Annotated in this window: 97 protein-coding genes and 2 pseudogenes (2 of these 99 running past the window's edge); 30 read left to right on the top strand and 69 right to left on the bottom strand. The window is 71.1% G+C overall.

Annotation, left to right across the window (positions count from 1 at the left end):
- Positions 1 to 62: the end of a MarR family winged helix-turn-helix transcriptional regulator gene (locus ACIQPR_RS34280; RefSeq protein WP_403656313.1), read on the top strand. The gene continues 394 nt to the left of window position 1, outside the view; the window shows 62 of its 456 coding nt (coding positions 395-456); the start codon falls outside the window, past its left edge; the stop codon is at positions 60 to 62.
- 5 nt (positions 63 to 67) lie between these two features.
- Here the strand turns inward: ACIQPR_RS34280 and ACIQPR_RS34275 are convergent.
- Positions 68 to 176 (bottom strand): annotated as a pseudogene (locus ACIQPR_RS34275) (Tn3 family transposase); the annotation flags it as partial.
- A 149-nt stretch (positions 177 to 325) separates the two neighbouring features.
- Between ACIQPR_RS34275 and ACIQPR_RS34270 the strand changes: the two are divergent.
- Positions 326 to 1168, top strand: coding sequence for a PhzF family phenazine biosynthesis protein (locus ACIQPR_RS34270; RefSeq protein WP_403656310.1), 843 nt, complete (start codon positions 326 to 328; stop codon positions 1166 to 1168).
- A gap of 18 nt (positions 1169 to 1186) precedes the next feature.
- On the opposite strand, the gene ACIQPR_RS34265 is transcribed toward ACIQPR_RS34270, so the two are convergent.
- Positions 1187 to 1519 (bottom strand): Lrp/AsnC family transcriptional regulator, encoded by a 333-nt coding sequence (locus ACIQPR_RS34265; RefSeq protein ID WP_403656307.1) that lies wholly within the window; start codon positions 1517 to 1519, stop codon positions 1187 to 1189.
- Positions 1520 to 1705: 186 nt separating this feature from the next.
- A complete protein-coding gene (gene dmpI / locus ACIQPR_RS34260; protein ID WP_403656304.1) occupies positions 1706 to 1888 on the bottom strand; it encodes a 4-oxalocrotonate tautomerase DmpI in 183 nt (60 codons plus the stop codon).
- Positions 1889 to 2027: 139 nt separating this feature from the next.
- Between dmpI and ACIQPR_RS34255 the strand changes: the two genes are divergently transcribed.
- Positions 2028 to 2912: a LysR substrate-binding domain-containing protein gene (locus ACIQPR_RS34255; RefSeq protein WP_403656301.1), complete on the top strand. Its 885-nt coding sequence runs from the start codon at positions 2028 to 2030 to the stop codon at positions 2910 to 2912.
- Between the two features lie 351 nt (positions 2913 to 3263).
- Here the strand turns inward: ACIQPR_RS34255 and ACIQPR_RS34250 are convergent, their stop codons facing one another.
- From ACIQPR_RS34250 to ACIQPR_RS34230, 5 genes are read right to left on the bottom strand one after another with little or no spacing between them, the layout of a single operon-like run.
- Entirely contained in the window at positions 3264 to 4490 is a 1227-nt protein-coding gene (locus tag ACIQPR_RS34250; RefSeq protein WP_403656298.1) for a dipeptidase, read from the bottom strand.
- Entirely contained in the window at positions 4487 to 6190 is a 1704-nt protein-coding gene (locus tag ACIQPR_RS34245) for a dipeptide ABC transporter ATP-binding protein (protein WP_403656295.1), read from the bottom strand. The genes ACIQPR_RS34250 and ACIQPR_RS34245 overlap by 4 nt, the downstream gene beginning before the upstream one ends.
- Positions 6183 to 7130: an ABC transporter permease gene (locus ACIQPR_RS34240; protein WP_403656292.1), complete on the bottom strand. Its 948-nt coding sequence runs from the start codon at positions 7128 to 7130 to the stop codon at positions 6183 to 6185. The genes ACIQPR_RS34245 and ACIQPR_RS34240 overlap by 8 nt, the downstream gene beginning before the upstream one ends.
- 3 nt (positions 7131 to 7133) lie before the next feature.
- Entirely contained in the window at positions 7134 to 8219 is a 1086-nt protein-coding gene (locus tag ACIQPR_RS34235) for an ABC transporter permease (RefSeq protein ID WP_403656289.1), read from the bottom strand.
- A complete protein-coding gene (locus tag ACIQPR_RS34230) occupies positions 8216 to 9808 on the bottom strand; it encodes an ABC transporter substrate-binding protein (protein ID WP_403656286.1) in 1593 nt (530 codons plus the stop codon). The genes ACIQPR_RS34235 and ACIQPR_RS34230 overlap by 4 nt, the downstream gene beginning before the upstream one ends.
- A 533-nt stretch (positions 9809 to 10341) precedes the next feature.
- Here ACIQPR_RS34230 and ACIQPR_RS34225 point away from each other — a divergent pair.
- Positions 10342 to 11091: an IclR family transcriptional regulator C-terminal domain-containing protein gene (locus tag ACIQPR_RS34225; RefSeq protein ID WP_403656283.1), complete on the top strand. Its 750-nt coding sequence runs from the start codon at positions 10342 to 10344 to the stop codon at positions 11089 to 11091.
- A 116-nt stretch (positions 11092 to 11207) separates the two neighbouring features.
- Here the strand turns inward: ACIQPR_RS34225 and ACIQPR_RS34220 are convergent, their stop codons facing one another.
- Entirely contained in the window at positions 11208 to 12023 is an 816-nt protein-coding gene (locus tag ACIQPR_RS34220) for an IclR family transcriptional regulator (protein ID WP_403656280.1), read from the bottom strand.
- Positions 12024 to 12208: 185 nt separating this feature from the next.
- Here ACIQPR_RS34220 and ACIQPR_RS34215 point away from each other — a divergent pair, with 185 nt between their 5' ends.
- From ACIQPR_RS34215 to mmuM, 4 genes are read left to right on the top strand one after another with little or no spacing between them, the layout of a single operon-like run.
- Positions 12209 to 13111 carry an ABC transporter substrate-binding protein gene (locus ACIQPR_RS34215; RefSeq protein ID WP_403656276.1) on the top strand — a complete coding sequence of 301 codons (903 nt, stop codon included), beginning with the start codon at positions 12209 to 12211 and terminating at the stop codon, positions 13109 to 13111.
- Positions 13108 to 13938 (top strand): amino acid ABC transporter permease, encoded by an 831-nt coding sequence (locus tag ACIQPR_RS34210; RefSeq protein ID WP_403656273.1) that lies wholly within the window; start codon positions 13108 to 13110, stop codon positions 13936 to 13938. Before ACIQPR_RS34215 ends, ACIQPR_RS34210 begins: the two co-directional genes overlap by 4 nt.
- A complete protein-coding gene (locus tag ACIQPR_RS34205) occupies positions 13938 to 14687 on the top strand; it encodes an amino acid ABC transporter ATP-binding protein (RefSeq protein ID WP_403656489.1) in 750 nt (249 codons plus the stop codon). The genes ACIQPR_RS34210 and ACIQPR_RS34205 overlap by 1 nt, the downstream gene beginning before the upstream one ends.
- Positions 14684 to 15592, top strand: coding sequence for a homocysteine S-methyltransferase (mmuM, locus tag ACIQPR_RS34200; RefSeq protein WP_403656271.1), 909 nt, complete (start codon positions 14684 to 14686; stop codon positions 15590 to 15592). The genes ACIQPR_RS34205 and mmuM overlap by 4 nt, the downstream gene beginning before the upstream one ends.
- Positions 15593 to 15833: 241 nt before the next feature.
- On the opposite strand, the gene ACIQPR_RS34195 is transcribed toward mmuM, so the two are convergent.
- Positions 15834 to 16784 carry a LysR family transcriptional regulator gene (locus ACIQPR_RS34195; RefSeq protein ID WP_403656268.1) on the bottom strand — a complete coding sequence of 317 codons (951 nt, stop codon included), beginning with the start codon at positions 16782 to 16784 and terminating at the stop codon, positions 15834 to 15836.
- Positions 16785 to 16868: 84 nt separating this feature from the next.
- Between ACIQPR_RS34195 and ACIQPR_RS34190 the strand changes: the two genes are divergently transcribed.
- On the top strand, positions 16869 to 20195 hold the full coding sequence (locus ACIQPR_RS34190; protein WP_403656265.1) for a S8 family peptidase: 3327 nt from the start codon (positions 16869 to 16871) through the stop codon (positions 20193 to 20195).
- A 93-nt stretch (positions 20196 to 20288) separates the two neighbouring features.
- On the opposite strand, the gene ACIQPR_RS34185 is transcribed toward ACIQPR_RS34190, so the two are convergent.
- From ACIQPR_RS34185 to ACIQPR_RS34145, 9 genes are all read right to left on the bottom strand, one after another.
- Positions 20289 to 21056: a VOC family protein gene (locus ACIQPR_RS34185; RefSeq protein WP_403656262.1), complete on the bottom strand. Its 768-nt coding sequence runs from the start codon at positions 21054 to 21056 to the stop codon at positions 20289 to 20291.
- Positions 21056 to 22084 carry a 3-hydroxyacyl-CoA dehydrogenase NAD-binding domain-containing protein gene (locus ACIQPR_RS34180; protein ID WP_403656259.1) on the bottom strand — a complete coding sequence of 343 codons (1029 nt, stop codon included), beginning with the start codon at positions 22082 to 22084 and terminating at the stop codon, positions 21056 to 21058. Before ACIQPR_RS34180 ends, ACIQPR_RS34185 begins: the two co-directional genes overlap by 1 nt.
- Positions 22071 to 23000 (bottom strand): 3-keto-5-aminohexanoate cleavage protein, encoded by a 930-nt coding sequence (locus ACIQPR_RS34175; RefSeq protein WP_403656256.1) that lies wholly within the window; start codon positions 22998 to 23000, stop codon positions 22071 to 22073. The genes ACIQPR_RS34180 and ACIQPR_RS34175 overlap by 14 nt, the downstream gene beginning before the upstream one ends.
- Positions 23001 to 23008: 8 nt before the next feature.
- Positions 23009 to 24103 carry an SRPBCC family protein gene (locus ACIQPR_RS34170; RefSeq protein WP_403656253.1) on the bottom strand — a complete coding sequence of 365 codons (1095 nt, stop codon included), beginning with the start codon at positions 24101 to 24103 and terminating at the stop codon, positions 23009 to 23011.
- 273 nt (positions 24104 to 24376) lie between these two features.
- The gene (locus ACIQPR_RS34165) at positions 24377 to 25372 is read right to left on the bottom strand and encodes a PDR/VanB family oxidoreductase (protein ID WP_403656250.1); all 996 of its coding nucleotides are present in this window, start codon (positions 25370 to 25372) and stop codon (positions 24377 to 24379) included.
- A 71-nt stretch (positions 25373 to 25443) separates the two neighbouring features.
- Positions 25444 to 26025, bottom strand: coding sequence for a TetR/AcrR family transcriptional regulator (locus ACIQPR_RS34160; RefSeq protein WP_403656247.1), 582 nt, complete (start codon positions 26023 to 26025; stop codon positions 25444 to 25446).
- Positions 26026 to 26383: 358 nt separating this feature from the next.
- Complete coding sequence (locus ACIQPR_RS34155) at positions 26384 to 26761, bottom strand: fic family toxin-antitoxin system, toxin component (protein WP_403656245.1); 378 nt, start codon at positions 26759 to 26761, stop codon at positions 26384 to 26386.
- Positions 26761 to 27006: a hypothetical protein gene (locus ACIQPR_RS34150; RefSeq protein ID WP_403656242.1), complete on the bottom strand. Its 246-nt coding sequence runs from the start codon at positions 27004 to 27006 to the stop codon at positions 26761 to 26763. The genes ACIQPR_RS34155 and ACIQPR_RS34150 overlap by 1 nt, the downstream gene beginning before the upstream one ends.
- 277 nt (positions 27007 to 27283) lie before the next feature.
- On the bottom strand, positions 27284 to 28804 hold the full coding sequence (locus tag ACIQPR_RS34145) for a hypothetical protein (RefSeq protein ID WP_403656239.1): 1521 nt from the start codon (positions 28802 to 28804) through the stop codon (positions 27284 to 27286).
- Positions 28805 to 29172: 368 nt separating this feature from the next.
- Here ACIQPR_RS34145 and ACIQPR_RS34140 point away from each other — a divergent pair, with 368 nt between their 5' ends.
- Positions 29173 to 30999 (top strand): protein kinase, encoded by a 1827-nt coding sequence (locus ACIQPR_RS34140; protein WP_403656236.1) that lies wholly within the window; start codon positions 29173 to 29175, stop codon positions 30997 to 30999.
- Positions 31000 to 31065: 66 nt separating this feature from the next.
- Here the strand turns inward: ACIQPR_RS34140 and ACIQPR_RS34135 are convergent, their stop codons facing one another.
- Genes ACIQPR_RS34135 through ACIQPR_RS34110 form a run of 6 tightly spaced genes read right to left on the bottom strand, consistent with a single transcriptional unit; the run spans position 31066 to position 38020 of the window.
- Positions 31066 to 31905, bottom strand: a complete 840-nt coding sequence (locus ACIQPR_RS34135; protein ID WP_403656233.1) for an ABC transporter ATP-binding protein — start codon at positions 31903 to 31905, stop codon at positions 31066 to 31068.
- Positions 31902 to 32909, bottom strand: coding sequence for an ABC transporter ATP-binding protein (locus ACIQPR_RS34130; protein ID WP_403656230.1), 1008 nt, complete (start codon positions 32907 to 32909; stop codon positions 31902 to 31904). The genes ACIQPR_RS34135 and ACIQPR_RS34130 overlap by 4 nt, the downstream gene beginning before the upstream one ends.
- The gene (locus tag ACIQPR_RS34125; protein WP_403656227.1) at positions 32906 to 33778 is read right to left on the bottom strand and encodes an ABC transporter permease; all 873 of its coding nucleotides are present in this window, start codon (positions 33776 to 33778) and stop codon (positions 32906 to 32908) included. Before ACIQPR_RS34125 ends, ACIQPR_RS34130 begins: the two co-directional genes overlap by 4 nt.
- Complete coding sequence (locus ACIQPR_RS34120) at positions 33775 to 34737, bottom strand: ABC transporter permease (protein ID WP_403656223.1); 963 nt, start codon at positions 34735 to 34737, stop codon at positions 33775 to 33777. Before ACIQPR_RS34120 ends, ACIQPR_RS34125 begins: the two co-directional genes overlap by 4 nt.
- Before the next feature lie 17 nt (positions 34738 to 34754).
- Complete coding sequence (locus tag ACIQPR_RS34115) at positions 34755 to 36377, bottom strand: ABC transporter substrate-binding protein (RefSeq protein WP_403656220.1); 1623 nt, start codon at positions 36375 to 36377, stop codon at positions 34755 to 34757.
- Positions 36374 to 38020: a CocE/NonD family hydrolase gene (locus ACIQPR_RS34110; protein WP_403656218.1), complete on the bottom strand. Its 1647-nt coding sequence runs from the start codon at positions 38018 to 38020 to the stop codon at positions 36374 to 36376. The genes ACIQPR_RS34115 and ACIQPR_RS34110 overlap by 4 nt, the downstream gene beginning before the upstream one ends.
- Positions 38021 to 38276: 256 nt before the next feature.
- On the opposite strand from ACIQPR_RS34110, the gene ACIQPR_RS34105 reads away from it, so the two are divergent.
- On the top strand, positions 38277 to 38975 hold the full coding sequence (locus tag ACIQPR_RS34105) for a TetR/AcrR family transcriptional regulator (RefSeq protein ID WP_403656215.1): 699 nt from the start codon (positions 38277 to 38279) through the stop codon (positions 38973 to 38975).
- Between the two features lie 193 nt (positions 38976 to 39168).
- On the opposite strand, the gene ACIQPR_RS34100 is transcribed toward ACIQPR_RS34105, so the two are convergent.
- A complete protein-coding gene (locus tag ACIQPR_RS34100; RefSeq protein WP_403656213.1) occupies positions 39169 to 40110 on the bottom strand; it encodes a threonine/serine dehydratase in 942 nt (313 codons plus the stop codon).
- 245 nt (positions 40111 to 40355) lie between these two features.
- Between ACIQPR_RS34100 and ACIQPR_RS34095 the strand changes: the two genes are divergently transcribed.
- Positions 40356 to 40610, top strand: coding sequence for a hexameric tyrosine-coordinated heme protein (locus ACIQPR_RS34095; protein ID WP_403656210.1), 255 nt, complete (start codon positions 40356 to 40358; stop codon positions 40608 to 40610).
- Between the two features lie 64 nt (positions 40611 to 40674).
- Here the strand turns inward: ACIQPR_RS34095 and ACIQPR_RS34090 are convergent, their stop codons facing one another.
- The 6 genes from ACIQPR_RS34090 to ACIQPR_RS34065 form a co-directional block, all read right to left on the bottom strand.
- Complete coding sequence (locus ACIQPR_RS34090; protein ID WP_403656207.1) at positions 40675 to 40923, bottom strand: hypothetical protein; 249 nt, start codon at positions 40921 to 40923, stop codon at positions 40675 to 40677.
- Complete coding sequence (locus ACIQPR_RS34085; RefSeq protein ID WP_403656204.1) at positions 40920 to 41366, bottom strand: DUF1622 domain-containing protein; 447 nt, start codon at positions 41364 to 41366, stop codon at positions 40920 to 40922. The genes ACIQPR_RS34090 and ACIQPR_RS34085 overlap by 4 nt, the downstream gene beginning before the upstream one ends.
- 4 nt (positions 41367 to 41370) lie before the next feature.
- Positions 41371 to 41778 (bottom strand): tautomerase family protein, encoded by a 408-nt coding sequence (locus ACIQPR_RS34080; protein WP_403656201.1) that lies wholly within the window; start codon positions 41776 to 41778, stop codon positions 41371 to 41373.
- A 329-nt stretch (positions 41779 to 42107) separates the two neighbouring features.
- Complete coding sequence (locus ACIQPR_RS34075; RefSeq protein WP_403656198.1) at positions 42108 to 42710, bottom strand: RICIN domain-containing protein; 603 nt, start codon at positions 42708 to 42710, stop codon at positions 42108 to 42110.
- Positions 42711 to 42786: 76 nt separating this feature from the next.
- Positions 42787 to 46467: a helix-turn-helix domain-containing protein gene (locus tag ACIQPR_RS34070; RefSeq protein ID WP_403656195.1), complete on the bottom strand. Its 3681-nt coding sequence runs from the start codon at positions 46465 to 46467 to the stop codon at positions 42787 to 42789.
- 406 nt (positions 46468 to 46873) lie between these two features.
- Complete coding sequence (locus ACIQPR_RS34065) at positions 46874 to 47074, bottom strand: hypothetical protein (protein WP_403656192.1); 201 nt, start codon at positions 47072 to 47074, stop codon at positions 46874 to 46876.
- 298 nt (positions 47075 to 47372) lie between these two features.
- On the opposite strand from ACIQPR_RS34065, the gene ACIQPR_RS34060 reads away from it, so the two are divergent.
- Complete coding sequence (locus ACIQPR_RS34060) at positions 47373 to 48581, top strand: NAD(P)/FAD-dependent oxidoreductase (RefSeq protein WP_403656189.1); 1209 nt, start codon at positions 47373 to 47375, stop codon at positions 48579 to 48581.
- Between the two features lie 58 nt (positions 48582 to 48639).
- On the opposite strand, the gene ACIQPR_RS34055 is transcribed toward ACIQPR_RS34060, so the two are convergent.
- Positions 48640 to 49131, bottom strand: coding sequence for a MarR family winged helix-turn-helix transcriptional regulator (locus ACIQPR_RS34055; RefSeq protein WP_403656186.1), 492 nt, complete (start codon positions 49129 to 49131; stop codon positions 48640 to 48642).
- A 75-nt stretch (positions 49132 to 49206) separates the two neighbouring features.
- On the opposite strand from ACIQPR_RS34055, the gene ACIQPR_RS34050 reads away from it, so the two are divergent.
- The 4 genes from ACIQPR_RS34050 to ACIQPR_RS34035 all read left to right on the top strand — a co-directional run bounded on the left by ACIQPR_RS34050 (position 49207) and on the right by ACIQPR_RS34035 (position 55135).
- On the top strand, positions 49207 to 51348 hold the full coding sequence (locus ACIQPR_RS34050; protein ID WP_403656183.1) for an MMPL family transporter: 2142 nt from the start codon (positions 49207 to 49209) through the stop codon (positions 51346 to 51348).
- A gap of 243 nt (positions 51349 to 51591) precedes the next feature.
- Positions 51592 to 52965 carry an FAD-binding oxidoreductase gene (locus ACIQPR_RS34045; RefSeq protein ID WP_403656181.1) on the top strand — a complete coding sequence of 458 codons (1374 nt, stop codon included), beginning with the start codon at positions 51592 to 51594 and terminating at the stop codon, positions 52963 to 52965.
- A gap of 75 nt (positions 52966 to 53040) precedes the next feature.
- Positions 53041 to 54621, top strand: coding sequence for an acetolactate synthase large subunit (locus ACIQPR_RS34040; RefSeq protein ID WP_403656178.1), 1581 nt, complete (start codon positions 53041 to 53043; stop codon positions 54619 to 54621).
- Positions 54622 to 55009: 388 nt separating this feature from the next.
- Positions 55010 to 55135: a hypothetical protein gene (locus tag ACIQPR_RS34035; protein WP_403656175.1), complete on the top strand. Its 126-nt coding sequence runs from the start codon at positions 55010 to 55012 to the stop codon at positions 55133 to 55135.
- 134 nt (positions 55136 to 55269) lie between these two features.
- Here the strand turns inward: ACIQPR_RS34035 and narI are convergent, their stop codons facing one another.
- The 5 genes from narI to ACIQPR_RS34010 form a co-directional block, all read right to left on the bottom strand.
- A complete protein-coding gene (gene narI / locus ACIQPR_RS34030; protein ID WP_403656172.1) occupies positions 55270 to 56040 on the bottom strand; it encodes a respiratory nitrate reductase subunit gamma in 771 nt (256 codons plus the stop codon).
- Positions 56037 to 56699, bottom strand: a complete 663-nt coding sequence (gene narJ / locus ACIQPR_RS34025; RefSeq protein WP_403656168.1) for a nitrate reductase molybdenum cofactor assembly chaperone — start codon at positions 56697 to 56699, stop codon at positions 56037 to 56039. Before narJ ends, narI begins: the two co-directional genes overlap by 4 nt.
- Complete coding sequence (gene narH, locus ACIQPR_RS34020) at positions 56696 to 58402, bottom strand: nitrate reductase subunit beta (protein WP_403656165.1); 1707 nt, start codon at positions 58400 to 58402, stop codon at positions 56696 to 56698. Before narH ends, narJ begins: the two co-directional genes overlap by 4 nt.
- Positions 58402 to 62115 carry a nitrate reductase subunit alpha gene (locus ACIQPR_RS34015; RefSeq protein ID WP_403656162.1) on the bottom strand — a complete coding sequence of 1238 codons (3714 nt, stop codon included), beginning with the start codon at positions 62113 to 62115 and terminating at the stop codon, positions 58402 to 58404. The genes narH and ACIQPR_RS34015 overlap by 1 nt, the downstream gene beginning before the upstream one ends.
- A gap of 397 nt (positions 62116 to 62512) precedes the next feature.
- Complete coding sequence (locus ACIQPR_RS34010) at positions 62513 to 63688, bottom strand: MFS transporter (RefSeq protein WP_403656485.1); 1176 nt, start codon at positions 63686 to 63688, stop codon at positions 62513 to 62515.
- 1274 nt (positions 63689 to 64962) lie between these two features.
- Here ACIQPR_RS34010 and ACIQPR_RS34005 point away from each other — a divergent pair.
- Positions 64963 to 65604: a DUF4142 domain-containing protein gene (locus tag ACIQPR_RS34005; protein ID WP_403656159.1), complete on the top strand. Its 642-nt coding sequence runs from the start codon at positions 64963 to 64965 to the stop codon at positions 65602 to 65604.
- A gap of 283 nt (positions 65605 to 65887) precedes the next feature.
- Here ACIQPR_RS34005 and ACIQPR_RS34000 read toward each other — a convergent pair whose 3' ends face one another.
- Positions 65888 to 66475 (bottom strand): hypothetical protein, encoded by a 588-nt coding sequence (locus ACIQPR_RS34000; protein ID WP_403656156.1) that lies wholly within the window; start codon positions 66473 to 66475, stop codon positions 65888 to 65890.
- 333 nt (positions 66476 to 66808) lie between these two features.
- On the opposite strand from ACIQPR_RS34000, the gene ACIQPR_RS33995 reads away from it, so the two are divergent.
- On the top strand, positions 66809 to 67777 hold the full coding sequence (locus tag ACIQPR_RS33995) for an Acg family FMN-binding oxidoreductase (protein ID WP_403656153.1): 969 nt from the start codon (positions 66809 to 66811) through the stop codon (positions 67775 to 67777).
- A 214-nt stretch (positions 67778 to 67991) separates the two neighbouring features.
- On the opposite strand, the gene ACIQPR_RS33990 is transcribed toward ACIQPR_RS33995, so the two are convergent.
- Complete coding sequence (locus tag ACIQPR_RS33990) at positions 67992 to 68261, bottom strand: SHOCT domain-containing protein (RefSeq protein WP_403656482.1); 270 nt, start codon at positions 68259 to 68261, stop codon at positions 67992 to 67994.
- 438 nt (positions 68262 to 68699) lie between these two features.
- Here ACIQPR_RS33990 and ACIQPR_RS33985 point away from each other — a divergent pair, with 438 nt between their 5' ends.
- Positions 68700 to 69356 carry a DUF4389 domain-containing protein gene (locus ACIQPR_RS33985; RefSeq protein WP_403656150.1) on the top strand — a complete coding sequence of 219 codons (657 nt, stop codon included), beginning with the start codon at positions 68700 to 68702 and terminating at the stop codon, positions 69354 to 69356.
- A gap of 103 nt (positions 69357 to 69459) precedes the next feature.
- Here the strand turns inward: ACIQPR_RS33985 and ACIQPR_RS33980 are convergent, their stop codons facing one another.
- The 15 genes from ACIQPR_RS33980 to ACIQPR_RS33910 all read right to left on the bottom strand — a co-directional run bounded on the left by ACIQPR_RS33980 (position 69460) and on the right by ACIQPR_RS33910 (position 86596).
- On the bottom strand, positions 69460 to 71829 hold the full coding sequence (locus ACIQPR_RS33980; RefSeq protein WP_403656147.1) for a glycoside hydrolase family 65 protein: 2370 nt from the start codon (positions 71827 to 71829) through the stop codon (positions 69460 to 69462).
- Positions 71826 to 72605 (bottom strand): HAD family hydrolase, encoded by a 780-nt coding sequence (locus ACIQPR_RS33975; RefSeq protein WP_403656144.1) that lies wholly within the window; start codon positions 72603 to 72605, stop codon positions 71826 to 71828. The genes ACIQPR_RS33980 and ACIQPR_RS33975 overlap by 4 nt, the downstream gene beginning before the upstream one ends.
- Before the next feature lie 31 nt (positions 72606 to 72636).
- Positions 72637 to 73515 (bottom strand): universal stress protein, encoded by an 879-nt coding sequence (locus ACIQPR_RS33970; RefSeq protein ID WP_403656141.1) that lies wholly within the window; start codon positions 73513 to 73515, stop codon positions 72637 to 72639.
- Between the two features lie 189 nt (positions 73516 to 73704).
- On the bottom strand, positions 73705 to 74619 hold the full coding sequence (locus ACIQPR_RS33965; RefSeq protein WP_403656137.1) for a universal stress protein: 915 nt from the start codon (positions 74617 to 74619) through the stop codon (positions 73705 to 73707).
- A gap of 147 nt (positions 74620 to 74766) precedes the next feature.
- Positions 74767 to 75285, bottom strand: a complete 519-nt coding sequence (locus tag ACIQPR_RS33960) for a DUF2231 domain-containing protein (RefSeq protein WP_403656134.1) — start codon at positions 75283 to 75285, stop codon at positions 74767 to 74769.
- A 162-nt stretch (positions 75286 to 75447) separates the two neighbouring features.
- Positions 75448 to 76863, bottom strand: a complete 1416-nt coding sequence (locus tag ACIQPR_RS33955) for an NAD(P)(+) transhydrogenase (Re/Si-specific) subunit beta (RefSeq protein ID WP_403656131.1) — start codon at positions 76861 to 76863, stop codon at positions 75448 to 75450.
- Positions 76864 to 76868: 5 nt separating this feature from the next.
- Positions 76869 to 77189 (bottom strand): NAD(P) transhydrogenase subunit alpha, encoded by a 321-nt coding sequence (locus ACIQPR_RS33950; protein ID WP_403656128.1) that lies wholly within the window; start codon positions 77187 to 77189, stop codon positions 76869 to 76871.
- Positions 77186 to 78301 (bottom strand): NAD(P) transhydrogenase subunit alpha, encoded by a 1116-nt coding sequence (locus tag ACIQPR_RS33945; RefSeq protein ID WP_403656125.1) that lies wholly within the window; start codon positions 78299 to 78301, stop codon positions 77186 to 77188. Before ACIQPR_RS33945 ends, ACIQPR_RS33950 begins: the two co-directional genes overlap by 4 nt.
- Positions 78302 to 78386: 85 nt before the next feature.
- Positions 78387 to 79400 carry a zinc-dependent alcohol dehydrogenase gene (locus ACIQPR_RS33940; protein ID WP_403656122.1) on the bottom strand — a complete coding sequence of 338 codons (1014 nt, stop codon included), beginning with the start codon at positions 79398 to 79400 and terminating at the stop codon, positions 78387 to 78389.
- A gap of 10 nt (positions 79401 to 79410) precedes the next feature.
- Complete coding sequence (locus tag ACIQPR_RS33935; protein WP_403656119.1) at positions 79411 to 79779, bottom strand: DUF779 domain-containing protein; 369 nt, start codon at positions 79777 to 79779, stop codon at positions 79411 to 79413.
- Positions 79780 to 79796: 17 nt separating this feature from the next.
- A complete protein-coding gene (locus ACIQPR_RS33930; protein ID WP_403656116.1) occupies positions 79797 to 81317 on the bottom strand; it encodes an aldehyde dehydrogenase family protein in 1521 nt (506 codons plus the stop codon).
- Positions 81318 to 81366: 49 nt separating this feature from the next.
- Entirely contained in the window at positions 81367 to 82695 is a 1329-nt protein-coding gene (locus ACIQPR_RS33925; protein WP_403656113.1) for a transcriptional regulator, read from the bottom strand.
- 672 nt (positions 82696 to 83367) lie between these two features.
- Positions 83368 to 83970, bottom strand: coding sequence for a hypothetical protein (locus ACIQPR_RS33920; RefSeq protein ID WP_403656110.1), 603 nt, complete (start codon positions 83968 to 83970; stop codon positions 83368 to 83370).
- A 31-nt stretch (positions 83971 to 84001) separates the two neighbouring features.
- Positions 84002 to 84721 carry a CBS domain-containing protein gene (locus ACIQPR_RS33915; protein WP_403656106.1) on the bottom strand — a complete coding sequence of 240 codons (720 nt, stop codon included), beginning with the start codon at positions 84719 to 84721 and terminating at the stop codon, positions 84002 to 84004.
- A 156-nt stretch (positions 84722 to 84877) separates the two neighbouring features.
- Positions 84878 to 86596 carry a GAF domain-containing protein gene (locus tag ACIQPR_RS33910; protein ID WP_403656103.1) on the bottom strand — a complete coding sequence of 573 codons (1719 nt, stop codon included), beginning with the start codon at positions 86594 to 86596 and terminating at the stop codon, positions 84878 to 84880.
- 219 nt (positions 86597 to 86815) lie between these two features.
- Between ACIQPR_RS33910 and ppdK the strand changes: the two genes are divergently transcribed.
- The 5 genes from ppdK (at position 86816) to ACIQPR_RS33885 (ending at position 93911) form a co-directional block, all read left to right on the top strand.
- Entirely contained in the window at positions 86816 to 89500 is a 2685-nt protein-coding gene (ppdK, locus tag ACIQPR_RS33905) for a pyruvate, phosphate dikinase (RefSeq protein WP_403656100.1), read from the top strand.
- A 271-nt stretch (positions 89501 to 89771) separates the two neighbouring features.
- The gene (locus ACIQPR_RS33900; RefSeq protein ID WP_403656097.1) at positions 89772 to 90986 is read left to right on the top strand and encodes a globin domain-containing protein; all 1215 of its coding nucleotides are present in this window, start codon (positions 89772 to 89774) and stop codon (positions 90984 to 90986) included.
- Between the two features lie 47 nt (positions 90987 to 91033).
- Positions 91034 to 91456 carry a hypothetical protein gene (locus ACIQPR_RS33895; RefSeq protein ID WP_403656094.1) on the top strand — a complete coding sequence of 141 codons (423 nt, stop codon included), beginning with the start codon at positions 91034 to 91036 and terminating at the stop codon, positions 91454 to 91456.
- Positions 91457 to 91616: 160 nt separating this feature from the next.
- A complete protein-coding gene (locus ACIQPR_RS33890; RefSeq protein WP_403656092.1) occupies positions 91617 to 93188 on the top strand; it encodes an oleate hydratase in 1572 nt (523 codons plus the stop codon).
- Between the two features lie 216 nt (positions 93189 to 93404).
- Positions 93405 to 93911, top strand: coding sequence for a pyridoxamine 5'-phosphate oxidase family protein (locus tag ACIQPR_RS33885; RefSeq protein ID WP_403656089.1), 507 nt, complete (start codon positions 93405 to 93407; stop codon positions 93909 to 93911).
- A 23-nt stretch (positions 93912 to 93934) separates the two neighbouring features.
- On the opposite strand, the gene ACIQPR_RS33880 is transcribed toward ACIQPR_RS33885, so the two are convergent.
- The 3 genes from ACIQPR_RS33880 to ACIQPR_RS33870 form a co-directional block, all read right to left on the bottom strand.
- Complete coding sequence (locus ACIQPR_RS33880) at positions 93935 to 94375, bottom strand: pyridoxamine 5'-phosphate oxidase family protein (protein ID WP_403656086.1); 441 nt, start codon at positions 94373 to 94375, stop codon at positions 93935 to 93937.
- A gap of 115 nt (positions 94376 to 94490) precedes the next feature.
- A complete protein-coding gene (locus tag ACIQPR_RS33875) occupies positions 94491 to 95165 on the bottom strand; it encodes a helix-turn-helix domain-containing protein (protein ID WP_403656083.1) in 675 nt (224 codons plus the stop codon).
- Positions 95166 to 95184: 19 nt separating this feature from the next.
- On the bottom strand, positions 95185 to 96255 hold the full coding sequence (locus tag ACIQPR_RS33870) for a zinc-dependent alcohol dehydrogenase family protein (protein WP_403656080.1): 1071 nt from the start codon (positions 96253 to 96255) through the stop codon (positions 95185 to 95187).
- 211 nt (positions 96256 to 96466) lie between these two features.
- On the opposite strand from ACIQPR_RS33870, the gene ACIQPR_RS33865 reads away from it, so the two are divergent.
- From ACIQPR_RS33865 to ACIQPR_RS33850, 4 genes and pseudogenes are all read left to right on the top strand, one after another.
- Positions 96467 to 96853 (top strand): STAS domain-containing protein, encoded by a 387-nt coding sequence (locus ACIQPR_RS33865; protein WP_403656077.1) that lies wholly within the window; start codon positions 96467 to 96469, stop codon positions 96851 to 96853.
- Between the two features lie 148 nt (positions 96854 to 97001).
- On the top strand, positions 97002 to 97580 hold the full coding sequence (locus ACIQPR_RS33860) for a hypothetical protein (protein ID WP_403656074.1): 579 nt from the start codon (positions 97002 to 97004) through the stop codon (positions 97578 to 97580).
- A gap of 115 nt (positions 97581 to 97695) precedes the next feature.
- Positions 97696 to 97830, top strand: a pseudogene (locus tag ACIQPR_RS33855) (transposase); the annotation flags it as partial.
- A gap of 131 nt (positions 97831 to 97961) precedes the next feature.
- Positions 97962 to 99407: an aldehyde dehydrogenase gene (locus ACIQPR_RS33850; RefSeq protein WP_403656071.1), complete on the top strand. Its 1446-nt coding sequence runs from the start codon at positions 97962 to 97964 to the stop codon at positions 99405 to 99407.
- A 301-nt stretch (positions 99408 to 99708) separates the two neighbouring features.
- On the opposite strand, the gene ACIQPR_RS33845 is transcribed toward ACIQPR_RS33850, so the two are convergent.
- From ACIQPR_RS33845 to ACIQPR_RS33810, 8 genes are all read right to left on the bottom strand, one after another.
- Complete coding sequence (locus tag ACIQPR_RS33845) at positions 99709 to 100413, bottom strand: GNAT family N-acetyltransferase (RefSeq protein WP_403656068.1); 705 nt, start codon at positions 100411 to 100413, stop codon at positions 99709 to 99711.
- A gap of 149 nt (positions 100414 to 100562) precedes the next feature.
- On the bottom strand, positions 100563 to 101066 hold the full coding sequence (locus tag ACIQPR_RS33840) for a hypothetical protein (RefSeq protein ID WP_403656065.1): 504 nt from the start codon (positions 101064 to 101066) through the stop codon (positions 100563 to 100565).
- A complete protein-coding gene (locus ACIQPR_RS33835; protein WP_403656062.1) occupies positions 101059 to 101877 on the bottom strand; it encodes a hypothetical protein in 819 nt (272 codons plus the stop codon). Before ACIQPR_RS33835 ends, ACIQPR_RS33840 begins: the two co-directional genes overlap by 8 nt.
- A 982-nt stretch (positions 101878 to 102859) precedes the next feature.
- Positions 102860 to 104626 (bottom strand): amylo-alpha-1,6-glucosidase, encoded by a 1767-nt coding sequence (locus ACIQPR_RS33830; RefSeq protein WP_403656059.1) that lies wholly within the window; start codon positions 104624 to 104626, stop codon positions 102860 to 102862.
- 39 nt (positions 104627 to 104665) lie between these two features.
- Entirely contained in the window at positions 104666 to 105490 is an 825-nt protein-coding gene (locus ACIQPR_RS33825) for a carbohydrate ABC transporter permease (RefSeq protein WP_403656056.1), read from the bottom strand.
- Positions 105487 to 106404: a carbohydrate ABC transporter permease gene (locus tag ACIQPR_RS33820; protein WP_403656479.1), complete on the bottom strand. Its 918-nt coding sequence runs from the start codon at positions 106402 to 106404 to the stop codon at positions 105487 to 105489. The genes ACIQPR_RS33825 and ACIQPR_RS33820 overlap by 4 nt, the downstream gene beginning before the upstream one ends.
- A gap of 20 nt (positions 106405 to 106424) precedes the next feature.
- Positions 106425 to 107672 (bottom strand): extracellular solute-binding protein, encoded by a 1248-nt coding sequence (locus ACIQPR_RS33815; protein ID WP_403656054.1) that lies wholly within the window; start codon positions 107670 to 107672, stop codon positions 106425 to 106427.
- A gap of 181 nt (positions 107673 to 107853) precedes the next feature.
- On the bottom strand, positions 107854 to 108909 hold the full coding sequence (locus ACIQPR_RS33810; RefSeq protein ID WP_403656051.1) for a LacI family DNA-binding transcriptional regulator: 1056 nt from the start codon (positions 108907 to 108909) through the stop codon (positions 107854 to 107856).
- Positions 108910 to 109570: 661 nt separating this feature from the next.
- On the opposite strand from ACIQPR_RS33810, the gene ACIQPR_RS33805 reads away from it, so the two are divergent.
- A complete protein-coding gene (locus ACIQPR_RS33805; protein WP_403656048.1) occupies positions 109571 to 110095 on the top strand; it encodes a universal stress protein in 525 nt (174 codons plus the stop codon).
- 81 nt (positions 110096 to 110176) lie between these two features.
- Here ACIQPR_RS33805 and ACIQPR_RS33800 read toward each other — a convergent pair whose 3' ends face one another.
- From ACIQPR_RS33800 to gap, 3 genes are all read right to left on the bottom strand, one after another.
- A complete protein-coding gene (locus tag ACIQPR_RS33800; RefSeq protein WP_403656045.1) occupies positions 110177 to 110674 on the bottom strand; it encodes a flavodoxin domain-containing protein in 498 nt (165 codons plus the stop codon).
- Between the two features lie 16 nt (positions 110675 to 110690).
- Entirely contained in the window at positions 110691 to 111422 is a 732-nt protein-coding gene (locus ACIQPR_RS33795) for a CBS domain-containing protein (protein ID WP_403656042.1), read from the bottom strand.
- Positions 111423 to 111565: 143 nt separating this feature from the next.
- Positions 111566 to 112405, bottom strand: the 3' portion of a protein-coding gene (gap, locus tag ACIQPR_RS33790; protein WP_403656039.1) for a type I glyceraldehyde-3-phosphate dehydrogenase. It continues 174 nt past the right edge of the window; only the last 840 of its 1014 coding nucleotides appear in the window; its start codon lies off the right edge, out of view — the gene reads right to left on this strand; its stop codon occupies positions 111566 to 111568.

The raw sequence follows: 112405 nt of genomic DNA, 5'->3' as shown, positions 1-112405 counted from the left end.
AGACGGTGCGCCGCTTTCTGACGTCGGTACTGGAGTCCACCGGACGGGCGGGCTCAGGCTGAAGGTTTTCGGCGCGCAGTTGGAGGACGGCGGCATCCAGGTAGCGGGTGTTCCACAGGACCACGGCGTTGAGGACCAAGCTGAGCGGCGGCGAGTTCGTCCTCCTGGCCCTCCCGCCCTTCGCGGACGCACGAGATGAAGCTGGACGGGCATCGGAGACACCGCGGTAATCAGTCCACTCGGCCGTGACTGGCTCTGTCACGGTGACGTGGGCAGCCGTTGAGATGGCCCCAGTGACGGCCTCTGCTGAAAGGTGTTCATGACCATGTCGCGCACCCGGGAGTTCATGCAGGTCGACGTGTTCTCCACGACCCCCTACTCCGGCAACCCGGTCGCGGTCGTCCTGGACGGGACGGACCTCAGCGATGAGCAGATGCGGCAGCTGGCGCGCTGGACGAATCTGTCCGAGACCACGTTCGTCCTGCCCCCGACGGTCCCCGAGGCGGACTACCGGCTGCGGATCTTCACGCCCGGCGGCGAGTTGCCGTTCGCCGGGCACCCCACCCTCGGCTCCGCCCGCGCCTGGCTGGACGGCGGCGGTACCCCGCGGCATGCCGGGCACCTCGTGCAGGAGTGCGCGGCCGGCCTGGTCACCGTGCGCCGCGGCGAGGACGCCTTGTCCTTCGCCGCCCCGCCCCGCATCCGTACCGGCGCACTCGACGAGGACTACCTCAAGCGGATCGTGGCCGCGTTCGGCATCACGCGGGAGCGGGTCGTGGCTCATCAGTGGGTCGACAACGGTCCCGGCTGGGCCGTGCTCCAGCTGGCCACCGCCGAGGAGGTCCTCGCCCTCGAACCCGACCTGGCCCTGATCCCGGACGCGATGGTCGGCGCGATCGGCGCCCGGCCCCAGGGATCCGAGTACGCCTTCGAGCTGCGTACGTTCGCCCCGGGCGCCGGCGTGCCCGAGGATCCCGCGTGCGGCAGCATGAACGCCTCCGTGGGGCAGTGGCTCACCTCCACCGGCGCCGCACCTGCCCACTACCGGGTCTCCCAGGGCGCGCGGGTGGGACGGGCCGCGAGGATCGAGGTCGGCGCCGATGCGGACGGCACGGTCTGGGTCAGCGGCGCCGCCGTCATCCGTGTCCGCGGCACCATCACCCTGTGACCGGCCAGGCCACGACCGTCAACTGGGGCCGGCGGAGAGCGTCTTCATGGTGACGTAGCTGGTCACCGTGGCCACAGCGGGCAGGGCGGCCAGCTGGTTGGCGTGGAAGTCCTCGTAGGCGGGCAGGTCGGCGACCTCGACCTGGAGCAGGTAGTCGAAGTTGCCGGTGATGTGGTGGCAGGCGACCACCTCGGACAGCCCAGTGATCCCGCGCTCGAACGCGATCACATCCGCGCGGGTGTGCCGCATCAGCCGTACCCCGGCGAACACCCGCAGACTGCGCCCGACCGCCGCCGGATCGATCAGCGCCCGGTAACCACGGATGATCCCGGCCTCCTCCAACTGCCGCACGCGCCGCAGCTCGACACTCCGTGATGACGCGAGGGATGCAGGAGCGGCAGTGGATCACCGCCCGTCGGAGCGAACTGGACGCCCCGCCGAGGAGCTGGCCAAGCAACTCCACGTCGGGCGGCTCATCACCGGCCTCAGCCAAGGTAGGGAATCACGTGACGCGACCGCTCTCAGTCGCGCGTGTTGTCACTTGTCGGCGGCGAGCTTGCCGCCGACGCCGAAGCTGTCGGTGGGGGTCTCCTCGATGAAGACCATCACTGTCTCGGCCGGGATCCGGTAGATCTCTACGAAGGCGTCGGTTACCTTCTCGATCAGCTTCCGCTTGAGCTCGACGTCGCGGGGGCCCTGCTGGATGGTCACTGCGGGCATGGCTCTCTCCTGCTCTTCTCTTGCTGCCGTACGGCGTGTGCCGTGGCACAGGTCCAGTTCACTGCCCCGGGCTGTGGCGATCAAGGCGCACCTGACTCATACACTCATAACGGTTCGTGATGAGTGAAGGGGGCGGGACATGGAGCTGCGGCAGGTGAGGTACTTCCTGGCGGTCGCCGAGGAACTGCACTTCGGACGCGCCGCCGGTCGGCTGCGCGTCGTCCAGCCCACTGTCAGCCAGCAAGTCCGCCGACTGGAACGCGAACTTGGCCTGGAACTGTTCGACAGGACCACCCGCAACGTGACACTGACCGCCGCAGGGCACGCTTTCCTGCCACGGGCCAGGGCCATCGTGGCGGCCGAGGAAGCGGCACTGGAGACGATGGTCTCGCTCCGCGCCGACCGTCTCGCGACGTTGCGCGTAGGCACCAGCACCGGTCTCGGCACACGGCTGGAGCGGCTGTTGGCGGACATCGAACACCACGCGCCGGAGATCACCGTGGAACTGCACAGCGCCCCACCCGCGGCTCGGCTGCAACAGGTACGAGACGGCGCGCTGGACGCCGCCTTCGTCCGCGGGGTCGGCCAGAGTCCGGGACTCGACCTGATTCCGGTGTGGCGGGACGAACTGGTCGTGGCGCTGCCCGCGTCGCATCCGCTGGCCGCACGCGAACGCGTCGAGATCGCCGACCTGGCCGCCATGCCGCTCCGCATCGCGCCTCACCACGCCAACCCGCACCTGGTCGACCTGATCACCAGCGCCTGCCGGGCCGCGGGCTTCGAGCCCGTCATGGGTCCTGCCTTCGCCACCGACCAGGACACCCTCGCGGCCATCGGCAGCTCAAAGCCCACCTGGACCGTCTTCTATTCCTCCAAAGCCGCGATCCTGCCCACCGCCCGCACCGCCTTCCGTCCGTTCGCCCCGCCCGCACCCGCCCTGCAGACCTACCTCGCCGTCCGCCCGACCGCTTCCGCGCGAGCCCTGGCTCCCCTTCTGGACGCCTGCCGCTCTCAGGAAGCCTGACCGGAAAAGGTTCTTCGGGCCGGTGCCGCGACGTCCGCATCATTCCCCACCCGTGGATCAATGATTGACGAAGTGCATGCTGAAGCCGCTGTTCACGGGGGTGTTGTGCCTTCTGCCCCCGGGTCAGGGGCCGGTTGCGGGCGGCCTTGCGGCCGGTGATCACCGGCGGGTCGGCGCAGGGCTCACTGCCGTCGAGGCCGGAGCGGGACCTGCCCGATGATCCACACCACGGTCATCGGCCGCCGACCGGCAGGAGTACCCGAGTCACCCTTCACGCCAGCCCCGTGACCTGCGACTTCACGATGCGCACCGCTCATTGGGCGAAGACCTCGCCCCACCGGCCCCCGCGCTTCATCGCAGCGGGGTCGTGGGCCACAGCGGCTCGGTCGCTCGTTCCTCCGCCTCGCGCAGGACGCGCAGGACGTTGCGGCCGGTCAGGGCCTCCAGGTCGGCGCGGGACCAGCCGCGGTCGGCGAGCTCACGGAGCAGGGCCGGGTAGCCGGAGACGTCGGCGAGGCCGGTGGGCTGGTGGTCGACGCCGTCGTAGTCGCCGCCGAGGCCGATGTGGTCGCGGCCCGCGACCTCACGGGCGTGCTCGACGTGGTCGGCGACCTGAGCGATCGTCACCTCCGGGCGCGGGTGGGCCTCGGTCCAGCGCCGGAGCCGGTCGTCGACGGGAGCGGTGAGGAGCGCGGAGTGTTCCGAGGCGACCTTGGCCGGGTCCTCTCCCGGCCTCGGGGCGCGCGGCCAGGGCCAGGTTCGCGCCGGCAGTCCGAGTCGCCCTTGTTCCGCCTCCAACTCCTGTGCCCAGTCGGCGACTTCGGTGGAGATGAAGTACGGCACGAAGGTGAGTTGGATGACACCGCCGTTGTCCGGCAGCAGTCGCAGGACTTCGTCGGTGACGTTGCGGGGGTGGTCGTTGAGGGCGCGGGCGGAGGAGTGGCTGAACAGTACCGGGGAGGTGCTGGCCGCGAGAGCTGCCCGCTGGGTGGACTCGGCGACGTGGGAGAGGTCCACGAGGACGCCGGTGCGGTTGAGTTCGGCGACGATCGCGCGTCCGGTGTCGTTCAGGCCGCCGACGCCGGGTTCGTCGGTGGCCGAGTCGGCCCAGGAGGTGTTGTCGTTGTGGGTGAGGGTCACGTAGCGGACCCCGAGCCGGGCGAACGACCGCAGCACGCCCAGCGATTCGGCGAGACTGTGGCCGCCCTCGACGCCCAGCAGGGAGGCGATCCGGCCGTCCGTGAAGGAGCGTTCGACGTCGGCGGCGGTGTAGGCGATGCGCAGGGCGTCGGGATAGCGGGCGACGAGCCGGTAGACGGCGTCGATCTGTTCCAGTGTGGACACGACGGCTTCCGGCTCGGGCAGGGTCGAGGCGACGTACACGGACCAGAACTGTGCGCCGACCCCGCCGGCCCGCAGCCGGGGCAGGTCGGTGTGCAGGTCGGGGCGGCCGTCGGCGAGCCCTTCCACGCTGTAGCCGGAGCGGACGCGCAGCGCTATGGGGAGGTCGTTGTGGCCGTCGAAGATCGGCGTGGTGGCGAGGACTTGGGCGATCAGGTCGGCGGTGGTGTCGCTCATGGACGTGTCACTCCTTCGTCGAAGGCGTCAAGGGCGTCGGGGGCGTCGAACGGGTCGCCGGACCGGTTCCGGCGGCGGGACTGGCGGACCGGGTCGGGGACGGGCAGCGCGGCGACCAGGCGCCTGGTGTAGTCGTCCCGCGGGTTGCCCAGCACCTCGGCGGTGGCGCCCTGGGCGGCGATGCGGCCTCGGTGCAGGACCACGACCCGGTCGGCGACCTGCTCGACCACCGCGAGGTCGTGACTGATGAACAGGGCGGCGAAGCCCAACTCCCTTTGTAGTTCGGTGAACAGGTCGAGGACCTTCGCCTGGACGGAGACGTCCAGGGCCGAGGTCGGTTCGTCCGCGATCAGCAGTGGGGGCCGCAGGGCGAGCGCTCGGGCCAGGGCGGCGCGCTGGCGCTGGCCGCCGCTGAGTTCGTGCGGGTAGCGGTCGGCGTAGGCGCGGGGCAGTTGCACGGACTCCAGCAGTGTCTCGGCCTCGGCGCGGACGGCCTTCGCGCCCAGTTCGCGGCGGTGCACGATCAACGGCTCCGCGATGCTCTCGGCGATGGTCAGCAGGGGGTTGAAGCTGGCGGCGGGGTCCTGGAAGACGTAGCCGATGTGGCCGGACCGACCGCGTGTGCGGCGGCGGGTCGTCAACTCCTGTCCGAACACCTCCAGTTGGCCGCCGGACACGGCCGTGAGACCGGCGACGGTCCGGCCGATGGTGGTCTTGCCGCTGCCGCTCTCCCCGACCATTCCGAGCACCTCCCCCGGCGCGATCTCGAAGCTGACGCCGTCCACGGCTCTGAAGCCTTTCCTGCCCAGCCGGCCGGAGTAGTCCACCACCAAGTCGGAGGCGCGTACGACCGGCTGCTGCTCCTGCGGCGATGGCGGCTGCGGCCGGTTCTGGTCGCCGAAGACCGGTACGGCGGCCAGGAGTTGGCGGGTGTACGGGTGACCGGGCCTCGCGAACAGCTCATGCACCGGGGCCTGTTCCACGATCTCGCCGTCGCTCATCACCGCCACCCGGTCGGCGAGATCCGCGACCACGCCCATGTTGTGGGTGATCAGGAGGACGGCGGTGCCGAAGTCGGTGCGGCAGCGGTGCAGGAGTTCGAGGATCTCCGCCTGGACGGTGACGTCGAGGGCGGTGGTGGGTTCGTCGGCAACGATCAGCTTGGTGCCCAGGGCCAGCGCCATGGCGATGACGGCGCGCTGCTTCTGGCCGCCGGAGAACTGGTGCGGGTAGTGGTCGACGCGGGTGGCGGGGTCGGGGATGCCGACTTTGTCCAGCCATTCGACGGCCAGGGCCCGGCGTTCGGCCTTGCCGCCGCCGTGGCCGTGGGCGCGCAGGCCCTCGGTGAGCTGCCAGCCGATGCTGAAGACCGGGTTGAGGGCGGTGGACGGCTCCTGGAACACCATCGCGGCGTGGGTGCCGCGCAGCGCGCGGAGCCGGGCGGGGGACGCGGTGAGGACGTCCTCGGTCGGGTCGGCGGTGCCGTCGCCGAGCAGGACACGGCCGCCGGCGGTCGCGGTGTCCGGCAGCAGGCCGAGCACCGACTTGGCGGTCACGGTCTTGCCGCTGCCGCTCTCGCCGACCAGGGCCAGTACCTCCCCGGGGGCCACGGACAGGCTCACCCCTTTCACGGCGGGGGCCGTGCCGGCGTCGGTCGCGAAGGAGACGTACAGGTCCTCAATGCGCAGCAGGTCAGTCATCGTGCGCGTCTCCCTTCGTCCGGTCGGTGTTCGGCGTGGCGCGCCGCCGCAGCCGGGGGTCGGCCAGGTCGGTGAGGCTCTCGCCGAGCAGGGTGGTGCCGAGGACGGTGAGCACGATGGCGAGGCCGGGCGGTACGGCCGTCCACCACAGGCCCGAAGTGACGTCCGCCACCGACCTGTTGAGGTCGTAGCCCCATTCGGCGGCCGAGTTGGGCTCGATGCCGAAGCCCAAAAAGCCGAGTCCGGCCAGGGTGAGGATGGCCTCGGAGGCGTTGATGGTGAAGATCAGCGGGAGGGTGCGGACGGAGTTGCGCAGCACGTGCCGGAACATGATCCGCCAGGTGCCGGTGCCGATCACCCGGGCCGCGTCCACGAAGGGTTCGGCCTTCACCCAGATCACCTCGGCCCGTACGACACGGAAGTACTGCGGTACGAAGGCGACCGCGACCGAGCAGGCCGCCGCCCCGAGGCCGCCGACGAGGCTCGACTGTCCGCCGCTGATCACGATCGACATGACGATGGCGAGCAGCAGCGGCGGGAAGGCGTAGAGCGCGTCGGCGAGTCCGACCAGGAGGCGGTCCAGTCTGCCTCCGAGGTAGCCGGAGGCCAGGCCGAGGACGGTTCCGGGGATCACGGAGAGCAGCAGGGCGCCGAGGATGATCTCCAGGGCGGTGCGGGCGCCCCACACCGTGCGGGACAGCACGTCGTACCCGGTGATGGTGGTACCGAGGGGGTGGGCGCCGCTCGGGGGCTGCTGGGATCCGAACAGGCCTGCCGCGTCCCGGAGTTGGGCGTAGCCGTAGGGCGCGAGCAGCGGGCCGAGCAGGGCCGTGAGCAGGAACAGGGTGGTCAGGGTCAACCCGGTGAGCAGCATGGCCCGTTGCAGGCCGGCACCGGCCCGTATCGGGAGCGGCAGGCGCCGTAGGAGAACCTGGGCCATGGCTCAGTACCTCACTCGTGGGTCGATGAGCGCGGCGACGACGTCGACGAGGAAGTTCGTCACCGCGACGACGACGGCGAAGAGGGCCACGATGCCCTGCACCGCCGGGAAGTCACGGACCGTCAGGTAGTGGGCGAGCTCGTAGCCGAGGCCCTTCCACTCGAAGGTGGTCTCTGTCAGGACCGCCCCGCCGAGCAGGCCGGCGACCTGGAGGCCCAGGACGGTGACGACGGGGATCAGGGCGGGCCGGGTGGCGTGTCTGGTGACGAGGCGGAAGGGCGCGACGCCTCGGGAGCGGGCGGCTTCGACGTAGTCGGCGCCGAGCGTGCCGATGAGGTTCGTGCGGACCAGGCGGAGCAGGATGCCCGCGACCAGCAACCCCAGTGCCGCGCCCGGGAGTACGGCGTGTCGCAGTACGTCGCCGACGGCGTCCGCGTCGCCGCTGCGCAGCGCGTCGACGAGGTAGAAGCCGGTCGTGCTGGTCTGGTTCTGGAGGAAGAGCTGGACGTCGGTGCTCGCCCGGCCGGACGCGGGGAGCCAGCCGAGCTGGATCGCGAAGACCAGCTTGAGCAGCAGGCCCACGAAGAACACCGGTGTGGCGTAGGTGAGGACGGCGAACAGGCGCAGTGCCGCGTCGGGCGCGCGGTCGCGGTAGGAGGCCGCGACCATGCCGAGCGGGACGCCGACGAGCAATGCCACCAGCAGGGCGTAGCAGGCGAGTTCGACGGTGGCGGCGCCGTAGGTGGTGAGCACGTGGGTCACCGGCTGGTTGTCGGTGACGGTGCGGCCGAAGTCGCCCGTGGCCAGGGACTTGAGGTAGTCCAGGTACTGGGTGAGCAACGGCCGGTCGTAGCCCGCCTGATGGAGCTTGGCCTGTAGCTGGTCCGGGGTGAGGCGGTCGCCGAAGGCGGCGCTGATCGGGTCGCCGGTGGCGCGCATCAGGAAGAAGACCAGGCTGACCAGGACCAGCACGGTGGGGAGGATGAGGAGGAAGCGGACCAGCAGGTAGCGGGCGAGTCCATGCCCGGCGGCGCCGTCGCCCGGGGTGGTGACGGCGCCGGGGGTCGTGTCCTGGGTCAGGGCGCTCACTTCTTCGAGAGCCCGGCCCAGCGGAAGGTGTACGCGCTGTTCAGCTCGTCCGGCACACCGCTGACGTCGGTCCGGGTGACGATCGCGGTGGAGCCCTGGAGCAGGGGCACCAGCGGCACCTGCGCGGCGGCCTTGTCCTGGACCTGCTTCAGCAGTTCGGCGCGCTTGGCCGCGTCGGTCTCCGTCTCCTCCTTCTTGATCAGGTCGCGGACGGCGGAGTCGTCGTAGCCGTTGGCGACCCAGCTGTTGGCCGAGTAGAAGGGCGAGAGGTAGTTGTCGGCGTCCAAGTAGTCGGCGTACCAGCCGAGTTGGTAGAGCGGGTAGAGGTGCTTGACGCGGTCCTTGCCGTACTGGGTCCACTCGGTGGACTGGAGGTTCACCTTGAACAGGCCGGTGGCCTCCAGCTGCGTCTTGATCAGCGCGTACTCGTCCGCCGAGGACGAACCGTAGTGGTCGGCGTTGTACTGGAGGTTGAGGGTGACCGGGGTGGTGACCTTCGCCGCCTTGAGCTTCGCCGCTGCCGCCGCCTTGTCGGGGCCGCCGTCCTTGTCGCCGTACAGGGACTTGAAGGACGGGGTGGCGCCGGTGAGGCCGTCGGGGACGGAGCTGTAGAGCGGCTGGTAGCTGTTCTTGTAGACCTGCTGGGCGAGTTGGGCGCGGTCGACGGAGTCGGCGACCGCCTGCCGTACGGCCAGCGCCTTCGCCTTGTCGGCGTTCTTCGTCCCGGTGCCGTAGGGCTGGCTCTGGAAGTCGAAGACGATGTAACGGATGCCGTTGCCGGAGCCGGTGTGGACCTTGATGTCCTTCTTCTTGGCCAGGTCGTCGAGGTCGGCGGTGGTGAGGGTGCGGTAGACGGCGTCGATGCTGCCCTGCTGGACGTCGAGCTTCAGGTTGCCGGCGTCCGTGTAGTACTTGAGCTGGACGTTCTTGGTCTTCGGGGTGCCCAGCTCGCCCTGGTAGGCGCTGTTGGCGGCGAAGGAGACCAGGGAGTTCTTGTCGTAACTCCGCACGCCGTACGGGCCGTTCCAGGGCTTGTCGGCGACGATCGACTTGTCGTCGAGGATCTTGTCGGCCGGGAAGACCTGCTCGTCGACTATGTAGCCGGCCGCGGTGGACAGCACCTGGGGGAAGAGTGTGTCGTTGGCCGACTTGAGGGTGAAGACGACGGTGGTCGGGTCCGGGGCGGCGACCGAGGCGAGGTTGTAGAGCAGCGAGGACGGGCCGTTCTCGTCGGCGATCTTCAAAGTGCGGTCGAAGCTGAACTTGACGTCGGAGGAGGTCAGTTGGTGACCGTTGGCGAACTTCAGGCCCTTCTTCAGCGTGACCGTGTACTCCTTGGGCCCGGTCAGTTTGATGGCGGTGGCGAGGTCAGGGGAGGCTTCCGTGGAGCCGTTCTTCACGCTGAGCAGGGTCGCGTAGACCTCGCTCTCGATGGTGCCGGAGCCCGCGTCCCAGGCTCCCGCCGGGTCGAGGCTGGTCACCTGGTCGGTCGTACCGATGGTGAGCGCCTTCGTGGAGGCCGCGTCACCGCCGTCCTTGCTGCTGGTGCAGCCGGTGAGGGCCACCAGGAACGCCGTCCCGAGGGACAAGGCGCCCAGTCCGGGATGAAACGGTCTTGCGTTGCTGTGCTGAGTCATGGCTGATCGCTGCTTTCCCATGAACGGGCACGCGAAGTGGCGCGGAGGTCTCCGGAGACAAACAGGGAGCGCGCTCGCGTGAAAGGTGAACTGCTGGGGACTGAACGGGAGTCGGGGTCAGTCAGCTGTGACAGAGGCAGCTGGAGACACGCAGCAGATCTACATGCAGTCGGGAGCACAGCACGAGGGCGGTAGCCACACTGTCCTCCTGAGAGTGCCGCCGGCTCGTGGGCCGGGATGAACGCATTGGCTGAATATGATCATTCACGTCTGTCGGCGTCAAGACGTCCCGGCCCGGAATGACCCGCATCCGCGTGACAGTTGCGTGAAGCGCCGACTGCGTCCGTCCACTGTGGCACCGGCGGACGATCAGCTCGCGGGTCCGGCCTCCTACGGCGACTCGCCCTTCGCACGGTCGGGCTCGTCAGGAGATCGCCCCGATGCTGCTACCGACGGCCTTCCCCGCGATCTGTAGCATCCGGCGCATGGACGTGGCGACGGGTGCACTGCCTCGCGGGCTGGGGCTGGTGGAGCGGGTGGTCCGGGGAGAGCTGGACAGCCGAGGGGGACCCGGGGTGGTCCGACTCGCGGAGGAGAGCGGGCTGGACAAGGGGCAGGCCTCGCGGCTGCTGCGGGATCTGGTCGGCACCGGGACGCTCGCCCGGGACGGGCATGAATTCCGTGCCGGGTCTGATTTGCTGAGTGTCGCGGCGGGGGCCGGGCCGTGGGGCGTGGAGAGCCGGGCGCTGCTGCGGGAGCTGGTGGTCCGGTTCGGGGCGTGTGCGTACGTGGACGTGCTCTGCGGAGCGATGGTGCTCTCGGTGCGGGCCGAACTCGCGGCCTGGGCCGAGTTCTCCTGGGCGCGGGCGGGACGGCTGACACCGGTCTGGTGCACGGGAGCGGGCCGGGCGTTGCTCTTCGACCACTCGCGCGAGGAGGTCGCCCGGCTGCTCGGCGGCGAGGACTTCATCGGGGCGGGCGGCCCGTACGCGCCGAGGACCGTGGACGATCTGCTGGCGCGGGTCGCCGCGGACGCGGGGCGCGGGATCGCGGTGTGCGAGAGCGAGTACGACGAGGACGTGTTGGAGGTCGCCGCGCCGGTTCGGGATCCGCGCGGGGACGTGGTGGCGGCGGTCAGCGCGGTCGTCCCGCACGCGGCGGCCAGGGACGACCGGGACGAGATCGTCGCCGCGATCGGTGACGCGGCGGCGCGGCTGGCCTCCGTTGTCGGCTGAGCCACTGCTCGTCCTCGGCTGAACCGCTGCTCGGCCTCGACTGAACCGCTGCTCGGCCTCGGCTGAATCATCGGCTGAACCACGGGCGCTCAGCCCTGGCGCGTCTCCCCGTCCGCCTACCGGTCCGTCCCCCCGTTCGCCTCCGGGTCCGGCTCCTGATCCATCTCCTGGTCCGTCGAGCGCAGGGCGGCGGTCAGCCAGTCGCTCCAGCGGACCACCGAGTCCGCGCAGGCCGCCGTCGCCGGCTCCAGTCGGCGGCGCGGGCCGACGACCTGGACGGCGGCGACGATCTCCCCGCGGAAGTCCCTCACCGGAGCGGCGAGCGAGTACAGGCCGGGCTCGGCCTCCTGGTCGACGATCGAGTAGCCGCGCTCGCGGGCCGCGTGCAGCCGGGCGAGGAAGTCGTCGAGGTCGGCCGGGGTGTTGGGGCCGTGCCGGACGAAGGCGGTGCGGGCGAGGACGGCGGCGACCTCGGTGTCGTCGGCGTCGAAGAGCAGGGCCTGTCCGGCGTCGCTGCAATAGGCGGGGTAGGCGCGGCCCACCCAGGACACGAACGAGGACAGCGCCGGCGGCATCGACTCAAGGATCGTCACCGAGCTGGCGCCTCGCAGGACTCCCAGATAGGCGCACTCCCCCGTGTCGGCGGCGACACCCTCCAGCGCGGTACGGCCGTCCCGGCGCAGCCGTGCCTCGGTGATCTGCTGGGCGCGCGCGTACAGCTCCCAGGCCACGGAGTAGCGCAGCGACGCGGGGTCGCGGCGCAGGAACCGGGCCGTCTCCAGGCTCCGCAGGATGCGGGAGACCTGGCTCCGTTCGCGGCCCAGGAGCGCGGCGACCTCGGCGGCGGTGTGGCCGCGCGGATCCTGCGAGGGGTGCTGGGCGAAGAGTCGTAGCACGGCCAGGCCGCGTTTCAGGCTGCTGTCGATGGTCATCGCGGGCCGAGCATAGCGCCGGGCGGAGGCTGCGCCCGGCGGTCATCATTGCGCGCGTATTGCAGATTCATTGCAAGGTGCGTGCATCATGAGCAACTTGACTTGCCTATTTCGCATCCGTGGATAGTCTCCCGTCATCCCTCGCTCATCAGGCTCATCTTCGTCAGGCTCATCAGGAGTTCGTCTTGTCCGCTCTGCGCCCGCTAGTACTCCTCGGTTCCGCGACGCTGCTTCTGGCGGGCTGCGCCGACCCCTCCGAGCCCGGCGGCGCCACCACCGGCACGTCGTCCGCCTCCTCTTCCGCCGCGGCCCCGATCGCGAAGAACGCCGCGCTCGCCGCGAAGGTCCCGGCCGCGTTGAAGGCGAGCGGGATCACGGTGGCCAGTGACGTCAGCTACCCGCCGATGGACTTCTTCGCCTCCGACAACAAGACGGTCGTGGGTGCCGAGGCCGACCTCGACAAGGCTCTCGGCACGGTCCTCGGCGTCAAGGTCACCATCGTGAACGTGCCCTTCGACTCGATCCTGCCGGGTCTTCAGTCGGGCAAGTACCAGCTCGGCGTCTCCTCCTTCACGGACACCGCCGAGCGGGAGAAGGTCGTCGACTTCGTCACCTACTTCGACGCGGGTACGTCCCTGATCGTCCCGGCCGGAAATCCGAAGGCGCTCAAGCCCGGGGGCGAGTCGCTGTGCGGTCGTACCGTCGCCGTCGCCAAGGGGTCCACGCAGGCCCTCGTGGACCTGCCGGCCCGCGCCAAGACCTGCAAGACGCCGATCAAGGTCAGCACCTTCCCGGACGGCACCGGGGTGAACCTCGCCGTCACCAGCGGCCGTGCCGACGCCGCCCTGGCCGACTCGCCGGTCGCCGCCTACGCCGCCAAGCGGTCCGGCGGCAAGCTGGAGGTCACCGGCGACTCCTACGGCAACGCGCCGTTCGGCATCGCCGTACCGAAGAACAGCGAGCTGACCGGGCTGCTCAAGTCGGCGCTGGAAGACCTGAAGGCGAGCGGCGGTTACGAGCAGATCCTCGCCAAGTGGGGCCTGGAGTCCGGCGCCCTGGACACGTTCGAGATCAACGCGGCTTCATGAGCGCGGAGTTGCCGGTCTACCGCCGCCGCAGGCCGGGCCGGTGGGTGCTGACCCTCGTCGTCGTGGTCCTGGCCGCGAGCCTGGTCCAGTCGTTGATCACCAACGCGCGCTTCGGCTGGGGCACGGTCGGCGCCTGGCTGTTCAGCCGGACCGTGATGACCGGCCTGCTCACCACGCTCGAACTCACCGCCGCCGCCATGGCGATCGGGCTCGTGCTCGGTATCGCGCTGGCGCTCATGCGGCTGTCGGACAACCCCGTGGCGCGGAGCGTCAGTTGGGCGTACATCTGGCTGTTCCGGGGCACCCCGCTGCTCGTCCAGTTGCTGTTCTGGGGCTTCATCTCCGCGCTGTACCCGACGCTGTCACTGCACCTGCCGCTGCTGCCGGCGATCGGCAGCGTCCCCGCCAACACGGTCATCACGACCTTCGCCGCAGCCCTGCTCGGACTCGGTCTCAACGAGGCCGCCTACCTCGCCGAGATCATCCGGGCCGGGATCGTCTCGGTCGACGGCGGGCAGACGGAGGCGGCGGACGCGCTGGGCCTGTCCCGGGCCCGGACGCTGCGCCGGATCGTCCTGCCGCAGGCGATGCGGGTGATCATCCCGCCGGTCGGCAACGAGACCATCTCGATGCTCAAGACGACCTCCCTGGTGAGCGTGCTGGCCTACGCCGAACTCCTGTACTCCGTGCAGATCGTGTACGCCCGTACCTACCAGACGATCCCGCTGCTGATCGTCGCCAGCGTCTGGTACCTGGCCGTCACGACTCTGCTCAACGTCGGCCAGCACTACCTGGAACGTCACTTCGCGAAGGGCGGCAGCCGATGATGATCGAGGCCACCGGTGTCCGCAAGTCCTTCGCCGGACAGGAGGTGCTGCGCGGGATCGACCTGTCCGTGCCGCGCGGGACGGTCACCTGTGTGATCGGACCCTCCGGGTCGGGGAAGTCCACGTTCCTGCGGTGCGTGAATCATCTGGAGCGGCCCGACGGCGGCCGGATCCTGGTGGACGGCGCACCGATCGGCTACGAGCCGTACCGGGACGGGCTGCGCGCGCTGCGCCGCCGTGACCTGGCCCGGCAGCGCCGTGACATCGGCATGGTCTTCCAGCGCTTCCATCTCTTCCCGCACCTGACGGCCCTCGCCAACGTCACCGAGGGACCGGTCGGCGCGGGCCGCCCCCGCGCCGAGGCGACCGAGGAGGCGTTGACGCTCCTCGACCGGGTCGGTCTGGCCGACCGGCGCGACGCCTACCCCGCCCAGCTCTCCGGCGGCCAGCAGCAACGGGTCGCCATCGCCCGCGCGTTGGCCATGCGGCCCAAGCTCATGCTCTTCGACGAGCCGACCTCGGCACTCGACCCGGAGCTGGTCGGCGAGGTGCTGGACGTCATGCGGGGCCTCGCCGCCGACGGGATGACGATGCTCGTCGTCACCCACGAACTGGGCTTCGCGCGCGAGGTCGCCGACGAGGTCGTCTTCTTCGACGACGGCCGGATCCTGGAGTCCGGCCCGCCCACCCGCGTCCTGACCTCCCCCGACCACCCCCGGACCCGCGACTTCGTGACGAAAGTGCTGTGACGGCTGTGACCACCTTCCGCGACGCCCTGGCCGCCGGCCCCCTGGTCCTGGACGGCGGCATGTCCAACGAACTGGAGGCCCAGGGCCACGACCTGAGCGGCACCCTGTGGTCCGCCCGCCTGCTCCGCGACGCCCCCGACGCGATCACCGAAGTCCACCGTGCCTACTTCGCGGCGGGCGCGCAGGTCGCCATCACGGCCAGTTATCAGGCCACTTACGACGGCTTCGCCCGGCTGGGCATCACTCGCGCCGAGACCACCACACTGCTGCGACGCAGCGTGTCGCTGGCTCGTGAAGCCGCCGAGGTCGCCGCCGGGACGGGCTGGATCGCGGCGTCCATCGGTCCGTACGGCGCGATGCTGGCCGACGGTTCGGAATACCGGGGCGACTACGGCCTCACCGTGGCCGAGCTGACCCGCTTCCACCGTCCCCGGCTTGAGGCGCTGGCCGAGGCGGGCCCCGACGTCTTCGCCGTCGAGACCATTCCGGACATGCGCGAGGCGGAGGCGGTGCTGATCGCCCTGGAGGGCCTGGGCGTCCCGGCCTGGCTGTCGTACAGCATCCGGGGGACGACCACCAGCGCGGGTCAGCCGTTGGCCGAGGCCTTCGCGCTGGCCCGGAGCAGCGACGCCGTCGTCGCCACGGGCGTCAACTGCGCCCCGGCCGCGGACACGGCCCCCGCGCTGGCCCTGCTGAACGGCCTGCCCGGCGTCGTCTACCCGAACGGCGGTGGCGTCTGGGACGCCGAGGCCCGCGGCTGGCTGGGCGCCCGGGACGAGATCGCGGATCTGGCACCCTCCTGGCTGGCCGCCGGCGCGGCGCTCGTCGGCGGTTGTTGCCGGGTCGGGCCCGCCGAGATAAAGGAGCTGGCCACCCGCCTCGACGCTTCGCGGGCGGACCGCTGAGCGGCCTGCCGAGCCCCGGCCCCCGCCCTACGCCCGCCCGCACAAACCCCCTTCCAACCGCACTCCTCGCAAAGCGCCGCACCGTCGTACAGCCCGGCAGCCGTGGTCGGCGGCATTCCGGCGCGTTCGACGAGGGTGGGCGCAACTCGCGGATGTGGACTCGCCGGTGGCTTGCGCGGACCACATGGCGCCGGTGACGGAATCGCGGACAGTGAGGGCCGGAGTTCCGCCACGACGAGGCTCATGGCCGATCGCGCCGGTCGCGCCACGCGCGGTAGGCGGGTACGGCGTCGGCCTGGGTCCGGTACGCGGCGAGGAGGGCGTCGCGGATGCGTGGGGCGCGCTGGGCCACCGGGTCGGTGTCGGGCCAGAGCAGGCGTTCGCGGACCCACATCGGGTCTCCGGCGAGCGGGCGGACCACGGCGTTCTCGCGTTCCACCGTGATCGCGCGGCAGAGCGAGACCCCGTACCCCTGGCTGATCAGTGAGAAGACCACGCTGGCGTGGGTCTGCTGGATCCGCCTGGGTGTGAACCCCGCCCGGCGGCAGGCGTCGCGGAACATCGCCCGCATCCGTATGTCCTTGCCGTCCCCGGGCAGCCACTGCTCGCCCGCCAGCGCGGCCAGCGGGATCTCGGGCCGGTCCGCCAGCGGGTGGTCCTTGGCGAGCAGGACGAACACGGGCTCGACCACCAGCACGGCCTCGGTCAGCCCGTCCGGCGCGGGCAGCTCGTAGCCGGGGTAGTCGGCGCTCAGCCCGATCTCCAGCCGCGACTCGGCCAGAAGTTCGAGCAGTGCCTCGTCCGAGTCGCTGAGGTGCAGGGACACCTCGGTATCCGGCAGCAGCTGCTTGCTGACCGTCATGAGCGCCGCGGCCATCGGACCGGCGGTGGCACCGAGGCGGAGCGTGGTCAGTCCGGTCTCGTCGGCGTCCCGGCGTCGTACGTCGCGCATCAGGTCGTCATGGAGGCCGGTGATCATTTGCGCGTGGGACAGCACGATCGCGCCGAGCGCGGTCGGTGTCGCCCCGCTTCCGCCGCGGGTGAAGAGCGGACCGCCGAGCAGGCGCTCGATCCGTTGCAACTGCCCGGTGACGGCCGGCTGGCTGTGGCCGAGGAGCACCGAGGCGCGGCTGATGCTTCCCGTCTCGGCGATCGCCGAGACGACACGGAGGTGGCGGATCTCCAGATCCATAACGCGATGCTATGGCCAACTCGGAGTACCTGTACGGCTGTTGGGATCACAGACTTTCGCTGACGCATCTGCGAGGGGAGATTCATGTCCAGACTTCGGCGGCTGACCGGTCCGGCGCTCACCGTCACCTTGCTGGCCGGCGGCCTGACCGGTGGCCTGACCTCCACCGCGACAGCGGGCCCCGCGCCCGGCCCCGGCCCTGCCGACTGGACCGTCGGCGGGTCGGCGGCCGTGCCGACCTCCGCCATGTCCGCCACGTCGTCGAAGGGCAGCTGGGTCACCCTGCTGACCGGCGACCGGGTCTACGTCGACGGCTCCCGCGTCTCGCTCGACCCGGCGCCCGGCCGCGAGCGCGTCGGCTTCAGTCAGAGCACGCACGACGGCCACCAGTACGTCATCCCCAACGACGCACTGCGCCTGGTCTCCGGCAAGCGGATCGACCCGCGGCTGTTCGACGTCACCGAGCTGGTGCGGGACAGGTACGACGACTCGCACGCCACCGAGCTTCCCACGATCGTCTCGTACGGCTCGGCGAAGGCCGCGCCGAGGATCCGCTCCGCCCGGGTCACCCGCGCGCTGCCCGCTCTGCGCGCGGCGGCCGTCGAGGTCCGCAAGGCCGAAGCGGGCGCCTTCTGGAAGGAGATCAAGGCGGCCGACGGCGTCCGGCACGTCTGGCTCGACGGCAGGCGTGAGGTCCAACTCGACGAGAGCGTCCCGCAGATCGGCGCCCCCGCCGCCTGGGCGGCCGGGTACGACGGGAAGGGCGTGAAGGTGGCCGTCCTGGACACCGGGATCGACGACACCCACCCGGACGTCGCCGACCGGATCCTTGAGGAGCAGAACTTCAGCGACGCGGCCGACACCACGGACGAGGTCGGGCACGGCACGCACGTCGCCTCCACCATCGTGGGCAGCGGAGCGGCGTCGGACGGGAAGTACAAGGGCGTCGCGCCCGGGGCGAAGCTGCTGATCGGGAAGGTCTGTTCCACCCGGACCTGCGCCGAGTCCGCCATCCTGGCCGGCATGGAGTGGGCCGCGCCGAAGGCCGACGTGATCAACATGAGCCTGGGCGGCACCGACTCCCCAGGGGTCGACGTCCTCGAAGAGGCCGTGAACCGACTGACCGCCCAGACCGGCGCCCTGTTCGTCATCGCCGCCGGCAACAACGGCCAGGACGGCGCCGTCTCCTCCCCCGCCACAGCCGACGCGGCCCTCGCGGTCGGGGCGGTCGACAAGCAGGACAACCTGGCCGACTTCTCCAACCGCGGCCCGCGCGTCGACGGCGCGATCAAGCCGGACATCACCGCACCGGGCGTCGGCATCGTCGCGGCGCTCTCCAAGAACTCGGACTATCCGCAGTACTCCCCCGGCTACACCCAGCTCAGCGGGACGTCGATGGCCACCCCGCACGTGGCCGGTGCGGCGGCCCTGCTCAAACAGCAGCACCCCACCTGGTCGGGCGCCGACCTGAAGGCCGCGCTGATGTCGGCCGCGAAGCCGAATCCGGCGCTCACCGTGTTCCAGCAGGGCGCCGGACGTGTCGACGTCGCCCGTGCGGTGCGGCAGAGCATCGTGCCCGGGGTGTCCAGCCTGGCCCTGGGCACCCAGGCCTGGCCGGCCGACGACGACACTCCCGTCACCAGAACCGTCACCTACCGCAACGACGGCTCCACGCCGGTCACCCTCGACCTGTCGACCACCGCCGTGGCCCCGGACGGAACGGCCGGTCCGGACGGCCTGTTCACGGTCAGCCCGGCGCGGCTGCTCGTCCCGGCCGGGTCGACCGCGGACGCCGTACTGACCGCGGACACCTCCGTGCGGTCGGCGACCGGTACCTTCACCGGAGTCCTCCAGGCGTCCGGCGCGGACGGCGTCTCGGTCCGGACACCCCTGACCATCACCAAGGGCCACGAGACCCGCACCGTCACGTTCAAGGTCACCGACCGCACCGGCGCACCGGCGGGCGACTACTCGCTCTGGGCGGTCGGACTGGACCTCGACGTCATCCAGTTCCCGTACGACGCCTCGGGGACCGTGTCCGTGAAGCTCCGGCCGGGCCGGTACCACATCCAGGCGCAGGTGGTCAGCCCCGACGGCAGCTCAACCCTGCTGGTCCAGCCGTCGTTCACCGTCGGCCACGACGACACCGGCGCGCTCGCCCTGGACGCCCGGGCGGGCACCCCGGTGTCGGTCACCGTGCCCAGGTCCTCCGCGCGAACCAAGCTGGCCGCGGTCGGACTGACCCGCGTGCTGCCGCGCGGCTACTCGGTCGACACCCGGATCATCGGCGCCGACTTCGGCACGCTGTACACGGCCGACCTCGGCGACAAGGTGACCGCGGACGAGGGCACGATGGTCTCCGACGTCACCAGCCGCTGGGCGGAGCCGACTTCGGACGGCACGTTCTTCAACTCGCCGTACGAGTACGACATCGTCGACTTCGTCCGCGGCCGGTTCCTCACCGACTACCGGCACACCGTCCGGCGCGGTGAACTGGCCACCGTGACCACCCGCAACCACAGCGTGTGGCCGACCGGGCAGAAGGGCTACATGCACAACTGGGGCTTCCCCGCCGAGGGCGGCAGCGCCATATCGGCGGCGATCCAGTACGACGTGCCCGGCACACGGACCATCTACTACAGCGCGAACGGCGTGACCTGGAACAACCGTTGGGACATCATCGGCGCGAGCCAGACCCAGTTCTGGTACGACGACACGACCTGGCGGCCCGGCAGGCGCTACACGGTGGACTGGCAACGCGGCCCGGCGGGACCGAAGTTCAACGCCCGCACCTACGTCGCCCGTGTCGGCAACACCGTTCTCCTCAACGTGCCGCCGTTCGGCGACGATTCGGGCCACACCGGCTACTCCCTGCTGGACAGCGGGCGCGTCGGTTTCTACCGGGACGGCACGCAACTGGCCGAGATCCCGAAGTACTTCTACGACGCGAGCGGACCGGTCCCCGCGGCCGAGTCGTCGTACCGACTGGAGTACGCCGTCGACCGCACGACGGGTTTCGACACGTCGACGCGGATCAGCGGCTCGTGGACCTTCAAGTCCGGTGAGGTCGGCACCGACAAGTGGACGTATCTGCCGCTGTCGTCCTTCTCGTTCACCCCGAGGGTCGACCTCGCCAACAGCGCCCCCGGCGGCAGGCCGTACCTGGTTCCGCTCAGCCTGAAGCCCCAGCCGGGTTCGGTTCCGTCCGCCACTCGCCGGATCAGCGTGGACGTCTCCTACGACGAGGGCGCCACCTGGCATCGGGTCGCCCTCCACCGAACCGGAACCGACACCTGGCTCGCGGCGCTGCACCACCCCGCGAAGGGTTCCGTCTCCTTCCGTGCCAGTGCGGTCCGGGCCGACGGGGGCACGGTCGACTACACGGTGATCCGCGCGTACAGCCTGCGCTGAGACGTGTGCGCCCAGCAGGGGCGTGCAGTCTGTGATCGTGTCGCCATCTCCGGGCTGGGTCGCATCCCGGCCCGGGGTACGGCAAGGCGGACGTCACACGTGTCGCTGTAGCCGGGAGGATCCGATGTCGACGGCTTCGACGGATCCGCCGTGCAGGTCTGCCCCGGTGATGCCCGGGGTGTCGCCGCTGTGCAGGTGGATCGACCCGCTGGGCCAGGTGAGTTCCAGGGAACCGTCCCGCTCGCTGACGCCCGCGTCGAGGACGCCCTCGAACAGGCGCAGCGAGACATCCCGGTCCTGGGACACCAGATGTGTGGCCCCGAGCCGCCCGTGGCCCTCGGCCGGGGTGTCCCACAGCGGTGTCCACCACAGCGGGTCCGTCGCCCCGGCCACGCTCGGCGAGGCGGAGGGGTCCCGGTCGGTGCTGCCGATGAGTTCGCCGGGCTTCGGGTAGGACTTGTCGGACTGTGCGAGCTGGATGACCGTGCGGTGGACGGGGTCCGGCATGATGAACGCCTCGCGCCATGACGGGTGTTCGTGGTCCTCGCCGACCACGGTCATCCCGAGGGCACGGACCCGGCGCACCGCCTCATGAAGGTCGGGCACGGTGAACGTGAGGTGATGCGGCCCCTCCCCTCGGGACGCCAGGAAACGCGAGAGGAATCCGTCCGTGCCGACCGGTTCCAGCAGCTCCAGGCGGCCACCGGTGTCGGCGGTGCCGACATGGAGGAGCAGGTAGCGGAACTCCGCGAGGACCTCTCCGGTGATGGGGACCGCTCCGAGGTCCCTGCGCAGCCGTCTGGCCCAGCCCAGGGCGTCGTGCACGGCGAAGGAGGTGTGGTCGATGTCGAAGTCGGACATCACGCACTGCCCTCCTCTGGTGTTCCCAGGTCCGTCCGACGGACCGCCGGGGCGGAGGTGTGCGTGCCGGTGCCGTGCGTGGCGGCGACGACCGCGGTCAGCAGCGCGTCCCGCTGGGCGGCCAGCGCCCTGATGCCCTCCGGGTTCGTGGCCGCGGACAGGCCCTCGACCAGGCTCGCCGCGGTCGCGTCGTCCAGGCGGGGTGTGCCGAGGTCGTCCCACCAGCGGTTGAAACTGTCGCCGTAGCGCTCGCAGAAGGCGGCGAGGCCACCGTCGTCACCGCCCAGGTGGAACAGTCGGGTGGGACCCATGACGGCCCATCGCAGGCCCGGACCGGACGAGACGGCGGTGTCGATGTCGTCGACGGTCGCGACCCCCTCGTTGACGAGATGGATGGCCTCGCGCCACAGCGCGGCTTGCAGCCGGTTGGCGACATGGCCCGGTACCTCGCGCCTGACTTCGATGGTCACCTTGCCCACCGACTCGTAGTAGCGGCGGGTCCGTTCGACCACGCCCGGGTCGGTGAGCTCGTTGCCCATCACCTCTACGAGAGGGATCAGGTGCGGTGGGTTGAACGGATGGCCGAGCACGAAGCGTGCCGGCCGCCGCCATCCTCCTTGCAGTTCGCCGAGGGTGAGGCCCGAGGCGGACGAAGCCACCACCGTGTCCGCTCCGAGGGCCGGCTCGATGGTGCGGTACAGCTCGTGCTTGAGGGCGATCCGTTCCGGGATGCTCTCCTGGACGAACTCCGCGCCCTCCACGGCGGCGCGCGGGTCGTCGCAGACGATCAGGTCGCCCTGGGGTTCGTCCGTCTTCGCCAGGCCCAGAGCGGTGAGCACCGGCCATGCCTCTTCGACCGTCTCCTTGACCCGGGCCTCGGTGGCGGGGTCCGGGTCGTGGACGGCGACGGACTTGCCGGCCGCGAGGAAGAGCACCGTCCAGCTGCGGCCGATCAGTCCGCCGCCCAGGGTCGCCACGCGTCCTCCGGTGGCTGCGGGCGCGTGGTTGTCCGGCTCAGAGAGCGACATGGTCGCCTCCCTTCAGTCCGAGGCGTTCCCGGGCCTGGCTCGGCGTGGCGAGTTCGTATCCGAGAGATTCGACGACGCCCCGGATCTTTCGCACCTGGGCGGCGTTGGACGGCGCGAGTTCGCCACGGCCGATGAAGAGGCTGTCCTCCAGGCCGACGCGCAGATTGCCGCCGAGCATGGCCGCCTGCGTCGCGAACGACATCTGGTGACGGCCGGCGGCCAGCACCGACCACTCGTAGGAGTCGCCGAAGAGCTTGTCCGCGATGGTGTGCATGTGCATGAGGTTGTCGAGGTCCGCGCCGACTCCGCCTAGGACTCCGAAGACCATCTGCACGAAGAACGGCGGCTCGATCCAACCCTGGTCGATCAGCCAGGCCAGGTTGTACAGATGCCCGAGGTCGTAGCACTCGAACTCGAACTTCGTGCCGTGGCCCTGGCCCAGTTCCTTCACGATGTACTCAAGATCGGAGAAGGTGTTCTTGAAGACGAAGTCACGCGTCATCTCCAGGAATTCCGGCTCCCAATCGTGCTGCCACTGGGAGTACTTCCCGAGCATCGGGAAGATGCCGAAATTCAGCGAGCCCACATTGAGCGAAGCCATTTCGGGAGAGGTCGCCACGGCGGCCCGGAGGCGTTCCTCGCGCGACATGCCCAGCCCTCCGCCGGTGGAGACGTTGAGGACCGCGTCGCACGCGTTCGCGATCCTCGGCATGAATTGCTGAAAGAGTTCCGGACGCGGGTCGGGCTTCCCGGTCTCTGGATTTCGGGCGTGCAGGTGGATGATCGCCGCACCGGCCTCGGCCGCCTCGATGGCGGCCGAGGCGATCTCGTCGGGAGTCACCGGAAGGTGCGGTGACATCGTCGGGGTGTGGATGCCGCCCGTGGGGGCGCAGGTCACGATGACTGGCTTGGGCATGGTGTCCCTCAGACGTTGGTCGTCGCGAGGCGGTCCGGACCTTCGGCGCCCTCGTCGTCCATGCCGACCAGGGTGCGGTAGGCGCCGACCAGAAGGCTGTGGAAGTGGTGCACCCCATGCTCGGACAGCCCGGTCCCGGAGGGGTCGAAGACGATGCGCCCCTGGTCGAAGGCGGGGGTCCGCATACCGCGCTGCACGCTCTCCACGAGCCTGATGTCCTGCTGTTGCAGGACGTCGTCGATGTACTTCACCGACTGGACCTCGGCGGCGCTGAGTTCGGGGGTCTCGAAGTAGAAGTCCCAGGTTTCCAGGGTCCGTTCGGGCCCGTCCGGGAGGATCTGCAACACCATGAAGTTGCCGCGTCCGGGGTAGCGCAGCAGGCAGGTGTTCGGCCACAGCCACCACACCGCGTGCTGACTGATCGTCGCGCCGGAGAGGTCGTAGGCGGAGTTCTTCTGTTTGCCGGCCTCGGCGAAGTGGCTGGACCAGATGCCGTGTGTCCTGACGTCGTAGGTGTCCATGTCGATCAGGTCGACGAACTCCTTGTGCGCGACATGGCAGTGGTAGCACTCCAGGAAGTTGTCGACGACGTTCTTCCAGTTGCTCTTCAGTTCGTACGTCAGGCGCTTGGCGTGGGTCAGTTCCGCTACGTCGGGCGCCCAGCGGGCGATCTCGGCCGCCAGGTCCGGGGCCTGGTCCACGAGGGGCCTGGCGGCCGGGTCGAGGTTGACGTAGACGAAGCCGCCGAACTCCTCGACCTGGACCTGGTCCAGACAGATCTCCGACTTGTCGAAGGTCTCCATGTCGTCGGCGCGGCGCGCCGCCTTCAGCTCGCCACTGAGGGCGTAGGTCCAGGCGTGGTACGGGCAGATGATGTTGCGGGCGGTACCGGACCCCGAGAGGAGTTCGTGCGCGCGGTGCTTGCACACGTTGTAGAAGGCGCGCAGCACTCCGGCACGGTCCCGGACCACCGCGATCGGCATTCCGGCGACGGTCGCGGACACATAGCTGCCTGGTTTCCTGAGTTTCTCGATGTGACAGACCCACTGCCAGGTACGAGCGAAGACGCCGTTGATTTCGGCGTCGAACCATTTGGGCTCCACATACGCTTCGGAGCGAAGGGACTTGGAGAGCGCGGGGTCTTTGTGAATACCCGCGGAGATGTTTCGAACATCATCGACAGTGACGGGAATCATGAACGCAGACTACTCACGACTGGACGATCGTTCAACCCTCGGTCGCGGGCTTATTCCGTGATTCGACGACGGTCGCGAGGGCGGCGCGGCGGGGCGGACGCCCAATGGACATCCGCCCCGGCGACGACCGCGTCCACGGTCGCGTTCAGTCGGATCCGGGAAGCGCGGGAGCCGTCGTCGTCACAGGTCGAGCAGGAGCCGCGCCGATCGTGCCCGGGACACACAGATGCACATGCAGTCGCCGGCCAGCCGCTCCTCCTCCGCCAGGATCGAGTCGCGATGGTCGATCTCACCCTCCAGCACATCGGTGATGCAGGTGCCGCACGCGCCTTCGGAACAGGCGTAGTCGACCTCGCGGCCCGCCGCCCGGAGCACGTGCAGAATCGACGTGTCCGCCGGGACCTCGAACTCCTCCCCGGTCGACTTGAGGACGACGCTGAACGAGTCGCGGGCCTGGTCGTCATCGCCGGGCGCCGCCGCGAAACGCTCGAAGAAGACCGTGCCTCGGTCCGACGCGTCCCGCGCGGCTAGCACGGCCGCGAGCATGACCTCGGGCCCGCACACATAGAAGTGCGTGTCCGGCGGATAGCCGTTCAGCAGTCCGGCGAAGTCGGGAAGCCCGTCCACGTCGTCACAGTGCAGGTGGTATCCGCCGTCCGGCCCGAGCGCCCGCAGCGGGGCCTCGAAGGCGGCGGCGGTCCGCGTCCTCACCAGGTGGTGCAGGTCGAACGGCCGGCCGTCGCCGCTCAGGGTGCGTGCCATGGCGTAGACGGGGGTGATGCCGATCCCGCCGCCGATCAGCACGATCGGCTGGTCGCCGGTCACCAGGGGGAAGTTGTTCCGCGGGGCGGCGATCCGTACGGTGTCGCCGACGTCGAGTCCGTGCATGGCGACCGAGCCGCCACGGCCGCCCGGCTCGATCTTGACCGCGACACTCGCCGTGGACCCGTCGGGCTCCCACTCGGTGAGGGAGTAGGTGCGGATCAGTCCGCCCGGGAGGTGCACGGCCACGTGCGCCCCGGCCTCGCAGCCGACGAAGGCTCCGTCGAGCGCGGCGAAGGTGAAAGCGGAAATCTCATCGCTCAACCGTGTTCTCCGGACGAGCCGAGCGTTCGACAACTGATCCACGGAGCGCCACCCACCACCGCCGGTCGCCAATGTGACCCCACGGAGCATAGGCGGAATTTGTACGACCGTTCAATACCTCGGCCCGTCACACCTGGGGCGGACGCTCCCCACTTGTGCCGCTACGGCGCCAGCGCGATCTCCTCGCACCGGGTCACCGCACGCCGCAGTGAAGCCCGGTCCAGTCCGAGCAGGGCGGTGAGCCACATGCCGTTCTGCACGACGTCGACGTCGGACGCCCGCCGGTCGCACTCCTCACGGTCCAGATCCGGCCGGGTGGCCTGGATGAGCACGGCCAGTCCTGCCCGGTAGCGCTGCTGCGCCGTCGTGTTGATCGCGGCGAAGTCCTCGTGCGCCTGGGCGAGGGACCACAGCTGAAGGCGCAGCGAGAGGTACTGCGTGGTCAGGAACTCCGGTGCCACGATGCGCCGCAGCGCCGCGCGCAACTGCGGCTCCGCCGACAGGTCGGGGTCGAACGCGACCAGGGCGACGTCCTGTTCCTCGATCCGACGCAGCGCCGCGCAGATGAGCTTCGTCTTGTCGTCGAAGTAGTAGTTGACCAGCCCGAGGGCGACACCGGCCTCGCGTGCGACGGCGCGCATGCTCACGCCGGAGATGCCGCGCTGCGCGAGAAGGTCGAGAACGGCATCGAGGATGCGCTCCTGCCGGTCTTTCTCAGGAGGATCGACAGGATTGCTGGTCATCCCGTCAGCATAACCGCGCTCCAGGAAGGCCCGGGGGCGCCGCACTTCACCGGTCGCGGCGCCCCCTAGCCTCCCGGTGCGGGGCCGGCGCTCGACGGGGAAGGGACGCTTGTCGAGGAACTCGTCGATGCCGAGTGGACCCAGTTGCGGCGCGCCAGTAAGCCGAGTTCGGCCGCCAGGTGCCGTGACCCGCATACGCACGAACAGCGGACCGCGAGGTGAAGGTGTGACTCATCGCTCCTCGCCCACCGGCGAGAGCAGGGTCTGAGCCTTGCCCAAGTCGACGCCCTGCGCGGCGAACCCGTTCGCAGCAGGTGACTGCTCCATGCCGTGGTTCGCGGACCGAGGCCGTCAGCCGTCAGGTCGTGCGGGGCCAGGTGCGCAGCAGTGCGGCGATCTTCGCAGCGTTGCACGTGGGATCGCGCAGCAGGTCGCGCAGGCCGAGTGCGTCCTCACGGGCGGGTTTGACCTGGATGCCGGACGCTTCGAGATACATCACACCGGTCGCTGCGGCGACGGCCATGTTGGAGCGCTCCAGCCACCGGCACCGGCCGAGGATGTGGATCAGGGCCGCGGCGCGCGCGTACGGGCCGTCGTAGACCGGTTGCTCCAGGAGTTCGGCCCGGTGGCAGGCGACGGCGGCAACCGGTACGCCGTAGTCGTCCGGCGCCGGGTCTCCGGCACCCGCCAGTTCCGCGACCTGGAGGATCCACGGGACGTCGATGTGCAATTCCATTACGCGGCGTGGGCTCCCCGCCCGGCGCGGCCGGTGTCCTGGTCCTCGGCCTCGTCGAAGAGGCTCTGGTGCTCGTCCAGGAATCGGCTCGCGGCGTCCAGGCCCCGTCGGCGCAGGCCGTCGGTGTCCTCGATGACGAGGCGGGCGATGTACTCGCCCAGATCCTCGCCAAGGTCCTTGGCCCGAGCCTGCGCGAGTTCCTTGATGTCGGAGTCGACGCGAACGCCGAGTTGGGTCTTCGCCATAGGCGGATGGTAACAGGTGTTACCAGGCTCGCGGGAAACAGCGGCCGGACTCGGTTCGCCCCGCCGCCAGTGTCGGGGTCCGCGAACGCGGTGCAGAACATCATCCGCCCCAACTGCCTGCCGGCGAAGGGTGTTCCGGGTCATCGTCCGTGGCCGGCCGACGCTCTGGAACACCCTCCCCTCTCAGGTCCGGCGGTATCGCCGGGCCGTCACCGGTCGACGGAACACAGGCACCGGACGTCCGTGCGTGCACGAGCGCATGCCGTGCCGGACGGTGTCAGCGGCTGCGGAACGGCCGCGACCTCCGCGCGACCAGGAACACCAGCGCGCCGCCCGCCACCAGCAGGACGGCGGCGCCCACCCGGAGCAGGACTCCGTCCGTGCCCGTGGCGGCGAGCCCGCCGCCCGTCGTCGTCCCGGTCCCGCTTCCCGCCCCGGAACCGGACGGGCTCGCGGTGGCCGTGGCCGAAGGGGAGGCGGAGGCGGTGGGCGAAGGGCTGGACGTCGCCGAGCCGGTGGCCTTCACCGTGATCGCGGCGGTGTCGTTCGCCGTGTCGTCGTCACGATTGGGGTACGCGGGGTTCTGGACCGCCCGTACGCTGCCCTGCGCGCCGGGGACGACCCGGTCGATCCGCACCGTGAACTCCTGGGTCACCGAGTCGCCCGGCTTGAAGTCCGTGCTGCCGATGTCGCAGGTGTAGCTCTTCGCGCCGGCCTTGCGCGGTGTGCAGTTCCACAGTGGCCCGGGATCGCCCTGCTCGCCGGGGCCGGGGGCGCCGGTGATCGTAGTGCCGGCGGGCGGGGTGACCACGAACGTGCCGGAGTTCTCCGTGTCCATCCACCGGAAGTTCATCAGGCCCGGCCCGTTGTTCCGCACGCCCACGGTGATGCTCACGGTCTCGCCGACCTTGCCCTCGACCGTGTCGCCGAGCGCCTGGTAGTCGGCGTGCTGGGTGGTGGCGAAGGTGCCGTACCCGGAGCCGGTGAATCCGGAGCCGGAGGGGACAGACTTCAGGCCGAGCGGCGCGCCGGTGCCGGTGTCGGGGAAGTCGGACGGGTCGTAGGAGTCGGGCGCGGTGCCGCCGACCGGCCACACGACGTAGGTGTTGTAGCCGTACATCGTGTCCTTGGAGGCGGTGTAGCGCAGGGGCACGTCCGTCGTGTAGGCCGTGCCGGGCGCGACCGGGGTGTCGAACCGGCACCAGGCGCCGATGTCGGGCAGGTCCGAGTAGTGGCAGTTGGAGTGGTCTCTGGCGAGAGAGACGCCGTCCGAGTCCTGCACCAGCAGCATGACGCCCTTGTCGGCGGGGGCGGTGCCGGTGTTGGCGAAGGCCGGGCTGCGTTCGAAGACGGCGCCGGGCTCGATGCCCTTCAAGGCCGGGTAGGGCCGGGCGGCGAGCTTCGGCCCGCCGACCAGGACGTCCGTCTTCCCCGTCACGGTGGCCGCGTCGGAGGCGGTGGCGGTGTAGGTGATGGCACCGGTGTCGCCCGCCTTGGCGGCTGCGGTGGGCTTCAGGAGGAACGGGTCGATCGACTCCTTGCCCGACAGCGGGCCCACGTCGCATCTCACCTTCAGAGTACCGGTGTTCACGCAGTCCCCCGTGACCACCATCGTCGCCTTCCCGGCCAGGGACGACGCGTCGACCGTGACCGAGACGTCATGGGCGTCGCCGCCCGAGGCGGTGATGCCCAGGCCCAGGTTCGGGCCCTCTCCCCCGGTGGGGAGGTAGTAGTTCTCCTGGGTGTCCAGGACGAGCGTCGTCGAGGCGGCGTGCGCGGCCGGGGCCGCGACTGCCATGACAGCGGTCACAGCGGTCGCGCATGCGACACCCGCCGCCGTTCGCCATGTTCTACGTATCGTCAGCACAGTACGTGGACACGCCAAAACACCGGAAGGTTGCGCCCAAGCGTCCGTCGGGCGGCGAACAGGTTCCGCCCGGGGGAACCTCTCCTCGCGTTGCGGTCGCAGTGCCGCCCGACACCGCCCCGTACCGCCGACGCGCCGTGCCCGGGAACCGCCCCCCGGCGGAACAGAAGTGCAGGAAACCCTGAACGTACGCCGTCACTCGGCTAGCCTCGTCATTCCATGGGGCCGAACTGACGTACGGCGCAGATCACTTCGGGGGTTCCGTGTCTGAACAGCGGCCTGTGCCATCGGACTTGGCAATGAGCGAGGCCGCCGCGCTCCGCCAGACCGGTGCGTCGCCTCTCCGTCCCGCCGACCCGCACCGCATCGGCCCGTACATGCCGATCGCCCTGCTCGGCAGCGGCGGTATGGGGCGGGTCTATCTCGCCTGTCCGGCGGACGGCGGGCCCGGTCTGGTCGCGGTGAAGGTGATCAGGCCGGAGTACGCGGACGACCCCGGCTTCCGGCGCCGGTTCGAGCGTGAGGCCTCGCTGCACGAACGGGTCAGCACGGCGCACACACCGAAACTGTGCGGCACGGGCTTCCAGGACGAGCTGCTGTGGATGGCCACCGAGTACCTGCCGGGGCTCGATCTGGCCCATGCCGTACGCGAACTCGGCGCCCTGGACACGACCGCGGTCTGGCGTCTGGTCGCGGAGCTGGGACAGGCCCTGGCCGACCTCGCCGCCGCGCAGGTCGTGCACCGGGACCTCAAGCCGTCGAACGTCCTGATGTCGGTCGGCGGCGCCCATCTCATCGACTTCGGCATCTCGAAGGCCGTGGACGCCAGCAACATCACCGGTACGGGCATCCGGGTGGGAACCCCGGCCTACATGTCGCCGGAACACCTGCGGACCGGACAGTCAGACACCGCGTCCGACGTGTTCTCGCTCGCCGGGACGCTCGTGTACGCGGCGGTGGGCCGCCCTCCGTTCGGTGACGGTACCGGCGTCGACGTCATGCACCGGGTCGCGTTCGAGGAGCCGGACCCTGAGCTGATCGCCGAGATCTCGGCGGTGGACCCCGTGCTGGGCTCCCTGCTGACAGCCTGCCTGGCCAAGGAGCCCGAACGGCGGCCCACAGGGCAGGACTTGATCGACACGGCCGAGGCGCACACCGCTCCGACCGTGTGGCCGGAGCCGCTGGCCGGACAACTGCTGGCCCGGCAGCGGGCGTACGAGACACTGCACCGGCTCCCCGCCGCATCGCGAGCAGGCTTGCGGGCCAGGGACGTCCAGCCGAAGGCGAAGGCGCTGCCGTCGACTCCCGCGGAGCAGGCCGGCCATCACGCTTCGTCCGCTCCTTCCGCGCCGTCCGCCCCCGAAGCCCCGGAAGTGGCCGCCGAGGCCGCTGCCACCACGCCACCGGCACGCTCGCGGAAGAGCAGTTCCGGCACCCGCTTACGGAAGCGGGTGCTCTGGGCCATCGCCACGGGCATCGCCGTCTGCGCGGTGACCGCAGGAGTCCTGTGGTCCGACCGGCACGACGCACCGCCCACCGCTTCCGCGCCCGGTACCGACTCCGGCTCCGGTTCCGCCGCCGGCCGGACCACCGGCCACACGGTGTCCGGCGGCACCGCCGTCTCGCCGAGACCCGGCGCGTCGGACGCGGACACCGCTTCCGGCAAGGGCGTGGACGGCTCCGTGAACTCCGACGGTGTCGCCACACCCGCCGACGACGACCCCGGGTCCACCACAACGGGATCTCACGGCACGTCCTCCGCTCCCGGTGCCGGTACCGGCGCTGGAGCCGGCTCCGGTTCCGGTTCCACCGCCTCGGGCGACCCGACTCCCTCCTCACCCCAGACCACACCGCCCGCCACCGAGCCCGCGACTCCCGCCTGGATCTCGGACTGCACGTACTACAGCGGCATCAAACGCACCGTCCCCGGGGACACCGGCAAGCGTGTGCTCCAGGTGCAGTGCATGCTGGCCAAGCGCGGATACGACATCGGGAGCACGGGCGTGGACGGCGACTTCGGTGACGGAACCGAGTCGGCGGTGGAGAGCTTCCAGAGCGACAAGCTGCTGGTCGTCAACGGCATCGTGAACCACAAAACGTGGCTCGCCCTGCGCGGCACGGAGTGAAGCGCCTGCCCGGCTGGTGATCATCGCGCCGCGTCTCATGGCCGGGCTACGCGACACCAGGCGGTTTCACGACCGCCTGTCACCGATCGCGTCCACCGTATGGTCCGTCCGTCGCGTCCTGCGCGGGTGCCAGCCCGGTCGTGGGACGGAGTCCAGCAAGGCCTGGGTGTACGGATGCCGCGGTGCCGTGAGGATCCGGGCGACGGGGCCCTCCTCGACGACCCGGCCGCCTCGCATCACCACGGTCTGCTGGCAGAGCTGGCGGACGACGGCCAGGTCGTGGGTCACGAAGACCAGCGTCGTGCCTTTCTGTTCGCGCAGGTCGGCGAGGAGGTTGAGGATCTGGGCCTGGACGGAGACGTCGAGGGCGGCGACCGCTTCGTCGAGGAGCAGGATGTCGGGTTCCACGGCCAACGCGCGGGCGATGGCGGCGCGTTGACGCTGGCCGCCGGAGAGACGGGCGGGGCGGGTGTCGGCGAGGCCGGGCAGGCCGACCGTGTCCAGCAGTTCGGCGACGCGCGCCTCCGTCGCCGAGCCGTTGCCGAGCCGGCGGGCGTGCAGGCGCAGCAGTTCGGCGAGTCCGGCGCCGATGGTCTGGCGGGGGTCGAGGCAGGAGTAGGGGTCCTGGTGCACGATCTGGACCGTCGCCGCCCGGGCCAGCCGCTCGGTGCGTCCTCTGGGGCGGGCGTCGGTCGGGTGGCCGCGCAGCAGGACGTGGCCGGTGGTCGGTTGCTCCAGGCCGGCGATGAGTCGGACGACCGTCGACTTCCCGGCGCCCGACTCCCCGACCAGGGCGAGGGCTTCGCCTCTGCGCACCTGGAAGGTGACGTCCTCGCAGGCCGTCACGTGGTCGCGTCGTAGGGCATAGCGTTTGGTCAGGCCGCTGACCTCCAGCAGAGCGGTCATACTTCCTCCCTCGTCCGGTCGAGGTCGCCGGCGAGTTCGTCGGCGCGGTGGCAGGCGACGGCGCCGTCGCCGTCGGGGCGCAGGGGCGGGCGTTCGGCGCGGCAGCGGTCCTCGGCGAAGGCGCAGCGCGGGGCGAACGGGCAGCCGTCGGGGGTCTCGTACGCCGCTGCCGGGCGGCCGGGGATGACGGGCAGTCGGGCGCCGGGTTCGCCCAGGCCGGGCCGGGCGGCGAGCAGTCCGGCCGTGTAGGGGTGGCGGCGGCCGGTGTGCAGGGCGGTGGCGGGGCGTTGCTCGACGATGGTGCCCGCGTACATGACGGCGATGCGGTCGCAGACGGCGGTGGCCAGTTCGAGGTCGTGGGTGACGAAGAGCAGGGCGAGGTGCCGTTCGTGTCGTTGCTCGTCGAGGATGGCCATGACGTCCTGCTGGGTGGTGACGTCGAGGGCGGTGGTGGGCTCGTCGGCGAGCAGCAGACGCGGTTCGGTGACGAGGGCGGAGGCGATCATCATGCGCTGGAGCAGGCCGCCGGAGAGCTGGTGGGGGTATTGGCCGAGGCGGCGCGGGCCGTCCGGGATGCCGATCTCGGCGAGGAGCGGGACGAGCCGTTCCTGCGCTTCGGTCCGGTTCAGGGCGTGGTGGCAGACGAGTGGTTCGGTGAGGAAGTCGCCGAGGGTGCGGACCGGGTTGATGTGGGCCCGCGGGTTCTGGAAGATCATCGCCGCGTCGTGGGCGAGGTAGCGGGTGAGCCGGTCCCCCCGCAGCGCGTGGACGTCCTGGCCGTCGAAGGTGATCGTGCCGTGCGTGCGGGCGTCCCGCGGCAACAGCCGGAGGACCGACCGTGAGGTGAGCGACTTGCCGGAGCCGGACTCGCCGACCAGGCCGAGGGCCTCGCCGGGTGCGAGGTCGAAGGAGGCGTCGCGGACGAGGGTGCGGGGTTCCTGGCGGCGGCGGTGCAGGTCGATGCCGAGGTGGTCGACCCGCAGCAGGGGTGCGGGGGCGGTCATCGCAGGGTCTCCTGGTGGCTGCGGGCGATCATCGTGTCCCCGAGGAGGTTGAAGACGACGACGGTGAGGACGATCAGGCCGCCGGCCATCAGGCTCTGTCCCGGTGCTCCGGCGAGCAGCGAGGACTGGCCCTCCGAGACCATCAACCCCCAGTCCGAGGTGGGTGGTTGGACGCCGAGCCCGAGGAAGGACACTCCGGCGAGGTCGATGAGCGCCGAGCCGAACGCGGCGGTGGCCTGGGCGATGACGAACGGCGCGAGGTTGGGCAGCAGGTGCCGCAGGTTGATCCGCCACGCCGACATCCCGGCGGCCTCCAGGGCGGCGACGTACGGGAGTCGGCGCTCGCGCACCGCGACTCCGCGCACGATGCGTGCCATGTACGGCAGGTAGGCGATGGCCAGGGCCAGTACGGGCGCGGTCAGTCCGGGGCCGAGGACGGCGACCGCGAGGACGGCGAGCAGCAGGCCGGGGAAGGCGAAGAGGATGTCGTTGATCCGGCTGACGATCCGGTCCAGTCGGCCGCCCCGCCAGGCGCACAGCAGGGCGAGGGCGACACCGCCCGCGGTGGCGCCGACGATGACGAGGGCCGGGCCGAGCAGGCTGATCCGGGCGCCGTACAGCAGGCGGGAGTACAGGTCGCGGCCGAGGGCGTCGGTGCCGAGCCAGTGAGCGGCGGAGGGGTCGCGGCTCGCGTCCGCCATGCTCACGGCGTCGGGTCGGTGGGTGGCGAGCACGGGGGCGAACAGGGCGAGCGCCACGAGGAGCGCGGCCAGCGCGGTCAGTGCCTTGGTGGAGGGCGAGGCACCGCGCAGGGGCAGACGCAGGGACAGCCCGCGGGTGCCGAGCCGTACGGCGGACACGTCGGTCATCGGGAGCTCACCGCCCGGATTCTGGGGTCGAGGGCCGCCTGGAGGGCGTCGGTGGCGGCGTTGACGACGATGAAGACCACGACCATGAGCAGGCCGACGGCCTGGACGACGGGGGTGTCCTTCTGGGCAACGGCGGCCACCAGGGTCGCCCCGAGCCCGTTGAGCCCGAAGGCCTGTTCGACGACGACGTCCGCGGCGATCAGTCCGCCCACGGTCAGGCCCGCGGCCGTGCTGATGGGGATCATGGCGTTGCGCAGGATGTGCCGGCGCAGGATCCGGCGGCCGGGCAGGGCGCGGCTGCGCGCGGTCTCGACATGCTCGCGGTCGGCCTCCTCGCGTACGGCTGCCTTGGTCATCTGGGCCAGGTAGGCGGCGGAGGACAGCGCGAGGGTGAGGGCGGGCAGTGTCAGGTGCTGGAGCCGGTCGCCGAGGGAGGGACCGCCGCCGCCCAGGGCCGGGAACCAGTGGACCTTCACCGCCAGCAGCGCGACCAGCGCGGACGCGGCGACGAACGAGGGCACCGCGAGACCGACGCCGGTGAGCGCGGTGATGACTGTGCCGGTCCGGCGGGACAGCGCGGCCCAGATGCCGAGCCCGAGGCCGAGGCCGAGGATCAGGACGGCCGCGTAGGCGACGAGGAGGAGGGTGTCGCCGACACGCGGGCCGATGAGGGAGGAGACGGACTGGCGGTAGGTCAGTGATGTGCCGAGGTCGCCGTGGAAGAGGCCGGTCAGCCAGTCCCAGAAGCGGACCGGGAGCGGCTGGTCGAGACCGAGCCGGTGACGGATGGCTTCCAGGGTGCGCTCGGAGGCGTGCGTCCCGGCGAGCCGGGTGGCGGGGTCTCCGGGTGCCGCGGCCAGCGCGGCGAACAGGGCGAACGCGGCGACGAGGACACTGCCGGCGACCCCGAGCAGCCGGAGGAGTGCCGTGGCCGCCGTACGGGCGAAGGGTTTCGTCATGGAAGGTCTCATCGCACTCACCTGCTGCCGATCAGCGCGAGGGACGGGGCGAAGGTCTGGGCGAAGGAGGTGGTGGCGCCGGTGATGCGCTTGTTCATGTACGTCACCTCGTACGGGGAGAGCAGCGGTACGGCGAGGGTCCTGGCCTCCCAGCGGCGCTGGGCGTCGGTGATCAGCACGGCGCGTTCGTGCGGGTCGAGGGTCTGCTGCGCCTTGGTGAGGGCCGCCGTGACGGCCGGGTCGTCGAAGCCGGCCCAGTTGAACATGGCGTCCGGCAGGACCAGGTTGGGGATCCAGTCGAGCGGGTCGGGGATGTCGAGGAACGCCTCCGCCAGCACGAAGTCCAGCCCGCGGCGGTAGGTGGGGTCGTAGAACATGCTGGAGAACTGGAGGGCGGGCAGTTGGCGGATCGTGAGCGTGATGCCGATGGAGCGGGCCGCCTGCTGGATGACGGCCGCCGCGTTGATCTGGTCCTGGTTTCCGGCCGCCACGGCGAGGGTGCCGGAGCGCAGGCCGGGGTGTCTGGCGACCAGGGCGCGGGCGGTGCGCAGGTCGGCGGCGGTGGGTGTGGTGTGGGCGAGGGGCAGGGCGGCGGCGGCCTTCTGGTAGACCGCCTTGGCCACGGGGTCCCAGCCGGTGACCGGGAGGACGGTGGTGCTGGGGGTGGCGGCGCCCCGGTAGACGGTGTCGGCCAGTTGGCTGCGGTCGACGGCGAGGGACAGCGCGCGGCGGATGTCCGGTTCGGCGGCGATTCCCTTGTTCTGGAGCGGGGCCACCTGTACGGACTTGAGGCTGGGGCCGTAGGAGAGCTGTCCGGCCACGCTTCCCTTGAGGGTGGGCAGCGCGGCGTTGGGGACGTCGTAGGTGCCGTCGATGGCGCCGCTGGCCAGGGCCTGGGTGAGCGCGGTGGTGTCGGTGACGAAGAGCAGGGTGACCTTGCGGGCGTGGGCCCGGTAACGGGCGTCCCAGTAGTGGGAGTTGGCCTTCAGCTCGATGCTGGCGCCCGTCTTCCAGGCGGCGAGTTCGAAGGGGCCGGAGCACATCACGCCACCGGCGGCGGTGCCGAACTTCTTGCCCTCGCGCCGGGCGTAGCGGGCCTGGACGACGGTGCCCGCGGTGGTGGCGAGTTCCTTGAGGAACAGTTCGTCGGGGCGGGTGAAGCGGACGGTGACGGTGTGGGGGCCGGTCGCCCGGATCGACTTCACGTTGACGAAGAAGGAGTTGGCGATGGCGTTGGGGTCGAGCTGCCGTTTCAGGCTGTAGACCACGTCGGCGGAGGTGAGCGCGGTGCCGTCCCAGAACCGTACGTCGTCGCGCAGGTGCAGCACGAGGGTGCGGGTGTCGGGCTGGTCCCACGAGCGGGCCAGCGCGGGCGAGGTGCTGAAGTCCGGGTTGAGGCGCAGCAGGCTGTCGCAGAGGTTGCTCACGACGAGGTACGGCGAGGAGTCGCCGGCCTGCTGGTAGTCGAGGGTGGTCGGCTCGCCGGCGGGCAGGTCCCACACCAGCGAGTCGAGCGGGCCGGTCGCCTTGTCGGAGGTGCTGCGCAGGGTCGTGCTGCCGAGTTCGGCGCGCGGCAGGCCGGTGCAGCCCGCCAGGGCGAGAGCGAGCACCGTGAGGAGCAGCCGCCTGAGCGCGGTCACGACGGACTCACCGTGTCGACCACGGTCAGGGAGAGGTGGGAGTCGTGCTGCCCGCCGGTGCGCAGCGTCTGCGTCGTCGTCTTGCCGTCGGTGGCGAGCCACGGGTTCTCCTCCGTACCCGGGTGCGGCACGTACATGGGGAAGTCGCTGGAGGCGATGTGCAGCCGCAGGGCGTGTCCGGGGCGCAGTCGGTAGCCGGTGTGGGTGAGGTCGAAGGCGACCGGTGCGGGCGCGCCGCCGGGTATGAGCCGCTGGCCCCGCACGAGGACGTGGGCGCTCCCGCCGGGCGACACGTCCAGCAGCTTGAGGAAGACCTGCGCGCTCGGCCCGTCGGTGCCGACGCGGAGTGTGGCCCGGACCGGTCCGGCCAGGTCGAGTGGTTCGGTCACCGGGTCGGTGGTGAAGACCAGCACGTCCGGGCGGTCGTGCAGGGGGGACTCGTCGACGTGGTGGAGGAGCGCGGCGAAGCTGTCCGGGACGAGGGTGGGGACCAGGTCCGCGGGGTCGTGCACCCAGGTGACGTTCTCCTCCCGGGACGGGGCGTCCGGCCGCAGGCCGCCCGCGTCCAGGTACAGCTTCAGGGTGCGCGCCCCGGCGGGCGGCCAACGGTCCGCCGTCCGGTCGCCGAGGTGGCCGTGGTGCCAGCGCACCCGGGGCAGTCGCTCCGGTGTCCCCTCGCCCTTCACGAAGACGTCGAAGAACTCCACGAGGGGGCCCAGGTGGCGCGGCAGCAGCCGGTCCACCGCCGCGTCCACGTGCGCGTGGTCGAGTTCGGGCGGTACGGGGACGTCGTCGAGGTGGTAGTTCTCGTGGTCGATGGAGTCGGCGTGCAGGTACTGGAGGGGAGCCCAGTCCGGGCGGGCGGAGAGCTCGGCCCAGTCGTTGATGCTGGGCTGGAGGCAGTTGTCGAACCAGCCGGCCTGGTGCAGCACCGGCAGCGGCGGTCCGTCGAAGGGGTGGCCGTGCGGGAACGCGGGTACCGGCTTCACCTCGGGGACGAAGGAGTCCCAGAGGGCCGGCCGGGCGCCGATGCCCTCGGCGATCTCCGTCATCGCCTCGATCAGGGGACGGCGGGTCAGGTCGGGATCGAACTCGTACACCCACCGGTCGGTCCAGTAGCCGGCGTAGTAGAGGGCGCCGAAGAGCTGGGTGACGCCGTCGCGTTCCCAGTAGTCGGGGCGGATGCCGTCCGCGCCGGTGAGCCTGGGGGCGATGGCCTTCAGCGCCGGGTGACCGGCGGAGACGGCGGCCCACTGGGTGGCGCCGTAGTAGGAGTCGCCGAACATTCCGACCCGGCCGTCCGACCACTCCTGGCGCACGATCCAGTCGATCGTGTCGTAGCCGTCGTCGGCCTCGTGGACGAAGGGCATGGTCTCGCCCTCGGAGCGGAACTTGCCTCGCACGTCCTGGACGACGACCGCGTAGCCGCGTGCGGTGAGGTAGGCGGCGATGCGGTCCATGAAGACGTAGCGGCTGTTCTTGTCGTACGGCAGCCGGACCAGTGCGGCCGGAAGCGGTCTGTCGTGACCGGACGGCAGGTAGAGGTCGGTGGCCAGGCGCACCCCGTCCCGCATCGCGACCATGACCTGGATCGCGGAGTCGGGGACGGGAGCGGGTTCGGCGCGGTGCACGGGCAGAGGCATCCCGGGTCTCCAGGAGGAAGTCGAGGTGGGGCCGCGGTGGGCACGGGAAGTGTCCGCGACCTCGGACGGGCGGCGAGCGGGGAAGGGTCGCTTGCGCTGCCGGAAGCTGGCGCCGGGAGGGTGCGTGGCGTCGACGTGGCCCTGATTGAACAGTAATGTGAACACTGTTGTCTAGGGCGCTGTCTGGACCGATCACCCGACGGTTCCCTAGGATCGTCGCCGGCATCATCGGCACATTGGACAGGGAGGGGATCCCATGGGATCGGCCGGAACGACCGGGGGGCGACGCCGTGGCAGCACGCTTACGCGGGAACAGATCATCGAGGCGGCCGTGGAGATCAGCACCGCCGAGGGCCCGGCCGGTGTGTCCTTCCGCTCCCTCGGGGCCCGTCTCGGCGTCGTCGCCACCGCGCTGTACCGGCACTTCCGCGACAAGGACGAGTTGATGCTCGCCCTGGCCGACCAGATCTTCGTGGAGATCGCCGACCGCTTCACCCCCACCGGGGACTGGGCGGCCGACCTGCACCAGATCGCCCTGCTGGGCCAGGAGGTGGGCCGCCGTCACGCGGTCACCCTCGCCTGGCTGGGCTACCGCAACACGGGCGGCCCCGGCGATCAGGGGGTCGCCCTGGCCGTCCTCCGGCTCCTCCTGGACGCCGGGCTGACCCAGGAACAGGCGCTCTTCCACTACGAGTTGTTCACGGACACCGTGATGGGCCTGCTGACGGTCGACGCCATGCGCGCGTCCCTGAACGAGGAGGCCCGCCGCAAGGACGACGCGGCCCTCTCCGCGCTCTACGCCAACATCGCGCGCGCCGAACCCCGCGCCTCCCGCATGCCGGCCCTGGCCATCGACAGCGACCCGGACGCCCTCTTCGCCGCACAGGTCGATCTGCACGTCCAAGCGATCCGGGCGACGGCGAGCGGGGCGCCGGTCGGTACGCGTCGAGGGTGAGACGATCCGGATCGCCTCAGCGTCTTTCCGGCCGGGTCGCCGCGGATCGCTCCAGTCCGGCGCACGGCACGGCACGGCGGTCACGGCCAGTACGGCGCTACGACCCCGTCCACCCATCCGGACAGTCCTACGACTCACCGGTCCCGCGGGGAGGGAACGAATGGCGCCGACTTCCCGCCGAGCCGAGCAACCGTCAGGACCTGCGGGTGGGAGCCGCGCCGACCCAGCGCCGATAGGCGTCCACGTCGACGTTGCTGCCGCACACGATGGTGACCACGTGTCGGCCGGCGAAGCGGTCACGGTCCTCGAGGATCGCCGCGATGCCGAGCGCGGCCGAAGGTTCGACGACGAGGCCGGCGTGGTCGAGGAGCATCCGCATCCCGGCGATGATCGACGCCTCCTGGACCAGGACGGCGTCGTCGGCGACCAGAAGGAGATCGTCCAGGACGGCCGGGATCGGATACCGTCCGGCGACGCCGTCGGCGATGGTGTCCGCCGAGTCGGTGGTGACGACACTCCGCCGACGCCACGAGAGTGTCAACGCCGGTGCGCCCAGCGGCTGGACGCAGATCACCTCGACCCCGGGTGCCAGAGCCTTCAGCACATGGCCCACGCCGGTGGCCAGCGCGCCACCGCCGAGAGCGATCAGGACGGTGTCGAACGACGGCGCGGTGTCCTCCGGTTCCAGCAGTTCCAGGCCGATGGTCGCCGCGCCCTCGCAGGTCTCGATGTCCAGGCTGTCTTCGACCAGCCGGATGCCGTCGTGCCGCGCGATGGCCGCCGCCCGCTCGCGAGCCATCTCGTGGTCGCCGTCCACCAGCTCCAGTCCGGCGCCCAGTCCGCGGATGCGATCAAGCTTGGCCCGAGTCGCGAAGCGGGACGCGACGACGGTGACGTCGAGGCCCCGGCGGCGACCGGACCACGCGAGGGCCTGGCCGAGATTGCCCGCACTCGCGCACACGGCGGCTCGCTCCGCGTCGGCGGCCAATTGGCTCGCGACCAGTTCGGTGCCGCGGGCCTTGAAGCTGCGGACCGGGTTCGCCGTTTCGAGCTTGACGCTCACCGCGCATCCGAGGGCGGGCTCCAGCGCCTCGCAGCGGTACAGCGGGGAGTCGAGAAAGACCGGGTCGATCATCCGGCGAGCCGCTCGGATCCGAGCAGTGTCGAGGCGTGTCTCTTGCACGAGACGGCAGCGTAGCGCCACCGGCGCCGGTGCCATGGGCAACTGCCGGGAGTTGTGAGTGGGTTGAGGTCGGTCACGCCAACAGGTGGACGTACGCGTACAGCCGCCTCTCGCGCCGCTTCGGTTCGGTCACTCGTTCGGCTCCGTGGAGCGTGTCAGGGACCGTCCGGGCTCACACCGGAAGCGACATTGGCGTCATGAACCGAGTACCCGAAGAAGGCCTGGTCCTGGTCCCCGGCAACTCCCTGATCACGAGCTCTCCGGAAGAGGGACGTGCACTGGCTCTGACGCTCGCCCGTCACACCGTCCACAACATCCAGCCCGATCTGGACGTGCTGAAGGGTGGCCGCCCGAACTACTCCACCACCCCGGAGAGCCTCATGCACGCCACGCATGTGGTGGCCATCGAGTTCCAGACGATCGCGGCTGCCAACAACTACTGGCGCCCCTGAGGGATGGAACGTCGGGCCGGAAGCCGTCGGCTTCCGGCCCGACACCGTACGGCGCGGTCGGCACCTATTGCCGCTTCGGTCCCGTTCGCAGGCCGGCGTTGACCAGTGCCCGTACGCCGATGACGGCCGCGGCGGTGGCGAGGGAAGCCCACGAGCGCTGGGCCGCGAGGCAGACGAGGCCGGCGGCCAGGAGGAAGTCCGTCAGCACTGCCACGCCGGGCTGGACCCGGCCCAGCCGCCGGCCCGCGCAGACCGCGCCGACCAGCCCGAACGCCGTGATCAGAACGGCGGCCTGTGTCATTGCCCCGGTCACGGTGCGGTTCCGGGAGTCGCCGCACTCGTCTGTGGGGAGAGTCGCTCGATCTCCCGGCGCTCCTGCTCGATCTCCCGGCCGAGGATGTAGTTCAGCACGGTCCGGATCGCGGCGATAGCGGCCAGCTGGCCGATCTCCGTGAAGGAGGGGGCGATCGCGGTGCGCAGGATGTCTCCGGCGAGCTGGAACTCAAGTCCGAGGGCCAGGAAACGGCCGAGGGTCAGCCGGATCCGGTTGAAGCCGAACTCGGCGCCCGGGGTCCCCCGCCACTTGCGCAGCCCGACCGTGCCGTAGCCGATGAACTGGACGAACGCCCAGGCCGCACCCACGAAGATGATCAGGGCACCGGCGAACTCGACAAGCCGTACGGCGAGGTCGACGACATCACGCAGCGTCGATTCCGTCAGGACATCCGCGTACATGGAGGGGGTGGCGGCTCGCATGGGATCAGCTTCCGGGGACGGGGAGGTCGCCCTCGACGTACTGGGCGCGGCCGTCGGCGAAGGACCAGTCGTCGGGGCCGTTCTCGAAGTAGCTGATGAACAGGTCCTTGCCGTCGACACCGGCTTCGGCGAGCCGGTCGGCGAGCGTCTTGTAGAGGTGCTGCTTGTCCTCGGTTGAGCGGCCTCGCTGGGTGAAGACGTGGACGATGACGGTGCCGCCTGGGGTGCGCCGGAAGCCGAGTCCGGCGTCCTCGGCGATGATCTCGTCCGGTTCGTGCTGGGTGAGGATCTGGAACCGGTCGCGCGCGGGGATCTTCAGGACGTCGATCAGCGACTGCTGGACGGCGTCAGCGAGGGCCCGGACGTTCTCGGGGCTGCGGCCGCGGATCAGGTCGATGCGTACGAGGGGCATGGCGCGTGTCCTTCGAGGCGGGGGCCAGGGCTCCTCGACCGTAAGGAGATCGCGGTCCGCAGCGGAAATGCCGCTCCGGCCGAGGCCGTGCCTCACCTGCATGGGTGCAGGTCGCGGTCGCTTCGCGGATCGTGTCGGGGACGCGGCGCAGCAGCGCGGACCCGTCCCCGTGGCGGTGCGGTGTTCGAGCCGTGCGTCAGCCGTTCCGCGGACCGGGCGGCCGGGTCCCGGGAGCCGGTCGTCGAAGCCCCGGCGCCCCTCGGCCGGTGAGGCCGCGCGTCCGATGACGAAGGCGCGGCCTCAGGCACGGTCCGGGTCCGGCCGTCGACTCAACTACCGATGATCCAGAGCGCGTTCGCGGCGGCATAGGAGTAGGGCCAGGCAAGAACATCGTGATTCGCCTGCCCGCCGCTGAAGTCCTGGTTCAGGACCTGACCGCTTCTGACGTTCTTGATGGTCCAGTAGCCGGGGAAGTCATTGTCGTCGAGGTACCACTTCTCGTTGAGGGCGCTGTCGTCGCACGCCCACGCGAGCATGTCGTGATGCGCCACACCGCCGCTGTAGTCCTGGTTCAGGCACTGCTTGCTGGCGACGTTCTTGAACGTCCACCAGCCCTCGCCGGCGTCGTACGTGATGTCCCAGTACTCGTTGGACGCGCTGTCGTCGCACGCCCAGGCGAGGATGTCGTGGTGCGGCACACCGCCGCTGTAGTCCTGGTTCAGGCACTGCTGGCTGGCGGTGTTCTCCCACGTGACGCGGTACGTCGTGTCGGACAGGGCCGAAAGGTCGCCGGCGGCGAGGTCCTTCGCCAGCGCGGCGGCGTCCTTGGTGGTCGGCGTGGCCGCGTGCGCGGCGGGTGTCACGAGGAACACCCCCGCAGCCGCCGCGGCGGTCGCCATCGCGAAGACTCGTTTGAAGACGGACATGGGCATGTTCTTCTCCTTGTGTTGAGGAAGACCGACCGGTGATCGGTGGTTGGTGACCGGTACCTGGAGAGGAACCGGCTGGTCAGGCGGGGCAGGCCGAGTCCCTGCGGCTGGCCGGATAGGTGGCGCGTTCCAGCGGCGTGAGGTCTCGGTGCACGGCGGCGCAGATCTTGTCGACGGCGTGCGCGGCGTCGCGCAGCGTCAGGTCCCACAGACGGGCAGTGCCGTCCGTGCTGCCGGTGGCGAGGGTGCGGCCGTCACGGCTGAAGGCCACGGACCGTACGGGACTGGTGTGGCCGGTCAATGTGGCACGCAGCCGTCCGGTGGCCGTGTCCCACAGGCGTACGGTGCCGTCGTCGCCGCCTCCGGCCACGGTGCGGCCGTCGGCGCTGAAGGCCACCGCCGACACCGAGTCGCCGTGCCCGGTCAGGACGGCCTGCTGCTTCCCGGAGGCGGTGTCCCACAGCCGTACGGTGTGGTCCTCAGCGGCGCTGACGAGGGTCTTCCCGTCCGCACCGAAGGCCAGGGCGTCGACGCTGCCGGTGTGACCGGTGAGCGTGGCCCGGGTGGTGCCGGTGGCGAGGTCCTGGAGCAGGATCCTCCTGTCGTGGGCACCGATGGCGAGGGTGTGGCCGTCGGGGCTGACGGCGGCGGACGACACGGTGGGGGTGCGCGGGGTGGTGAGGACCCGCGCCCGACCGGTGCTCACGTTCCATTCCCGCAGCCTGCCGTCATCGTGACGGGTGATCAGAGTGCGGCCGTCCGGGGTGAAGAAGAGCGACGCGACGGGTGTCGGCGCCGACAGCGCTCTGCGCACGGTGGCCGTACGCACATTCCAGAGTCTTACGGTCGCGTCGAAGCCGCCGGTGGCCAGAGTGGCGCCATCGGGACTGAACGCGAGGGACCGCACGGGCCCGGTGTGACCGGTGAGAGTGGCCCGCAGTTTTCCGGTGGCCGTGCTCCACAGGCGGGCCTTCCTGTCGTCCCCGGCGGTGGCGAGGGTGCGGCCGTCCGGACTGAGGGCCACCGAACGGACAGGCCCCGAAAGGGTGTTGAGCGTGACGCGGGCCTGACCGGTGTCCGGTTGCCACAGGCGGACCGTGCCGTCCCCACTGCCCGTGGCCAGAGTGCGGCCGTCCGGACTGAAGGCCACCGACATGCGTCCGTCCGTGTGCCCGGTCGTGATGGACCGGGTTGCGGCGGTGGCCAGATCCGTCAGCCGCAGTGACGTGTCGCTGCCCACGGTGGCCAGCGTCCGGCCGTCCGGACCGAACGCCACCGACGTCACCTGGCCCGTGTGGCCGGTGCGTACGGTGTGGCCGGCCCCGCTGGACGTGTCGTACAGCCTGACGGTCTCGCCGCCGGCGGCGAGGCTGTGCCCATCGGGGCTAAAGGCGACCGAGGACACCTCCCCGGACTGGTCGGCAAGGGTGGTGCGGGGCCGTCCGGTCGCCGCGTCCCACAGGCGTAGGGTCCCGTCCTCGCTGCCGGTGGCCAGCCGGCGGCCGTCCGGACTGAACGCCACCGACCAGACGATCCTGGTGTGCCCCTTCAGCCTCGCGCGTACCGTCCCTGACGCGACGTCCCACAGCTCCACCTCCGAGTTCCGCGCGGCGGCGATGGTTTTGCCGTCCGGGCTGAACGCCACCGCGGTCACCAGGCCGTGGCCGGTCAGCCGGGCCCGGACGGTGCCGGTGGCCACGTTCCAGAGCTGAAGCCCGTGTTCTCCCCCGTCGGCCAGCGTCCGGCCGTCCGGGCTGAACCCGACCGCCGCCTGGGCGCCGCCACGACCGGCGAGCGTGGCCCGCGGCCTGCCCGTGGCGGTGTCCCACAGCCGGACGGTCTCGTCGGCACACGCGGTGGCCAGAGTCCGCCCGTCCGGACTGAACGCTACCGACCACACCTGTTCGCCGACCGCCATGGTGTGGCGCAGCGGGAGCGCTGCCGCCGCGTACAGGCTGGTCGTGGCCTCTTCAGTGGGGCTCGTCCGATACGAACGGACCGCGAGGAGCGAGGCCAGGTCGGGGTCGGTGTCCAGCAACTCGGCCGACTGGGCGGCGAGTTGACGCGAGAGTGCCGCGCGCTGCGCGTTGACGGCGCTCCGCCGCTGGCCGAACGCGAGACCGGCGGCGGTGACCGCCACCACGAGCAGGACCGCCAACGCCGCGATCAGGGACCGTAGTCGGCGGGTCGTGCGGAGCGTCGCCCGCACTTCGGCATCCCGCGTCGCGCAGCTCGCGGTGAGGAACGCCCGTTCCAGTGGCATGAGTTGCGCGGCGGTGTCGGTTGCGGTTGCGGTTGCGGTTGCGGTTGCGGTTGCGGTTGCGGTGAAAGTCTCTTCGGCCGCGGCCAGCCGGGCCCCGCGGTACAGCGCGCCGGGGTCGCGGTCCAACTGGTCCCAGGCGGTGGCGGCTTCGGTGAGGAGTCGGTGCCGCCGCAGCACCTCGCGGTCGCGGTCGATCCATGCGCGCAGGCGGGGCCATGCGGTGATCAACGCTTCGTGGGCGAGGTCGACGGTGTCGTCGTCGAGGGTGATCAGCCGGGCGCGGGCCAGCCGGTCCAGGAGGACGTTCGTGTCACCGGCGCCGCCTGCGCCGAGTTCGGCCCGGCGCGCGGGGCGGCTGGTGTCGTCGGTGCCCTCGCCCGGGGCGATCAGCCGCAGCATCACCTGGCGGGCGAGTGCGGCCTCCCGTGGAGAGAGGCTTTCGTAGAGGTCCTCGGCGGTCCGGGTGATCGCGCCCCGGACGCCGCCGGCTGACTCGTACCCCTTGAGAGTCAGTCTGCGGCCACGGCGGCGGCGCCAGGTCTCCAGGAGGGCGTGGGACATCAGCGGGAGGCCGCCTGGCTGGTCGGACGCGTCCGCGACGATCCGGTCGGCCAGGGCTCGTTCGACGGTCAGGCCGTGCGCAGCGGCGGGTTTGACGACGGCCTCACGGAGTTCGGCGGTGCTCATCGGGGCGACAAGGAGGCTCGCGCCGCGCAGGGCTGCCGCGAGACCCCGGTGCTCACCGAGCCGGCCGTAGTGGTCGGCGCGTACGGCGACCACCACCCGCAGCCGCCCCTCGGGCCGGGAGGCGTGCAACAGGCCGTCGAGGAAACGGGTGCGCTCGGCGGAGTCCTGACAGAGGGTGAAGATCTCCTCGAACTGATCCACGACGACCCATGTGTCCCCCGCCGCCGAGGCCTCGACGGGAGCGAGCGACCGGGCGTGCGTACGCGCCGGACTCTCTCCAGGGGTGAGGATGCGCACAGCCGCCGGTCGGGCACCCGGCCAGGCGTCACCGCGCAACGCCGGGACCAGCCCGGCCCGCAGCAGCGACGACTTCCCGCTGCCCGAGGTGCCGACGACGGCCACGAACCGGTGGTCCAGGACCAACTCCGCCAGATCGGAGACCAGTTGATCCCGGCCGAAGAACAGTCCGCTGTCGGACGGTTCGAACCGCGCCAGCCCCCGATACGGCGGTGCGCCCTCCTCCTCGCCCCCGGCCGGCAGACCGGCCTCCTCGTCCGCCGCGTGCCGCCAACGCCGTTCCCACTCACCCGGGTCCGCGCCACAGGCCTCCGCATAGGCCAGAACGACGGCAAGGGACGGGAGCCGCTCACCGGCTGCCGACTCCGAGAGCGTGGCCGCGGAGAAGCCGACACGGCCGGCCATCGCCCGGTACGTGATCCCCCCGGCCTCCCGACGCAGTTGACGCAACTCGTACGCAAACCGCTGCACCGGCCCGGCCTCGGGATCCAGCGACCCTTCCGGACGTCCCATACCGCTCCTCCCTCCATGAAGAGAAACCACTGCCCGTCCCCACCGGACGGCCCCGTTCGCACAGAAGGTCCCGCCCCTCGGGCATCGCACGCAGGACCGCGGGCCGGCCGAACGTCCCGTGCCCCGTCCCGGGGACACGGGACGGCATCCCCGCAGCACCGAGTCGACCGGGCGCCAAGTTGATTGGCAGCCCTTTTCGACACGTTAATCAACCACGAACGGCCTTACAGAGATGGAGAGTTGGGAAGGCCTCAGCCGAATCCGTCAGACCCTGGCGTGCCGGAGACCACCACGGCCACGGAAGGCGACGAGGATGCCGTCGCAGTCCTCGTTCAGCGGCACACACCAGCACCGACCCGGCCCGCCACGCTCTCGTCGACACCGCCACCGAGGCGGAGGACGCTGTTCAGCGCGTCCTCCTCACCGCCTCACCGAGAGCGACGAGGAAGGCCGCCGAAACCGAACACCGGACGAGCGAGGCAGGCTCTGCGAGCGCCTTGCCCATTAGCCAGGGGCTCAGTCGTCCCGGCCGGAAAGTGAAGGACAGCGGATCGCTGTCGAAGACCCCCACCGTCTCGTCGAACCTCCAGGCACCGGCGTTCGTCATGTCTCCTCACGGCCGTACGGCCCTGACGCGCCAAGTCTGGCCCGTGGGAGGTCACTTGGTGCCTGCCTGATGCGCGTCGGCCGGACTCCACGGGTTGCCCGGCGGTCTTCCTGGCCATCGATCGACGCAGCCGCGAGAGAAGGCCACGGCTCGGGACACCCGTGCGGGTGCATCCGCCGATCGGCCTCGGCCGGAAAGGGTTGTACATCCAGAAAACGACCTGCGGTGCCCTGCCCTGGCAGGCGCGCCGGACGGGAGGGCTCCAGTGGCCGGCGGACGGACAGCTCAGCGATGGGACGTGGTTGTGGTGGGCGCCGGACTGGCGGGGCTGGCCTGTGCGCATGATCTCAGCGCACGGGGACTGCGGGTACAGGTGCTGGAGGCCGGGGACCGGGTCGGCGGACGGATGCGGACCGACCGGGTGGAAGGCTGTGTGGTGGACCGGGGATTCCAGGTGTTCAACACCGCCTATCCGCAGGTCCGCCGCCGTCTTCCGCTGCGGGAGTTGCGGTTGCGGCCGTTCACGCCCGGCTTCGTGGTGCACGACGGCGGACGACGGTTGCGGTTCGCCGACCCGACGCGCGCGCCCCGGCAGGCGCTGACCGGCGCCGGGCGCTTGGCCGGACCTGGTGATCTGGCGCGGCTGGCCGCGTTGACCGGTTTCGACGCGCTGGCCCCGGCGGCGCTGGTGCGTCGGGCACGTGACATCTCCACCCGCAGCGCGTTGGCGGAGGCCGGCTTCAGTGAGCGCTTCGTGGAGCGGTTCTTCCGTCCGTTCCTGGCCGGAGTGTTCCTGGAGGAGGACCTGTCGACCTCCAGCCGGTTCTTCCACCTGGTGTGGCGCAGCATGGCGCGCGGCACGATCTGTCTGCCCGCGACGGGCGTGGGAGCGGTGCCCGAAGTGCTTGCCGCCGCGTTGCCGCCGGGGACGGTCTCACTGGAATCCCCGGTGACGGCACTGACCGAGGACGGTGCCCTGGTCGGAGACGGTCGTACGGTGCCTGCGCGGGCCCTGGTCGTGGCGACGGACGCGGCGACGGCGGCCCGGCTGGAACCGGGGCTTGCGGTGCCGTCGTATCGCCCGGTCACCACCTACTACCACCTCGCGTCCCGTTCGCCGTTGCGGGAGCCGACTCTCGTCACGGACGCGCGGCGCCGCTTCGCCAACAGTGTCGTGCTGACGGAGGTTCATGCCGGCTTCGCGCCGCGCGGTTACGCGCTGATCGCCACCTCCGTGCTGGGCGACCACGACGGGCAACGGGAGCGGGCTCTGCGTACGGCGCTCGACGAGTGCTACGGGACCGACACCTCGGGCTGGGAACTTCTCACCGTCCGTACGGTGGGCGAGGCACTGCCGGTCATGGAGCCGGGGCTTCCGCTCAACCGCCGTACCCGGCTGGCCGCCGGACGGTACGTGTGCGGGGACCACCGGGCCACCGGCTCGGTGCAGGGCGCCCTCGCCTCGGGAGCACGGGCGGCCCGGGACGTGGCGTTCGACCTGCGCTGAAGGGCTTCTTGCGGCCACCGGGGTCGGGTTCCGGTCCGGGAGGACGGACGGCAACCGGTCAGCGACTCAGGAGGGCCAGTTCGCGGTTCATCTCGGCGAGGAAGCGGACGACGACCGCCAACTCGTCGGCGGTGAACCGGTCGCAGGCGGCTGCGGTGCTCTGGGCCAGCGGCCGGAAGTAGTCACCGGCGACGCGCCTGGCCGCCGCCGCGTAGTGGAGGTGTACGACACGGCGGTCGTCCAGCGCTCGGGTGCGCCGGATGTGCCCCGCCTTCTCCAAGCGGTCGATGCAGGCGGTCACCGCACCCGACGTGAGACTGAGCCGCTCGCGCAGCCGACCGGGTGTCATGGGGCCCTCGTCGGCATCGACATCGGCGTCCAGGATCGCGATCAGGGCCAGTACGTCGGTGAGGTGCAGGCCCTGCGCCTGGGCGAACTTGTGGGCGATGCGGTTGAACTCGGAGTTCATCGTGCGCAGCAGCACGGCGAAGGACTGCAACCCCGTCGGGCCGTCCACAGGAAAAGGCAACGACGAGTTGTTGGCAGGCATGGTCACAGTATATGTTCTCTCAATCATTGAGATACTTCACAGTTGACTTAATTACTGGATTGCCTGAGGTCGTTCATGGGAACCGCACCGCGCTGGGCCCGGTGGCTCGTACCGCTCGTCCTGCTCCTCGTGTGGCTGGGGGTCGGCGGAACGCTCGGTCCGTACGCCGGGAAGCTGGGCGAGGTGGCCACCAACGACCAGGCGGCGTTCCTGCCGCGGAGCGCCGAGTCGACTCAAGTGCTCAAGGCGCGGGAGGCGTTCGACCAGTCCGACACCCTCCCGGCCGTCGTGGTCTGGACGGCGGACGGAAAGCGCATCGACGAGACCCGGCGGAGCGAAGCCTCGCGCGCCTTGGCCGCACTCGCCGGAAAGCCCGGAGTCGCGGGCCGCCCCTCCCCCGTCCTCCTCTCCGACGACGGACAGGCCATGCAGGCCGTCGTGCAGTTGGAACCCGACCTGGGCAAGAGCCTTCCGACGGTCCTGGACACGGTGCGCGAGGCGGCCGGGAGCGTGCCGGGCACCACCGCGCAGACGGCGGGCCCGGCGGCCAGCCAGGCTGATCTGTCCCACGCCTTCGGCGGCATCGACGGACTGCTGCTGGGCGTCGCGATCGGCGCCGTGCTCCTCATCCTGCTGCTCGTCTACCGGAGCGTGCTGCTGCCGTTCCTGATCATCCTCGGCGCCGTCTTCGCCCTCGCGACGGCCTGCGCCATCGTGTACGCGCTGGCCGAGCGGAACCTGGTGAGAGTGGACGGGCAGGTGCAGGGCATCCTCTCCATCCTGGTGATCGGCGCCGCCACCGACTACGCGATCCTGCTCGTCTCCCGGTTCCGGGAGGAACTCACCGAGCGCGGGGACCGTATCGAGGCCGTGACGGCCGCGGTGCGCCGCTCCTTCGGTGCGATCACGGCGAGCGCCGCCACCGTGGCCCTCGGCCTGCTGGCCCTGCTCGCCAGCGACCTCACGAACAACCGCGCACTCGGTCCGGTGGGCGCCATCGGCATCCTGTGCGCGGTGCTGTCCACGCTCACCTTCCTGCCCGCCGTGCTGGCCCTGTTGGGCCCCACCGCCTACTGGCCCGCCCGGCCCGACGCGTCGAAGCCCTCCCCTTCAACGCCTGAACGACACGGCGTGTGGGGCCGCGTCGCGACCGCGGTGGACTCGCGGCCACGCCGGACCTGGGTGGTGACCGCGCTCGTCCTGGCGGTCTTCGCGGCCTTCTCACCCACCCTGTCCGCCAAGGGTGTCCCCCTCGACGAGATCTTCGTCGGCCACGCCGACTCGGTCAGCGCCCAGACGACCCTGGGCAAGCACTTCCCCGGCGGGTCCGGCAACCCCGCCGTCATCATCACCGACGCCGACCACGCCGCTCAGGTACTGAGCACGACGAAGAACACCGACGGAGTGGCGTCGGCCACCACGGTCTCCGCATCGGGACAACCAGGCGGCCGTGAACCGCTCGTGGTCGACGGCCGCGTCCAGATCGACGCCACCCTGGAGAGCGCGCCCGACAGCGACGCGGCCGAGCGGACCGTGGCGCGACTGCGCTCGGAGCTGCACGCCGTCCCCGGGGCGGACGCGCTGGTCGGCGGATACACGGCACAGCGGTACGACACCCAGCGGACCGCCGCCCACGACCGCACCGTCATCGTGCCGATCGTGCTCGGCATCATCCTGCTCATCCTCACCCTGCTGCTGCGCTCGCTGCTGGTCCCCGTACTGCTGGTGGCCACCGTCGCGCTCAACTTCCTTGCCACGCTGGGAGTTTCGGCCCTCGTCTTCCAACACCTCCTCGGTTTCAGCGGTACGGACGCCTCGGTGCCGCTGTACGGGTTCGTGTTCCTGGTGGCACTCGGCGTCGACTACAACATCTTCCTGATGTCCCGGGTACGCGAGGAGGCTCTCGCCCACGGCACACGGCAGGGCACGCTGCGCGGACTGACCACGACCGGCGGCGTGATCACCTCGGCGGGGGTGGTGCTCGCCGCGACCTTCGCGGCCCTGATGGTGATCCCGCTCGCCTTCCTGGTGCAGATCGCGTTCATGGTGGCCTTCGGCGTCCTGCTCGACACGTTCCTGGTCCGTTCACTGCTGGTGCCCGCCCTGGTGATCGATGTCGGACCGCGCGCTTGGTGGCCAAGCTCCCTTGCCCGAGAGCCCGTTGAAGCCCGACGCGGCCGAACGCCGTCAGAGAGCGCCGGTGTTCGCGCCCCGTGAGCCACCCGCCGGAGCCGGCCGAGGCACCGCGCACCGCGGACGTCGTCGCCCGGCTCGACAGTGACCTCGGAAACGGCGGCGCGTCCGCCGGAGTTCGCTTCCTCCATACGGAAACCGCCGGTGTCCGGTACGCCGGTCCCGTCCGGCCCCGGTTCAGGGCCGGACGACCCCCTCCCCCGGCGTGCCCGAGCGGTGAGGATCGCCTTGAGCGCAAGGGCGGCAAGGACGAGACGGAGGTGCGGAATGGCCGACACGGAAGCGTTACTGGCCTGCGCAGTAGGGGAACGGCACGTGCTCTCCGGCGGGGAGATCCCCGGCGAATACGCCGGTGACGAGTCGCTGGCCGCCGTACGGCAGGCGCCCGCCTTCCTGGTGCGGCCCGGCGCCACCGGTGAGGTCGCGGACGTGGTGCGGATCGCGGCCGAGGCCCGCCTCCCGGTCACCGCGCGCGGCTCGGGGACCGGGATGTCGGGCGGCTGTGTACCTCGTCCGGGCGGGATCGTGGTCTCGTTCGAGCGGATGAACCGTGTCCTGGACGTGGACACGGTCAACCATGTCGCCGTGGTCCAGCCCGGCGTCACCCTGGACACCCTCGACAGCGAGACCGCGCGCCACGGGCTGTGTTATCCGGTGCGACTCGGCGAACCGACAGCGAGTGTCGGAGGCACGATCGCGACCAACGCCGGAGGCATGCACGCTGTGCGGTACGGCGTCACACGCCACCATGTGCTCGGCGTCGAGGCGGTTCTGGCGTTCGGCGCCACGGTCCGGGACGGCGGCAAGTACGTCAAGACGTCCACCGGCTACGACCTCACCCAGCTGCTCACCGGCTCCGAGGGCACGCTCGCCCTGGTCACCGAGGCGACGCTGCGACTTCAGCCGCGGACCGCGCACTCGACATCCGTGCTGGCACCGTTCACCTCGGTCGACGACGTCTTCCGCGCCGTACCGCCGCTGGCCGGTGGTGGCCTGCAACCGGCCGCGCTGGAGTATGTGGATCTGCTGGCGATGGCGGCCATCACGGACGACAAGTCGCTGGCTCTGGGCATCCCCGAGTCCGTACGGCAGACCGCACTCGGCTATCTGCTCGTCGTCCTGGAGAGCAATTCCGCGCGGCGGTTGGAGGAGGACGTGGAGGCGGTCGCCGAGCAGTTGCTCGACCTCGGCGCGGCGGACGTGTACGTCCTGCCGGCAGGCGCCGGTCGTCGGCTCGTCGATGCCCGTGAGCGGGCCTTCTGGACGGCGAAGAGCGCCGGAGCCGACGACATCGTGGATGTCGTCGTGCCGCGGGGTGAGCTGCCCGGTCTGCTGGCGGAGGCCCATGCGGTCGCCGATGCCACCGGCTCCCTGGTCACCGGATGTGGGCACGCGGGTGACGGCAACGTCCATCTGTCCGTGTTCCAGCCCGACCCCGACCGGCGGGACGAGGTGCTGCGCCGTCTGTTCCGGGCGGGCCTGGAGCGTGGTGGCGCCGTCTCCGGCGAGCACGGGATCGGCCGGGCCAAGAAGGCGTACTTCAGGCAGTTCGAGCAGCCCGCCAAGGTCGAGCTGATGCGCTCCGTCAAGCACGCCTTCGATCCGCAGGGCGTTCTCAATCCCGGTGTTCTCTTCGACTGATCCCGACCGGATCCGCGGCACGGGGCTCCTACGCCCTCTCCCTCCATCGCCATCACCACCAGCTGAGGACCTGATGTGAACGGTGCGGAAGCAGTCGTAGCCACCCTGCGCGCGTGCGGAATCGAGGTGATCCTCGCCAATCCGGGCACCACTGAGATGCACCTGGTCTCCGCGCTGGACGGGGAACCCGCGGTGCGAGCCGTGCCCTGTCTGTTCGAGGGCGTCGCCACCGGGGCGGCCGACGGATACGGCCGGATGGCCGGGCGCCCCGCCGCCACCCTCCTGCATCTGGGTCCCGGGCTGGCCAACGGCCTGGCCAATCTGCACAACGCCCGCCGAGCCGCCACCCCCGTGGTCAACCTCGTCGGCGACCACGCCACCGGCCACAAGCGGTTCGACACGCCACTGGAGTCGGACATCGACGCGTTGGCCGGCACGGTTTCCGGCTGGCTGCGCCGGTGCACCGACCCTGCCGCCGCCGGTGCCGACACCGCCGCGGCGGTGGGCGCCGCCCTGACCGCACCCGGCCAGGTGGCCACCCTTGTCCTGCCGGGCGACGTCGCCTGGTCAGCGGGGGCCGTTCCGGGCGCTCCCCCGGCCGCGACGGCGCCGCCGCACGTGCCCGACGCCATCGTGGCCGCCATCGCCTCCGCCCTGCGTTCCGGGGAGCCCGCCGCCCTCCTGCTCGGCGGCCCGGCCACCCGCGGGCCCTCGCTGCGCACGGCGGCCCGCGTCGCCGCGGCGGCGGGAGCAAGGCTCCTGTGCGAGACCTTTCCCGCCCGCCTGGAACGCGGCGCGGGCCTGCCTGCCGTGGAGCGGCTCGGATACCTGCCCGAGGGAGCGCGCGCCCAACTCCGGGGTCTGCGCCACCTGGTGGTGGTCGGAGCCCGCGAACCCGTTTCCTTCTTCGCCTACCCCGGACAGCCGGGCAGGCTCGCCCCCGAGGACTGCCGTGTGCACACACTGGCCGGCTCGGGCGACGACATCGAGGACGCACTCGCTCACCTGGCGGACCTTCTTCCGCCCTCGGCAGCGGCCACCGTCACCGAGTCCCGGCCCGCTACGCCCACGGGCGAACTCGACGGCGAGACGGTGGCCGCCGCCGTGGGCGCGCTGCTGCCCGAGGACACGATCGTGGTCGACGAGGCCAACACCTCCGGCCTGTGGCTGCCCGCGGCGACCGCCGGGGTTCCCCCGCACGACTGGCTGACCCTCACCGGCGGCGCCATCGGTCAGGGCCTGCCGCTCGCCGCCGGCGCCGCCCTGGCCCGTCCGGACCGGCCGGTCGTCTGCCTTGAGGCCGACGGCAGCGCCGTCTACACGCTTTCCGCACTGTGGACCCACGCCCGCGAGGGCCTGGACATCACCACCGTCGTCCTCGCGAATGGCGCCTACGCCGTCCTGGAGATGGAGTACGACCGCCTCGCGTCGGCCCCGGACGCCCCTGGGCCCGGGCCCGCCCGCCGAGACCTGTTCGACCTGTCCCGGCCCGGCCTGGACTTCGTCCGACTCGCCCTGGGCATGGGCGTACCCGCGACCCGCGCCACCACTGCCGAGGACTTCACCGCACAGCTCGCCAAGGCTCTCGCGGAACCCGGGCCCCACCTCATCGAGGCACGCGTACCCGCCCTCTTCGGCCCACGGCGGCACACATGACGCCATGTGCGCCGACACGGTCGCGCGGTGCCGGCGAAGGGGCTCCGACGAGGTCCGCCCATCCCGCCCCGCCGTCCTGGTCGGCCGTCCGCCGGGACACCGGACGCACAACGTCCTGGTGCCGTGCCCGCTCACCGGCCGACGGGGAGTCGGGGTGTACGGACGCTCCGGCCCGGGTGGCGGGTGGTTCGGCACCGGTGTCGGGCCATCTGTCGGCTGCAGGCCGTCGGCAACCCCCGTACCGGGTGATCCGGCCTCTCACAGGGGTGGTGTCATGACCGCCGTCGCCGCAGTGTTCGTTCTCTGGATTCTCACGGGGGCTGTCTACGACACGGCCCGCCTGTGGACACCGGCCAGGAGCCGAAGGCCGTGGCGGTCCCGACCACGGATGCACCGCATGGTGCTGGAGGCCGCCGAGCGGCGACTGACGCGTCGGCGGTTGCACGGCCGGATCGATGCCGCCGCCTACCGGGCGAGGATGCGTGCGCTCGCCGACAACCGGCTCATGGAGTGACGCGACAAAGGTGGCGGACCCTCACGACCACACCCGCGCGGCATGCGGCAGACACCACGGCCGCCCGATCCGCGGCACCGTGAAACGTCTCCGCTCACTGGCGAACGCCCTGATCGCGGCAGTCTGGAGCACCCTCAGCCGGCCCGCTCCCAGCCCCGGCGCGGGGGGCGGGTGCCGGCTCCGTCGTCGCGGCTGCGGTAGACGATGTAGGGGCGGGTGAGGTAGCCCAGCGGCGCGGTGAGCATGTGGACCAGGCGGGTGAAGGGCCAGGCGGCGAAGAGCAGCATGGCGCTGATCGCGTGGAGCTTGAAGAGGATCGGGACGCCGGTCATCCGGTCGGGGTCGGGCCGGAGGAAGAAGATGCCGCGGAACCAGGGGGAGATGGTCTCGCGGTAGTCGTAGCCGCCGCCGATGAGGTTGGCGACGACCGTGGCGGACAGGCCGAGCATGATCGTCACCGTCAGGGAGACGTACATGGCCTTGTCGTTGCGGGTGGTGGCGGAGAAGACCGGGCCGACGGTGCGGCGCCGGTAGAGCAGGACGGCCAGCCCGCCGAGCGTGGCGGCGCCCGCGATCGTGCCGAGGACGACCGCGAGCAGGTGGTAGGTGTGCTCGCTGATCCCGGCCGCCTCGGTCCAGCTCTTGGGGACGACCAGGCCTGCGACGTGTCCGAGGAGGACGCCGAGGATGCCGAAGTGGAACAGCGGGCTGCCGAGGCGCAGCAGGCGCCGTTCGTACAGCTGGGAGGAGCGGGTGGTCCACCCGAACTTGTCGTAGCGGTAACGCCAGATGTGGCCCAGGACGAACAGGGCGAGGGCGAGGTAGGGCAGGACGACCCAGAGCAGGATGCCTCCGGTGCCCGCCTGCTCCGCCGCCACGGTGAGGGGCAGCGCGGACGTGGTCATCGGGGGCCTCCCACGACGGGGTCGGGCAGGAACACGGGCGACGCGTACGGGTCGAGGCCGACCTGTTCCCCGGGTGGGCCCTGGGCGGCGAGCCGCATGACGGCGTCGCGGTCGTCACCGGCGAGGGCGGGCAGGGTGGCGGAGACCGAGTCCAGCAGCGGCGCCCAGGGCGAACCGTCCTCGGTCAGGGCCAGCCGCAGCAGCTCCAGGCCGGCCCGGTGATCGGTGAGCAGGCCCGCTCCCGCGCCTGGTTCGGCGGCGGCGAACTCCAGGACGACAGCCAGGTGGTCCGGCAGCTCGTCCTCGCCCAGAAGCCATCCGGCGGCGGCGTAGGCCTGCTTCAGCCGCAGCAGGGCGAGGCCTCGTTTCCGGGTGTCGCCGTGGGCGTAGTAGGTCAGATGGAGGCAGCAGCGTTTGCGGTGGTCGAAGGTGGCCACGTAGGCGGCGGCCCGGTCCGAGGGTGCGGTCCCCTCGGCGTGTGCGGTGAAACGGAGCAGGGGGCCGGCCACCGGACCGGGCAGGGCGGCGGCGACCTGGCGGGCCAGTGCCAGGTGCTGCTCGAACTGCTCGTCGGGGTAGGCGAGAAGCAGGGACTGGGCCTGCCAGGCGTAGGAGTGCCAGGGCTCGGTGCGGTCGGTGCGCCGGAGGCTTCTTCTCATGACGTCGGTTCTCCCTCCCCGCCGCTGCCGGCCGGTCTGTCGGGGAACAGGCCGGACGGGGAGCCCTTGCCGTCCCAGTTGAGGAGGTTCACCCGGGTGTCCTTGTCGGTGGGGGCGGCGGAGGTGTCGGCGGTCTGGCGGTCCCGTAGTACATGGAAGTTCTCCACGGCGACGGGTACGGGGGCGCCGGAGGTCTCACCGAAGGGGCCGGAGCCGCCCATGCCGGGTCCGCCCTCGCGGTCCAGGCTGCACTCGGTGGCCAACTCCTCCAGCTGGTGGGCCTGTTCGGCATGGGCGGGCGGGATGACGTACCGCTCGTCGTACTTGGCCAGCGCCAGCAGCCGGTACATGTCGTACATCTGCTCCTCGCTCATGCCGACCGCCTCGGGGATGGCGGCGTCGGGTTCGCGGCCGAGGTTGATGTCGCGCATGTAGGACCGCATCGCCGCCAGGCGGCGCAGTACCGCGTCCACCGGGGCGGGGTCGCCTGCGGTGAACAGCTGGGCGAGGTAGTCGACGGGGATGCGCAGGGCGTCGACGGCGGCGAACAGGTTGCGGTGGTTCTCGGCGTCCCGGCCGGTGTCGCGGACGGCGTCGACGACCGGGGACAGCGGTGGGATGTACCAGACCATGGGCAGGGTGCGGTACTCCGGGTGCAGGGGCAGCGCCACCTTGTAGGTGTTGATCAGGGCGTGGACCGGGGAGCGCCGGGCGGCGTCGATCCAGTCCCGGGGGATCCCCGCCCGCTCCGCCGCGCGTACGACGTCGGGGTCGGCGGGATCGAGCAGGACACCACGCTGGGCCTCGTACAGATCGGTGTCGTCGGGGGTGGACGCGGCCTCCAGCACCTTGTCGGCGTCGTAGAGGACGAGGCCGATGTAGCGCAGCCGGCCCACGCAGGTCTCGGAGCAGACGGTGGGCAGGCCGACCTCGACGCGCGGGTAGCAGAAGGTGCACTTCTCGGCCTTGCCGGTGCGGTGGTTGAAGTAGACCTTCTTGTACGGGCATCCGGTCACGCACATCCGCCACCCCCGGCAGCGGTCCTGGTCGACCAGGACGATGCCGTCCTCCTCCCGCTTGTAGATCGCGCCGGAGGGACACGAGGCGGCGCAGGACGGGTTGAGGCAGTGCTCGCAGATCCGCGGGAGGTAGAACATGAAGGTCTGCTCGAACTCCAGCCTGATCTTCTCCGAGACCTGGTTGAGCAGGACGTCCTTCTCACCGGTGGCCGTGGACCCGGCGAGGTCGTCGTCCCAGTTCGCCGACCAGGCGATCTTCATGTCCTTGCCGGTGATGAGGGACTTGGGGCGGGCGACGGGGGTGTGGTCCTGGAGCGGCGCGTTGGTCAGGGTCTCGTAGTCGTACGTCCAGGGCTGGTAGTAGTCGTCCAGGGACGGCAGCACCGGGTTGGAGAAGATCGTGACCAGCTTCTTGAACCGGCCGCCCGCCTTCAGCACCAGCCGGCCCCGCTTGTTGAGTTCCCAGCCGCCGCGCCAGGTCTCCTGGTCCTCGTAGCGGCGCGGATAGCCCTGGCCGGGGCGGGTCTCGACGTTGTTGAACCACACGTACTCGACGCCGGTGCGGTTGGTCCACGCCTGTTTGCAGGTGACCGAACAGGTGTGGCAGCCGATGCACTTGTCGAGGTTCATGACCATCGCCATCTGTGCCATGACGCGTCCGACAGTGGCTTCGCCACGGGGCATCAGTAGGTCACCTCCTGGTCGGTGCGACGGCGGACGACGGTGACCTCGTCACGCTGGTTGCCGGTCGGGCCCAGGTAGTTGAAGGCGTACGACAACTGCGCGTACCCGCCGATCAGATGGCTCGGTTTGATCAGCAGCCGGGTCAGGGAGTTGTGGATCCCGCCCCGGCGGCCCGTCGTCTCGGTGCGCGGCACGTCGATGAGCCGGTCCTGGGCGTGGTGCATGTAGACGGTGCCCTCGGGCATGCGGTGCGAGACGACCGCCCGGGCGGCGACCACGCCGTTGCGGTTGACCGCCTCGACCCAGTCGTTGTCCGCCACGCCGATCTTCGCCGCGTCCGCGGTCGACATCCAGATCGTCGGACCGCCCCGGGAGAGGGACAGCATGAACAGGTTGTCCTGGTACTCGGAGTGGATCGACCACTTGTTGTGCGGGGTCAGATAGCGGACGGTGACGCCCAGTTCGCCCGTGTCGCCGACGCGTGGCTCGCCGAACAAGGCGTGCATGTCCAACGGGGGCCGGTAGACGGGGAGTTGCTCGCCGAGGGCGGTGATCCAGTCGTGGTCGAGGTAGAAGTGCTGGCGGCCGGTGAGGGTGTGCCAGGGCTTGAGCCGCTCGACGTTGACGGTGAACGGGGAGTAGCGGCGACCACCGGTCTCCGAACCGGACCACTCCGGGCTGGTCATGACGGGGACCGGGGCGGCCTGGGTGTCGGCGAAGGTGATGCGCGTGCCCTCGTGCTCGGCGGCCAGGTCGGCCAGCCGGGTACCGGTGCGGGCCTCCAGCGTGTGGAAACCCTGGGTGGCCAGCTGCCCGTTCGTCGTCCCGGACAGCGCCAGGATCGCCTCGCAGACCTGTGTGTCACGGGCGATCGACGGGCGGCCGTCGCCGGCGCCGCCGCGCACCACACCGTTCTTGTGGCGCAGGTAGTCGAGTTCCTTCTCCACGCGGAAGGTGACGCCCTTGGTGGTGGCACCGAGGGTGTCCAGCAGGGGGCCGAGGGCGGCCATCTTGTCGGCGATCGCGCCGTAGTCGCGCTCGACGGCGATCAGCCTGGGCATCGTGCGGCCCGGAACCGGCTCACACTCCCCCGCCTTCCAGTCCCGCACCCGGCCGTGCGGGTTGGCGAGTTCGTCCGGGGTGTCGTGGAGGAGGGGCGCGGCGACCACGTCCGTGCGCACGCCCAGGTGGTCGGCGGCCTGGCGGCTGAACTCGGCCGCGAGGGTGTGGAAGGCGTCGAAGTCGGTGCGGGTCTGCCAGGGCGGGGCGATCGCCGGGTTGAACGCGTGCACGAAGGGGTGCATGTCCGTGCTGGACAGGTCGTGCTTCTCGTACCAGGTCGCGGCCGGCAGCACGATGTCCGAGAAGACCGTCGTGCTCGTCATCCGGAAGTCGAGGGTGAGCAGCAGATCGAGTTTGCCCTCGGGGGCCTCCTCCCGCCATACGACGTCCACGGGCCGGGCGTCCGGCGGCGCCTCGGCGGCGCGGACCGAGGAGTCGGTGCCCAGGAGGTGCTTGAGGAAGTACTCGTTGCCCTTGGCGGAGGAGCCGAGCAGGTTGGCCCGCCACACCGTCAGCACCCGCGGGTGGTTCTGCGGGGCGTCCGGGTCCTCACCCGCGAACCCCAGGCGCCCCGCCCTGAGTTCGTCCACGACGTGCTCGCCCACCGGGCGCCCGGCGGCCTCGGCCTCGTCGGCCAGGTCGAGGGGGTTGCGGTCGAAGGTCGGGTACGAGGGCATCCAGCCCATCCGCGCCGACTGCGCGACGACGTCCGCCGTGCTCTTCCCAGCGAACGGGTTGCCCCCGCCGGCCGCGGCGAGGGTGTCCGCGGAGAAGGGGTCGTAGCGGAACTGGTCGCTGTGCAGGTACCAGTACGCGGTCTGGATCATCAGCCGGGCCGGCCGGTTCCAGTCCGCGGCCGTCGCGATCGCCGAGTAGCCGGTGATCGGGCGGACTTTCTCCTGGCCGACGTAGTGGGCCCAGCCGCCGCCGTTGACGCCCTGGCAGCCGGTCAGCGTGGTCAGGGTCAGAAAGGCCCGGTAGATGGTGTCGGAGTGGAACCAGTGGTTGGTGCCCGCACCCATGATGATCATCGAACGGCCGCCGGACTCCTCGGCGTTGGCCGCGAACTCCCGGGCGATCCGTGCCGCCCGTTCCGCGTCCACCCCGGTGATCCGCTCCTGCCAGGCGGGGGTGCAGGGCTCGTCCGCGTCGTCGTAGGAGGCGGGCCAGCGCCCTGGCAGCCCGTCACGGGCCACCCCGTACTGGGCCAGCAGCAGGTCGTACACCGTGGTCACCAGGCGTCCGGCGATCCGGCGCACCGGTACGCCGCGGCGCAGGCTCCCCGCGCTGCCGTCCGGTGCGTCGAAGCGGGGCAGCTCCACGACGACCGGCGCCTCGTCGCCGCCCTCGGCGGACAACAGGGGGCGGATGTCGCCCAGTTCGAGGTTCCATTTCCCGAGGCCCGACTCGCCGTAGCGGTCGCCCAACGTCCCGTTGGGCACCACCGGCCGCCCGGTGGCCGCGTCGAGGAGTACGGTGCGGAACTCGGCGTGCTCGGCCTCGACGTGCTCGCCGCCGAGGTCGGCCGCGGTCAGGAACTTGCCCGGTGCGCAGACGCCCGGCTCGCGTTCCTCCAGGGCCACCAGGAAGGGCAGATCCGTGTACTTCTTGACGTAGTCGGTGAAGTACGGGGTGCTCCGGTCGACGAAGAACTCCTTGAGGATCACGTGCCCCATGGCCATCGCCAGCGCCCCGTCGGTGCCGGGCTGAGCGGCGAGCCACTCGTCGGCGAACTTGACGTTGTCCGCGTAGTCCGGGGAGACCGCCACCACCTTCTGGCCGCGGTAGCGGGCCTCGGCCATCCAGTGCGCGTCCGGTGTGCGGGTCACCGGCAGGTTGGAGCCCCACATGATCAGGTAGCCGGCGTCCCACCAGTCCCCGGACTCCGGTACGTCCGTCTGGTCGCCGAACACCTGCGGCGAGGCGACCGGCAGATCGGCGTACCAGTCGTAGAAGGACAGCATCACCCCGCCCAGCAGGGAGTAGAAGCGCGCCCCGGCCGCGTGGGAGACCATCGACATCGCCGGGATCGGCGAGAAGCCGGCCAGCCGGTCCGGGCCGTACTCCTTGGTGGTGTGCACGTGGGCGGCGGCGGCCAGTTCCACCGCCTCCTCCCAACTCGCCCGCACCAGGCCGCCCTTGCCGCGAGCGCGCTTGTAGCGGCGGGCGCGTTCGGGGTCGGAGACGATGTCCGCCCAGGCCGCCACCGGGTCACCGAGGCGGGCCTTGGCCTCCCGGTACATCTCCAGCAGGACGCCGCGTACGTAGGGGTAGCGGACCCGGGTGGGCGAGTAGGTGTACCAGGAGAAGGCCGCGCCTCGGGGGCAGCCGCGGGGCTCGTACTCGGGCCGGTCGGGTCCCACCGAGGGGTAGTCGGTCTGCTGCGCCTCCCACGTGATGATGCCGTCCTTGACGTACACCTTCCACGAGCACGAGCCGGTGCAGTTCACCCCGTGGGTGGACCGCACCACCTTGTCGTGCGACCAGCGGTCCCGGTAGAAGGCGTCCGCCTGCCGGCCACCCGATCGGTGCAGCGTACGGAGATCGTCGGAGACCTCCGCCCGGGTGAAGTACCGGCGGGAGCGCACGAGCGCGTCCACCAGGTCGTTGTCCATCCGCGCCTGCGCCCGGCCGGTTTCGACGCCCACCATGTCACTCCGCCCCGGGCGCGCGGGCCCCATCGGGTCTCGAACTGTTTCGGTCATACGGTTGCCCGTGCCACGCCGGGACGGTCCGGCCGTACGGTCGGCCACGGACCGCCGGGCAGGCAGCGGACCGGCACAGGGCGCCTCCCGCCTGCACGAACGCTGCCTCGACAGCTTCGCACTCCTCGGCGATGAGGTCGGCGAGGGCGGGCGCGGACACGCCGTGCCGCTCGTTGAGGATGTGCTCCCGCGGCAGGTCCAGGGTCACGCTGAGCCGCTGTGGCCAGGGCCGCGAACAGGCCGCGCTCCTCGACCTGGGTGTGCGGACCGGGCACCGCGGCGATCTCTCGGGCGACCGCCCGGCAACCGCGGCACTCGCACATCGCCTGGTCTCCTTTCCCGCTCAGCGCGTCTGGGGCGCGGGTACGCGGCGGGTGACCGCGTGCCGCACTCCGACACCGGTGAAGGTGAGCGCGGCGGCGGCCACCCCCGCGAGCAGGACCAGGCCCAGGCCGTAGGAGCCGTACGCGCCGTACAGCGCGCCCATCACGAGAGGCGGTACGAATCCGCCGAGGCCGCCGGCCGCGCCGACGATGCCGGTGACCGAGCCGACCTTGTCCGCCGGGGCCAGCAGGGCGACAAGGGCGAACACCGCGCCGCTGCCCGCGCCCAGGGCCGCGGCCATGGCCAGGAAGGCGATGGTGCCGGCCGGCGCCAGAGCGGGCGTGAAGGACTGAGCGAAGGCTCCGGCGAGCACCAGGGCCAGCGCCCCGGTCAGCACCGGCACCGGGCCGATCCGGTCCGACAGCCAGCCGCCGACCGGACGCATGGCCACGGCCAGAAGCACGAACCCGGCCATCCGGTTGGCCGCGTCGGCCTGGGTGAGGCCGTAGCCGGTCTTGAGATAGGTGGGCAGGTAGACGGAGAAGGCGACGTAGCCGCCGAACACCACCGCGTACAGCGCGGACGCCTGCCAGGTGACACCCAGCCTGCACGTGGCCGCCAGCCGGTGGGCCAGTGACTCGGTCGGTGCGACGCGTCCGGGCGCGTCCCGCAGCACCAGGGCCGCGAGGACCGCGTAGACGGCGAGGACCGCCGCGGTGATCAGGAAGGGGGTTTTCACGCTGTGCGCATTCACCAGTTTCACCGTGGTCAGGGCGCTGATCGCGGTGCCGCCCATGCCCATCCCGAAGACGCCGATGGCCAACCCCCGCCGCTCCGGCGGGAACCAGGCGTTCACGAACGGCACCCCGACGGCGAAGGCTGTCCCGCCGACCCCCAGGAAGAAGCCGCCCACCAGCAGCGCGGTCAGCGACGAGTGCCCGGCCAGGCCCACGTAGAGCACGGGCGCGATGGTGGTCGTCGACACGATCGGGAACATCACCCGTCCGCCGAACCGGTCGGCCAGGGCACCGACGGGGACACGCCCGAGGGAACCGACCACGACCGGCACCGCCACCAGCAACGACTGCTGGAAGGAGCTGAGTTCCAGGCTGTCCTTGAACCGCGGACCGAGCGGGCTCAGCAGCGCCCACGCCCAGAAGTTGACGGCGAATCCGATGGTGGCCAGGGCCAGCATCAGCCATGCCCGGCCCGGCAGCGGCGCGCCCGGAACCGGCTTCTCCTGATCTGTCGGATGGACCATCCGTCCGCCCCTTTCCCGCTCGTGCGGCTCGGTGTCACCACGGTCGGAAAACCGCGGACCCCCGGCCGGGCGACTCCGGCCACTCTTCACGTCGGAACGTCCCGGCGACATGGGCCAACGGTCCCTGTTCTCAGGGTGGACAGCCCCCTGGCAGGAACTCCGCACAACACACATGCCGGGGTGTTCCGCCGATGTCGCCGCCGTACCGGAACCGGATCAACAGTCCGGGCGGACCCCAGGGCCGCACCGTTCCCGTCACCGACCGCGGACCGGCTTCCTTCCCGTCCCGACGGGCCCGCAACAGTGCGGCCCTGGCATGACGTTCGATGCCCAGCCACACACGGTGCCGCCGCGCACGCCGGTGCACCTGCACAGGATGCGGCCCGAGACTCCGCGTCACGAGCGGCCGTGGAAACCGCCGACGGACGCCGTCTTGCCCACGGTGTCCCTGACTCCGCAGCGCTTGATTCATATGGGCCGTTCGGCCGCGACTTAGGGCCGAACGGCCCTCCTTTTGTGCCTGCGGCAACGGGATCGTAGCGGGACGCCCTGACTGTGACGACTCAGGCCGACAGGCACCACGGAGGTAGAGAACGTGATCCATAGGCGCGCATGTGTCACGACTGTGGCGCCCCTGTCCCGGACGCGGGCATTGACGGTGCGCACGTGCGGCCGGAACGGCGGCGGCGCCCCGCACAGAACCGGCCGGCGCGTGGGGGCGGGCGGGTGAAGTCGAGAGTCGGCCCCCGGCGTGGTGGGCCACGGCCGAATGGGTGAAGTCATGCGATGCTCCCGGAACTTCTACTAGGCGGGCTGCGCGGTACGGACCGGCGCTGATGTGGAACACCGACCCCGGCACTGCTCCACGGCACCCGCGGTCGGACCCGGGTCCCGGTCGGACAGGCCAGGAACGTCACGCCGAAGCAGGTCCTCGCCCGTGGTACCTCGCCGACCGCGAGCGACGCGGAGTCCTGTCCCGGTCACTGCGCCCTGCGCACCCCGGGGGTCGTCAGGATCACCGGCGTGTTCCCGGTCGACGCCTCCGCCGGCCAGGTCCGCCCTGGGTGCGGCGAAGTCACCCCCGCCCCTTGCCACTCGGGGAAACACACAGGACAGGAGACACAGTGCTCAATTCACGGAGAGCGGCGGGAACCCTCGTGTTGGGTGGTGCGCTCGCCGCCACTCTCGGGTCCCTTCTCTACCCGGCCATGATCGGACTCCAGAAGGTCACCAGCGCGCCCGAACGAGTCATCGCCACCCCGGCGACCGGACCGCTGACCGAAGCCGACCGGGACTTCGTGGTGGAGGTGCGCTCCGCCGGGCTGTGGGAGTACCCCGTCGGTCAGATGGCCCTGCGGAAAGGTACGACGAAGGCGGTCAGGACGGCCGCGGAGCACCTGATCGACGGACATGCCTCGCTGGACGCCGCGTCCCGTAATGTCGCCGGGCAGCTGGCCATCACGCTGCCGAACCAGGCATCGCCCCAACAGCAGGGTTTCGTGGCCACGTTGAACGCGGACACCGGCAGACAGTTCGACACAGACATGGCCACCATCCTGCGCGCGACGGACGGCCGTCTCCTCGCCACGATCGCGAGCATCCGCACCACCACCAGGAACTCACTGGTCCGTTCTCTGGCGAACCAGGCCAACGGCACCATCCTGGACAGCGTCACGGTGCTGGAGCAGACCGGCCGCGTCGACTTCAACCAGGTCCTCGCCCAGGAGACCACCACATCCGGACTCCCGGCCCAGGCGGTGACCCCGCCGCCTCCGGTCGCGGGCCAGCCGCAGGTCGTCCTCACCCCCGCGGCGAACAGCACGTTCTCGCCGAGTCCGTCGGTGCGATGAGGGGTTGGGACGAGGGCTGTGGAGACGGTCCGAAAATCTCCACGCCAGCACGGCGGCCGTGACGGGAAAGGCCGCCGAGCATCGATCCGCCGGCGGTCCGGCTGTGCGGCGCTTGGCGCACCGGCCGCGCGATCCTCCGTTGACCGAAGCACTTTTCCCGGAAGCGTCTCGCCCACCGACGCACAGGATCCGCGGGCGGGTTGACGCCGGCCTTCACCACGGGTGGACGCCTTCGGGCAGGGCTGTGAAACGCCGCTGTCGAACTCCCGTGCCCGGACGGGCCTCAGCCGGTCGTGCGCCGCCAGCGTTCGGCCGTTCGCTCCCACTCCTCGTCCCAGCGGTCGGTGGCCCGGCGTTCCACCCGCAGTCGGACCAGGCGTCCGCCCCCGAGGACGATCAGTCCTCCGGCCAGGCCTGCGCCCGTCCCGGTCATGACCACACGAGCCGTAGCCACGGCACGCGTCGCGGGAGGACTCGTCAGGTGGCCGTGTCCGTCCGTCCACACCCGCACTTCGCCGCCGACGCCGGTCCCGGCCTTCACCACCGTGGTGCCGGTGCGGACCGTGCCGTGCGCGTCGCTCCACCGCACCTCGCCCTTGACCTGTCCGTATGCGGCGCCTGTGGTCACGTCCCGCGCTCCGCCCGGTGCGATGTCGACGAGCGTCGCGGTCACCGGTCGGCGCTCCGCCCGGTCCCGGGCCTGCGCGGCATCCATGGAATGGGCGCCGGTCACTCCGGCGAAGACCCCGCCTGCTGTCGCCAACGACCATGCGGCGAGCACGATCCACGCCTCCACCAGGTCGCTGTGCCGACGCAGTTCGTTACGCCGCAAGCGCCACCCCAGGACCTTCACGAGCCTGTTCTTCCGCATCGGTCACACCTCCTCGTGGACGACGTGAATACGAGAACGACAGGACGTTCCCACGCGGCGGCGGGCGGCCGGGAGGGGCCGTACGTCCACCGCGCGGGGGCCGGTGGGACTGACACGAGGACCGGTCGGACCACGCCGTACCGGTGCGACGCCACGCCTGGTCGAAAGACCGTCAAGAACCGACGACCCGTACGACGGACAAGCCAGACCGGGACCCTCCGGCGAGGCCCAAGGCCGAACGGCCCCTCCCCCGGTGCGCCTCCTGCGGCCACCCTGGGCAACAACACCGAACAGCCCGGTCGCCTCTTCGGCACAGGGCGGGGAGGAGACCTCATGCCCACCACGGTGCTCGACGCCCCGACCCTGGAGACGCTGATCGCGGCATCCGTCGCGGCACCCTCGATCCACAACACCCAGCCATGGCGGTTCCGCCTCGACGCGCCCACGTTGACGCTGGAGATCAGGGCTGTCGCGGATCGCGGGCTCCGTCACACCGACCCTTCCGGGCGTGCCCTGCACATCTCGGTCGGCTGTGCGCTGTTCAACCTGCGGGTCGCCATCGCTCACCACGGCTGGGAGCCCGTGACACGGTTGCTCCCCCGGCCCGAGGAACCGGACCTGCTGGCCACCGTACGACTCGGCGGCTCCGCACGGTCGTCCACGTCGGTGCCCCTGTTGTACGAGGCCGTGTGGCGTCGTCACAGCAGCCGCTTCCCGTTCTCCGATCGGCAGGTGCCGACTTCCGTGCTGGCGGAACTGGCCGAGGCGGCGCAGGCCGAGGGCGCGGTGCTGGACGTCCCGGAGCCCATGGAGGTGGACCGGTTGCTGCGGCTCACCGGGCAGGCGGAGCAGCGGAACACCGCCGACACGGACCGGGCCGTGGAGAGCCGTCGTTGGGTGCACGCCCCGAACCCCAACTCCCTCGGCATGCCGCCCGAGGCGATCGGTCCGCAGGACTTCCGCGAGCGCATCCCGATGCGGGACTTCGGTGCGCACCGGCGTCCGGCCGGCCTTGCCGCCCGGCCCTTCGAGAAGCGCCCCTCCGTCGTCGTACTGTCCACACTCCACGACCGCCGGGCCGACTGGCTGCGCGCCGGAGAGGCTCTTGAGCACGTCCTTCTGGTGGCCACCGGACACGGCGTCCGGGCTTCGCTGCTGCACCAGGCCCTGGAGTGGCCAGATCTGCGCGAACAACTCGCCGACGGCCGACGCGCGCACCCGCAGATGGTGGTCCGCCTCGGCTACGGGCCAGAGGGACCCGCCTCACCGCGCCGGTCGGCGCGGCAGGCGCTGACCGACTGAGGGTGAGAGCGTGATGCCCCGGGTGCGTAGCCGCGCGGGCTTTTCGTCTCGGTAGCCGGGCCACGTCGACTGCGCACGGTCCGCTTCGCCGTGACCACGTGACCACGTGACCGGAGGACCTGCGTCCCCTCCCGGTCGAAGCGGGGCACGTCTGGCCGCGTCCCGTCGGGCGCCGGTTTCGGCGGCATCCCCGCGGAACGCGGCCCTCTCGTTCTCAGTGTTCGGTAGGCCTGGAACCGTCCGTGCGCAGCACCGCCAGGCGATTGCGGTACTCCTCCTCGTCGATCTCCCCTCGGGCGAACCTGTCGGCGAGCACCTGCTCGGGAGGGGGCGAGCCATGGGGGTGCGGCTGTTGGGGGGTATGTCCCAGCCTACGGATGAGCAGGACGGCGACCGTCAGGAGCACGGACCACATCAGGACCGAGCCGATCGACATCGCGAACCAGTTCCAGCCACTCATGTCGTGCTGGTTCCAGTACATCATCACGGTTGTCACTCCTCACAGGTACGGAATCACGGCGACCGGACGGTCGCCGTGTCGAACGGCGGCGTGGACGCCGCGTGCCGCGCACCCGATCCCCTTCGGAGGCGAACTCGACCGGCGTCCCGTCGGGATGTCCGGAGCCCGGAACACGTCCGCGTCCGCCGCAGGCATGATCGGCACCTCCCGCCGGTCGGTGTGTTCTCGGTGCCAGCGTGGTTGTTCGACGACCCGGAGGGCAGGGACCTCCGGTACCCGCCCGGGGGCCATCCGGCCCCAGATGTCCGGCGGGCCGGTCGCGGGCGGAACACCCCGTCGCGAGGAAGGGGCCACTCGACCCGGCTGTGTGCCCTCTCAGTCCCTGGGCCGACGGCCGGCGGAGCGAAACGCTGTTAGCAGCAAGGGAGTTGGCAACGCCCGTCCCCGAAGGGAACCCTCGCGATGAGTACGGAAGCCACCTCCCCGGTCCACCCCGCCCGGCTGACCGCGGAACTCGGTCAACCCCTGTCCCGCTGGCTGTGGTTGGTGAAGTGGTTGCTCGCCCTCCCCCACTACGTCGTCCTGTTCTTCCTGTGGGTCGCGTTCGTGGCGGCGAGTGCGGTGGCCTTCTTCTCGATCCTGTTCACCGGGCGCTATCCCCGCCCGCTGTTCGACTTCAACACCGGCGTGCTGCGGTGGAGTTGGCGCGTGGCGTACTACGCGTGCGGCGCTCTGGCCACCGACCGCTATCCCCCCTTCACCCTCGCGGACGTGCCCGACTATCCGACGCACTGGGACGTCACGTACCCGGAACAGCTGTCCCGCGGACTCGTCCTGGTGAAGTGGTGGCTCCTGGTGCTGCCGCACTACCTCGTTCTCGCCTTCCTCCTCGGCGGGATCAAGCTGCCCCTGGCCTCGGGCGGACTCGTGGGGCTGCTGGCCCTGTTCGCCGGGGTCTCGCTCGCCGCCACCGGACGCTACCCACGCGGTCTGTTCGACCTGGTGATCGGCCTCAACCGGTGGGCACTGCGCGTGGTCGCCTACGCGGCACTGCTCACCGACGTGTACCCGCCCTTCCGGCTCGACCAGGGCGGTGACGAGCCGGGGGCCGCGTCCTGACCCGTCCGGGGCCACTGTGCTCGACGGGACTGCCGGCTGTGCTTCGCAGATACGGCATCGCGAGGTCCCCGCCCAGAAGCAGACGCCCAGGTGACGGCGGCCGTCAGTCCGGCAGACGCAGTCGGCACGTGTCCCCCGGCTGCACCCGGAACTCCCGGTCCGGGAGCCGGATGTCGATCGGCGAGCGGTCGGACGAAGGCACCGTCACCTCCAGGCGTCCGTGCTCCAGGCGCAGCCGGACACCCCAATGCCCCCGGTAGCGCAGGGAGAAGCCGTAGGACGACAGTTCCGGCAGCGGCACCGGGTTCAGTCGCAGGCCGCCCGCCCGGGTCTCCAGACCGGTCAGTCCGCGCTGGACGAGGTCGAGGGTGCCGGCCATGGCGCCCAGGTGGATGCCCTCACCCGTGGTGCCGCCCTGGAGATCGGCGACATCGCCGCGCAACGCCTCCTGGCAGTACGTCCACGCCTCGGCCCGCCGGGCGCGGGCCAGGACCCAGCCGTGGACGAGGCCGCTGAGAGTGGAGCCGTGGCTGGTGCGCCGCAGATAGTGGTCGACGGTACGCCGCCAGGTCTCGTCGTCGAGCCGATGTCCCAGCCTCGCGAACAGCCTGGCGAGTTCCTCCGGTGGGAAGAGGTAGCCGAGCATGAGCACGTCGGCCTGTTTGGACGCCTGGTAGCGGTTGACCGTGTCGCCCTCCGCCTCCAGGATCCGGTCCAGGCGGCGGATGTCGCCGTACCGGTCGCGGTAGTCGTCCCAGTCGAGTTCGGCGAGGTCGCCGTAGCCCTCGAACTGGCTGACGACACCGGCGTGGAAGGGCACATGGAGCGTGCGTGAGACGTCCTCCCACTGTTCGAGCTCGCCGTCGTCCAGTCCGGTGCGCTCGGCGAGTTCGCGCAGCCGGGGTTCCGGCAGACTCCGCAGCACCTCCAGCGCACGGGTGAGCACCCAGGCCGCGGTGACATTCGTGTAGGCGTTGTCGTCGAGACCCGGCTCGGGGGCGTCCGGATAGGCGTCGTGATATTCGTCCGGGCCCATCACGCCCCGGATGCGGTGCCGGCCGAGCGTCTCGTCCCAGGTCGCCGACTCCGCCCAGAAACGGGCGATCTGCAGCAGCATCTCGGCACCCTTGGTGTGCAGGAACTCGGAGTCGCCGCTGGCCTCGCAGTACTGCCACACGTTGTACGCGACCGCCGAGCCGACGTGCCGCTGGAGCCGTGAGTGGTCCGGGAGCCAGCGCCCGGAGCGGGGGTTGAGATGCAGCTCCTGGGTCTCCTCGCGCCCGTCGCTGCCGCTCTGCCACGGGTAGAGGGCACCGCGTCGGCCCACCGCGCGGGCGGCGGCACAGGCCCGGTCGAGCCGACGGTGCCGGTAGCGAAGGAGGGCGCGGGCCACTTCGGGGAAATGGAGGCCGAGATAGGGAAGGACGAACAGCTCGTCCCAGAAGACGTGCCCGCGGTACGCCTCGCCGTGCAGGCCCCGGGCCGGTACGCCGACGTCCAGGTCCGCCGTGTGCGGGGAGAGGGTCTGCAGGACGTGGAAGAGGTGCAGCCGCAGGATACGGCCCGCTTCCCCGGGAACGTCCAGGTCGGCCCGGCGCCACAGCTGGTCCCAGGCCGTCAGATGGGTGTCGAGCAGTTCGTCGAAGGACGGTGCCGCGCCCACCCGGTCGATCGCCGCGCCGAGCGGATCGCTGATCGCCGGATCGCGTGAGGTGTGCAGGGCGACCGTCTTGTCGACGGTCACCGTACGCCCGGGAAGCAGGCTCAGGCGCACCTGTTGGCAGGCTCTGGTCGCCTCGTGCAGGTCGGTGACCGGTGGGTCGGCCGTCAGCCGCGAGGCCAGGCCGATGCGGATGTCGGAGGCGCGGGTGCGGCAGCGCAGCCACACGGTGTCCTGCTCGACGGATCCGGTGTGCACCCGGGTCAGATGGCGGCCGTCGAGGTCCCGGTAGCGTGCCACGCCGGCGTTCGTGACACCGCCGTCCAGGGCGGCCTCCACTTCGAGGTCCCCCGAGAAGTCCTCGGCGGTGAACTCGGTGCGCAGGGCGGCCAGATGAGGATCGCCCATGTGGACGAGGCTCTGCTGCCGCACGGCCAGCACCCGCCCCCCGCCGAGCTCGTAGCGCGTCCGGCGTTCGAGCAGTCCCGACGCCAGGTGCAGCACCTGCCGGTGGTCGCGGACCTTCGTGCGGTCGGGGCTGAGCCACTGCTCCGCGAGGGGGCGGAACCGGAGGGACAGCCAGTTCGGGACGTTGACCATGTCCTCGTTCTCCACCCGTCGTCCCGCGACTTCGGTGGTGAGCCGGTCGTAGCAGCCCGCCACGTATGTGCCGGGGTAGTGAACGTCGTCGGCGGCGCACTCGGGGAGTGCCCCGCGGGTGGCGAAGTAGCCGTTGCCCAGCGTGCACAGCGACTCCCGGAGGCCCTCGTCGGCCGGGTCGTAGCCCTCGTACTCCCAGGTCTGGTCGGTCACGGCCGTACCCCGTCGGTTCCGGTGGCTGCGTCCGCGAGCAGCTCGGCGAGGTCGGTGACGACGATGTCGGCGCCGTGCCGCAGGAGGCCGTCCCGTGTGTCCGGGCCGAGCGCCCGGTCCACGCCCACGACCAGACCGAAGCCGCCCAGACGGCCCGCCGCCACGCCCGCCAAGGCGTCCTCCACGACGGCGGCCCCCGTCGGGGGTACGCCGAGTCGGCGCACCGCTTCGAGGAAGAGGTCGGGCCGGGGTTTGCCCGCGAGCCCGAGACGGGCCGCCTCGGCGCCGTCGACCAACACGTCGAAGAGACCGAACACCCCTGCCCCGACGAGCAGTTCACGGGCGTGCCGGGATGCGGAGGCCGCCGCGACGGGTACGCCCGCCGCCCGCAGGGCACGCACCAGGCGCACCGTCCCCGGGTAGGCGTCGACACTCTGTCGACGGATCCGCTCGACGAACAGGGACTCCTTGTCCGCGGCGACGGCCTCCACGGTCGCCGCCGTCGGCTCGACGCCGCGTGCTGCGAGGAAGGCGGCGGCACCGTCGCGCCGGGACCTGCCGTCGACGTAGCGCAGGTAGTCGTCGGCGATGTCGAAGGGGCGCCGCTGCGCGGGGTCGTCGGGCGGGTGCTCGGTGAGGAAGCCGTCGAAGGCGGTCTTCCAGGCGGCGGCGTGCACGCGGGCCGAGTCGGTGATGACCCCGTCGGTGTCGCACACGACCGCCTCGACGGCCCGTAGCCGGGGTACGAGCGCGGAACGGGACGCGACGGCCTTCATGGCTTCCTCTCCGGACGGGCGGCCACCACGTTCACACCGGCTGCGGCACGACCGCCACCGGGCACTCCGCGTGCTGGAGCAGGGTGTGGCTCACCCGGCCGAGCTGGAGTCCGAGGTGTCCCGGCCTGCGTCGGGCTCCGACGATCACGAGGTCGGCGGCGCCCGAGCGGTGCACGAGGACGTGGTGCGCCGGTCCTTCGACGGTGGCCCGGTGCACCCGGACTCCCGGATGGTCGGCCGCGGCCTCGCGCACCAGTTCGTCGAGCAGCGCCGAGGCCTTTTCCTCGTGCCGCCGGGCCGGAAGCGACGAGAGCGCCGGGTCTTCGGCACCCTCGTGGACCGGGCAGCGCCAGGCGCGTACGACGTCCAGGACGCAGCCGCGCGCCTCGGCCTCACGGAACGCGAAGCGTACGGCCTCCGTGCCGGCCGTCGCCGGGTCGCCGGCGCCGAGCAGGATGCGCTCGTGGGAGCCGGCACGGCCCGCCTCGTCGCCCCGCACCACGATGACCGGACTCTGCGCACGGGCCGCCACGGTCAGGCCGACCGAACCAAGGAGCAGGCCGGCCAGCTCACCGCGCCCGCGGGATCCGGTCACCAGGGCGAACGCGTCGCCCGCCTCGCTCAGGAGCGCGTCCGCGGGCTCGGCGGGGACGATGTCGGTGGTGACCTTCACCCCGGGGGCGCGCCGCTCGGCGCGTTCGGCCGCCGAGGCGACGAGGTTCTCCGCGAACACGCGCAGCGGCGGACGGCTGAGGTCGTTGAGCGGCACGGCCCGCTCGTAGTGCTCCCAGCGGGAGGCGTGCACCAGCCGCAGCGGGAGTCCGTGCCGGACGGCCTCGTCCACGGCCCAGTCGACCGCCAGCAGACTCGCGTCCGATCCGTCGACGCCCACGACCAGGGCGAGTGTCATCGTCCCCACCGCCTTTCAACGGAACGCCGTGTCGGGTGACCCAGGGTTCCTGTATCCACCGTCGCACCGGTCGGCAGCCCGTACGAGGGTCGGTTCGGCCCTTCGACGGGGTCGTTCGGCCCTTTCGGTCGGCCGCAGTGGAAGGCGGACGGGACGTCGCGGCACCTCCGGACCGTTCGGCCGGTCCGGTCAGTCGTGCGGCACCACGGCGACGGGCGCGCAGGCGTGTTGGAGCACCGCGTGGGTGACCGGCCCGATGTGGCCGCCTAGCGGGGCGTGGCGCCGCTTCCTTCCCACGACGACCAGGGCCGCGTCCCGGGAGGCGTGGACGAGGTGCCGGTCGGCGCCGCCGATCGCCGTCTGCGCGCGGACCTCCACGCCGGGGTATTTGTCACGCCAGGGGCGCAGGACGTCGTCCAGTCCCTGGCGCGGCTCGCCAGCCGCCTCAATGGCCGGGCCCAGGTCCAGGGCGTCGTCGTAGCCGTTGGCGGCCGGTTCGTTCCAGCCGTGGACCACCCGCAGACCGGCCGCTCGACGGCGGGCCGTCTCGAAGGCGAACTCGATCACCGCGTCGCACGGGTCCTCGGCGTCCAGTCCCAGCACGATGTCGCGGTACGGGGTGGTGACCGACCCGGCGTCCCCGGCATCCGGGAGATGTTCGTCCTCGGCGTGCGCGCCGGCCCGCACCAGGACGACGGGCCGCTCGGCGCGCGCCACGAGGGCGAGGGCGACGGAACCGACCAGGAACCCGGCGACGGAACCGAGCCGCCGGGACCCGAGGACCAGCAGTTCGCTTTCCGCTGCGGCGCTCAGCAGGGCCGGGACGACCTGCTCCTCGACCTGTCGGCCGGTGATCCGGAGCCCGGGGTGGCTCGCCGCGAGCCGGGACTGCGTCTCACGCAGCAGGTCGGCCGCCCAGGCGCGCTGCACCTCGGTCACGTCGAAGGTCGGGAACCCGGTGAACGGCGCGTACAGGGGGCGCAGTGAGTCACCCGCGTGCACGAGGCTCAGGGGCACGTCGCGTTGCAACGCTTCGCGGGCGGCCCAGTCCGCGGCGGCGAGGCTTTCGGGTGAGCCGTCGAGACCGACGGTGATGGCTGACATGTGCGACCTCCTTCAGGATGCACCGTCAGTCTCCGCGGCGGACACCGGTGGCAGGAGGGGCCCGAGGTCCCTGTCGGGGGCCCGACCGGCCCTCTGGGACAGGGGGAACGCAGGCCTCCCGCACGCGCGGCCGAGAGCCGCCGACGCTCAGCCGGCGTCGCCGTCCCCGCCCGTCGCCGTCTTGGAGTAGCCGTTCTCCCAGGCGGCCTTGGCGCCGGAGTCGCCGATGCGGTAGACGTCCACCACGGCTCCCGCGGCGACCACGAGCGACAGCACCGCGACGACCACTCGCACGGAGGTGGCGGACCGGCGCGGGCCGGCCTCGGAGCTCGTTCCGGAGGCGGCCGTACGGCGGGCCGCCCACCAGACGACGGCGGCGAGGAGGAACAGGCCCCCCGCCCAGGGCAGCAGGCCGTCACCGAGTTCGGTGTGCCGGCGCACGAGTGCGGTGTCGCCGACGTGTCGCTCCAGCCATTCGCCGGCCTGGGTGGTGAGCGGCACGCTCACGAGGGTGACCAGGGCCGTCAGCGGCAGCACGATGCCCATGCGTCGCGCCACGTTCGGCCGGATCGCGGCGACCACCAGGGCCAGCGCGGTCAGGGGGACGAGGACGACGACGAAATGCACGAGCAGGATGTGCGCGGGCAGGCCGTTGACCAGACTCATGTGGGCTTCTCCAGCGGGTTGGGCCATGGGGGGGGCGAAACAAGGAGCGCGTCAGCGTGGCACAGGAACCTCTCAGGTTCCTCTGAGCGCGGTGACACCTGACAGTCACACACCCGGTGGTCCTCCGCGTTCCTCCGCGGAGGACCACCGGCGTTCGGAGGCTCAGCCGACGAACTCGCCGACCGCCGCCTTCAGTTCGCTCAGTCCCTTCTTCGCGTCGGTGAAGAACATGCCGGTCTTCGGGTCGGTGTACAGCTCGTTGTCGACGCCCGCGTAGCCGTGTCCCATCGAGCGCTTGATGACCACGACGCTCTTGGCCTTGTCGACGTCGAGGATCGGCATCCCGGAGATCGCGTTGCCGGGGCGCCTGGCCATGGGGTTGGTCACGTCGTTGGCACCGATGACGAGGGCCACGTCCGCCTGCGGGAACTCGGGGTTGATGTCGTCCATCTCCCTGAGCTGGGTGTACGGCACGTCGGCCTCGGCCAGCAGGACGTTCATGTGGCCGGGCATCCGGCCGGCGACGGGGTGCACGGCGTAGCTGACGTCGATGCCGTGATCGGTCAACAGCTTGGCCAGGGCGCCGAGTTCGTGCTGCGCCTGGGCGGCGGCGAGGCCGTAGCCGGGGACGAAGACGACCTTGCGGGCGTACGCCAGTTGGACGGCCACGTCGTCCGCGGAGAGCGACCGCACCTGAGCCGGGGCGCCGTCCGCACCGGGCGTGGGCGTGCTGTCGCCCGTGCCGAAGCCGCCGATGACGATGTTGGTGACGGAACGGTTCATGGCGTCGGCCATCAGCTTGGTCAGGATGCCGCCCGAGGCGCTGACGAGCATGCCCGCGATGATCAGCGCGGTCTCGTCGAGGACGAAGCCGGCCATCGCGACCGCGGATCCGGTGAAGGCGTTCAGCAGGGCGATCACGACCGGCATGTCGGCACCGCCGATGGGCAGCACCATGGTCACGCCGAACAGCAGGGCCACGGCGGCGAGTCCGTACAGCGCCGGGCGGGAGTCGGGCGCCAGCACCAGCCAGACCGTGCCCGCCACGAAGGACACCGGCAGCAGCACGTTCAGCAGGCGGGCCCCGGGGAACACCACGGGCGCCCCGGAGACGACGCCCTGGAGCTTGCCGGCCGCGATCAGCGAGCCGGCGAAGGTGACCGCGCCGATGACGATGTCCAGCGCGCCGGGCAGGGAGACCCGGGCGCCCAGTGCGGCCGGGTGGCCGGCCTGGAGCAGGTCGTCGACGGCGATGAGAGCCGCCGCGCCGCCGCCGACGGCGTTGAAGACACTGACCAGTTGGGGCATGTCGGTCATCTTGACCCCGCGGGCCGCGTACAGGCCGAGTGCGGCGCCGATGAGGCCGCCGGAGGCGAGGACGAGCCAGCCGGTCGTGGTGATGGTGGCCTCGTGGATCACCAGACCCACCGTGGCGGCGATCGCCACGGCCATCGCTCCGGCGGAGAGGGTGTTGCCGCGCCGGGCGGTACGCGGGTGGTTCATCAGGTGCAGGCCGAGGACGAAGCAGACGGCCGAGGCGAGAAAGACGTAGTGGACGGTGTCGGAGAAGGTGTCCATGGCGGTCACACCTCGGCCTTCCGCTGCTTCTGGGTGTCGTCGGGCCGGGCCTTGAACATCTCCAGCATCCGGTCCGTGACGGCGTATCCGCCGACGACGTTCATCGCGCCGAACACCATCGCCACGAAGGCCAGCGCGTAGCCGAGCCAGGTGTGCGACCCGGCGGCGATCAGCATGGCGCCGATGACGACGATGCCGTGCACCGAGTTCGAACCCGACATCAGCGGGGTGTGCAGGGTCGCGGGAACCTTGCTGATGACCTCGATGCCGACCAGCACGCTCAGCACGAACACGGTGATCGCGGTGAGGAGGTCGAGGTTGTTCATGATGTTTCACCTCCCATGAGGGCGCCCGTGATCTCGTCGTCGGGGTCGAGGACGAGCTCGCCGTCGGGCGCCAGGTGGCGCAGCAGGGCGACGAGGTTGCGGGCGTAGGCCGTGGACGCGGCGGTGGCCATCGCGGACGGCAGGCGTCCGGCGCCGATGACGGTGACGCCGCCCGCGAGGACGGTGGTCTTGTCGGGTTCCGAGTTCTCGACGTTGCCGCCGAGGTCGCTCGCGGCGAGGTCGAGGACGACCGACCCGGGGCGCATCCTCTCCAGGACGGCCGAGGTCACCAGGAGCGGCGGCTTGCGGCCCGGCACCTGGGCGGTCGTGACGACGACGTCGGAGCGCGCGATGTGCGTGTCGAGCGCGGCGCGCTGGGCGTCCTGCTCCCCGGTCGTCAACTCCCTTGCGTAGCCTCCCCGTTCGGTGTCCGGTTCCTCGTTCTGCGGGCTCTGGACGTCGAGGAACCGGGCACCCAGGGATTCCACCTCCCCTCGTGACGCGGGGCGTACGTCGTACGCCGAGACGACGGCGCCGAGGCGGCGGGCCGTGGCGATGGTCTGCAGCCCGGCGACTCCCGCGCCGAGGACCAGGACCTGCGCCGGGCGCATGGTGCCCGCCGCGGTGGTCAGCATCGGGAAGAAGCGGTCGTAGGAGTCGGCGGCGAGCAGTGCCGCCTTGTAGCCGGCGATGGTGGCCTGGGAGGTCAGCGCGTCCATGGACTGGGCGCGGCTGAGGGTGCGCGGCAGCAGGTCGAGGCTCACCGTCCGTACTCCGCGTCCGGTCAGTTCCGCGACCAGTTCGGGGTGGCGCAGCGGTTCGAGCAGCCCGATCAGGGTCTGTCCGGCGCGCAGTGCGCCGGCGGTCTCCGGGTCGGGCGGCGCCACGCACAGGACGGCGTCCGCCCGTGCGTACAGCTCGTCCGGGGGGACCACGGTGGCGCCCGCGGCGGTGTACTCGGCGTCGGCGAACCAGGCGCCGGAGCCGGCCCCGGTCTCCACCAGGACGTCGATGCCGGCGCGGACGAGCAGGGGGACGGCCTCGGGGACGAGGGCGACGCGGCGTTCGCCGGGGGCCCGCTCCCGTACGGCACCGACGGTGACGGTGGCCATGGTGTGCTGCCTTTCCCCGTGGCCCGGTGGTGACCGGGCCACGGCACGATCGGGGTTCCCTGAGTTCCCTGGGTTCCCGGAACTCTCAGAACTCGAAGACGAGTCGGGCTTCGGCCCGTCCGCCGAGCACCTCGTCGAAGGAGTCGTTGACCTCCTCCAGGCGCCGGGGTTCGGCGATGACCTGGGTGCGTCCGGCCGCGTGCAGCGCGAACACCTCGGTCAGGTCCTGGCGGGTGCCGACGATGGAGCCGAGGACGGAGATGCCGCCGAGGACGGTCTCGAAGATCGGCACGCTGATCGCCGCGTTGTCGGCGGGCAGGGCCACCATGACGAGACGTCCGCCGCGGTTGAGCGACCGGTACGCCTGCTCGAAGGCCTTGGGCGCGGCGGCGAGCACGATCGCCACGTCCGCTCCGCCGGCCTTCCTGATCTCCTCGACCGGGTCGTGGGTGCGGGCGTTGACGGTCTGGTCGGCGCCCAGCCGGTGGGCGAGGCCCAGCTTGTCGGGTTCGAGGTCGACGGCGGTGACCAGGCCGCCCACGAGGCGGGCGTACTGGAGCGCCAGGTGGCCCAGGCCGCCGACGCCGAACACGGCGACCCGCTCGGCCGGGGTCACGTGGGCAACCTTCACCGCCTTGTACGTGGTGACGCCGGCGCAGGTCAGCGGTGCCGCGTCGAAGGACGTCACGGCGTCGGGCACCGGGACGACCGCGCCCGCGTTCGCGACGGTGTACTCGGCATAGCAACCGTCCACGGAGTAGCCGGAGTTGACCTGCGCCTCGCACAGGGTCTCCCAGCCCGAGAGACAGTGGCGGCAGGTGCCGCAGGACGAGCCGAGCCACGGAACGGCGACCCGCTTGCCGACGAGCTGCCCGGAGACTCCGGAGCCGACGGCGGTCACGGGGCCTATGCCCTCGTGTCCCGGGATGAACGGTGGCCGCGGCTTGACCGGCCAGTCGCCGTGGGCGGCGTGGATGTCGGTGTGGCAGAGCCCGGAGGCCTCCATGCGGACGAGTACCTGTCCGGGGCCGGGCTCGGGGACGGGCAGGTCCTGGATCTCCAGGGCCTTGCCGAATTCGGTGACGACTGCTGCCTTCATGATCGACTCCTCAACTGGTGTGCCGTCGTGGTGCTTTGACCCGGGTGACGAAGCGCAGCCCGTCTCCGGCGGGGAGGGAGAAGCCGCCCGGTGTGCCCGGTTCGACGTCCAGGACGAACAAGGGGCGGCCGAGGGCCTCGTACTGGTCGGCGTCCATGTGGAAGGTGCAGCCGTGCACCACGCCGACGAGCATGTCGCCCTCCCCGAGGGCGAATTCACCGTCCGGGAAGCACATCGGGTCGCTGCCGTCGCAGCAGCCGCCCGACTGGACGAACATCACCGGCGCGCCCTGGGCGGCGCGCAGGGCGTCGATCGCCCCGCGGGCCGCCCGGGTGACGGTGACGCGCCCGACGGTGCCGTTCTCGACCCTCGCGGACATGTCGCCGTACCCCTTTCCTAGAACAGCCCGAGCGGCTTGGTGCCGTAGCTGACCAGGAGGTTCTTGGTCTGGCTGTAGTGGTCGAGCATCATCTTGTGGTTCTCGCGGCCGATGCCGGAGACCTTGTAGCCACCGAACGCGGCACCCGCGGGGTACTGGTGGTAGCAGTTCGTCCAGACCCGGCCGGCCTTGACGGCGCGGCCCATCCGGTAGGCGAGCGTGCCGTCGCGCGTCCACACGCCGGCGCCGAGGCCGTACAGCGAGTCGTTGGCGATCTCCAGCGCCTCGGCCTCGTCCTTGAACGTGGTGACGGCGAGGACGGGTCCGAAGATCTCCTCCTGGAAGACCCGCATCTTGTTGTGGCCCTTGAGGACGGTCGGCTCGTAGAAGTAGCCGTTGGCGAACTCTCCTTCCATGGTGGGCCGGTGACCGCCGACGAGCAGTTCCGCACCCTCCTTGAGCCCGATCTCGACGTACGACGCGATCTTCTCGATCTGCTGCTTGGACACCTGGGGGCCGATCATGGTCTCGGTGTCGAGCGGGTCGCCCTGCTTGATGGCGCGGATGCGCTCCAGGCAGCGGCCCATGAACTCCTCGTAGATGTCCTCCTGGACGAGCGCGCGCGAGGGACAGGTGCAGACCTCGCCCTTGTTGAACGCGTACAGGACGAGTCCTTCGACGGCCTTGCTCAGGAAGTCGTCGTCGTGGGCGGCCACGTCGTTGAAGAAGATGTTCGGCGACTTGCCGCCCAGCTCCAGGGTGACCGGGATGATGTTCTGGGACGCGTACTGCATGATCAGACGGCCCGTGGTGGTCTCGCCCGTGAAGGCGACCTTGGCGATGCGCTTGTTGGTGGCGAGGGCCTTGCCGATCTCGGCGCCGGGCCCGTTGACGACGTTGAGGACGCCGGACGGGACGATGTCGCCGACGACCTCCATCAGCTTCAGGATCGACCACGGCGTCGGCGAGGCGGGCTTGATCACCGTCGCGTTGCCGGCCGCCAGCGCCGGGGCCAGCTTCCACGCGGCCATCAGCAGCGGGAAGTTGAACGGGATGATCTGACCGACCACGCCCAGCGGCTCGTGGAAGTGGTAGGCGACGGTGTCCTTGTCGATCTCGGTGATCCGGTTCTCCTCGGCCCGGATCGCCGCCGCGAAGTAGCGGAAGTGGTCGGCGGCCAGGGGGATGTCGGCGGCGAGGGTCTCGCGGACCGGCTTGCCGTTCTCCCAGCTCTCGGCGACGGCCAGTTCCTCGCGGTGGGCGTCGATGGCGTCGGCCATCTTGTTGAGGACCGCGGCGCGCTGGGCCGTGGTGGCCTCGCCCCACGCGTCCTTGGCGGCGTGCGCCGCGTCGAGGGCGAGTTCGATGTCCTCGGCCGAGGACTTCGGGACCTCACAGATGGGCTTGGCGGTGGCGGGGCACAGGTTGGTCGAGTACTGGCCGGTGGTGGGTGCCTGCCACTTGCCGCCGATGAAGTTCTCGTAGCGGGGCGCGACGTCGACGGGACTGTCCGGCGCGCCCGGAGGCTGGTACTTCATGGTCGTCCCCTTTCGGGTGGTCACGCTGTTCGTGGTGACACTCAGCACGCTAGGAGCGGGCACGCTGCAATACCGCTGCATAGGGGCGGGCCTGCGGGAACACCGCCGTCCGCGGGTCCAGTGCGCGGGCCCGCGCAGCGGCGGCGGCGCGCTGCGGCGAGCGCTCGGGCAGGGTCCGGGCCAGCGCCACCCACGCGCCGAGGTCTTCTGTGCCCCATTGCGTCTCGACCCACCGGCGCAACAGCCCGGCGTCGCCGCAGCCGAGGACGGCACCGCGCACCTGCTGCTCCAGGCAACGGCGGTGCTCCACGACGACCGGGGCCTCGGATCGCGGCAGCAGCGGACCGCGGTAGCGGGCGAGCGCCTCCCCCACCCGTCCGTCGGCCAGCAGGCGGGAGACGTCACCGTAGTCGGACCGGACGGGGCGCAGGAGGGCGTACGGGCGGGACCCCAGCAGGTCGGCTCCGAGGACGGCGCGCAACCGCGTCATCTCGGCGCGCAGCGTCGAGGCCGGCACCTCGCGCTCCGACAGGTCCACCGCGAGCCGGTCCCCGGTCACGCCCCGGCCCGCCAGGGCGAGCGCCAGCACGATCTCGCTGTGCCGTGGGCTGAGGTGACGGGCCTGACCGGCGTACTCCAGAACAGCGCTGTCCCGGCCCAGCGCCCGCAGGCGGACCCCGTCGGCGGCCCCGTCCCCGCCGCCGAGGACGTGCCCGTCCGGCCCCAGGAGGGGGACGGACGGGAGACGGGCGAGCTGTGCCTCCGCGGCCAGCGCGGCGGCCCGCACGGCGGCCAGCGCCGGTGGTGTGCCGATGGTGGGCCCGCCGGACAGGTCGACCACACCGAGCGCCCGCCCGGTCACGGGGTCACGTACCGGCGCCGCCGCGCAGGACCAGGTGTGGACGGCCGCGCTGTAGTGCTCGCCGCCCACGATCTGGACGGGACGGCCCAACTCCAGCGCGGTGCCCGGGGCGTTGGTACCGGCCTGTGTCTCCGACCAGACGGCGCCCTCGGTGAAGCTCATCCGCTCCGCGCGCCTCATCGCGGCCGGGTCTCCCTCGACCCACAGCAGGGCGCCTTCGGCGTCGCCGACCGCGAACAGATGCCCGTCGTCCGCCGCGCCGGAACCCAACAGGTCCCGGAACAGGGGCAGTACGGCGGCCAGCGGATGGGCGCGGCGCCGGGCGTCGAGTTCTTCGCACGCCCAGCGAAGCGGAGGTGTGCTGCTGCCGTCGGGGCGTACCTCGCTCGCCTCGCAGCGCCGCCACGAGTCGACCACGAGACTCCGCATGCCCCGCGGGTCGGGCCCGGACGAGGTCACGAACCGCTCGTGGGCAGCACGCAGCGCCGAGACCGAGGCGGCACTGGGAGCGTCCATGGCACCTCCCGAGAAATCCATGGCGAAACGGGTCGCACCAGCCTCACCCGCCCGCGGCGCGGGACGCAGGGGCCGAACGACTCCTACGACGGGGGCTGTTGGGCCCCCCATCGGGGCCGCGCCCCGCGGCGGGCACCCGGTCGTGGCCCTGGACGCAGGCCGAAGCGGGCCGGGGAACAAGTCCCCGGTCCGCTGGAAGTCCTGCCCTCGGGGCACGTCGTCAATGGACCGACGTGTGCAGAGGGTGGCCGCCTCGGACCGGCGGTTGTGGCGTCGGCGTCTGCCGCGGAGGCGCCGGGTGGGCACGCCGGCGCAGCAGCCGGACCGCAAGATCGTCGAAGAACGCGGCGAGGACACAGGTCAGTCCCGTCGCCAGCACGAGCAGCACCGCGAACCTCTCCCAAAACTCCGGTGTGAGACTGGTACCCACTGTCCTCGCCCTCCCGGTTCGGTGTCCTTCTCCTTGCTTCCAGCCAACTACGGCGGAGGTAGGGGCGCATGAGCCGTGGGGGCCGGACAGGGGGCCCAGGGACCCCTTGCGGTCGGGGCCGTACGGCCCTGGCTGTCGGCCCGCAGGTCCGCCCTCCAGCCGTCGGCCGGGTCACGGGACCGGTGCCCTCGGCAGCGAGACCGACGACAGCCGCGGTGTCGCACACGGGCTCCCGCCCCACGTCATCCCCTGCCCCCGCTGCGGTCGCGCCACTGTGGGTCGACGCGCTTCCATTCCGCGTCCCATTCGGCCAGGCGCCGTCGCAACAGGCGCCTGCGTACCAGCCATCCGCCAGCGAGCACCGTGGAGCAGACCCCGGACCCGACGAGCACTCCGTTCCCCACCACTCCCAGGGTCTTCTCCGTCGCCGTGGGCGGCTTGGAGACCACCTGACCACTGCGATCGATCCACGCCGTCACATGGGTGCCGGCCGCGGTCTGCGGATCGACCTTCATCCGGGCCGTGTGGGTGACGCCGTCGGCCGTCGTCCACCGCACTTTCACCGGCACTCTGCCGTCGTCGAAGCCGGTCGTCGTCGGCGCGATGTCGGAAGCGTCCTCGGTCAGCACGGCGGCGACCGCGTGCACCTCCGCGCGTCGTTCGGTCAAATAATGGTCGGTCTGCGCCGCGACCGCCTGGCCCGCGACGGCTCCCGCCGACAGGGCGAGCATCCACGTGGCGAGGACGATCCTGGCTTCGACGACGTCGCTGTGGCGCCGCAGGGAATTGTGACGCCAGCGCCAGAACCACACCCTCTTCGCCTTCGCCCGCTGTGCCCGTGCCATGGGGTCGACACCTCCTCGACAGCCGTGCCGGTCAGACCACGGTTCCGGTGCCGCCCACCCAACCGGTCCGCTCGTCGGGCAGGTCAGGGTCGAGATCGGGGCGACGGATCGGCCCGGACAGGGCACATTCCACGCCCACGACTCCCTCGACAGCCCGCACCAGACGGGTCACGACCGGGACGAGGGAGGTGTCCCGCACCTGGCCGGTGAGCGTCACGACTCCGTCGTGGACCTCCACGTCGATCGGCCCGACCGGGGCCGGGAAGACGCGCGCGACAACGTCGCGGCGCACCTCGTCGGCGATGTCGGCGTCGTCCCGCAGGAACACCTTGAGCAGATCGGTACGGCTGACGATGCCCTGCAACACGCCGTCGGCGTCGACGACGGGCAACCGCTTGAGGTTGTGCCGTAGCAGGAGGCGCGCGGCCAGGCGGGCGGTGTCGTCCGCGTGCACGGTGACCGCCGGGGCTGTCATCAGGTTCCCGGCGACGACGGCGTCGGCCTTGGTCAGGTCGCGGCGCCGTTGTCCTCGCTCGCTGCGGTCCGGATCGCCGTCGCGGAAGATCTCCTTCGGCAGCAGATCCGCCTCGGACACCACGCCGATGACGTGGTGTCCGTCGTCCAGCACCGGGAGGGCGCTGACCTTCCAGCGCCTCATGGTCCTCGCGATGTCCTTGAAGGCCGCGCCCGCGTGCAGCGAGACCACGGTCCGGGTCATCACGTCACTCACGAGGTAGGGCGTGCCGGCCATGGCGTCCTCCAGGTGCTCGGATGCCGTCCTGCGTCACGCTTCCAGCGTCCTACGCGGCACCCTCCGGGGCATGGGCCGGGCGGCCCCGATCCCCGGGCCGAGAGGCTCGTCCATGGCCGATGACGGGGCCTCCCGCTGCTTCTCCCGGCCCCCGGGCTACCGCTTCCGCAAGGGCACCCGCCATATCAGCCTTGTCCCGCCGCCTTCGGGTACCGCCAACTCCAAGCGCCCGCCCAGCTGTTCGGCCCGCTCACGCATGTTGCTCAGTCCGCTGCGGCGGCCGTCGGCGGGGATGCCCACGCCGTTGTCGGTGACCGTCAGGCGCACTTCCCGCCCGTCCGTGACGAGCGCGACCTCGGCCCGGGTCGCGTGGGCGTGCCGGGCGATGTTGGTCAGGGACTCGGAGAGCACGGCCACCAGGTGGTCGGCGATCTCCCGGGGGACATCGGTGTCCAGCAGACCTTCCATCCGCACGCTGGGCGCGAAGCCCACCACCGACGCGGCCTCGCCCACGATCCTCACCGTGCGGGCCCGCAGGCCCGCCTCCCCGGCGCCGTCACGGGACCGCAGGCCGAAGATCGTCGACCTGATGATCTTGATGGTCTCGTCCAGGTCGTCGACCGCGCGCGCCACGCGCTCCGCGGCCTCGTCGTGCTCGATGAAGCGGCCGGCGCTCTGCAGTGTCATGCCGGTGGCGAAAAGCCGTTGAATCGCCAGGTCGTGCAGGTCACGGGCGATCCGGTCGCGGTCCTGGAGTACGGCGACCTCCTCCGCGGCCTGGCGGCGCTCCGCGAGCTCCATCGCGACGGCGGCCTGTGCGGCGAAGGCCTGAAGGGTCTCGGTCTCCGTGGCCGTGAACACCGGCCGGCCCGTCTCGCGTGCCAGCAGGACCACGCCGCGCGCACCCAGGTCGCCGGTCCCGATGGGCACGGCCACCGCGGGGCCGAGTCCCCCGAAGCGTGGCGGTTCGAGGGAGATGCGATCGTCGTGGCCGACATCGGCGCTGGTGACCGGAGCCGCGGCGGAGAAGGCGAGTCCCATCAGGCTGTTGTCCATGGAGAGCACGAGACCCTGGTGCGCCTCGGCGTCCATCCCGACCGCGATCTCCACGGCGAGTGCCCCGGTGTCCTCCATGGGCAGCGCGACCGCCGTCAGGGCCGCTCCGGTGATCTCTCCCGCCCGCTCGGCGATCAGGGCGAGGACCTCGGTGCGCGCGGCGTCCGACATGAGGCGGTGGGTGATCTCCGCGTTCGCCTGGAGCCAGCGCTCGCGCAGCCGTGACTCCTCGTACAGCCGGGCGTTGTCGATCGCCACGCCGGCCGCCACGGCGAGGGTGAGGGTGACCGAGACGTCCTCCTCATCGAACTGCGCGCCGCCGCGTTTCTCGGTCAGGTACAGGTTGCCGAAGACCTGGTCACGCACCCGGATGGGGACACCGAGGAAGGTGTTCATCGGCGGGTGGTGCGGCGGGAAACCGTACGAGGAGGGGTGTTCGGCGATCTTCGGCAGCCGCAGCGGTTCGGGGTGGCGGATCAGCTCACCGAGAATGCCGTGCCCTTCCGGGTACGGGCCGATCCGGGCGATCTGATCCTCGCTGACTCCCACCGTGTGGAAGGCCGAGAGCCGTTTGCCGTCCGGGCCGATCACGCCGAGCGCCGCGTACTCCGCGTCGACGAGGGCCGCCGCGGCCTCCACGATGCTGTGCAGGGCCTGCTCCAGGTCCAGTTCGCGGCCGACCGACAGCACCGCTTCCAGCAGGCTGTGGACGCGGTCGCGGGTACCGCGGGCCGCGTCCAGCCGTGCCTGCAACTCCTCCAGCAGCTCGTCGAGCCGCAGGTGAGGCAGGGACACTCGGGCCTCCTCGGGGCTTCCCACCGGTGCTCCTCCAGATCGCACGGACACCCACCGGTCCGATCATCTGCCACGGTAGTGGTCGGCCACGGGGCAAGGTAGCGAATCCCGGCGACTTCAGCCGGTCGGCGACCAGGGCCGGTCGGCCCCACGACGGGGACCGACAGCACCTGCCTCCCCGGTCCCGGCACTCGGACGCTGGAGCTGTACCCAGTCCCGACAGCGACGGAGGAGACCGGCGTCATGGTCCGTTACGTGTACGACTTCGCGGAAGGCGGCCGTGACCAGGCCGACCTGCTCGGCGGCAAGGGCGCGAACCTGGCCGAGATGACCCGGCTGGGGCTGCCCGTCCCGCCGGGATTCACCGTCACCACCGAGGCCTGCCGGGCCTTCCTCGCCACCGGGACCGAGCCCGACGGTCTGGCCCCTGAGATCGCCGGGCGCCTGACGGCCCTGGAACGGTTCGCGGGACGCGGGCTGGGCCAGTCCGACGATCCGCTGCTGCTGTCCGTCCGCTCGGGGGCGCGGTTCTCGATGCCCGGCATGATGGAGACGATCCTCGACATCGGGCTCAACGACGAGTCCGTCCTCGGCCTGGCGAAGGTTTCGGGCAACGAGCGCTTCGCCTGGGACTCCTACCGGCGCCTCATACAGATGTTCGGCAGCACGGTCATGGGTGTCGACAGCGCCCTGTTCGAGAACGCCATCGCGGACCTCAAGAGGACCCGGGGCGCGTCCGACGACCTGGGACTGACCGCGTCGGACCTGGCCGGGCTCGTCGCGACCTACAAGGAACTCGTCCACCGGGAGACGGGCGAGGACTTCCCGCAGTCCCCGGACGAGCAGTTGCGCCGGGCCGTCCTGGCCGTCTTCGAGTCCTGGAACGGCGAGCGTGCCCGGATCTACCGTCGGCGCGAGCACATCGCCGACGACCTGGGGACCGCGGTCAACGTCCAGACGATGGTGTTCGGCAACCTCGGCGCCGACTCCGGCAGCGGCGTCGCCTTCACCCGCGACCCGGCCACGGGGCGCCCCTGCCTCTACGGCGACTACCTCCCCGACGCACAGGGCGAGGACGTCGTCGCCGGCATCCGCAACACCGTGCCGTTGACGGCCCTGGAAGAGCTGGACCCCACGTCGTACACCCAACTGGTCGGCCATCTGGGGACGTTGGAGACCCACTACCGCGACCTGTGCGACATCGAGTTCACCATCGAGCGCGGTCGGCTGTGGATGCTCCAGACCCGGGTGGGCAAGCGCACCGCCGAGGCCGCGTTCGCCATCGCCGCCGAACTCGTCGACGAAGGACTGATCACCGCGGACGAGGGCCTCGCCCGGGTCGGCGGGGACGGCCTGGCCCGGCTGATGTTCCCCCGGTTCGACACCTCGGCCGTCGGCGAGGCGCTCGCGCACGGTCTCCCGGCCTCGCCGGGTGCGGCCGTGGGCGCGGCCGTGTTCGACTCGGCCGAGGCGGTCCGCCGGGCCGCCGGGGGCGAGAAGGTCGTTCTCGTACGCCAGGAGACCACGCCCGACGACCTGCCGGGCATGATCGCCGCACAGGCGGTGCTCACCGGCCGAGGCGGCAAGACCAGTCACGCGGCCGTCGTCGCGCGGGGCATGGGCACGGTGTGCGTGTGCGGCGCCGAGGACATCACGGTGGACATCGCGGCGCGACGCTTCACCGTGGGTGACACCGTCGTCGAGGAGGGCACGGTCGTCTCTGTCGACGGTTCCGAGGGCGCCGTGTACCTGGGTGCGGCCCCGCTGGTGGACTCCGCCGCGATGCGGTACTTCGAGACGGGTGAACGGTCGGCCGGACTGGTCGACGCCGTAGCCCGCGCCATGGACCACGCCGACGGCGTACGACGTCTGGAGGTGCGGGCCAACGCGGACACCCCCGAGGACGCGGCACGTGCCCGGCGGTTCGGTGCCCAGGGCGTCGGACTGTGCCGCACCGAGCACATGTTCCTCGGCGAGCGCCGCAAGCTGGTAGAGGCGATGATCCTGGCCCGCGACGAGACCGAGCGGGAGGCCGCGCTCAGCGCGCTGTTGCCGCTCCAGCGGCGGGACTTCATCGGCATCCTGGAGGCGATGGACGGCCTGCCCGTCACCATCCGGCTCATCGACCCGCCCCTGCACGAGTTCCTGCCCGACCGGACCGACCTGGCCGTGCGCATCGCCACCGCCGAGGCCCGGGGTGACGCGCCCGAGCCGCACGACACAGAACTCCTCGACGCCGTGAACCGTATGCACGAGGAGAACCCGATGCTCGGCCTGCGCGGGGTCCGCCTGGGCCTGGTGGTGCCGGGACTGGTCGCCATGCAGGTGCGGGCCATCGCCGAGGCGGTCGTGGCCCGGACCAGGGCCGGGGGCTCTCCCGAGGCGGAGATCATGGTGCCGCTGGTCGGCGCGGTCGAGGAACTGCGCATCGAACGCGAGGAGGTCGAACGTGTCCTCGCCGAGGTCTCCAAGGAGTCCGGTGTCCCCGTGCACTGCCCGGTCGGCACCATGATCGAGCTGCCCCGGGCCGCGCTCACGGCCGGCCGGATCGCCGAGGAGGCCGAGTTCTTCTCCTTCGGTACCAACGACCTGACCCAGACCACCTGGGGCTTCTCCCGCGACGACGTCGAGGCCGCGTTCTTCTCGGCCTATCTCGACAAGGGCATCTTCGCCACCTCGCCCTTCGAGACCCTCGACCGCGCGGGTGTGGGCCGACTGGTGCGGATCGCGGTCGACGAGGGCCGCGCCGCACGGCCCGACCTCAAGATCGGCGTCTGCGGTGAGCACGGCGGGGATCCGGACTCGGTCCACTTCTTCCACACGGCCGGACTCGACTACGTCTCCTGCTCGCCGTTCCGTGTCCCGGTCGCCCGGCTGGAAGCGGGGCGGGCCGCGCTGCCCGGAACGGGGACGAGCGACAGCAGGTGACGCCGGCCGGTCCCCATGCCCGACGTGGTCGGAGCCTTGGGGACGTCCGGCGTGACAGGGGCTGAGGGGCCAGGGCCACAGAGCCGTCCGGCTCCGGTCGGAGAGACACGGTGAGGGCCGGTCTTCCCCGGGTGTTGGGCCCTTCGGCCCCTCTCGGGCCGCTGCCGCGAAACGGCGCCGAAACGCGTGCCGACGCCTGCTAGACAGATGACCGCCGCCCAGACCACCGCGGCCCCCCTTCCACTTCATCCACCCCTTTCGGGAGGTCTCCATGCTGTCCGCGGAATCCGCAGCCCTCGTCCGGGCCACCCTGCCGGCCGTGGCCGGAGCGCTCGACGAGATCACCACGCGTTTCTACCGCACGATGTTCGAGGCCCGTCCGGAGCTGCTCGACGGCATGTTCAACCGCGGCAACCAGGCCAGCGGCGCCCAACGCCAGGCGCTGGCCGGGTCGATCGCCGCCTTCGCCACCGCGCTGCTCGCCGAACCGGACACCCGCCCGGACACGCTGCTGGACCGGATCGCCCACAAGCACGCCGCTGTCGGCGTCACCCACGACCAGTACACGATCGTGCACAAGTACCTGTTCGCCGCGATAGCCGAAGTCCTCGGTGACGCGGTCACCCCGGAAGTGGCCGCCGCCTGGGACGAGGTCTACTGGCTGATGGCGGGCGCCCTGATCGCCCGGGAGGCCCTCCTCTACCAGGACGCGGGCGTCCGGCCCGGCGAGGTCTGGCGGCCCTGGACGGTCGTGGAACGCCGTGGCGAGACCCCCGACACCGTCTCCTTCGTGCTCCGCCCGGCCGACGGCGCGCCGGCACCACGAGCACGCGCCGGGCAGTACGTGAGTGTCCGGGTGCGGATGCCCGACGGAGTCCGCCAACCGCGCCAGTACAGCCTGTCCTCGGCCCCGGGCAGGGACCTGCGGCGGATCACCGTGAAGCGGGCCACCGGCGAAGCCGCCGCGCCGGACGGCGAGGTCTCCGCCCTGCTCCAGGACCGCGTCCACGAAGGGGACGAACTGACGCTGTCCGCGCCGTTCGGAGACGTGTTCCTCGACGAGCCGGCCGACACCGCCACCCCGCTGGTCCTGGTCTCGGCCGGCATCGGCTGCACCCCCATGACCGGCATCCTGGCGCACCTGGCGGACCTCGGCTCGACGCGTCCCGTGCTAGTCCTGCACGCCGACCGCTCCCCCGGGGACCACGCCCTGCGCGCCGAGACACACGAGCTGGTGGATCAACTTCCCGCCGCCCGCGCCGAGTTCTGGTACGAGCGTCCGGGTGCGGAGGAACCCGGCGCCCGGACCGGCCTGATGGACCTGGGCGACGTCGAACTCCCCGCCGACGCAACGGTGTTCCTGTGCGGACCGCTCCCCTTCATGCGAGCGGTCCGCGGAAAGCTGCTGGCCGCCGGGGTGCCCGCACGCCGCATCCGCTACGAGGTGTTCGGCCCCGACCTGTGGCTCCCCGACAGCGCGGCCTGACGCTTCCCCTGCTCGACACCCCCCGACAGTGCGATGGAGGAATCCCCATGACGACCGACCACGACGAAGCGACGCCCTCGGTGCGGCTGCGCAGCGACGGCCTCGTGGACGAGGACACGCTGGCCTATGCCCGTACGAAGCTGGACGTCGTCGTGAGCAGGCCCGGGCTGCCCGTGGTCACCGGCGAGGTACGCATCGTCCGGGCGGACGCCCATCACGCGGGTCACCCCTGGCTGGCCACGGCCGACCTGCGCATGGGCGGCCACCAGGTGACCGCCACGGCCGAGGAGGCCACGGGCACGGAGGTCGTCGACCGGCTCCAGGACCGCCTGCGCGGCCGGATCGACAAGGCCGCCGCCTCCTGGCGCGAAGCCCACCGGACGGTGGCCCCGCCGTGGCGTGGCGGAGGCGACGGCTCCCGTCACGGAGCCGGCCCCGGCAGTACGGCTCAGCACGACCGGACCGCGTGAATCCGGGCCGGGCACGGGCCTCGGGCGGAGCAGCGAGTCGCCCCGCCGGGGCCGTCCGGTCCCCCTGGCGTGCCCAATGGCCCACAGACGGGACCCCTGCCGGCAGGAAACCGTGGGCCGTGCGGTTCCCGATCGACCGGCGAGAACGAGGAGTTGTGTGATGGCGAAGGCATATCTGGTGGGCAGTGGAATCGCGGCGCTGGCCGCCGCCGCGTTCCTGATCCGGGAGGGCGGCTTCAAGGGGTCCGACATCCACCTCTTCGAGGAGCAGCGGACCGTCGGCGGGAGCCTGGACGCGGGCGGCACGCCGGACGCCGGCTACACCATGCGTGGCGGGCGGATGTTCGAGGCCGAGTTCCGCTGCACGTACGACCTCCTGTCCGGCATCCCCACCCTCGACGATCCCGCCGTCTCCGTGACCGAGGAGACCCTGGCCGGGCACGTGGACTTCGCGTGGGACGACATCGCGCGGCTCGTCGACGGGGACGGCCGGATCGTCGACACGAGCTCGATGGGCTTCTCCGAGCGCGACCGGCTGGAACTGGTCCGCTGCCTCGCCGCCCCCGAAGGACATCTGGACGGCAAGCGGATCACCGACTGCTTCGGCGAGCACTTCTTCACCACGAACTTCTGGTTCATGTGGTGCACCACGTTCGCCTTCCAGCCCTGGCACAGCGCGATCGAGTTCCGCCGCTACCTGAGGCGCTTCGTCCATCTCTTCCCGGAGTTCGCCTCCATGTCGGGCATCCACCGGACCCGCTACAACCAGTACGACTCCATCGTCCGGCCGCTGACGGCCTGGCTGCGTGAACAGGGCGTCACCGTGCAGACCGGCTGCCGTGTCACCGACCTCGGGTTCGTCCCCGGAATCCACAGCAAGACGGTCGACACCCTCTACCTGAGCCGGCACGGTCAGGACGAGAAGATCGGCGTCACGCCCGAGGACCTCGTCCTCGTCACCAACGGCTCCATGACCGACGCCTCCAGCCTCGGCTCCCACACCGCCGCCCCGCCGCCGGCTCCGCCGCGCTCGGACGCCTGGCTGCTGTGGCACCGACTGGCCCGCGGACGCGACGACTTCGGCGACCCGGCCGTCTTCGACAAGCACGTCAAGGAGTCCCGCTGGGAGTCGTTCACGGTCACCTCGAAGGACCCCGCGTTCCTCAGGGCCCTGGAGGAGTTCGGCGGCCGTCCCTCCGGAAAGGGCGGCCTGATGACCTTCACCGCCTCCAACTGGCTGCTCACCATCGTCGCCAACCGCCAGCCCGTCTACCGCGACCAGCCGGAGGACGTCGGAGTCTGGTGGGGCTACGGCCTCTTCCCCGACCGCGCCGGCAACGGGACGCCCAAGCCCATGACGATGTGCTCGGGGCGCGAGATCCTCGAAGAGGTCCTGCACCACCTGCCGTTCGACGAGCGGACGGCGGCGCGGATCCTGGAGACCTCCACTGTCGTGCCCTGTGTCATGCCGTACATCACGAGCCAGTTCCTGGCCCGCCGTCGCGAGGACCGGCCGAAGGTCGTCCCGGACGGTTCGGTCAACCTCGCTTTCATCGGACAGTTCGCGGAAGTGCCCGACGACGTCGTCTTCACCGTCGAGTACTCGGTGCGTACGGCCTGGACCGCGGTGGCGCAGCTCCTGGGGCTGGACAGGCAGCCGCCCGAGGTCTACAAGGGCCACCACGATCCGCGTGTGCTGACCGCCGCCCTGGAGACCATGCACCGCCGCTGACGGGGCCCCCGGCGCGAGGGCCGATGGTCCCCACCGCCCGGGCCCATCGGCCCTGTGGGAACAGAGACACCCATGGGACAGTAAAGGCAGGAGCGGCACCGATCCCCCGCGGTGTCGCTCCGTTCACGTCGTCACGCGGTCGTCCGCAGGAGCGGGGCCACCGGACGCCGGCGAAGACCGAGAACAGCGAGCGACCCGACCGAGGGGACATCTGCCATGCCAGGCGACGACAGCCCGTGGAGCGACCCGGACCAGCCGCGAAGCGTGGAGCTGGACTGTGCCGAGGCGCTGCGGCTCCTGAGCGGTGTCTCGCTGGGGCGCGTCGTCTTCACCCGGCACGCGCTGCCGACCGTACGCCCCGTCAACCATGTCCTGGTCGACGGGGACATCGTCATCCGCACCCACGGCGACGCCACCTTGACCCAGTACACCCGGCAGACCGGGGAGCAGGGCGCCGTGGTCGCCTACGAGGCCGACGACATCGACCCCGTCACCCATCTCGGTTGGAGTGTCGTCGTCACGGGCTATGCCCGACTGGTCACCGACCCGCGCGAACTGGCCCGCTACGAGGCCCTGTTGCGCCCGTGGGGACAGCACCGGATGGATCACGCGGTCCGCATCCACCCCGATCTGGTCACGGGGCTGCGTCTGACGGCTCCCGATCCGTCCGAACGCGGTGGGGCAGCGCCACGCCACCCGGGTGCGGGATCCGCAACCGGGTGAGAGCGCCACTGGTCGCTCCGGAATCAGAGGAGTGAGGACAGGCCGTACAGGCTGCTGCCTCCCACGAGTCCACGCCCGGTGACCAACTCCGGTTCGATGCGCACGAACACCTCGTGCGGTGCCGGCACCCAGGAGGGCGGTCCGGTGCGCAGCAGCCGTGCGTGCTCGGCAGGGTCGGCCACCAGTCCGGCCGCGCCGGTGACTACGACGCTCCAGCCCGAGTGGGCGGCGGCGTTCACCTCGTCGGCCTCGAAGGCGACCACCGCCCCGTCCACGGCGTTCGCCAGGTCCGAGAAGGCCGAGGTCCGCAGCAGCACCGCGCCGTCGACGTCCAGGCCGAAGTTGACCGGCAGGACGGCCGGCAGCGCCCGCCGCGTGTACACGATCCGCCCCACCGGCACCGTGGTCAGCAGGCGTACGCATTCCTGCCGGTCGAGTTCGCGGAATCCGTCGTTGGCATCCATCTGCCTTCTCATCTCTCAACCCACCTGAAGAAGCTCTCCCGAGTGTCAGCGCGTGGCGGTTCGGGATAGGGCGGCCGAGGACCGTGGTGCCTCGGCCGCAGGGACAGCACTTCGCTCAGACCGCGATCCGGCGTCCGGTGACGGAGGAAGGCTCGATCCGCATCCACAGGTCGCGCCTGCCCCCGGCCCACGGTGTGCTGTGGGCCTGGTCCGCGATGCGCAGCCGCTCACCGAGTTCCGTCACCAGGTGTGCGTGTCCGCGCACCAGTACGCTCCAGCCCTGGCTGAACACGTCGTCGATGCGGTCGACCTCGAAGGCCACCCGGCTGCCGGCGGCCAGCGCCGGGGTCGAGCCGCGGGCGGTACGGAAGACGATCGTGCCGTCGACCACGCTGTAGTTGACCGGGACGATGACCGGTCCACGGTCCGTGGACAGCGCGAGCCGTCCCACGCCGTGTGTCGACAGCAGATCGCCGCACTCGGTCCTGCTGAGTTCGGTGAACTCGGGGGCACGACCGGCCTGTCCGGTACCCGGCGGCAGATCGACGTCGCCACCGGTGAGCGCGGAGACCGAGGTCTCCAGCACGGCCGCCAGCTTGAGCAGGACGCCGCGGCTCGGCGCGGAACCGGCGTGTTCCTCCAGGTACTGCAGATAGGGGGTGGCCATGCACGCTCGGGCGGCCGTCTGCCCCTGGGACAGCCCGAGTTCGACGCGGCGGGCGGCCAGCCGGCGGCCCAGATCACCCGCGGGGGAACCGTCCGCCGTCCGCGCCTCTGTCTGTTCGGTCATGGCCCGTCATCCTCTCTCGTCACGCCGTCCGGACGGCGACGTCGTCGTGCGGCTTCTCACCGAGCACGACCTTGAGCGCGCCGGTGTCGGCGGCCCCGGCGAAGACGTCGTACGCCTCCGCCATGTGGTCCAGCGGGAAGGTGTGGGTGACCAGTTGCCCGGTGGGCAGTCGACCGGCCGCCGCCATGCGCAGCAGGGTCGGCGTCGAGTGGGTGTCCACCAGACCCGTGGTGATGGTCACGTTCTTGATCCACAGGTCTTCCAGGTGCAGCGTGGCGGGCTTGCCGTGGACACCGACGTTGGCGACGTGGCCGCCGGGCCGCACCATGCGCGTGCACAGTTCGAAGCTCTCCGGCACCCCGACGGCCTCGATGACCACGTCCGCGCCGAGCCCGTCGGTGAGATCGGCGACCAGCTGCTCGGGGGCCTCGCCCGCGGCGACCACCGCCTCGGCACCGAACCGCCGTGCCGCCTCCAGCCGGGACGCGGCCAGGTCGACGGCGACGATCCGCTCGGGCGCGAACAGCCGAGCGGTGGCGATCGCCGCGAGGCCGATGGGGCCCGCTCCGACGACGGCGACGGTGTCCCCCGGGCGCACTCGCCCGTTGAGCACTCCCACCTCGTACGAGGTGGGGAAGATGTCGGCCAGCAGTACGGCGTCCTTGTCCTCCACGGTGCTGGGCAGCGCGTGCACGGACAGGTCGGCGTAGGGGACGCGGACGTACTCGGCCTGGGTGCCGTCGATCGTGTGACCGAGGATCCAGCCTCCGCCGCCCCGGCACTGGCCGTAGGCGCCCTCACGGCAGTAGCGGCAGCGCCCGCAGGCACTGATGCAGGACACGAGCACCCGGTCGCCCGGACGCACGGTGCGCACATCGCTGCCGACTTCGACGATCTCACCGACGGCCTCGTGCCCCAGCACCGTGCCAGGACGTACCTCGGGCACATCGCCCTTGAGGATGTGCAGGTCCGTGCCGCAGATCGTGACGGCCGTCACGCGTACGACGGCGTCAGTGGGCTCTTTGATGGCGGGGTCCGGAACCTCGTCCCAGCTGGACTGCCCGGGGCCGTGGAAGACATAGCCCTTCATGACGCTCCTCACCTTCGTCCGATCGAGTGCGGAGATTGCCCCACGCCTCCAGCTTGTCCAGCGGTCCTCGGCCTGGCTTGGGCCGACCGGCCCCCGCGGCCCGCCGGACGGACCCTTGGTGCCGGGGCGGGCGTTCGGGTCCGGCCCAACCCGGCGATCAGGGACCGAACGGCCCTTCCGGTGGCGTGCCGGTCCCCGCTTTCCTCTCGTCATGACCGACAACCACACGAGGTCCACGCCGTACCGCGCCACGCACCGCGTGGTCGGTGACACGACCGTAGTGACCCTGCGGGGCGAGATCGATGTCCTGACGGCACCGCCGCTCTCGACCCGCCTGGACACGCTGACCGCCGGTCCGCACCCCGATCTGGTGCTCGATCTGCGTCCGGTGTCCTTCATGGACTGCGCCGGGCTGGGCGTACTGTGCCGGGCCCACAACCGCGCGCGGCTCCGGCACGGCCGGGTGCGGCTGATCACCGAGAGCGCCCTCTTCCTGCGCACCCTGCGCCACACGGGCTTGACCGACGTCTTCGAGATCCATCCCCGATGGCCCGATGACCTGCCGGGTACGGCGAGCGCCGACCCTGCCTCCGCTTGAGCCCGTCGTCGCCTGGGCTGAACGGCCCTGCCCGATCTCGAAGTGGGTCCCGAGGGGCCCCTCGGCGACACCTGGTCGGCCCAAGGCGCGGCCACGGCACGGGTGTCACCTTCAGAGGTGTCATACGACGACGAGGAGGTGCGGACCGATGACCGGGAGCCGGCGCACGAGGAAACTGTTCTGGCGGTGGCGGAACAACTCACTGCGGCGTCACACCGACGTCGTCGAGGCGTGGATCATCCTGGCCGCGTGGGCGGTCGTCGCCGTGGGCGGCACCGTCGCCGGTCTGGTCACCTCCCACGCCGCCGACGAGGCCTTCGCACGGCAGCGGACGGAACGGCACACCGTGCGAGCGGTGGTGCTGGACGACGTCCCGCGCAGCACCGACGCGCTCGGTACGTCCGCACAGCGGGCTGCCTCGGTCCGCTGGACGGCACCCAGCGGTACGACCCGCACGGGCCGGACACTCGTGAACTCCGGTCTCAAGGCGGGCACCGAGATCACTCTCTGGCAGGACGCCAAGGGCCACCTCACCATCGCTCCGATCGGCGCCGGGGAGTCGGCGGTCGAGTCGGGCTTCCTGGGCACCGTGGCCGGATTCGCCCTCGCCGGTCTGGTCTTCGGCGCCGAGGCAGCCGCCCGCTGGCGGCTCGACTGCCGCCGAGTCGAGGAGTGGGACCGGCAATGGGACCTGGTGGGCCCGCGATGGAGTCACAGGACCGGCTGAAGGGGACTCGGACCGGAGACCGCCGACCGGCCCGGCCGACCGGCGCACCGGACAGGCGAACTCCGATCGAACCGACGACACCTGCCCCTGCCCACCCCTTGACCGACGAGCCGGTGAACACCGGAACGGACACCGCCCGCGCGAGCGGGACACCAGGGCAGGGACCGTCGAACTGGCCACCCCTCAGCTGCGCCAGGGCAGTTGCTTTCCCTGCCGGCTCCCCGAACGTCGCCGCCGAGGACGACGATCCGGCGATCCGGTGCATTCCCTGGCGGCGGTCCGTGCACCCAGGAGCACCTCGCTTCCGATGCCACGGCTGAAGGTCGGAGAAAGTCCCCCACTCCGAGCCGGGGCGGACACCGGATCGCCAGGAGAGTACGGATGAGCTATCGCTACGAGCACTTCTACGTCGGCGGAGAGTGGGTACGGCCCTCCTCCAGCCGTGTCATCACTCCCGTGAACCCGAGCACCGAGGCGGTGCTGGGCAGCGTGCCGGAAGCGCTGGAGGCCGACGTCGACACCGCGGTGGACGCGGCCCGCCGCACCTTCGACGAGGTCGGCGGCTGGGCGAGTTGGGAGCCCGACCGCCGGGCCGGTGTGATGGAGCGCTTCGCCACCGAGCTGGACCAGCGCGGTGGCCGCATCGCGGAATGCGTGAGCCTGCAGAACGGCATGCCGATCAGCGTTTCGCGGCAGCTGGAGGTCGGTTACCCGGCCGAAGTGCTGCGCTACTACGCCGGGTTGGCCCGCTCCACCGGCTTCTCCGAGATCCGTGCCGGTCTCATGGGCGGCCCGGTCGAGGTGCGCGGGGTTCCGGTGGGCGTCGTCGCGGCGATCGTGCCGTGGAACTATCCGCAGGTCCTGTCCATGTTCAAGATCGCACCGGCCATGGCCGCAGGCTGCACGGTGGTCCTCAAGCCCTCTCCGGAGGTCGTGTTCGACTCGTTCCTCGTCGCGGAGGCGGCCGAGGCCGCCGGGGTTCCGGCCGGGGTGCTCAACATCGTGCCGGGCGGCCGGGAGGCGGGCGCCCACCTCGTGGCGCACCCGGGCGTGGACAAGGTCGCCTTCACCGGCTCCACTCCGGCCGGCCGGGCCATCGCCGAGACCTGCGGACGCCTGCTGCGCCCGGTCACCCTGGAACTCGGCGGGAAGTCCGCGGGCATCGTCCTGGACGACGCCGATCTGGACCCCGGGACGATCGGTGAGGGCCTGGTCCGCGTGACCCTGACCCACAGTGGCCAGACCTGCCACCTCAGCAGCCGTATCCTCGCCCCTCGCAGCCGCTACACCGACGTCGTCGACCTGCTCACCGACCTCGCCCGTGGCCTGCCCGTCGGCGACGCGATGGACGAAAGGACCCTGATCGGACCGCTGACCACCGCCCAGCAGCGGGAGCGGGTGGAGGGCTACATCGCCAAGGGCCGCAGCGAGGGAGCCCGCGTCACCACCGGCGGTGGCCGACCCGCCGGGCTGGACAAGGGCTGGTTCGTGCAGCCCACGGTCTTCGCCGATGTGGACAACGGCTCCGTCATCGCGCAGGAGGAGATCTTCGGACCGGTGGTGTGTGTCGTGCCGTACGACGACGTGGACGACGCCGTGCGCATCGCCAACGACTCCGACTACGGCCTCGGCGGCACCGTGTGGACGGCGGATCCCGAGCGCGGGGCGGCAGTGGCCCGCCGCGTCCGCACCGGCACCATCGGGGTCAACCGCTACCTGCCCGACCCGGTGGCGCCGTTCGGCGGCACCAAGGCGAGCGGGTTGGGCAGCGAACTCGGCCCCGAAGGCCTGAGGTCGTATCTGCGGCCTCAGTCGATCTACCTCTGACAGTGACGAAGCGCGTGGTGACGCCGCCGGCGGGCCCGATCCGACCTCTGACCGACGCGTTCGACCGGCCTGTCCGGGATCTGTCGGGTCGCCGGGCGTCACCACGCACGGGGCCGGACGGGCGTTCGTGTCTTCATGGGACCTTGTCGCAAAAGCCCCGTCACTGTCTGATCCTCCCGCCCGTCCGGCGCGCGCCGCACTCTCGGAAGGAGGCGAGGCCATCGACGTTGACCGGAGCAGCGACATCCGGACCGCCAGCGCTCTTCGGCGTCGGGACCCCGACGAACCGGCCCGGCACCCCTCAAGGCAGGTGCAGCCACCATGTGATGCCCGCGCCGATCTGGGTGAAGCCGCACTTGGAATACAGCAGCTTCCCCTCAGGCGTCGCGTTCAACACCGCGTGCCGGGCCCCGGCCCGGCCTGCGGCGGCGCATACCACCCGTAGCAACCCGCTTCCCAGACCACGACGACGGAACGGCTCCCAGACCGCCATGTCGAACACCCCGGCCGACTCCCCGTCCAGGAACGACCACGCTCGCCCGGCGAAACGCCGCGAACCCCCGTCGTACGCGGCGGCGTACCACGCCCGTGGCACCGGCAGGCGAGCCAGCGCCAACTGTGCCCGATAGTCCGCGAACTGCCCGCCGTAGTCATCGGAATCCAGCTGCAACTCGATCCGCGGATCGACACCGCCCTCCAGCTCGGCGATCGGTGCGGTCATCCACCACGGAGACCACCCCCGCTCGAACCCGGCCTCGGCCAGCGGTCCGGCATCGACATCGGCGGAAAGCCACACCCCGACGCTGCCGGCCCCCCTGCGCTTCGCCCGCTCCACACCGCGGGCCACGGCATCGGCCGGCAGTGACCGAGGGAACATCAGGGTCTGCCCGTCAGGACCGTCGACCCACTCCAAAGGGCCGTCGGACCACACCTCTCCACCCAGCACCTCAGCCCGAGCACGAAACCAACTCGCCTGGACCCGCTCACAATCGGCAACCGTCACCACACCACCAGCCTGGCACCCCGCACCGACAACACCGTCACCCGGCCCTCAACGAACCAACGCGGTGCCGCGCCAGGACGCGACGGCGCCCGCTCGGTCCGCGTCGTCACCGGCGACGCCGACCACGACGCCGACGTGACTTCCCGTGAACGTCACACGAGCATGGCCGCCATACCGACGATCATGAGCGCGGCTCCCGACTCCCGGTAAGCCCAGGCCCGTTGGGGCTTCGGAGCGGGCGAAGGGGCCGACACCCGGCGGAGCATGACCCCGCCCGCTCGGGCGGTCACCCAGACGACGACGATCAGCGCGGCCACCGCGCCGATCGGCCGGTGACTTCCCATGGCCATCGTGTTCGTGAGCGCGTGAGCGGCGCCGGACTCCGTGCCGCCGGTCATGAGCGCCGTCAGCAGGGTCATCGCGGCGAGGTCGACGGCCCCGGTCCAGCCCCGGCGCCGGGAGCAGGCCCGGACAGCGCTCCACAGAAACGCCACGCCGACCGCGCAGGCACCGGAGCGCGGTCGGCCGTCGGTCATCAGGACCATGCCGACCAGCGCGACGGCCTGTGGTCCCCAGCGGTGCACGGAACCCGGCAGCCGGCCGGCCAGGCAGAGGAGCGCCCCTGCCAGACCGGCCCCGAGCGGCAGCTCACTCATGGTTGTCGCCGACGCAACAGCCGTGCGCGGCGGTGGAGTTCGCGGCTACGTCGAGGGTGGGGTTGCGGTCGAAGAAGCCGACGGGCCGCAGCTTGAAGCCCGTGTGGTCGACCGGCATGATCGGCCAGTCCTCCGGCCGGGGCGCGTGGGTGAGGCCGAAGGTGTGCCAGACGACCAGGGACCGGCCGTCGATGTCCCGGTCGGCCGCCGTGTAGGCGGGCAGTCCGGCACCCCCGGGGTGCTGGTTGACGAAGTCGCCGGCCGGGTAACGCTCGGCCGGGTCGTAGGCGGTGACCCACAGGTGCTTGGTGGCGAAGGCGGCGCGGGCGGCGATGGAGGAGTCCGGGTCGGCGAGCAGGGTCGGCTTGCCCTCCGGATGGAGGACGTAACCGACCGGTTTGCCAAGGGAGTTGAGCGAGCCGGGGTTGGTGATGTGCCAGACCCGGTCGACCGTCATGTCGGCGGTGCGCTGTGCCTGGCTCTCGCGGGTCAGCGGGGTGTGCCGGTAGGTGAAGGCGTTGCCGCGCGGGTTGCCGGGGCCCATCGAGACGCGGACGACGTCGACTTCGTCGACCCTGTTGGCCGTACCGTCGAGTGCCATGTCGAGGCGGGCGCAGAACAGGTGCTGGTGGTGAGGGGCGCCGAGGCCGGGAGCTATCTCGGCGGCGTAGGGGTAGTCGCCGCCGGGGTGGGCGGAGGTGAACACGACTCCGGTGGCCTTGGCCTCGAACTCGATGGTGCCGTCGAGGTACAGGTACCAGTAGAAGCCGTAGTCGTAGTTGCCGATGGTGGTGAAGAAGGAGAGCACCATGCGGCGTTGCCCGAGGCCCAGTTGCCGCGCAGACCGTCCGCGCCGGCCCGCTCCAGGCGGCCGATGAACCAGGCCCCGCCGCCCGGCGACTGCATGGACAAGGTGGCGTACTCGTTGATCTGGTACGCCCGGGTGTTGGTCAACCCGGCCGCGGAGAGCGTGGAGTTGGCGCGCCCGACGTCGGTGACCGGGTCACCGGGCTCGTCGTGCCAGCTGTAGATGTCGGGGGCGACGCTGTTCGCCTTCACGTACGTCAGGTACGTCGTCCACCAGCTGTTGGAGGAGTTGGGCTGGCCGGCGATGCTGGGGCCGACGATGAGCTGGGCGGGGAAGGCGGCGCGCACGGCCTTGTAGAAGCGCGACCACATCGCCAGGTACTGCGTCTGTGAGGCGCCCCAGAAGCCGCTGCCGTCGGGCTCGTTCCACAGGTCCCACTCGACGGTCATGCCATTGGCCTTGACGTCGCCGATGAGTTGGGCGACGAAGGCGTCGAACTGCGTCCAGTCCCCGTTGTCGCCGGGCCAGCCCTGGCTGGTGGTGCCGTCGGCGCCCCACAGGTCGTGCGGCAGCAGCACGAAGGTGCCGCCGAGCGCGGCGGTCCGCTTGTACTGGGCCAGCGTGGAGGCCCAGCGGGTCTGGTAGTCGGCGAGGCTGGTGGCGTAGCCGCCGCTGTTGAGCTGGGCACCGCCGGCCCGCATGAAGTGCCACTTGATGTCGGTGAAGAAGTGGTCCTGCGGCAGCGAGCCGTCCGGGGTCATCCCGTAGATCATGCCGGAGGCGTGGTAGGTGGGGGCGCCTCCGGCGGTGGCGAAGTCGACGGTGACGGAGGTGTCGGCGGCATGCGCGGCGGAGGTGGGCAGGAGGGTGGTGGCCAGAACGGCCAGCAGGGCGGCGAGGGACGACACGGCTCGGCGTCGTCCGGTACGGCTCCGGTCTGTGGGAAGTGCCCGGTCTCTGAGCGGTGTCCGGGACGAAGTGCGGTTCATGTGCGGCTCCTTGTCGAGTGACGGGGTGCGGGTACAGGTGTCTCCGTGTGGGCTCGGGCGAGCAGGAGATAGGCGGCGGCGGTCCAGGTGTAGGCGCGGTCGCGCAGGCCGGCGCCGGTCAGGGCGTCGAAGTTCTCGGCGAAGCCCGAGGCCTCGCACAGGGCCCGGAAGCGGGCGCTGATCTCGTCCGCGAGGCGGTCGTGGCCGGCCCGGCGCAGACCGTCCTCGATCAGGACGGTGGACGGCGCCCAGATCGGGCCGCGCCAGTAGCCGTCGGCCAAGTAGTGCGGTGAGGTGGGCAGTTCGGTGGCGAGTCCGTACGGGGTGAGGTGCGCTTCGACGCGTTCGGCCAGCGCGTCGCCGACGCTCTCGGGAAGGTGCTCGCCGAGCACGATCGGCATCAGGTCGAGCAGGCTGGAGCTGGTCCAGCCGGGCCCGCCGTGTGCCGAGCGGGCCACGAATCGGTCGCCCGTCCAGAGTTCGTCGAGCAGCGCCGCCTGGATCTCGTCGGCGGTACGGCCCCACCGCTCGGCCTCACCGGACCGCCCCAACTCGGCTCCGAGATCGGCTAGTTCACGCAGTTGCAGGACCAGGAAGGCGGCCAGGTCGGCGCTGACGATCACGCGCTCGGGGTCGAAGGTGGTGGCGTTGTCCCAGCCGCTGTCGTTGCCGTGCTGGTAGTACGGGAGCACGGCACCGGGTGCGCGGCGGGCGGTGAGCCAGAAGTCGGTCCAGCGGGCCAGCCGGTCGTACGTCCGCGTCAACTCCGCGCGGCCGAGCGGCTCTTGGAGTACGGAGCGGAGACGGCGCAGGGTCCAGCCGTGGATGGGCGGCTTGACGAAGTTGTGGAGCACCTCCGAGTGGGTCACCGAGTCGGGCAGTCCGCCGGTCTCGTCCTGGTGGTCGAAGGGCAGGGCGAACTGGTCCAGGGCGAGGGCCGGGCTGCCGGGGGCCAGGGCCAGGGCGTTGAAGCAGTGGTCCCAGCTCCACACCTTGTCCATCCAGTGCTTGGACATCAGCACCGCGGGCCGGGTAACGAAGCCGAGTGGCCGTACGGTCGCGGACCACAGCACGTACGCGGCGAGTTCGGCGGCGGGTGTCTCGGCCGAGCGCCAGGGTGCGACGGCGTCGACGAAGGCCTCGAAAGATGCGTGTGCGGCTGCCACGACGTCGTCGAAGCCCGTCGGGGAGGTGTAGGGGCGGCGCGCGGTCTCGTACTCCTCGACCGCCACCTCCCAGGCGGCCCCCGCCTCGGCACCGATGGTGACACCGCGCGCGCCGCTGCCGAGCGTCTGCTCGCCGGACACTTCCGTGAGCGTCCCCGACAGCAGGGTGACGCGGTAGCGCCGTCCGGTCTCGTAGGAGGTGAACACGTAGGCCTCGGTGCCGGGTTCACGGTAGAGGTAGGTGCCGCTGAACGGGGTGAGCGCGCGGGCCGCCGCACCGATGCGCAGGCCGAGCCCGGTGCCGCGCAGGCGTACGGTGTCCGGCGTCGCGTAGGCGAGGTCGACGCGGCCTCCGTCGCCGGTCCAGCTGAGCAGCCCCGGTGTCGCGTGCTGCTCGGTGGTGGCACGGTCCCCGGTGGCGGGGTCGAGCGGGACGAGGCGCAGGACGGCGTGCATGCCGTTCTGGTGCGAGACCAGGTGCAGGTCCTCCGCGTAGGTCTTCTCCGCCACCACGGGCGAGATGCCGAACCATGACCCGCTGGTGCTGAACGGGATGTCGTGGACGGAGAAGGCCGGGCCGGACGAGGTGGCGGTCATGAGGGAAGGACTCGTTTCTTCAATGGCTGTCAGCGACTGTCAGTCCTTGACCGCGCCGGTGGTCACACCGGCCGCGACATAGCGCTGGGCGAGGACGAGGATGACCGCGGCGGGCAGCGAGGCCACGACGGCGGTGGCCATGATGGCGTTCCACTGCTGGTTGTTGTTGCCGATGTAGTGGTAGATGCCGAGGGTGATCGGCTCGTGGGCACCGCCGTTGACCAGGGTGCTGGCGAAGACGAAGTCGGACCACGACCACAGGAAGGCGAACAGCGACACGGTGACGACGGCGTTGCGGCTCATCGGCAGGACGATCGACCAGAAGGTGCGCGGGGCCCTCGCACCGTCGATCTGCGCCGCCTGGAGGAGTTCGCCGGGGATGCCGGACATGAACGCCGTGAAGATCAGGACCGCGAACGGGACGGCGAGGGTCGAGTCGGCGACGATCAGGCCGGGAACGGACTGGAGCAGCCCGAGTTGGAGGTAGATGGCGTAGAAGCCCATCGCCATGATGATGCCGGGGATCATCTGGGCGGCCAGCAGGACGAAGCTCAGGAAGCCGCCGCCGCGCGGCCGTAGCTTGGCCAGGGCGTAGCCGGCCGGTGCGGCCAGGAGCACGGTCAGGGCGACGGTGCCAAGGCCGACGACGAGACTGGTGCCGAGATAGGGCAACTGGTCGTCGAACACGGCTCGGTAGCCGGCCAGCGTGCCGTGTACCGGCAGGAGGTCCGGGGGGCTCTTGCGCATGTCCTGGTCGCGGGTGAAGGACACGTTGAGCATCCAGTAGACCGGGAAGAGCATCGCCGCGGTCAGCAGCAGACCGACGGCTGTCTTTCCCCACGTACGGCCGGTGCGTCGGTTCATGACAGCGCCTGCTTCCGCTGGACCCTGACGTAGACCAGGCCGAAGACCAGGGCGGCCACGACCAGCAGGTTGCCGACGGCCGCGCCGGGGCCGAACGCCGGGAGCAGGTTGCCGAAGCCGAGCCGGTAGGACCAGGTGGCGAAGGTCGTCGACGAGTCGGCCGGGCCGCCCTTGGTCATGATCCAGATGATGTCGAAGACCTTGAGCGTGTAGACCAGTCCGAGGAGGAGGGTGATCGCGGAGACCGGGCGCAGCAGCGGGAAGGTGACGCGCCAGAAGCGCTGCCAGGCGTTCGCGCCGTCGAGTGCGGCGGCCTCGTAGAGGCTCGCGGGGATGGACTGGAGCCCGCTGTACAGCACCACCAGGTTGAACGGGACGCCGATCCAGATGTTCGCGATGATCACCGAGGCCAGCGACCAGGACGGCGAGGTCAGCCAGTTGACCGGGCCGACGCCGAGGGCGTGCAGGGCGGCGTTGACCACCCCGGAGTCGCTGTTGAGCATCCACGACCAGGTGGACGCCGACACGATCAGCGGCAGCAGCCACGGCACCAGGAATAGGGCCCGCAGGGTCGCCGAGAGCCGGAAGTGCTGGTTGAAGAAGACCGCGAGGGCGAGACCGACGGCGTACTGGAGGACCAGGCACACGGCGGTGAAGACCACGGTGTGCAGCAGGGCCGGGGCGAAGGTCGGATCGTCGAGGACGGTCCGGTAGTTGGCCAGGCCGGTGAAGGGCGCGTCGCCCTGGACGAAGGAGCGCACGGTGTAGTCGCGCAGGCTGAGGTCGATGTTGCGGTAGAGCGGATAGGCGTAGAAGAGGGCCAGGTAGGCGACCACCGGGGCGAGGAAGCCCCAGGCGGCCCACTGCGGGGAGGCGGGGCGGCGCCACCGCCTCATCTGTGTCGTCCTGCGCATCAACAGGACCTGGATGACGGTCACTTGACCGCTGCCTGGGCGGTGGTCAGCGCGTCCTTCGGCGAGGTGGAGCCGCTGAGCGCGGACTGCACCGCCTTCCACAACTGCTCCGAGATCTTCGGGTACTTGGTGCCCAGGTCGTCACTCGTGCGGCCCTTGGCCGCCTTGACCGCGTCGACCCACGGCTTGAGGTCGGCGTTCGCGGCCACCTGCTTGTCCTGGACCTCGCCGGTCGGGGCCACGTAGGACAGGGTGGTGTCGGTGTTGTACAGGTTGTCTCCACTGGTCAGGCACGTCACCAGCTTCTGGGAGACGGCGTAGCGGCCGGTGTCCTTCTGGACCGGGACCGTCACGAACTCGCCGCCGGTCGGAGCCGCCGCGTTGCCGCCCGTGGCCGCGGGGACGGGGAGCACCCCGTAGTCGAAGCCGGCCTTCTTGGCGCCCGCGAGCTGCCAGGTGCCGTTCTCGCTGAACGCGTAGTCGCCGCTCGCGAACTCCTGCCAGCTGGTGGTCTGGGTGTTGTTGAGCACCGAGTTCGGGGCGTAGCCCTGCTTCAGCCAGTCCTTCCACAGCGACAGCGCCGACACGGCCTGGGAGGAGTCCAGTTCGGTCAGCTCGGCTCCCGATCCCCAGAACCAGGGCAGGAACTGGAAGCTGCCCTCCTCGGTGCCGATCGCGGAGAAGGTGATGCCCTTCTTGCCCGCCTTCTTGACCTTCGCCAGAGCCGCTGTCAGCGAGGCCCAGTCCTTGACGGAGGCGATGTCCACGCCGGCCTTCTTCAGGACCTCCTTGTTGTAGTAGAGAGCCAGGGTGTTGGCGCCGATCGGGGTGCCGTACGTCTTGCCGCCCGACTGGCCCGCCGCGAGCAGGTTGGGGTCGACCTTCGAGGTGTCCAGCTTGTTGTCGTCGGTCGTGGTGAGCACGCCCGCCTCGGCGAGGGTGCTCACCACCGGGTTGTCGACGATGAGGACGTCCGGCGAGTTGCCCTGCTGGGCCGCGAGCAGCGTCTTGTTGCCCAGGTCGCTGGTGTCGAAGGCGGTCCGCTTGACCTTCACCCCGGCCTTGGTGCCGCACTGGTCCAGCAGCTTCGCCCAGGCCGAGGTCCCGTCGAACTGCGGGTACGGGTCCCAGACGGTGTACGTGCCGCCGCCGGCGCCCTTCGTACCGGTGCTGCCCGAACCGGAGGAACAGGCGGTGGCGGTGACGGCCACGGCGAGCGCGGTCACAGCCGCGGCGGTCAGACGGCGCTGTCTGGAGGAGCTGTTCATGGCGAGGGTTCCTTTTGTTGTCGGCATACGGGTGCCGTGGAAGGGAGTGGCGGCGGGGAGGCGTGGCACGCCGAAGGGCATGGTGAGGGGGCCGGTGACCGGGTACGGCCGAGCCGGGTGATGTGGTGGGGTGTTCCGGCGACCGGCTACGACAAAGCGGGCGGTACGCCGTGCTCAGGGGTCAGGAGTGCGCGTCCCTGCCGAGGTCGGAGGCCTCGGCGGAGGGTGTGCGGGTGGCGGGCCCGGTGCTGGCCCGTAGTGAGATCGGCGGCGCCAGCAGGTGGTGCCGGGGAGCCGCGTCGGGACGGGCGAGCCGCTCGACGAGCAGGTCGACGGCGCGCCGGCCCATCTCCTCCGCCGGTACGTCCGCCGCGGTGAGTTGCGGGGTCACCGTCTCCGCCCAGCGGCCGGCCACGACTCCGGTGACGGAGAAGTCGCGCGGCACATGGCGGCCCGCCTGGGCGAGGCCTCGGTAGAGACCGCCCAGGGCGGCTTCGTTCAGGGTGACCAGGGCGGAGGTGGCCGGGTCGTCCCGCAGGATCCGCTCCAGGCATTCCTGGCCCGAGGCGGCGTCGTCCCCGCAGCAGTACGTCCGCGCGGCCAGACCGCGTTCCGCGGCGGCCTTGGTGAAGCCTTCCAGGCCCCGGTGCGCCGACTCGTAGCCGGCGCGCAGCAGTTGCTCGGGCCGGTTGACGAAGGCGACCCTGCGGTGGCCGAGATCCGCGAGGTGATGGACGCAGGCCTCGACCAGGGCGGTGTGGTCGAGCCCGACCCACCAGGTGCCTTCGGGACGGGCGGTGCGGCCGATGGCGACACAGGGGAAGCCGAGGGCGGCCAGGTGATCGACCCGGTCGTCCTCCAGCCTGATCTCCATCAGGATCGCGCCGTCGACCCGCCGCTCCCCCAGCAACCGCTGGAAGGAGCGGTCACTGTCCACGCCGCTCGGGGAGAGCAGCACGTCGTAGTCGTGGGCCGCCGCGGCCTCCACCACACTGCCGATGAAGTCCAGCTGCATCCCGGTGTAGTGGTTGCCGGCCGGCGGGAAGACCAGACCGATCGTGTTGGTCCGGCCGTTGGCCAGAGCGCGGGCACTGGCGTTGGGCCGGTAGCCCAGCTCATCGATGACCTGCTGGATCTTGCGGCGCGTGTCGTCCGAGACGGAGCGCTTCCCGCTCAGAGCGTAGGAGACGGTGCTCCGCGAGACACCGGCACGCCGGGCGATCTCACCGATGTTCACGTGGGGCTCCTTCCTCGAACCGACGCGATCCTTCCACAGGCCGCGAACCCGCTGTCGAACCGGTTCGCTTGAGGTGAAGGTAGGAACAACCCCGAACGGCTGTCAATGCTCCGGACCAGACTTCTCGCAACCGGCCGGAAACATCGACCGAGAGGCCGGCAGGTGGGCAGAACGGCGATCGAGACTGAAACCAACTGCATATTTGGGGACTTTCCCGGAGCGCGACCACTCGGACGGTCGGCTCAACGAGGCCGGACAGAGCCGTACCGGAAGCATTGCCGCCCGTTGCCTGCGGTGCTAACTTCATCGAACCGGTTCGACACCACATTCGGAGATCCCAGTGACCGCAAGGCAGGGCCGGCCGGAGCGCTCGGCACACACGGCGAGCCCATCTCCGTTCCACGTGGGCTGAACGGCCCTGTCCGCCGCCGAAGTCGGTCCCGAGGGGCCCGGCGGCCACACCTGGCCGGCCCATGGCACGGCCACGGAGCGGCTGTCACCTTCAGATGTGTCACCACGACGACCAGGGGGTCGGGACCGGCAATGGGGCCTGATGGGGCCTCGATGGAGGCGCCGCGGAGCCACCGGACCGGCTGAACGCGGTTGGGCCCAGAGGCCGGTGGCTGCCACGCCCGACCCACATACCGGAAAGGTGAACTCGATGAAACGAACGACACCTGCCCCAACCGACCCGTGGACCGACAAGCCGGCGAACACCGCACACGGGTCCGTGCCCCGTCCGGGCAGGGTCCTCCTCGGGCTGGACGCCCGCCGTCCCTCCGGGGCCGCGATCGACCTCGCCTTCGCCGACGCACGGACGCGCGGGGCCCTGCTGCATGCCGTACACACCTGGTCGCTCCCGCCCTCCGCCGCCGAGTGGCCTTTCGGGGTGCCGGAGACGGATCGTGCGACCTGGGAGGACCAGGAGGTGCAGTTCCTGGCCGACGCGCTGCGTCCGTGGCGCGAGAAGTACCCGGACGTGCCTGTCGTCGAGGACGTACTGCTCCTCCCGCCGGCGCGCGCCCTGGTGCACCACTGCGGAAGTGCCGCGCAGATCGTGGTGAGCGGCGAGCCCGGTTCGGACTGCGGCGAAGTCGTCCGGAGCCTGCTCCGCGAGGCCGTATGCCCTGTGACGGTGGTGCCGTGCACGGGTTTCCTATCGGCAGCGGAGAGCGTTGCGGAGTAGGAGGTGGGAGTAGGAGGCGAGGGCCGTGCCCGCCGTCAGGCGGCGCGGGCCCCCGCGACACCGCACCCTCCTGTCCTCGTCCTACGGGTCCGCCAACGCGGCGGCGACCCGGTCCGCCCAGGCTTCGATCGCGTCGAAGTCACGGAAGTCGCCGCCCTTGCCGGAGCGGAGAATCATCCCGGCCAGCCGGCCCTCCGCCCCCTCTTCCAGACACCCTCCGAACGTGACGTGCTCGCGGACGTGCAGCCGGGTCATGGCCCGGCGTACACCCCGCACCGGCGGCAGGTCCCGCGCGGCGACGGAGGCTCCGAGCGGGCCGCTGCTGAAGAACCAGACAGGGCGCTTCGCCAGCGCGGCCCGGTGCCGGCGCACGAACCGCCGCGCCTCCTTGTGCCAACGCCCCCCGTACAAAGCGCCGCCGACCACCACCGCGCGGTAGGGCGACACGGTCGTCACGCACTGAGCGGGGAGTGATTCGACGGTCAGTCCGTCCTTGCGCAGGCTGTCGGCGACGGCCTCGGCGATCCGGGCCGTCGAGCCGTTGGTCGTGCCATAGGTGACCAACACGATGCCGGTCATGACGGTTCGCCTCCCCTCACCTGCCGCGCAGCCAGTCGTCGGCCACGCCGTGCACGGCCTGCTCCTCGGCACGCAGCCGGGCGTCGTCGAGCCGGAAGGTGAGTTCGTCGACGACGCCCACCACTCCGTCGAGCCGACCGGTCATGGCTCGGGCGATCTCCGTCTCGCTCTTGCGCTCCAAGTGGCCGGTGAGCGTGACGACGCCCTCCGTCACGGAGACGTCGACGTTGCCCGGCGCCAGCCACAGGGTGCGCACGAGGACTTCCTCGATGACCTCGTCGCGGATCTCCTCGTCGGACCTCAGGAAGACCTGGAGGACGTCTCGGCGGGTGACGATGCCCACGAGTCGGTCCTCCTCGTCGAGGACGGGGAGTCGTTCGACGTGCCGCTGAGCCATGACGCGAGCTGCCCTGGCGATGGACTCGTCGGCGTGCACGGTGACGGGCGGTGTGGTCATCAGGGTGCCCGCCGTGCGGGCCCCGCCTTTCGCGGCCTGCCGCCGGGCGCCCGGTGTGAGCGCGCCGAGTCCGCCGTTGTGCTTGACCTCGTACGGCTCGGGCGTCGTCGCCTGATGCATCATCAGGTCCGTCTCGGACAGGACACCCACCACCTTGTCGTCCTCGTCCACCACCGGAAGTCCGCTGATGCGGTGAGTCGCGAGGAGTTGTGCCACTTCCTTGAAGGGGGTGCCGATCTCGGCGCGGACGACGTCCGTGGTCATCACGGAGCCGACCTTCTTGTTCCTCATGACCGTTCCTCTCTCAGCTCGGTCGGTGGTGACATCGGGTTGCCGGAAGCGGGGACCGGTCGGGGGCGGTCCGGGGCCGGCCGGCTCTCACGCGTCGGCCGGCCGGCCCCTCCCCCCACCGCGCGGTGCCCTGGCCGCGCGGGTCAGTGGTCCGCTACCAGGGCCGTCAGGTCCAGGAGGCGGTTGGTGTAGCCCCATTCGTTGTCGTACCAGCCGAAGACCTTGGCCAGGGTGCCGTTGGCCTGGGTCAGGGCCGGGTCGAAGACGCAGGAGGCGGGGTCGCCGATGACGTCGCGGGAGACGATCGGGGCCTTGGACACGCGCAGGATCCCGTTCAGCGGGCCCTGTGCGGCGGCGTCGAACGCGGCGTTGATGTCGTCCGCGCTCGCCTCCCGGGTGAGGACGACGGCGAGGTCGGTGAGCGAGCCGTCCTCCACGGGCACCCGGACCGCGATCCCGTCCAGGGGGCCGGCCAGCTCCGGCAGCACCACTCCCACGGCACGGGCGGCCCCGGTGCTGGTGGGGATGATGCTCAGGGCCGCCGAGCGGGCCCGGCGCAGGTCCTTGTGGGGGCCGTCGAGCAGGGACTGGTCGTTGGTGTAGCCGTGGATGGTGGTCATCACACCGCGCTCGATGCCGAACGCGTCGTCGAGCACCTTCACCATCGGGGCGACGCAGTTGGTCGTGCAGGACGCGGCGGAGACGATCCGGTCGCGGTGGCGGTCGTAGGAGGCGTCGTTGACGCCCATCACGATCGTGGCGTCGACGCCCTTGCCGGGCGCGGACAGCAGCACGGTGTGGGCGCCGCCCTTCAGATGCAGGGCGGCCGAGTCGCGGTCGCGGAAGCGGCCGGTGGACTCCACGACGATGCTCGCGCCGAAGTCCGACCACTGCAGGGCGGCCGGGTCGCGTTCGGCGCTGACGGCGATACGCCGTCCGTCGACGGTGATGGAGCTGTCGTCGTGCTGTACGTCGCGTCCGAT

Source organism: Streptomyces sp. NPDC091280 (assembly GCF_044768565.1).
Taxonomy (GTDB): Bacteria; Actinomycetota; Actinomycetes; order Streptomycetales; family Streptomycetaceae; genus Streptomyces.
Note: the sequence above shows the minus strand (reverse complement) of the source record. Positions and strands in the feature narration are given on the sequence as shown.

Excerpts from the sequence above, each read along its gene's own strand:
- ACIQPR_RS34270 (WP_403656310.1), top strand. The coding sequence starts at position 326 with ATGTCGCGCACCCGGGAGTTCATGCAGGTCGACGTGTTCTCCACGACC.
- dmpI (WP_403656304.1), bottom strand. The coding sequence starts at position 1,888 with ATGCCCGCAGTGACCATCCAGCAGGGCCCCCGCGACGTCGAGCTCAAG.
- ACIQPR_RS34255 (WP_403656301.1), top strand. The coding sequence starts at position 2,028 with ATGGAGCTGCGGCAGGTGAGGTACTTCCTGGCGGTCGCCGAGGAACTG.
- ACIQPR_RS34250 (WP_403656298.1), bottom strand. The coding sequence starts at position 4,490 with ATGAGCGACACCACCGCCGACCTGATCGCCCAAGTCCTCGCCACCACG.
- ACIQPR_RS34245 (WP_403656295.1), bottom strand. The coding sequence starts at position 6,190 with ATGACTGACCTGCTGCGCATTGAGGACCTGTACGTCTCCTTCGCGACC.
- ACIQPR_RS34240 (WP_403656292.1), bottom strand. The coding sequence starts at position 7,130 with ATGGCCCAGGTTCTCCTACGGCGCCTGCCGCTCCCGATACGGGCCGGT.
- ACIQPR_RS34225 (WP_403656283.1), top strand. The coding sequence starts at position 10,342 with ATGGACGTGGCGACGGGTGCACTGCCTCGCGGGCTGGGGCTGGTGGAG.
- ACIQPR_RS34220 (WP_403656280.1), bottom strand. The coding sequence starts at position 12,023 with ATGACCATCGACAGCAGCCTGAAACGCGGCCTGGCCGTGCTACGACTC.
- ACIQPR_RS34210 (WP_403656273.1), top strand. The coding sequence starts at position 13,108 with ATGAGCGCGGAGTTGCCGGTCTACCGCCGCCGCAGGCCGGGCCGGTGG.
- ACIQPR_RS34205 (WP_403656489.1), top strand. The coding sequence starts at position 13,938 with ATGATCGAGGCCACCGGTGTCCGCAAGTCCTTCGCCGGACAGGAGGTG.
- ACIQPR_RS34195 (WP_403656268.1), bottom strand. The coding sequence starts at position 16,784 with ATGGATCTGGAGATCCGCCACCTCCGTGTCGTCTCGGCGATCGCCGAG.
- ACIQPR_RS34190 (WP_403656265.1), top strand. The coding sequence starts at position 16,869 with ATGTCCAGACTTCGGCGGCTGACCGGTCCGGCGCTCACCGTCACCTTG.
- ACIQPR_RS34185 (WP_403656262.1), bottom strand. The coding sequence starts at position 21,056 with ATGTCCGACTTCGACATCGACCACACCTCCTTCGCCGTGCACGACGCC.
- ACIQPR_RS34180 (WP_403656259.1), bottom strand. The coding sequence starts at position 22,084 with ATGTCGCTCTCTGAGCCGGACAACCACGCGCCCGCAGCCACCGGAGGA.
- ACIQPR_RS34175 (WP_403656256.1), bottom strand. The coding sequence starts at position 23,000 with ATGCCCAAGCCAGTCATCGTGACCTGCGCCCCCACGGGCGGCATCCAC.
- ACIQPR_RS34165 (WP_403656250.1), bottom strand. The coding sequence starts at position 25,372 with ATGCTCCGTGGGGTCACATTGGCGACCGGCGGTGGTGGGTGGCGCTCC.
- ACIQPR_RS34160 (WP_403656247.1), bottom strand. The coding sequence starts at position 26,025 with ATGACCAGCAATCCTGTCGATCCTCCTGAGAAAGACCGGCAGGAGCGC.
- ACIQPR_RS34155 (WP_403656245.1), bottom strand. The coding sequence starts at position 26,761 with ATGGAATTGCACATCGACGTCCCGTGGATCCTCCAGGTCGCGGAACTG.
- ACIQPR_RS34150 (WP_403656242.1), bottom strand. The coding sequence starts at position 27,006 with ATGGCGAAGACCCAACTCGGCGTTCGCGTCGACTCCGACATCAAGGAA.
- ACIQPR_RS34145 (WP_403656239.1), bottom strand. The coding sequence starts at position 28,804 with ATGGCAGTCGCGGCCCCGGCCGCGCACGCCGCCTCGACGACGCTCGTC.
- ACIQPR_RS34140 (WP_403656236.1), top strand. The coding sequence starts at position 29,173 with ATGAGCGAGGCCGCCGCGCTCCGCCAGACCGGTGCGTCGCCTCTCCGT.
- ACIQPR_RS34135 (WP_403656233.1), bottom strand. The coding sequence starts at position 31,905 with ATGACCGCTCTGCTGGAGGTCAGCGGCCTGACCAAACGCTATGCCCTA.
- ACIQPR_RS34130 (WP_403656230.1), bottom strand. The coding sequence starts at position 32,909 with ATGACCGCCCCCGCACCCCTGCTGCGGGTCGACCACCTCGGCATCGAC.
- ACIQPR_RS34125 (WP_403656227.1), bottom strand. The coding sequence starts at position 33,778 with ATGACCGACGTGTCCGCCGTACGGCTCGGCACCCGCGGGCTGTCCCTG.
- ACIQPR_RS34120 (WP_403656223.1), bottom strand. The coding sequence starts at position 34,737 with ATGACGAAACCCTTCGCCCGTACGGCGGCCACGGCACTCCTCCGGCTG.
- ACIQPR_RS34110 (WP_403656218.1), bottom strand. The coding sequence starts at position 38,020 with ATGCCTCTGCCCGTGCACCGCGCCGAACCCGCTCCCGTCCCCGACTCC.
- ACIQPR_RS34105 (WP_403656215.1), top strand. The coding sequence starts at position 38,277 with ATGGGATCGGCCGGAACGACCGGGGGGCGACGCCGTGGCAGCACGCTT.
- ACIQPR_RS34100 (WP_403656213.1), bottom strand. The coding sequence starts at position 40,110 with ATGATCGACCCGGTCTTTCTCGACTCCCCGCTGTACCGCTGCGAGGCG.
- ACIQPR_RS34095 (WP_403656210.1), top strand. The coding sequence starts at position 40,356 with ATGAACCGAGTACCCGAAGAAGGCCTGGTCCTGGTCCCCGGCAACTCC.
- ACIQPR_RS34085 (WP_403656204.1), bottom strand. The coding sequence starts at position 41,366 with ATGCGAGCCGCCACCCCCTCCATGTACGCGGATGTCCTGACGGAATCG.
- ACIQPR_RS34080 (WP_403656201.1), bottom strand. The coding sequence starts at position 41,778 with ATGCCCCTCGTACGCATCGACCTGATCCGCGGCCGCAGCCCCGAGAAC.
- ACIQPR_RS34075 (WP_403656198.1), bottom strand. The coding sequence starts at position 42,710 with ATGCCCATGTCCGTCTTCAAACGAGTCTTCGCGATGGCGACCGCCGCG.
- ACIQPR_RS34070 (WP_403656195.1), bottom strand. The coding sequence starts at position 46,467 with ATGGGACGTCCGGAAGGGTCGCTGGATCCCGAGGCCGGGCCGGTGCAG.
- ACIQPR_RS34065 (WP_403656192.1), bottom strand. The coding sequence starts at position 47,074 with ATGACGAACGCCGGTGCCTGGAGGTTCGACGAGACGGTGGGGGTCTTC.
- ACIQPR_RS34055 (WP_403656186.1), bottom strand. The coding sequence starts at position 49,131 with ATGCCTGCCAACAACTCGTCGTTGCCTTTTCCTGTGGACGGCCCGACG.
- ACIQPR_RS34050 (WP_403656183.1), top strand. The coding sequence starts at position 49,207 with ATGGGAACCGCACCGCGCTGGGCCCGGTGGCTCGTACCGCTCGTCCTG.
- ACIQPR_RS34045 (WP_403656181.1), top strand. The coding sequence starts at position 51,592 with ATGGCCGACACGGAAGCGTTACTGGCCTGCGCAGTAGGGGAACGGCAC.
- ACIQPR_RS34035 (WP_403656175.1), top strand. The coding sequence starts at position 55,010 with ATGCACCGCATGGTGCTGGAGGCCGCCGAGCGGCGACTGACGCGTCGG.
- narI (WP_403656172.1), bottom strand. The coding sequence starts at position 56,040 with ATGACCACGTCCGCGCTGCCCCTCACCGTGGCGGCGGAGCAGGCGGGC.
- narJ (WP_403656168.1), bottom strand. The coding sequence starts at position 56,699 with ATGAGAAGAAGCCTCCGGCGCACCGACCGCACCGAGCCCTGGCACTCC.
- narH (WP_403656165.1), bottom strand. The coding sequence starts at position 58,402 with ATGCCCCGTGGCGAAGCCACTGTCGGACGCGTCATGGCACAGATGGCG.
- ACIQPR_RS34015 (WP_403656162.1), bottom strand. The coding sequence starts at position 62,115 with ATGGTGGGCGTCGAAACCGGCCGGGCGCAGGCGCGGATGGACAACGAC.
- ACIQPR_RS34010 (WP_403656485.1), bottom strand. The coding sequence starts at position 63,688 with ATGCTGGCCCTGGCCACCATCGGATTCGCCGTCAACTTCTGGGCGTGG.
- ACIQPR_RS34005 (WP_403656159.1), top strand. The coding sequence starts at position 64,963 with ATGATCGGACTCCAGAAGGTCACCAGCGCGCCCGAACGAGTCATCGCC.
- ACIQPR_RS34000 (WP_403656156.1), bottom strand. The coding sequence starts at position 66,475 with ATGCGGAAGAACAGGCTCGTGAAGGTCCTGGGGTGGCGCTTGCGGCGT.
- ACIQPR_RS33995 (WP_403656153.1), top strand. The coding sequence starts at position 66,809 with ATGCCCACCACGGTGCTCGACGCCCCGACCCTGGAGACGCTGATCGCG.
- ACIQPR_RS33990 (WP_403656482.1), bottom strand. The coding sequence starts at position 68,261 with ATGATGTACTGGAACCAGCACGACATGAGTGGCTGGAACTGGTTCGCG.
- ACIQPR_RS33985 (WP_403656150.1), top strand. The coding sequence starts at position 68,700 with ATGAGTACGGAAGCCACCTCCCCGGTCCACCCCGCCCGGCTGACCGCG.
- ACIQPR_RS33975 (WP_403656144.1), bottom strand. The coding sequence starts at position 72,605 with ATGAAGGCCGTCGCGTCCCGTTCCGCGCTCGTACCCCGGCTACGGGCC.
- ACIQPR_RS33970 (WP_403656141.1), bottom strand. The coding sequence starts at position 73,515 with ATGACACTCGCCCTGGTCGTGGGCGTCGACGGATCGGACGCGAGTCTG.
- ACIQPR_RS33965 (WP_403656137.1), bottom strand. The coding sequence starts at position 74,619 with ATGTCAGCCATCACCGTCGGTCTCGACGGCTCACCCGAAAGCCTCGCC.
- ACIQPR_RS33960 (WP_403656134.1), bottom strand. The coding sequence starts at position 75,285 with ATGAGTCTGGTCAACGGCCTGCCCGCGCACATCCTGCTCGTGCATTTC.
- ACIQPR_RS33955 (WP_403656131.1), bottom strand. The coding sequence starts at position 76,863 with ATGGACACCTTCTCCGACACCGTCCACTACGTCTTTCTCGCCTCGGCC.
- ACIQPR_RS33950 (WP_403656128.1), bottom strand. The coding sequence starts at position 77,189 with ATGAACAACCTCGACCTCCTCACCGCGATCACCGTGTTCGTGCTGAGC.
- ACIQPR_RS33945 (WP_403656125.1), bottom strand. The coding sequence starts at position 78,301 with ATGGCCACCGTCACCGTCGGTGCCGTACGGGAGCGGGCCCCCGGCGAA.
- ACIQPR_RS33940 (WP_403656122.1), bottom strand. The coding sequence starts at position 79,400 with ATGAAGGCAGCAGTCGTCACCGAATTCGGCAAGGCCCTGGAGATCCAG.
- ACIQPR_RS33935 (WP_403656119.1), bottom strand. The coding sequence starts at position 79,779 with ATGTCCGCGAGGGTCGAGAACGGCACCGTCGGGCGCGTCACCGTCACC.
- ACIQPR_RS33930 (WP_403656116.1), bottom strand. The coding sequence starts at position 81,317 with ATGAAGTACCAGCCTCCGGGCGCGCCGGACAGTCCCGTCGACGTCGCG.
- ACIQPR_RS33925 (WP_403656113.1), bottom strand. The coding sequence starts at position 82,695 with ATGGACGCTCCCAGTGCCGCCTCGGTCTCGGCGCTGCGTGCTGCCCAC.
- ACIQPR_RS33920 (WP_403656110.1), bottom strand. The coding sequence starts at position 83,970 with ATGGCACGGGCACAGCGGGCGAAGGCGAAGAGGGTGTGGTTCTGGCGC.
- ACIQPR_RS33915 (WP_403656106.1), bottom strand. The coding sequence starts at position 84,721 with ATGGCCGGCACGCCCTACCTCGTGAGTGACGTGATGACCCGGACCGTG.
- ppdK (WP_403656100.1), top strand. The coding sequence starts at position 86,816 with ATGGTCCGTTACGTGTACGACTTCGCGGAAGGCGGCCGTGACCAGGCC.
- ACIQPR_RS33900 (WP_403656097.1), top strand. The coding sequence starts at position 89,772 with ATGCTGTCCGCGGAATCCGCAGCCCTCGTCCGGGCCACCCTGCCGGCC.
- ACIQPR_RS33895 (WP_403656094.1), top strand. The coding sequence starts at position 91,034 with ATGACGACCGACCACGACGAAGCGACGCCCTCGGTGCGGCTGCGCAGC.
- ACIQPR_RS33890 (WP_403656092.1), top strand. The coding sequence starts at position 91,617 with ATGGCGAAGGCATATCTGGTGGGCAGTGGAATCGCGGCGCTGGCCGCC.
- ACIQPR_RS33885 (WP_403656089.1), top strand. The coding sequence starts at position 93,405 with ATGCCAGGCGACGACAGCCCGTGGAGCGACCCGGACCAGCCGCGAAGC.
- ACIQPR_RS33880 (WP_403656086.1), bottom strand. The coding sequence starts at position 94,375 with ATGGATGCCAACGACGGATTCCGCGAACTCGACCGGCAGGAATGCGTA.
- ACIQPR_RS33875 (WP_403656083.1), bottom strand. The coding sequence starts at position 95,165 with ATGACCGAACAGACAGAGGCGCGGACGGCGGACGGTTCCCCCGCGGGT.
- ACIQPR_RS33870 (WP_403656080.1), bottom strand. The coding sequence starts at position 96,255 with ATGAAGGGCTATGTCTTCCACGGCCCCGGGCAGTCCAGCTGGGACGAG.
- ACIQPR_RS33865 (WP_403656077.1), top strand. The coding sequence starts at position 96,467 with ATGACCGACAACCACACGAGGTCCACGCCGTACCGCGCCACGCACCGC.
- ACIQPR_RS33860 (WP_403656074.1), top strand. The coding sequence starts at position 97,002 with ATGACCGGGAGCCGGCGCACGAGGAAACTGTTCTGGCGGTGGCGGAAC.
- ACIQPR_RS33850 (WP_403656071.1), top strand. The coding sequence starts at position 97,962 with ATGAGCTATCGCTACGAGCACTTCTACGTCGGCGGAGAGTGGGTACGG.
- ACIQPR_RS33840 (WP_403656065.1), bottom strand. The coding sequence starts at position 101,066 with ATGAGTGAGCTGCCGCTCGGGGCCGGTCTGGCAGGGGCGCTCCTCTGC.
- ACIQPR_RS33835 (WP_403656062.1), bottom strand. The coding sequence starts at position 101,877 with ATGGTGCTCTCCTTCTTCACCACCATCGGCAACTACGACTACGGCTTC.
- ACIQPR_RS33830 (WP_403656059.1), bottom strand. The coding sequence starts at position 104,626 with ATGACCGCCACCTCGTCCGGCCCGGCCTTCTCCGTCCACGACATCCCG.
- ACIQPR_RS33825 (WP_403656056.1), bottom strand. The coding sequence starts at position 105,490 with ATGAACCGACGCACCGGCCGTACGTGGGGAAAGACAGCCGTCGGTCTG.
- ACIQPR_RS33820 (WP_403656479.1), bottom strand. The coding sequence starts at position 106,404 with ATGCGCAGGACGACACAGATGAGGCGGTGGCGCCGCCCCGCCTCCCCG.
- ACIQPR_RS33815 (WP_403656054.1), bottom strand. The coding sequence starts at position 107,672 with ATGAACAGCTCCTCCAGACAGCGCCGTCTGACCGCCGCGGCTGTGACC.
- ACIQPR_RS33805 (WP_403656048.1), top strand. The coding sequence starts at position 109,571 with ATGAAACGAACGACACCTGCCCCAACCGACCCGTGGACCGACAAGCCG.
- ACIQPR_RS33800 (WP_403656045.1), bottom strand. The coding sequence starts at position 110,674 with ATGACCGGCATCGTGTTGGTCACCTATGGCACGACCAACGGCTCGACG.
- ACIQPR_RS33795 (WP_403656042.1), bottom strand. The coding sequence starts at position 111,422 with ATGAGGAACAAGAAGGTCGGCTCCGTGATGACCACGGACGTCGTCCGC.